Below are 114,433 nucleotides of genomic sequence, written 5' to 3' on the forward strand. Positions count from 1 at the left end.
CCGGACTCCCGGAACGTCGGCTCGTGCGGGGTGCGGACGTGTGCGAAGAAGTCGAAGACGAACAGTCCGAGGATCACGACGATGGTGATCGTCCATTCGAGTGCGGTTACGTGCATGCGGCGTGCCGATCGGAAGCGAAGATCATCATGATGTCCATAATGCCGGAAATGTCCGTTGCTCTTCAGTAGCGGGGTGATTGCCGCCCATAATTCCACATCCGTTCAGTCGACGTTTCGGGCCACAGTCGCCCACCGTGAGCGCCAAGCGGCGCGAAGCGGGACGGATGCGCGGCGAGTTCGCCTGACCCACCGGCTCCCGAGCGACGCCTTGCGGGCGCGGAAGTACTGAAGGAGGTAGGGTCGTCGTCGACCGAAAAGCGGTTCCCAACGCCGGAGTCCGGTGTTAGTTTTTGAACCGGCGAAGATCGGACCACAGGAAGGCGACACCGATGACCGGGACGACACGGCGGCTGATGTCGCCGAGTGATGCCCGGCCCTCGCGAGCCCGCGTTGTGCTATCGGTCTCGTCCGTCTCCCATTGGCGGATGAGCGCGCGGAGCCGCCCCTGAACGTGTCTTTCGCAGACCCGTGCACCAAGGGTCACTCCGCGGCGAATCGCCGAGGGGTGACCCTTTTGTCGTGCAGACGGACGTAGCTCAGTCGGTAGAGCGGCGGTCTGGCAAAATCGTTGGCCGGGGTTCGACTCCCTCCGTCCGTGCCGAGTCTCCAGGTCGCACCGCGACCGCTCCCTCGTAGCCCAACAGGTAGAGGCGCCGGACCTAGATTCCGGGAGATGCGAGTTCGAATCTCGCCGAGGGAACCAGCCCGATCACTCCTGCGGCCCGGCCGAGTCACCCTCATCGCCGCCGCCGCGGATCGACCACAGCAGCCCTTCCAGCTCATCGGGTTTCACGAGCACGTCGCGCGCCTTGGAGCCCTCACTCGGGCCGACGACGCCGCGGGTCTCCATGAGATCCATCAGCCGTCCCGCTTTGGCGAAGCCGACGCGCAGCTTGCGCTGCAGCATGGAGGTGGACCCGAACTGCGAGGTGACCACCAGTTCCACCGCTTGCAGGAAAACGTCGAGATCATCGCCGATATCGGGGTCGACGTCCTTCTTCTCCCCGGCCTTCGCGGCGGTGACGCCCTCTTGGTATTCCGGCTCGGCCTGGTTCTTGGCGAAATCGACGACGCCGTGGATCTCCTCGTCGCTGATGAACGCGCCTTGCAGCCGAGTCGGCTTGCCCGCGCCCATCGGCAGGAACAACCCGTCGCCCATGCCGATCAGCTTCTCCGCGCCGGGCTGGTCGAGGATGACCCGGGAATCGGTCAGCGACGAGGTGGCGAAGGCCAGCCGGGAGGGGACATTCGTCTTGATCAAACCGGTCACCACGTCCACCGACGGCCGTTGGGTGGCCAGCACCAGATGGATGCCTGCCGCGCGGGCCTTCTGGGTGATGCGGACGATGGCGTCTTCCACGTCCCGCGGAGCGGTCATCATGAGATCGGCCAACTCGTCGACGATGGCCAGGATGTACGGGTAGGGCCGGTACACCCGTTCGCTGCCCAGCGGGGCGGTGATCGCTCCCGACTTCACCTTCTTGTTGAAGTCGTCGATGTGGCGCACCTTGTTGGCCTGCATGTCCTGATAGCGCTGCTCCATCTCCTCGACCAGCCAGGCCAGCGCGGCCGCCGCCTTCTTCGGCTGGGTGATGATGGGTGTGATCAGGTGCGGTATGCCCTCGTAGGGGGTCAATTCCACCATTTTCGGGTCGATCAGGATCATCCGGACCTCGTCCGGCGTCGCCCGCTGCAACAGCGACACCAGCATCGAGTTGACGAAGCTCGACTTACCCGAACCGGTCGAGCCCGCCACCAGCAGGTGCGGCATCTTGGCCAGATTCGCCGAGACGAACTCGCCCTCGATGTTCTTGCCCAGGCCGATCACCAGCGGATGGTGGTCGTTGCGGGTGCTGGGCGCCTTGAGCACGTCGGCCAGCCGGACCAGCTCGCGGTCGGCGTTCGGCACCTCGATGCCGACGGCGGACTTGCCGGGGATCGGCGCGAGCAGCCGGACGTTCTCCGTCGCCACGGCGTAGGCGATGTTGCGCGCCAGTGCGGTGATCTTCTCGACTTTCACCCCCGGCCCGAGTTCGACCTCGTAGCGCGTGACCGTCGGGCCGCGGACGAAACCGGTCACCGCGGCGTCGATCTTGAACTGCACCAGCACCTCGGTGATCGCCTCGATCATCGATTCGTTGGCGGCACTGCGTTTCTTGGGCGGATCCCCGTCGGTCAGCAACGACAGCGGTGGCAGGGTGTAGTCGCCTTCGACTTCGCGGTCGGTAACGAACTCCAGTTGCTTCGGCGGCGGTGGCGTCTGATCCTCCACGACCGCGGCGGGACGCTGCTTCTTCGGTTTCGGTTTCGGCGCGGACTCCTCCACCGCGATCGGCTTGGCGTCCCGCAGCGGGGGTTCGCCGATCGCCTCGGTGACGGCGTCGGGGTCGCCGAACTCGTCGGGCGGGTAGTTCTCCGCGGGCGTGCGACCGCGCCGCTTGGCGCCGCGGCGCACCGGGAAGCCGTCGGCGTCGAAACCGGCCGGATCGTAGTCCCGGTAGTCGCCGTCGAATTCGCCGTATTCGTCGCCACCGTTCTCGGTGCCGAAGTATCGACGCAGCTTGGCGGGCACCTCGCGCACGGTGGTTCCGGTCACCAGCAACCCGCCGAAGACGATGGCCAACAACAGGATCGGGACAGACAGCCAGGCGGTGAGGCCGTTGGTCAGCGGCCCGCCGGTCACGAAGCCGACGAAACCCGCCGCGCGGGAACGTCCGTGCGCGTCGGTGGGAGCGCCGGCCGCGATGTGCCACAGACCGAGAATCGGCAGACCGATCAGCAGGCCGCCGAGCACCAGTCGCGGCCGGATCTCGGGGCGCGGTTCCGTGCGCATCAGGACGACGGCGATGCCCGAGGCGACGAACGGCAATCCGGCCGAGGCCGATCCGGAGATCGCGCGGATCACGTCCTCGACCCAGTGGCCCACCGGCCCGCCGGCCGACAACCACACCGCCGCCGCGATCACGGCGCTCACCGCGATCAGGGCCAGCGCGGCACCGTCGCGCCGATGGCCGTGTTCGATCTCCCCGGCCCGGCTCAGCGTGCGTGTGGTCGCACCCAGCCCCCGGGCCAGCATGGTCCAGCCGCTGCTGATGCCGCGTCCGATGACGGCCAGTGGCGCCGTGTTCGAGGTGCGGCGCACCGGACGCCGGGCCGGGGCGGGGCGCCTGCGGGGCGCCGCGGTCGTTCGAGGGGTCGCCGCGCGGGGCGTGGCCGCGCGAGAGCGTGCCGTGGTGGTCCTCCCCCGCGCCGATCCCGCCCGCGCCCGACTCGTCGTGGTGCTGCGGGACTTACCTGCCATGGTCCCAGGCTAGCCGCAATCGCCCCATCCGGACCATCCGCAACACTGGTTGCGTTCCGCCTCCGTGCGCCTCGGGCGCCGTCGCGGGGACGTTCAGCACCGTGAAAAGCCCTGGCGGTTCGCCGGATGAGCGGTCGCGGACAGCACGGCTCCGTGGCGGATCCACGGCCGAAGTCCCGGGCTCGTCTCCGGTCCGGCGGGGAACTCACGGCCGAGGATCCGGACGAACCCGCGACACGTCGCACGAATCAGACCGATCGGTCCGTCTCGAGCACCGCCCGTACGGCTTCGGGCGATCCGGTGGTCTCCAACCGGACTTCATCCCGACCGAAGGCATGCAGCACCAGTTCCGAGGGCTTGCCGGTCAGCGTGACGACGTCGCCGGAGGCGGATCGCGCCACCGTGCGCCTGCCGTCGGGCGTCACGAGCTCGACCGTGACCGGCGCCTTGCGGTAGGCCATCTTGGCCGTCTTGCGCAGCATCGACCACAGTCGATCCTCATCGGCGGCGGGCAGATCGCGCGGCTGCCAACCCGGTTCGGCGCGGCGCACGTCCTCGTGGTGGACGAACATCTCGGACAGGTTGACAACCGCATCGACCGGCCGCAACGGCGACCACCACGGCGGACCGGTGCGGATCTGGTCCAGCAACTCGGGAAACGGCTTGCTCGCCGCCTTCGCCTGCACCCGGTCGAGATACCCGGCGAACGGCTTCAACATGATGCCCGGCGCGGCATCGAGCCGCCGTTCGCGAACCACCACATGCGCGGCCAGATCCCGCACCGTCCACGCGCCGCAGAGCGTCCGCGCGTCCGGCCCCACGGCCTCCATCGCCTCGACGAGTCCCCTGCGTTCTCGCTGTGCCATAGTCACACCCCCGAAAATACCGACCACCCGGCCGCACTGCCGGATGACGCGACTGCCCGCGGCCACCGCGACCACGACGCCACCCGGAGAACCGTTCACGACAGCGCGACGTCGTTTTCGATGCCGCCGTTGCGCCGCACCGCGATTTCGCCGCGCCTGGAGTGCGATGACGTTGCCGCACACCAAGTTTCACCGCGCACACCAACCGCGCACACGAGCGGAGAAAGTCCGGTATCCGAGTTGCGGGCGGTGTGACCGTGCACCACACTGGGCTCTACGCCGATGCGCCCGGCAGGCGCGTATCCATACCACGGCGGTCGGGACTCCTCACACCGGGAAATCTCCGGCTAGCGCAATGAGGGTGGGCTCTGTACCTTGTCACTCGGTCCATCGGGTCGTGGACCTCATGACAAGAAGGGGCAAATCCTCCGTGAAGAAGTTTGCTACCGGTGTAGCCGCGCTCGCGGCGGTCGGTTCCGCGCTGGCTGTCAGCGCGCCCACCGCGCACGCCTACACCAACAATTACGGCGCGATCGCGCTGTCCACCTCCACCGGTCTGATCGGGTACTCCTACGACTACCCGACCTCGGCCGCCGCGCAGCAGCGCGCCGTGAGCTCCTGCAGCGCCGCCGACTGCCAGTCGGTGGTCTGGTTCCGCAACGGCTGCGGCGCCGTGGCGTACTCCAGTGGCACCGGCACCTGGAGCTGGGGGTACGCGTCGTCGCGGCGCGCCGCGCAGAGCCAAGCGCTGCGGCGCAACGATTCCGACGCCTACATCGTGCACTGGAACTGCACGTCCAACCACGGCTGATGCCCGGAATTACAGACGAAGGAAACATCGTGAAGCACCGCACTTTCCGGACCACCGTGGCCGTCGTCCTCACCGCAGTGGCCTGCTCGCTGAGCGCCTGCGCCTCGGGCGACGACTCCTCGTCCCAGAGCACCAGCGCCAATCCCACCCACGCCGCTGGTGAGTTGGAGGGCGGCTCGGACAAGGGTGACAAGGAGGCCGGTTCCGCACCGACCACCCCGTCCTCGCCCGCACTGGCCAAGCCCTCCGTGCAGCAGCTGAACGAGCGGTTGCAGAAGGCTTTCGACCCGAACGTGCCCAACGAGGAGAAGATCAGCTGGATCCAGGCCGCCGAGCAGGATCCCTACCTCGTCGCCAACCTCGTCGACGCCGCGAAGAAGCAGAAGGTCGCCGTCGAGGTCACCAACGTGGGCGACCCGAAGGACGGCAAGCTCAAGGCCGACGCCAAGGTCACCATCGACGGCACCCCGGTGGACGACGCGTTCATCCAGTTCGTCTCCGAGGGCGGCCAGTGGAAGGTCGACCACACCTTCGCCTGCAACATCGTCAAGAGCGCGAAGATCGAGTCCGCGGCCTGCCAGGAGTGACCGCGCCCGCGTGAAAAGCGCCGGACAGCTGAGCTGTCCGGCGCTTTCGTCGTTCCGGAGGTCAGACGCCGATGACGGTCGGCACGATCATCGGGCGACGGCGATACTTCTCGGCCACCCATCGACCGACCACGCGGCGCACGCCCTGCGCGATCCGGTGGGTGTCGGTGACACCTTCGCCCGCCAGCCGCAGCAGTTCGGCTTCCACCAGCTCCGACGCGTCGAGCAGTGCGGTCGGATCGTCGGAGAAGCCGCGTCCGCTGAGCTCAGGGGTGCTCACCGCCTTGCCGGTGGTCTCGTCGATGGCGACGGTGATCGCGATGAAACCGCCCTCGCCGAGAACCAGCCGGTCCGACAGTGTGGACTCCCCGACGTCGCCCACCGATAGCCCGTCGACGTACACATGGCCGACCGGCACCCGGCCGACGACCGAGGCGATGCCGTCGACCAAGTCGACCACCACTCCGTCCTCGGCGAGCACCACCCGCTCCTGCGGCACGCCCGTCGCCACCGCCAGTGCGGCGTTCGCGCGCAGATGGCGCCACTCGCCGTGCACCGGCATGGCGTTGGTCGGCCGCACCGCGTTGTACAGGTACAGCAGCTCGCCCGCCGAGGCGTGCCCGGAGACGTGCACCTTGGCGTTCTGCTGGGTGATCACCGTGGCGCCGAGCCGAGCCAGGCCGTTGACGACCGCGTACACCGAGTTCTCGTTGCCGGGGATGAGCGAGGAAGCCAGCACCACCAGGTCGTCCGGGCGGATGTTGATCTGCCGGTGGTCGCCGCGCGCCATCCGCGACAGCGCGGACAGCGGCTCGCCCTGCGAACCCGTGGAGATCAGCACCAGGCGGTGGCTGGGCAGGGTCGCGGCGACATCGAGGTCGACGACCACGCCCTCCGGCACGGTGAGATAGCCCAGATCCTGGGCGATCTGCATATTACGGACCATCGAGCGGCCGACGAAACAGATCCGCCGCCCGTACTTCTGGGCCACGTCGACGACCTGCTGGATGCGGTGCACGTGACTGGCGAAGGACGCGACGATGACCCGTCCGCTCGCCTTGCCGATGACCGAGTCCAGCACCCCGCCGATCTCGCGCTCCGGCGTGACGAAGCCGGGAACCTCGGCGTTGGTGGAATCCACCAGGAACAGGTCGACGCCCTCGTCGCCGAGCCGCGAGAATCCGGCCAGGTCGGTGAGCCGCCCGTCCAGCGGAAGCTGGTCGAGCTTGATGTCACCGGTGTGCAAGGCGACGCCCGCGGGCGTGCGGATGGCGACGGCGAGCGCGTCGGGGATGGAGTGGTTGACCGCGAAGTACTCGCAGCCGAACGGGCCGTGCGTGGTGTGCTGCCCCTCGATCACCTCGACCAGCTTCGGGTGCAGGCGGTGTTCCCGGCACTTCGCGGCCACCAGCGCGAGGGTGAACTTCGAGCCGACGACCGGGATGTCGGGCCGCAGCCGCAGCAGGAAGGGCACCGCGCCGATGTGGTCCTCGTGGCCGTGGGTCAGCACGACGGCGACGACGTCGTCCATCCGGTCCTCGATGGGACGGAAGTCCGGCAGGATCAGGTCGACACCGGGCTGCTGGTCCTCCGGGAACAGGACGCCGCAGTCGACGATCAGCAATTTGCCGCCGTACTCGAAAACCGTCATGTTGCGGCCGATTTCGCCGATGCCGCCGAGGGCGAACACACGCAGGCCGTTCTCGGGCAGGGCAGGCGGGGCGCCGAGACGGTCGTGCGCGGCGATCGGATCCGCCTGCGGCGGGGGCTCTTCGCCGCGCCGCGGGCTGGACTGCGCACGTCCACGGCTCGGTCGCCGGGTCGCCGCACCCTGGCCCCGGGTCTCCTGGCGCGCCCGCGCGGGCGCGGGCTGCTCGGTACGCACGACGGCATCGGCGGCCTTGGCGGCCTCGTCCACCGTCGCCACGTCGAGCGCGGGCTCGGGCATCGCTACGGATTCCGACGGCGCGGGCGGCGTCACCCGCTCGACCGGCGCGGACGGGGCGGGCGCTCCCGCGGGGCGGGAAGCGCTGCGGCGGCGACGGGATAGGGACTCGCTCATCACAGCACTCCCACCGCTCGCAGGTCCGCGGCAAGCGACTCCAACTGCTCACCCGTCGGCATCAGCTGCGGCAGCCGCGGCTCCCCGACCTCCACGCCGAGCAACCGCAATCCGCCCTTGCTCATCGCGACACCGCCCAGCCTGGCCATCGCCGAGTGCAGCGGCAGCAAGGTGACGTTGATCTCCCGGGCGCGCACCACCTCCCCCGCCGTATAAGCCTCCAGCAGCGCGCGCAGCCGTTCGGGGACGAGATGTCCGATCACACTGATGAATCCGGTCGCGCCCACCGACAGCCAGGGCAGGTTGAGCGCGTCGTCACCGGAATAGAACGCCAGGCCGGTGCTGGCGATGAGTTCGGCGCCCATGTTCAGGTCACCCTTGGCGTCCTTGACCGCGACGATGCGCGGATGTTCGGCGAGCTTGCGGACGGTGTCGCTGGCGATCGGCACCACCGACCGCCCCGGGATGTCATAGAGGGTGACCGGCAGGTCGGTGGCGTCGGCGACGGCGGTGAAATGGGCGATCAGCCCCTCCTGGGAGGGCCGGGAATAGTACGGCGTCACCACGAGCAAACCGTGTGCACCCGCCCGCTGCGCGTTGCGCGCCAGTTCGACCGAGTGGGCGGTGTCGTAGGTGCCCGCACCCGCGATCACGGTCGCGCTCTTGCCCACGGCGTCGACGACGGCGCGCAGCAGATCGGCCTTCTCCGATTCGGTGGTGGTCGGCGATTCACCAGTGGTTCCCGAGATCGCGAGCAGGTCGACACCGCGGTCGACCAGGCGGGCCGCGAGCGCGACCCCGGCATCGACGTCGAGCTTGCCGTCGGCACTGAAGGGGGTCACCATCGCGACACCTACCGTGCCGGACGCACGCAGCTCCGTTGGCGTCGATTCACCGTTCGTCATGGTCAGAAAGGCTACCCGGTCCGGGACACGCCCTCGACACCGTCGTCGGCGATCAAGCCGCAACAAAGACGCGAATGTCTCGCGATGACGGCGCGGTGATGCCATACCGTTTCTTGCTGGACATCATAAATGACGTCACACTGATGTCATGGACTTGAACAAGTACACCAGCCAGCTGCGCGAGAGCCTGATCGCCGCCGCGGCGCTGGGCGACGAGAAGACCCAGGCCACGGCGGCCGCCCTGGCAGCGGCGACGGAGGCGTCCGCCCGCATGGTCCTGCTCACGGCCCTGTCGGACCTCGCCGCCGAGGTCAGTGCGGCACTCGGCGACCGCGCGGTGCACGTGTCGGTGGACGGCACGGAGGCTTCCATCGATGTGCGCAAGAGCACGGAGGGCGACGAGCCACCCACCTTCGAGGAGATGACCGGAGACATCAGCAGGGTCACGCTGCGGCTGGTAGAGCAGATGAAGGCACGCGCGGAAGAGGCTGCCGCACAGAGCGGTCAGTCCCTCAACTCGTGGCTGTCGAGCGCCGTCCACGGAGCGCTGCGCGACCAGATGCGCGGGTACGGGCCCAAACGCGACATCTGACTCAGTAGCGCTACAGCAACGCGGCGAGATTGCCGCGATCACCGATGGCGACCTCGTCCAGTTCGAGCCAATCGGCCAGCTCGCGCAGCGCACCACCGACGGCGTGCGCGGTGGCGGGGGTGTCGTACCCGGGCTCGGCGAACGCGGCCGGCACCCACAACCGGCCGTTCGCGCGCTCGGCGCGCAGATCCACACGGCCGACCAGCTCCCCGTCGAGCAGGAACGGGAAGACGTAATAGCCGTGCACCCGCTTGTGCTCCGGGGTGTAGATCTCGATCCGGTAGTGGAAATCGAAAATACGCTCGGTGCGTGCGCGGAAGAAGATGAGCGGGTCGAACGGGCACAGCAGCGCGGCGCCTTCGATGCGACGCGGTGTGGGCGCGCCCGCCCGCAGATAAGCCGGCTTCGCCCAGCCCGCCACCTCCACCGGGATCAACTCGCCCGCGTCCACCAGCTCGGCGATGGCCGGTTCGGTCTGGGTGCGCTGGAGACGGTAGTAGTCACGCAGGTCCGCTTCGGTGCCGATGCCGTGGGCGGTGGCCGCGCGAAGCACCAGTTCGCGGACGGCGTCCGGCTCGGAGACCTCGCGCGCCAGCACCTCCGGCGGCAGCACCCGCTCGGCCAGGTCGTAGTGCCTGGTGAATCCGACCCGGGTGGCCACAGACAACGCACCAGCCGCGAACAGCTGCTCGCAGATCATCTTCGTATCGCTGAGATTCCACCAGGAACCCTTCGGCCGCGGCTTGTCCAGCTCCAAGTGGCGCTCGACCTCCCCGGCCGTGGCCGCGCCCACTTCGGTGATCACATCCAAGATGTCCTTGCCGAGAGTGGGATTGCGCTCGACCACCTTGCGCATACCGGACCAGCGCCCGTGCTCGTACTGCCGCATCCGCCAGCGCAGCAGCGGCCAGTCCTCGACCGGGATGAGGGCGGCCTCGTGTGCCCAGTACTCGACGAGCGCCCGCGGCCGCCGCGCGCCATTGCTCCACGCGGCCTGATCGAGCAGAGCACGATCGTAGGGCCCGATCCGGCTGAACACCGGCGCGTAATGCGCCCGCACCACCGCGGACACCGAATCCAGTTGCAGTAACTGGGTCCGCTCCAGCACCCCGAGCACCGTTCGCCGGGTGACCCGACCGGGCCTACGCGCCCCGAAACCCTGCGCCGCCAACGCCGTTCGCCGCGCCGCCGCCGCGCCCATCTTCCGCATGAGGGCAACAATGCCACGAGCCACCGACAGTGTTCTCGGCCGCGCGGGCGCGGCGTGTTCTCGGCCCCTTGGTGGCTCGCGTCCGAGCGACCGCCGCTTGCTCCTTCGTCGCCTACGCGGCGGCCACTCGGACGCGAGCCGGGCCGCGAACGAGACAACGCTCGATCTCGCTGCGCTCCAAACCGGGAGCTGGGCCGATGCGGATGCGTGAGCCGGTGATCGTCAGACCTCGGGTTCGCCGTTCTCGGTGACCGGCGACTCCTTCCCCACCTACGCGGCGGCCACTCGAAGACGAACCAGGCCGCGAACGAGACAACGCTCGATCTCGCTGCGCTCCAAACCGGGAGCTGGGCCGATGCGGTCGGGTGGTGGTCGGCACGCGATTCGGATGGCGTCGCGACCTCCGAGGACGTCACGTGGAGACGGTGATCGCGCCGGTGGCGTCGATTTCGGTGCGGCGGTCCCGGTCCGTCGCCGTGGCCAGGACGGTGGCCAGGATACGGCGGCCGGTCGGGAGGATGCGGACGGTGACCGAACCCTCGTTCGCGGCGTCGAGTTCTCCCGTGGCGGCGTCGATCACCTGCTGGCGCACCCGGTGCGGGACCCCGGTGAAACCGCCGTCGTCGAGCAGGATCACCTCGACGCCGCGGGAGCGAGCTCCGCGGGCGGCGCTGCTGAGCTGGTCGGTGGCCAGTTGCGGGGCGCGGAGGCCGTCACGTAGTTCGGCTTCCAGGAGCCTGCACTGTTCGCGCTCGGCGGCGGTGAGGTCGTCGCCGTCGGCGATGCGTTCCAGGATCGGGCGCGCCACCGCGTCCAGCCGAGCCAGCTGACGGGTGCGTTCCCCGTTCTCCGCCGCCATCGCGGCCTCGGCGGCGGCGCGCATGGCCGCCTCCTCACGCAGCAGCCGCAGCGAACGCTGGGTGGGGCGCATTATCGCCGCGAACAGGGAAACCCCAGCAACCGTGGCGACCGGCACGATCGACCCTACGACGACGCCCACCTGCAGACCGGCCGCCACACCGACCACAGCGATCACCGCGCCGGTGCCGACGACGCCGAGCCAGGCCGCGGCCAGACGTCCGCGCAACACCAGCACGGCGAGCACATACGAGGCGGCGAACGCCGTCCACACCTGCTTCGACCAGGCGTGCTCGACATCGACCGAGGTGAGGGCCGCGGCCAGCGGCCCGGAGGCGGAGACGAACACGGTCGCGGGCCAAGGCAGCGGATCGGTCGGCGCCAGCAGCACCACGACACCGGCCAACGCCAGGACGACCAGGGCGGCGGCCACGGCGGCCACCAGCGATTCGGAGAAGTTCTGGACCATGCACAGCACTATGGTCACTTCGAGAATGACCAGGTACAGCCACGCCGCGCGGCCACGGAGGCCGAGCAGATCGCGCAGTCCAACTTCGGTTTCCCGCTCAGCCATTTCCGCCCCACACCAGCGTCACGGTCGTACCCTCGCCCGGCTCGGATTCCACGAACCCGGCGCCGCCCGGCAGCTGACGCATGCGGCCCAGGATGCTCACCGAGATACCGAGCCGATCGACAGGCACCTCACTCAGGTCGAAACCCGCGCCGTCGTCACGGAACACCACTCGAATACCGCCCGCGCTGATCGTCACCGTGACGGTGCGGCGGACCGCACGCCCGGGAACAGTGGCGTGACGCAGGCTGTTTCGTACGGCCTCGGCGAGCGCGGCGGCGATCGTGCTCGCGGCGTCCACCGGTAGACGCAGATCGTCGAATCCGGCCCAGCGCCGCGCGGTGAACCGGGTATCGGGATTCACTTCGTGCACGGCGGAGCGGAGGAACCCGATCGCGGATTGCGCGTCCAGCCGGTCGAGTTCGCTGTTCCCGACCCGGCACTCGTCGAGTTGTTCGAGGGTCCGTTCGGCCTGCCTGCGCAGGACCGGCGATTCGGTCCCGGCGCGGGAGGCGTCCAGCAGGGTGGACAGCACCGCGTCGTGGATCAGCGCGGCGAAGCGCGCGCGTTCCCGTTCGCGGGCGGCCGCGCCCGCGACCGCCGCGGCCCGGCTGCTTTCGATGGCCGACTCGCGATCCACTCGGGCGGCCGCGGCCCTGGCATAGATCACGCACCACAGGAACAGCGCGCTCAGCCCGGCCGCCCTGGCGAAATAGCCGAGCAGCGCCAGGGCGGTGGTGTCCTCGAGCACGACGAGATTCGCCAGCGCGCTGAACGCCGAGCCCACCACCAGATACGCCACTGCGAGCGGTGGACGCCAAGCGAGCACGGCCGCCAGGACGCCCAGCGCCAGCACCCGGTACAGCCAGAGCGACGCCGATCCTAAGGCTTCGGGCACCACATACACGAATGGAACCACCGCCGTGGCTCCGAGGAAACTCACCGCTGCCGCACCGGCGACCCGCTGGATCATTCGGGCGCTCAGGCTGACCGAGACGACCGCGAGGACCGGGAACAGCCCGAACGCCAGCACCACTTCGACCACCGTCCACCGGACGGGCACGAAGCGACTCTGATCGGCGATCTCGGGCAGTTCGACGATCGCGGCGATCACCCCGGCGATTCCGATGGCCAGCCCGAGCCTGTGCAGGATGCGGTCGGCGGCGCCCTCGGAGGCTTTCCCCCTGGACAGTGCGGCGACTCCGTGGCGCAAACGCCTCGCGCGGAGTCGGTAGAGCCGGAGGGAGCGCGAGTGCGACGGGGTGCCCAGCATGCTGGACGCGATCATCCGCGTGGGTGCCGCTCGGGAACCGGCAGCCATCCGTCCTCGACCGCCCGCTTGTACAGGTCGGTCTTGGTCGGCGCCGGACGACCGGCATCGGCGTACTTCTGCCGGATCCGGCCGAGGTAGTCGTTGACCGTCTGCTCGGACAGACCCGTCAACCGCGCGACCCGGGAGGCCTTCTCGCCGGACGCGTACAACATGAGCACTTCTTCCTGGCGCGGGCTCAGGCCCACCTCGGACAGTTGCGGGTCGCCGTCGATGGCGGCCGCCCAGTCGGTGGTGACCACCTGTTCGCCGCTGGCCGCGCGGCGCACGGCGGCGACGACGGTCGGCACGTCCTCGGATTTGCGGACCACGCCCAGCACCCCGGCGCGCGCGGCGGAGCGCACGAGAAAGGCGTTGTCCGCGCCGGTGAAGACCAGCACCTCCATGCCGCGGTCACGCAGGGCGCGCACGTTGTCCTCGGGCGAGGACCCGTCGGCCAGCCGCAGATCCAGCACCACCAGATCCAGCTTCGGCTCGCCGTCGACGGCGGCGAGCAGTTCCGGCACGGTGCCCGCGGTCAGCACCAGATCGAGATCGGTCTGCGGCGCAAGCATCGCGGCGAGACCGATCGCGACCGACTCGTGGTCTTCGACCAATCCGATCCGCCGCGGTGCGTTCTCGCTCCCTTCGACCCAGGTCACCTGGCTCTCCCATCCCGAGCTACTCGTCCACGTCCCCACCGCAACAACAATCGCAGACAGTATGCCGGGTGATGGTGCGCGATGGTCAGACACCAGAATTCGGGGGATTCAGGCCATGAGCCCGGCGGCGAGCGTGGCGCCCAACTCCCAGCACCGCTGGAGGTCCTCTTTGGCGGGCGGACCGGAGACCACGACCGTGGCGGCGGCCTGCTCCCACCCCAGTCCGGTGGTGATGCCGGCGACCCCGCGCTCGGCGCCCTCGGTGCCTTCGTTGCCGTGCAGGTACAAACCGTACGGGCGGCCGCGCGTGGAATCGAGACACGGATAGTAGATCGTATCGAAGGCGTGTTTGAGCGCGCCGCTCATGTAACCCAGGTTCGCCGGGCTGCCCAGCAGGTATCCGTCGGCGGCCAGTACGTCGGGAGCGGTGACGGCCAGTGCCGCGCGGCGCACGACCTCGACACCTTCGATCTCGGGGTCGGTGGCGCCGGAGACAACGGCCTCGAACATCGCCTGCATATGCGGAGACGGCGTGTGATGGATGATCAGCAACCGGGCCACCCCTGCGATGGTATCGGCCCGCTGTCAGCGGGTGTCGCGCTCGTGCCGTTCCAGTGCGACCGCACGGCGCATCGTCTCCCTGGCCCTGGTGCGGTCACCGGCGTAGTCGTAGGCGCGCGCGAGACGGTAGGAGACGCGCCAGTTGTCCGGGTCGGCCTCCCACTCCGCCTTGACCGTCGCGAACAGTTCGTCGGCGGCCGCGCGTTCGATGCGGCCGGACGGCAGCCGTGGCAACTGCGAGGTGTCGAGTTCGAGGCCCTCGTCGTGGATGCGCCGTGCCAGATGCTGATGGGCGAGCGCGGCGCGCACGGTGGCGACGACGATCCACACGCCCAGCAGCGGCAGGATCAGCACGCCCACGCCGATGACGATCGCGGCCACGTCGCCGGAACCGATCAGACCGACCGCTATCCGGCCGAGCAACAGGAAATAGAAGCCGAGCACCAGGATGAGCGCCGCGATCAGCGCGACCACCTTGACGACTTCCCCGCTGCCCTTCCGATCCGCCGGCTCCGCGCCGCTCACCGTCGCGCTCCGCCGGGGTTCGGCGCCATCCGGTGTGCTCGCCACCGCTCGCTCACAGGTCCAGGAACGGGTCGAGCCCGACGGTGAGACCGGGGCGGTTCGCGATCTCCCGCACGCCGAGCAGCACACCGGGGGCGAACGACGAGCGGTCGATCGAGTCGTGCCGGATGGTGAGGGTTTCGCCCTGGGTGCCGAACAGCACCTCCTGGTGAGCGACCAGACCGGCCAGGCGCACCGAGTGCACCCGCACTCCGTCCACGTCGGCGCCGCGCGCACCCTCCAGCTCGGTGGTCGTGGCGTCGGGACTGCGGTCCAGACCCGCTTTGTCGCGTGCGGTGGCGATCAGGCCCGCGGTGCGATAGGCCGTGCCGGACGGCGCGTCGGCCTTGTTGGGATGGTGCAGTTCGATGACTTCCACCGACTCGAAGAACCGGGCGGCCTGCTCGGCGAAACGCATGGACAGCACCGCGCCGATGGCGAAGTTCGGTGCGATCAGCACGCCGACCTCCCGATGACCGGCCAGCCAGTCGCGCACCTGCGCCAAGCGGGCGTCGTCGAAGCCGGTGGTGCCGACCACCGCGTGGATGCCGTGCTCCACCAGGAACCTCAGATTCCCCATCACCACGTCCGGGTGGGTGAAATCGACGACGACCTGCGTATTCGCCGCGGTGAACGTGTCGAGCGAATCATCTTTGTCGACGGCGGCGACCAGTTCCAGGTCCTCCGCCGCCGTCACCGCCGCGCAGATCGCCTGTCCGACTTTGCCACGCGCTCCGAGCACTCCGACCCGAATGGTCACCGCACCTCCTCGTTCCGCTTCGGTCGGGGATCAGCCTAGTGGGCGCGGCAGGAGGCAGTCCGGTCGCCGCCCGTGCCGGCCCCAGCGAGGAGGCGGGCCGCCTATCCCACCGGCTCGCGGTCGCCGGGCGGGGCCGCGAGGTTCCCCGCCATCCGTTGCAGCGACCGCACGGTCTCGGCGAACTGCTCGTCGGTGATGCCCGCCGCCATCTGGCGCCTGCGCAGGCCGATCCGGGCGAAGGCCTCGTCGTGCGCGCGACGGCCCGACTCGGTCAGCGAGAGCACGCCTCCGTCGTCGCGGACCAGCCCGGCGGCGGTGAGCTCGGCCAGTTCGGTGGGCCACTCGGCATCGTCGGCCCAGAAGGCGTCGAGGGCGTCGTGGACGTCGTCGGCGCGCTGCCGCCCCTTCGCCAGCGAATGCAAGGCCTGCCAGCGTCTACGGCTGAGCCCGCCCGCGGCGAGGTCTTCGTCGAAGCGCTGGTTTATCAGTCGATCGAGTTCTACGAGCCAGTACCCGATTCCGCGCTGGATGGCCATGTTCAGCTCCCGTGCATGCCAAGCTACAATTACATGTAATTTTACATACAAATAGCGGCCGTGACGGAGGGAGCGAATGGACGAGCACGACACGATCACCATCGCCGTGGCAGCGGCGATGGTGCGGATCCGCCGCAGGCAGACCCGTGGCGCGCTGAGCGACGGCGCGATTCCCGTCGCGGTGTTCCGCGTACTCGACGCCGTCGCCGACGGCGCGGCCGACACGGTGGGCGGCCTCGCTCCCGCGCTCGGTGTCGACCAGCCGCGGGCGAGTCGCCTGGTGGCGCAGGCGGTTTCCTCCGGCCTGCTGGAGCGGGTCGCCGATCAGCGCGACGGGCGGCGTTCGGTCCTGCGCCTGACCGCCACCGGGCGCCGGGCCACGGCCGAGGCCAGAGCGGACAGGTGCAGCGCCATGGCCGCGGCCATGGCGGAGTGGACACCCGCCGATCGGGTCGAATTCGCCCGGCTGCTGGAACGATTCGTCGACGGAATGGATCGGATCGCCGACTGAGCGGCCGTCGTGACCCGATGGTCACGGAATCCGGGCGAGACTGTCGGCAGGCCCGTTCAGTCGAAGACGATGACCTGGCGCAATGCGTGGCCGGCGGCGAGTTCGTCCATGGCGCGGTTGATGTCCCCGAGGCCGACGTGCGCCGAGACGAGCCGCTCCACCGGCAGACGTCCCGCGCGCCACATCCGAACGTACTCGGGGATGTCGCGGGACGGCACGGCGGAACCGAGGTAGCTGCCGACGATGGACCGCCCTTGGGCGACCAAGGCCAGCGGGGAGATCGCGGCGCGGGCATCGGGGGCGGGCAGTCCGACGGTGACCGTCGTACCACCGGGCGCGGTCGCCGCGACGGCCGTCTCGAAGGCGCGGATGTTGCCCGCGGCCTCGACCACCACCTCGGCCTGCACACCCAGCTCGGCGACCTCGGCCGGCGTGTACGCCGCATGCGCGCCCAATTCCCGTGCCAGGGCGAGTTTGTCCGGCACGGTGTCGACCGCGATCACCTCGTGTCCCTCCGCGGCGAGCGAGACCGCGACCAGCACCGCCGCCATACCGACGCCGCCGAGACCGACGACCATGATCCGGTCCCCGGTTCCCGGCCGCGCCGAATTGAGGAGTGCCCCACCGCCGGTCAGCACAGCGCAGCCGAGGACAGCCGCGACCTCGGGCGGCACGTCGTCGTCCACCGCGACCACCGATCTGCGATCCACCACCGCGTAGGTGGCGAACGCGGACACACCCAGGTGGTGGTGCACCTCGACCCCGTCGCGAACCAGTCGCCGCCCACCGTTGAGCAGTTCGCCCGCGTTGTTGGCGATACTGCCGGGCACGCAGGGCGTGCGGCCGTCGGTCGCGCAACCCGCGCATTCGCCACATCGCGGCAAGAAGGTCATGACCACGCGCTGCCCGACCGCGATGTCGCCGTCACCCGGGCCGACCGCGGCCACCCGCCCCGCGGCCTCGTGTCCGAGGAGCATGGGCACCGGCCGCACTCGGTTGCCGTCCACCACGGACAGGTCCGAATGGCACAGCCCCGCCGCCTCGATCCGGACCAGCAGTTCGCCCGGCCCCGGCTCGCGCAGCTCCAGATCGCACACGGTGATCGGCGTCGATCCGGCGAACGGCGCCGGCGCCGCGATCCGCTCCAAGACCGCTCCACGAATCTTCATCCCGCCGACGCTACCCCCACGACGGCTCGGCACACCGGGTCGGAGCACTGGCGGTCGCGCGAAGCTGGTGTTAAGTTGGTCGGCCGTGACGGTGCTCCCGTTGGCCGCCTTGTACCGAGCCCGGGGTCGGGACCGTCACGTTTCAGAGGAGAGACTCCACTGTCCGTACAGTTCGATCACACCATTGTCGGCTGCCGGGACCATCGCATATCCGCCGAATTCTGGGCGGACATCCTGGGACTGGAAGTCGGCGCCCCCTGGGGGCCGTTCATTCCGGTCTCCTTGCCCGGCGGCGTCACCTTCGACTTCGCGAACGTGCCCGCCCAGATCACCGACATCCAACCCCAGCATTACGCCTTCTTGATCTCCGAGACCGAATTCGACACGGCCTACGCCAAGATCCGGCGGTACGAGGTGGATCATTGGGCCGACCCGCAGCAGCGGCGGCCCGGCGAGATCAATCACAACGACGGCGGTCGCGGGGTGTACTTCCTGGATCCCAGCGGTCACTTCCTGGAGTTGATCACCGTCCCGTACGGCGGCGGCTGAGCTGACGCCCGTCCGGACCGCGCTACCGAGACCCGATGACGCACCGAAGAGCTTGTCCCGCAAGCGGTGACCAGCGGCGCGTACGATGCCGCGCATGGGTGTCGATCTGGTCGACGTGGTCGAGCGCTTGCACGCCGACCTCGCGACGTGGCTCGGGTCGCAGGCGCCGATCGAGGTCTTCGAGCGGTTCGCGGCGGCGCAGCACGAGCGCTTCAGCATGGTGACGACCGGTGGCGAGGTGCTGGGGCGCAGCGCGTTGACAGCGGGGCTGCGCGGTGCGGGAAACTCCGTGCCCGGCTTGCGCATCGAGATATCCGACGTCGAAGAACTCCTGTGGTCCGGCGACATCGCGGTCGTGCGTTTCCTGGAGACGCAGCGGGCCGCGGAGAACGTCACCCACCGTCGGGTGACAGCCGTGCTGACGATCGGCGATCCCGGTGAGGTCCGCTGGCTGACGGTGCACGAAACCGAGGCCGTGCCGGCCTGACCATTCCCAGCCAGGGGGATGTGCGTGCTGCGGCGGCGCCCCGGGTGCCGGACAATTCCCGCCTACGTTCTCGGACGCGGGTGCGTCGCCGGTCGCGATTCGGCGTATGCGGCGAACCCGCGCTTCGACGGTCCGGGACGACGGACTCGAGGAGGTCGGTGCCGGTGGATCGGTGGGAACGCGACGGGCTGCGCTCGGCCAACAGTGGAATGCGCAATCAGGTGGAGCACATCCTGGATGCGCTCGCCGAGCAGCGTACCCACTTGTCGGAGGTGCGCGAGAAGCTGTCGGCGGTGCGGTGCACGGCCGAGTCGGCGGACAAGCTGGTGGAAGTGACCGTGGACGCCGGGGGCGTCCTCGTAGACGTGCGGTTCAGCCCCACCGCTGTGAAAAGCACACCGGAACAGCTGGGCCGTTCGGTCACCGAAGCGGGCAGGCAGGCGGCGCAGCTGGCTCGTGACCAGCACGCGGCGATCATCGCCCCGCTCGTCGCCGAAACCGAAGCGATACCCGACCTGCCCGATCTCGTCCCGGGCGCCCCCAGCCTGCGGGAGGTGTGGGAACCCACGCGCCACGACTCGCCGGGCTAGGCGCTCAATGCTTCCGGAGCCGTGATTCCTCGCCGGACGGGACGGTCCGGCCGATCCGGACCGACTCGACCGGCGAGGAATCACGGCCACCAAGGCTGCTGCAGGATAGGAAAACCCGGGTGGCTCGACCGCGCGGTTCTCGAGTGTCGGCACATGGCATCTACCTCCGTTCGTGCGGACAGCGCGCCGGCTGCCTGATGGATGGGCGAAGTGATCAGGAGTAGAGCTTGGCGAGGAACGTGTTCATGTTGTCGCGCACCCGCTCGGCCTTCTCGACGGTCGTGAGATCTTCCCGGTAACGGCTCCCGAGCGCGGGCCGCTTCTTGTTCCGCGCGTATAGCGAGCAGGCGAGATCGGTGCACATATAGGCGCCGACCGAGCTACCCTTGCGGCCGGATTCCCCGGCTTTGTGCGCGGTCATCAGCGAGACCCCTCCGCCGGTGTGGGTGGTCAGGCAGATCGTGCACATCTGCGCCCGTCCGGTGCCGCCGGTGGCAAACCGCAGTGCGACGCCGACCAAGCGATCGTCCTGCGGGACGACCAGGTAGCCGCGTCCGGGGAAGGACGGATCGCTCCAGCCGAGGAAGTCCAGGTCCGCCCAGGGCCGCTCGTCCAGGTCCCTCGGGACGGGCAACCGCTTGGCGTCTCCTTTCGAACAGTTGACGAACGACGATCTGATGTCGCGTTCGGTGACGGGTTCCATGACGAAAGCTCCTTCGGTTGATCGGTGGACAGAACCGAAGCGAGGCTACGGTCGGCGTGCTGACCGAACAACGGATTTTCCGGCTGGTCGGTCTCCGTCCGGTGACCGAGTCGGCGTTCCGATGAAGGCCGCCCACGGGGCCGCGGATCATCGAACCCCTCGGAGGTCACGGCGGTTTCGAGGCGCGCACGGCGGGTATCGCGCCGCCAGCGGGAGGTGCGAGGTGGCGCAAGACCTACAGAAGAAGTTCGCGCCGCACCGTCGGCTGCGCGGGCCCGCGGATCTGCCCGGGCGGTCGTGGTGGGGTGTGGTCAAGCGGTCGGTCGTCGAGTTCCAAGAGGACAATCTCAGCGACTGGGCCGCGGCTCTCACGTATTACAGTGTGCTGTCGCTGTTTCCGGGTTTGATCGTGTTGACCGCCGGGCTGGGCATGCTCGGACGGGACGACACCCTGACGTTGGTCGACGCCATTCGCGAGATCGGGCCGGGCAGCGGAACGGATCTGCTCATCGACGCGATCAACGATATTCACGAGGCGCAAGCCCCGGCCGGCCCCCTGGCGTTGCTCGGGTTGGCGTCCGCGCTGTGGACCGCGTCCGCTTACATCGGCGCGTTCATGCGCGCGACCAACGCGATCTACGACATCGCGGAAGGACGGCCGATCTGGAAGACGGTGCCGGTACGGGTGGCCCTGACCGCCACGGTGGTCGCGCTGCTAGGCGTTTGCACGGTCGGTGTCGTGGTCAGCGGGTCGCTGGCCGACCAGGTCGGTCGGTGGCTCGGGCTGGGGCAGGCCACGATCACGGTCTGGGGCATCGCCAAGTGGCCGATCATGATGGCACTGATCAGCCTGGTGTTCGCTCTGCTGTACTGGGCGGCGCCGAACGTGCGACAGCCGGGGTTCCGGTGGCTGACGCCGGGAAGCGCGCTGGCTGTCCTGCTCTGGGCGGGGGCGTCCTGGGGATTCGCGTTCTACGTCAGCCACTTCGGCTCCTACAACCGGGTATACGGCTCGCTGGGCGGCGTCGTCGTCTTTCTCGTGTGGTTGTGGATCTCGAATATCGCGGTCTTGCTCGGGGCGGAGCTGGATGCCGAACTGGCACGGGCGCGCAACATCGCCCACGGTCATCCCGAAGACGCCGAGCCTTATCTACCGCCGCGCGACGATCCCGACGAATGAGCAAGCGCGGCAAGGAATCCGCGGACATCTGCGGCCGAAAGACCGAGACGGTGACGAGTTGACCACGGCTCCACGGCATTTGAGCCGAGCCGGTGGCGGTAACCGAAACCCGCCCGGACGAACTGCGGCGTCACCGCGAGGAACTCGCCGAAGCCGTCGGGCTCTGGAACCGGGAGAACGCCGGATGACCGTTCCGGAGGTCGGCGGCACGGCGCCGCCGACCTCCACGGCCGCCGATCGGTCACCGCTGATCGGTCTCGGTGCTCTTGCCTGCTTCCCGCATCGCTTCGGCGAGCTCACGGCGTAGACGCTCGGCGTTCGCCTCGTCGCCCGCGTCCTCGGCGGTGGTGATGTCCTGCCGCAGTTGCGCGAGCGTGTCCTGCGAAACCATGGGGCCTCCTCGTCTTTCCGGACGGTTTCGTGTGGAGGGGCGACGATGCACCCTCTCGATCAGGGTGGCCGCTCGGGCGAGGACGAAACACTTCCGCGAGCGGCGGCGAGGAACCTGCGGTGAGCCGCTGGACTCGGTTCGGCACGAGTGCCGCACGGCAGGAGCGTGCACGTCCGACGATTGAAGCCGGGTCGATCGGGTATTCGCCCATTCGTGTGTCCGGGCTTGCGAGCGCGGTCGCGCCGCGTGGTACCAACCGCTCCTAGCCACCCGTCTACCGACGTCAACGGTTGTGACCAGTCCGTACGCCGAGCAGAGCCGCTCTATGAACCACTACTACGACGCGCTGGCGAGACGGGACGCCGCACCGGAATGAGCAGGAGTGTCGCATCGATGGAGTCATTCGCCTTCCAGAGCGACAGCTTGAGTGATACCGAGGAATTCCTCAACCTCAACTACACCAAGATGCGGATCGGCAACGATACCGGGAGACCGGTTCGGACGACCATCACCCGGACGTTGCTGGGTCCGGTCGACCTGGACGATTTCGAGCTGCGCTTCGACATGAGCTACAACGCGCAGCCGTTGGGCAAGATTTGCCTGTGCCACGTGGAGACCGGCGCGATCGAAGAGAACTATTTCGACAGCGGTACCGATTTCTTCCGCCCCGGAGAGGTCGGGCTGCTGACTCCCCCGGACCTGCCGTATTCCGGCGTGATCCACCACGCCCGCTACAGCATCACGATGTTCGACCCCGCCCTGCTGACCCGGGTCGCCGCCGCCACCCCCGGCCACGACGCGGAACCGGTGCGGCTGACGGGTCACCGGCCGGTCTCACCGGCCGCCGCTCGGCACCTGTCCTCCGTGCTGGAGCACATGCGCGGCATCGCGGCCGACCATACGACGCGCGAACAACCGCTGATCACCTCGAACGCCGCGCAGTACCTGGCCGCCAGCGTGCTGCACGCCCTCCCCAGTACCGCCCACACCGATCCGACGGCGAGCGATCGCAACGACGCCCATCCCGATACGGTGCGGCGGGCACTGGCGTACCTCGAATCACATGTGTGCGACGACATCGCCGTCGCCGATATCGCCGCGGCCGCCTACGTCACCCCTCGTGCGCTGCAACTGGCGTTCCGGCGCCACCTCGACACGACGCCGATGACGTATCTGCGGCGGCTTCGCCTGCGCGGTGCGCACGAACAACTGCGCGACGGCTCGCCCGACGACGGTCACACGGTCACCTCGATCGCCGGAGCGTGGGGCTTCGCTCATCCCGGACGATTCGCGACCGCCTACCGCGAGGCGTACGGCCGATCCCCGCATACGACTCTCCAATCCTGACCGTCCGGCGTGGCTGGTCGGCCTCGCGCGGACGGTATCGGTACCGCGATCAGTCGCGAAGGGCGCGTTCTCGCAGGTCGGCGAGGGTTCGCGACAAGACGCGGGAGATATGCATCTGCGAGACGCCGAGCACCGCGGCGATCTGCGCTTGCGTACGGCCCTCGAAGAAGCGCATGCGCAGCACCCGCTGCTCGCGCTCGGGCAGTTCGGCGAGCAAGGGAGCGACCGCGAGGGCCTCTTCGGTCAGCTCGTAGGAAGGATCCTCCGCGCCGAATGTCTCGGCGATCGGCGCGCTGCCGGTGTCGTCGTCCTCGATGACAGCGTCGATCGAGTTGGTGGAGTAGGCGTTGCCCGCCAGCAGCGCTTGTGTGACCTCCAGCAGGTCGATGTTCAGCTCCACGGCGATCTCGAGGGCGGTGGGCATCCGTTGCAAGCGCTGGGAGAGCTTCTCCACGGCCGGACCGATGGACAGCTGGATCTCCTTGATCCGGCGTGGCACCCGCACGGCCCAGCTGTGGTCGCGAAAATGGCGGCGCACCTCGCCCATGATCGTCGGGACGGCGAACGACAGGAACGAGGGTCCGCGCGCCGGGTCGAAACGGTCGACCGCGAGGACCAGCCCCACCGAGGCGATCTGGTAGAGATCCTCATAGTTCTCCCCGCGACCGACGAAGCGGCGGGCGATGTGCTCGGCCAGCGGCAGGCACCGGCGCACGATCGCTTCCCGCAACTGCGGACGTCCGGGGTCGCTGTCGTCCATCGCGGACAATTTCTCGAGCCACGGTTCGATGCCGTCGTAGCTGTCGGTTCCGCGCCGCGTCCGGCGCGGCGTCGCGGTCCTGTGCGCGGTCGCCAATGCCATGAGCTTCCTCGATTTTCTCTTCCAGCGATCGACGCGCTCGCGAGTTCGTGAACGAGGCGACGATCGCCGAGTACCGTCCTGCGACTACGTCAAGCGTTCGTGGGCGGTCTTATTCGTATTTCGGACAGGTGGCGGGATAGTTGTTCGTTCTCGGCACCCCCGTCGTCGAGGAGATGCCGCAGCGGCTGCGGCGCGCCACCGGAGGAGTGCTGCCGGTGGGCCTCGTCCACGAAGTTCCCGCGATGTCTCCCTGAACCGCCTTCGGTCCGTACCGTCGCGTCATCCGCCCGCACGGCGCCGGACGACCGGGACTCGCGCGGACCGCCTCCACCACGATCAGTCGCGCGGTATGCGGTGGTGGACGGTGAGCAAGATGTGGTCGAACGCGGCGACCAGATCCGGTGGGGGCGGCGGCACCAGCGGAAGTTCGGCGATCAACTGCTGGGCGAGCGCGCGCAGCTTGGTGTTGGTTTCCTGGGAACGCCACCGCAAGACCTGGAACGCTTGATCGGCGTTGATCTGGTAGATGCGCATGAGCACGCCCTTGGCTTGCTCGATCACCGCGCGATTCTCGTAAAGCCCGGGCAGAGTCGCGGCGAGCATGGCTTGATGAGCCTCGGCGAGAGTATGGGACAAGTCGACGTAGAAACCGGAGGTGCCGACCGCGGCGCCCGTGTCGTCCAGTATCCGATCGGCGACGACGAGCACGGTGTGTTCCTGGCCGGACAGGTCGATGAACCGATGCCGGCTCGAGAAGGGCTCGCCGTGGTCGATTGCGCGAGTGATGGTCTCGGCGACGTGCGTGCGGTCGTCGGGATGTTTGTGCGCCAAGAGCAGCTGTGTGGTGGGTTCGATCTCACCGGGCCGATACCCGTGCATGCGATAGACCTCGGGAGACCACTCCCAGCGGCGAGTGCCGAACCAGAACCGGAAACTTCCGATCGCGGGCTGGTCCGACGGTGACGGGGTGGTCACAGCGGACGCGCGGGGCCCGATGCGTTGGATCATGAATGCAATGCCTCTCCGACGAACAAGGGGCTTGCGGCCGCAAAAGGCACCCTGACCGCCGACGTCCCCCGAGGGGACACGCGGACATGGGCGCGCTTCGGCCGAGAATCCGCTGTTGACTCAACGGCCGGCGCGCGACCCATCGTGTCGGCAGCCGGTGACCTGCCCAACCAGTATGTCATCCGTCGCCGGCTCCGGCACGGCGGTACTCCTTCGGCCCGGAGGGCGACGCGAATCGAGCTGCCGGACTCCCATGAGTCGACCGCCTGCTACGCAAGGCATTCGAGTCGCCGATGCCGCGAATCCGCTACCCGTTGCCCTCGGCTCCCGATTCGGCGCGTACGCAGACGAGGACGCCGCCGCGAGGGCACCTCGACCCCGATGCTCGGGAGACGGCCAGGCATCACCCATTCCGCGGGATCCCCCGGCATGCTGGGCGGGTACGCCGATCGGCGAATTCCCCGAGCCGCAGCGCGCGGGTCAGATCCACCGGCTGTCTGCGTACACACCGGAGAGCACGGCCGATTCGGATTCCGAGAACGCGGCGGCGGCGCCGGAGCCGACGAACTCGGCCGCCGCGACCACCGCACGCCGCACCGCGCTTTCCGGCTCGCTTCCCTCGCCCAGAAGGGTTGCGGCAGCGACGGAGAAACTGTCACCCGCACCGCACGTGTCGCTGCCGTCGGGTGCTTTGGCGCCGGCGGGAAGCGGGATGCGCAGGCGTTTACCGGAAGCACGCAGGCAGACCAGGGCGCCCTCCGACCCGAGCGTGACCGCGATCGCCGCAACGGCCCATCCTTTGGCGAGCCTCCACAGATCCGGCCCCTCGTCGAGTCGGCCGGACAGCATATCGAGCGCTTCCGCGCGATTCGGGGTGACCAGGGCCGCCCCCGGAATCGGTACGGGTCCGCGCGGGTGGGGATTCCAGACGACCGGCACTCGTTCCGCGTGGTCGCGCAGCAGCGCGCGAATTCGCGGGTGGGCCGCGGTACCGCGACCGTAGTCCGAGACCAGTACAGCGTGCGCCGCCGCGACCGCGGCGTGCGCCTCCTCGGGCAGCGGATCCGTGCCGACTCGTCCGGTGCCGGAATCCATTCTGGTGATCAGGACGGGTGGCCGAGCCTGCCTGGACCGGGTGTGCCCGTTCGGACTCGCCCACGGGCCGACCGCTCGCACTCGTTGCTTGCAGACCGTCGAACCACACATGGGGAGCCCGATGACCCGCACGTGCCGGTCCAGCAGCGCGCGCAGCCGAGCAGCCGCCTCGTCGGCGGCGAAGCCCGCGATGAGGACGACTTCCCGGTCGCCCGCCGCGGCGAGCCGGGCCGCCAATCCGGCGCCACCCGGACGGAACGTCCGGTGCGCGACATCGACGACAGGAGCCGCCGACTCCGAGCAGCGCCGGTCGGCCCGACCGTCGAGGTCGATGTCGAGCAGCGCGTCGCCGATCACGACCAGCGGATCGCCCGTTGCCGTCACTTCCGCTCCAGCACGGCTTCCGACGCCGCGCGCGATCCGCTCCGGCCGAGTCCCCGTGCCGGTCGCCTGTTCACGTCGCTCCCTCCGGCGTCGCTCCCGGCGCGATGATGGGCGGCTCGCCGTGGGCGAAGCGATCGGTAGTGACGAACCGGTAGGCGTCGAGCGTCCGGGCGCCGATCCGGTCCCAGGAGTAGCCACTGCGGACACGCCGCAGTCCCGCCGCACCCCACGTCTGGCGCAGGCCTGGGTCCTCCAGCAGTGGGCGGACGGCCTCGGCCACCGCCGCCGGCGTGGCGGGGGCGACCAATCGTCCGGTGATCCCGTCGCGGACGGTATCGAGCAGGCCACCGACGGCGGTGGCGACCACGGGCTTGCCGCACGCCATGGCCTCGAGCGGCACGATGCCGAACGGCTCGTACCAGGGCGTGCACAGCACCACATCGGCGGAGCGCAGCAGCTCGGGCATCGCCGCGCGGTGGATGTGCCCGAGCAGGCGCACCCGCTGCGCCACGCCGTATTCGGCGGCCACACCGCGAAGGCGGCGGATCTCCGGATCATCGCCGGATTCGCCTCCCGCGATGACCAGCTCGGTGTCGGGCAAGCGCGAGAGAGCCGCGATCGCGAGGTCGAAACCCTTGCGCGGCACCATCCGTCCTACGGAGACCAGCCGGTGTGTTCGGCCGCGCCGGTCGGCGGGCCCGTCTGGGGCGAACCAGTCGAGGTCGACCCCGCAGGGCACCACCGAGATCCGCGGCCTCGGCACCCCCATCCCGGACAGTTCGTCCACCTCGTCCGAGCAGGTCGCCACCACGTGCGCGGCGCGATGGGCGATGATCCGCTCGATATGGACCCGCGCGGGTGGGCTGGTGTCCGCCGTCCCCTGGTACCGCCGCTTGACGCAGCCGAGGGCATGGAAGGTCATCACGAGCGGGATCCGCAACTGCCGCGCCGCCGGCTCGGACGCCACACCCGACATCCAGAAGTGGCCGTGCACCAGGTCGGGCGGGCACGCGGCCCAGTGCGCCCGCAAGAACGCGCAGAACTCGCCGAGGTAAGGCATGATCCGGTCCTTGGGCACGTACTCGGCGGGACCGGCCGGGACGTGGACGACTCGGTAGCCCGCGCCGGTCATAACCTCTTGCTCGGATTGGGAGCCGTCGTGCCTGGTGTAGACCGTGACGTCGTGCCCGCGTCGCGCGATTGCCGCCGATAGCTCGGCGACGTGGACGTTCTGGCCACCGGCGTCGACACCACCGAGTTGCGCCAGCGGGCTGGCGTGGTCGGACACCATCGCGATCTTCACTGCTGGCTCCGTTCGTCGAGGGCGACTGGACGACTAGCGCAGTAGCGGATCCGGGCCTCGCGTCGACAGCCCGATAGGTGCTGACATGCCCGTACCGACCGCACCGAAACATGAAGTCACGACCACCGCGCGGTTTGCGTCCCGCGGCCTCGGGTAGAGCGACGACATTGCTTCCGGCGCGTCGTAGTCCCCGCAGGAGGTCGCATGCGCACGCGATCACCTGCGCCGAACCAGCTGCCCCTCGTCCGGTACCGGGCCCGCTGGGACGAGTTTGCGGCCCGGACCCGCACGCTGCCGTTCCACTACCACCAGCACGAGACCTTGCGAGCGCTCGAGGTCGTTGACCTGGCGGGCACGGCGCCCGTACCGTTCGAACCCCGTCTCGAATCGACGTCGGCCGATCGGTCCGCTGCCGAGCCGATTCTGCGTGACCTGCGCGGGCCGTGGACCACTGCTTGCCCGGTCTGCGATCGCGACTGCACAGACGAGACACTCCCCCGATGCCCGCACGACGTGTCGTTCGTGGCAGGCGTGCCGACCGGGGACGTCTGCCGCGACATCGATGAACTACTCGATCAGTCGCTTCCGATGTGACCGAACCGATCGGTCGCGGCGGACGGCCGCCGAAGCGTAGCTCGGCCCCGGCTCGGTCCGCGGCCTTCACCTACCGAGTGGATAGGGGCGGGCTGTGTACGGGCGTACGGTCGCCGCTTCGGGGCCGCGGTCGGTGACGGTGGTGGTGAACACGACGGTCTGGCCGGGGGCGAGGGTTTTGTATCCGCGCGTGTCGATGGCGCGGAAGTCGACGAATACCGGGCTCGTGCGGTCGTCGGGTTCGAGGTAGCCGAAGCCCTTTTCGGTGTTGAACCAGGCGACGGTACCGTGGCGCCATTCGGTGGTTGTGGCCGGAACGAGGGTGTCCCGGTGGGTGCGGAGCGGATGCGGAAGTCGAGTGTGGATCCGGGAATGCGTCGTGCTGGTCATGACAAGCGTGCACCGAGATTCGGGTCGGAAGGCCAAGAGATAGTCGTCGGCAGGCGTGTGCCGCTATCGGTGGTCGGCGACGCTATCGGTGGGAATCGTCGAGTTCGGCACGTTGGTCCTTTCTCCGGGCGCGGGCGGTCGTGACTACGGGAGCCGCGGGCCCGGACGCCGGTGCCGGGCCCGCCTCGGAAGAGAGTGACGTGACGGTTCGGTTGGTCCGCGGCTCACCTGCCTTTCTCATCGTTTGTCTTCCCTGTGGATGACCCGACTCACCTCATCTGCCTTGTCGAGTCCACATAACCTATGCCTTTGCAGACAGATTCCTTATAGCACTGTCGAAAAGTTGATGCAAGTGCTGAGAGGAAGGCTTCGGAGGGCTGCGCATGTGTCCACGACACGCGACAAATCCGCGCAGCCGCCATGCCACGCGAGCAGTCGGCGCGCGGAGCACTGAATCGACTCGGCCGCTCGGATGCGGCACGGAGACTCGGACCTTCGGGCGATCGACACCAACCGACATCAGGGCTCCGGTACCGCCCCGATCCAGCGGTCTCGGGCGGAAGTATCAACCGATGCATAACAGATCGGGATCGCCGAGCGACATGCGAATCCGCAACCGAGATACGCGTCCGAGCCGACGGCGATGAGAGGGAAAATCGTGGAGCGGATGACGGGATTCGAACCCGCGACCCTCACCTTGGCAAGGTGATGCGCTACCAGCTGCGCTACATCCGCACTCGCATCGCGTTGTCCACGATGCGACACAGAACATTAGCGGACAGTCCTGACAAAAAGCCAATCGCCGTTCATGCCCGCGGGACCGCCGCCCGGTTGCGGCGCAGGCCGAGCCCGGCCGCGATCAGGCACGCCAGAGCGACGACACCGACGAACCAGGGGAATACGGTGCTCAGCCCCCAGGTGGTGGCGGCCCAACCGGCCAGGATGGTGGGCAAGGCCATGGCGGAGTAAGCGAGCAAGTAGTACGCCGACATCGTCTCGCCGCGTTTGTGTTGCGGCACGACCTCCGACAGGTGGCGCAGCGAACCGCCGAAGCCGAGGCCGAAGGTGGCGCCGAGCGCGACACCCGCGGCCAGCACCGCGACCCAGTTGTGCGTGGCCAGCGCGGGCACGGTCAGCAGCAGCGACAGCGCCATGCCGGTGTCGCCGAGGATCGCGGCCCATCGGGCGGGCACGCCGGTCGCGAACAGTTGCGCGGTGGCGCCGGACAACGCCGTCGAGGCGACGACGGCGCCGCCGAAGACCAGATTGTGGATGCCGGTCTGCTGCGCGGCCAGCGAGGGATACAGCGACAGCAGCACGCCCAGCACCGACCAGGCCGCCATCACGCCGATCGCGGAGAACCAGAAGTCGGCGCGAATCTCCTGCGGCACCGCGGGTCTGGCGATCCGGATGCGTCCGGCCACCCGGGCCGAGTGCGGTTCACGCAGCGCGAGCACGCCGACGCCGATCGCCAGGCAGACGACGGTGATCACGACGTAGGGCGTGCGCAGCGGATGCGGCGCGTACTGCGCCAGCAGTGCCGAGCCCAGGATGGCCACGGCCATCCCCACATTGAACGCGACGCCGCTGAGCTGCCCGGATCGCGCGCCGCGGTGCGGGCGCAGATCAAGCAGCGCGGCGGCGCCCGCCACCACCGTGGAGCCCACCGCGAGGCCGTGCAGCGCACGCGCCAGCAGCAGCATGGACACGCTGTCGGCGAGCACGAACACCCCCAGTCCGGCGACCATCGTGGCGAAAGCTCCGAGCAGCACGGGCTTCCGGCCGGCCACGTCGGAAATGCGCCCGGACACCAGCACCGCAACCAGCGCGGCCACCGCGTAGACGGCGAACACCAGGGTCGTGGTGAGCGGCGAGAGATGCCACTGCTGCTCGTAGATGCCGTAGAGCGGCGCGGGCACGCCCGAAACCCCCAGCGCCACACCGCTGGCGGCCAGGACCAGAGCGTAGGCCCAGCGCTGCGAGGCCTGCTCATCGACGGCCACCGCCATCGTCGCTGCCATCGACCCTCCGATCAGGTAAGTTTGATGATGATCGAACCACAGTCGACGATACATCCGGTACGACGATCATCAAACCTAGGAGTGAGCCAGATCATGTCCGATGTCCGCGACGTGGTGCAGGCGCCACCGGTGGCGGCGCTGCCCACCGTGCTCAGCGCGCTGCAAGATCCGGTGCGCCTCGAGATGGTGCGCAGGCTCGGCAACGCGGGCACGGCGGTGCGCTGCGGCGCGCTCTACGAGGCGATCAACAAGTCGACGGCCACCCACCATTTCAAGATCCTGCGCGACGCGGGCGTCATCGAGCGCTTGATCATCGACGGACACACCTGCCAGCGCCTGCGCCTCGACGACCTCGAGTCCGCCCTGCCCGGACTGGTTCCGACGATCGTCGCGGCCGCCAACCGCGCTCGCCGCGAGTGATCCGGAAGGGGCGCGCGCTCAGCAGGCGTCGAACCGCCACTTCCCGTCGATGAACGTCCACGTCTTCGGCTTCGGATCGTCCTCGGCCGCGCGGGCGTCGAAGTTCACGACCGTGACCGTCCCCGTCGACCCCGACGTCGTGACGGTGACCTCCGACGGCTTGGACTTCAGATCCCGTCCGTCGTAGAGCTGCGCCATGGCCGCCACATAGTCGTCCTCGTTCAGCGTGAGCCTGCAACGCGCGGACCGGAATCGATACGCGGCGGCGTAGTCGTGGCTCGCCAGTGCGTCGTTCATCTCGGTGGCTTCCTCGCGCAGCGCGGACGCGGTCGGCTCGCCCGCCTTGCCTGCGTCCGCGTCCGTTCCACCGCACCCGGACAGCACGAGGATCGGCATCGAAACCGCGCCCAGCGCGCGAAGGGCACGATTCGTTCGGTTCATCTCGACTCCTTGCCAGAGATCGCCGGATCCGACACCCGGACAATCGAGTTCAACGCCCTCCGGCGAGGATCGCCGGCCGGGCGGCCGAAACAGTATCGCGGCGAGGGAATTCACGCCAAGCCGCGAACCCCTCTCTCACGGCTCGGGCCAGGATCAGCTCGGCACCAGCCGCCGGACGGCAGCGGGGAGATCGCGGGTGCGCTTGTACGGTCCGGCGACCGACGCGGCGAAAGGCCGCGCCAGCAGCGTGCGCGCGACGGCGGACACTTCGTCGGTGGTGACGGCGTCGATGCGGGACAAGGTCTCGGACACGCTGCGATGGTTGCCGTAACTCAGTTCGCTGCGCCCCAGACGATTCATGCGCGAGGCGGAGTCCTCCAAGCCGAGCACCAGCCCGCCGCGCAGCGAGCCCTTGGCCCGCGCGCACTCGGCGTCGCTGATGCCGTCGGCGGCGACTTCCTCCAGTACGCCGCGGGCCAGTGCCGCCACCTCGCCGAGATTCTCCGGCTGGCAGCCGATGTAGACCGAGAACGCGCCGGTGTCGGCGAAGGTGTCGACGCTGGAGTACACCGAGTAGGCCAGCCCGCGTTCTTCCCGGATGCGTTGGAACAGACGGGAACTCAGCCCGCCGCCGACCACCGTGTTGAGCACCGACAGCGGCCACCGTAGGTCTCCCTCGTGGCGCCCGAAGGCGCGCACGCCGAAAGCCAGATGAGCCTGCTCGCTGTCGCGATGACTCCAGTGCAGCTGCGGAGCGCCGTGCGGCCGGAATCGGCCCTCGCGCCGCGGCGCGGGCGCCGCCGCCGGGTCGAGCCGGTTCTCGAAAGCGCGGTGCACCAATTCCACGGTGTGGTCGTGCTCCACGTTGCCCGCGACCGCGACCACCATACGCTCCGGCCGGTAACGCCGAAGATGGAACGAGCGCAACTGCGCGGCCCGCATCCCCTCGATGGACTCGATGGAGCCGATCACCGGGCGCCCGATCGGGTGATCGCCGAACAGCGCGGACAGGAAGGAGTCACCGACCAGGTCCTCGGGGTCGTCGTCGCGCATCGCGATCTCCTCGAGCACCACCTGCCGCTCGACGTCCACGTCCGCGGACCGGCACAGGCCGTTGAGCACCACGTCGGAGACCAGGTCGACGGCCAGCGGCAGATCCTCGTCCAGGACGTGCGCGTAGTAGCAGGTCTGCTCCTTCGCGGTGAACGCGTTCAGCTCGCCGCCGACGGCGTCCATCGCCTCCGCGATGTCCAGGGCCGAGCGCGTCGGCGTCGCCTTGAACAGCAGGTGCTCCAGGAAGTGTGCGGCACCCGCGACAGTCGGGCCTTCATCGCGCGAACCGACCCCCACCCAGACGCCGATAGAGGCCGAGCGGACCCCGGGCAGATGCTCGGTGACCACGCGCAACCCGCCGGGCAGCACGGTGCGCCGCACTCCCCCGTCCGTGTCCGCCCGCAGCTCGAGTGACGAACCCCCCTGCCCGGTGCTGAGCAGAGGGGTTGTCGTCTTCTTCTTCGTCACAGGGACAAGTACTACTCGGTCCCGGCCGAGCCCGCATCGGCCGTGTCGTCGCCGGGCTCCTCGGCGTTCTCCTCGACCGGCACGAGCGAGATCTTGCCGCGGTTGTCGATGTCGGCGATCTCCACCCGCAGCTTGTCGCCGACGTTCACCACGTCCTCGACCTTGGCCACGCGCTTGCCGTTACCCAGCTTGGAGATGTGCACCAGGCCGTCGCGGCCCGGCAGCAGCGAGACGAACGCGCCGAAGGCGGTGGTCTTGACGACCGTACCCAGGAAGCGCTCGCCGACCTTCGGCAGCTGCGGGTTGGCGATGGCGTTGATCGCGTCGATCGCGGCCTGCGCCGAAAGGCCGTCGGTCGCGCCGACGAACACGGTGCCGTCGTCCTCGATGGAGATGTTGGCACCGGTGTCCTCGGTGATCTGGTTGATCACCTTGCCCTTGGGGCCGATCACCTCGCCGATCTTGTCGACCGGGATCTTGATCGCGGTGACGCGCGGCGCGTACGGGCTCATCTCGTCCGGGGTGGCGATGGCCTCGGCCATCACGTCCAGGATCGTGGTGCGCGCGTCGTGGGCCTGGCTCAGCGCGCCGGCCAGCACCTGCGAGGGGATACCGTCCAGCTTGGTGTCCAGCTGCAGCGCGGTGACGAACTCCCGGGTGCCCGCGACCTTGAAGTCCATGTCACCGAAGGCGTCCTCGGCGCCGAGGATGTCGGTCAGCGCGACGTAGCGGACCTCTTCCTCGCCTTGGTCGTTGGTGATGGTGTCCGACACCAGACCCATCGCGATACCGGCGACCGGCGCCTTCAGCGGCACGCCAGCGTTCAGCAGCGACAGGGTGGAGGCGCACACCGAACCCATCGAGGTGGAACCGTTGGAGCTCAGCGCCTCCGAGACCTGGCGGATGGCGTAGGGGAACTCCTCCTGGCTGGGCAGCACCGGGATCAGCGCCCGCTCGGCCAGTGCGCCGTGGCCGATCTCGCGGCGCTTGGGCGAACCGACGCGGCCGGTCTCGCCGGTGGAGAACGGCGGGAAGTTGTAGTGGTGCATGTAGCGCTTGCTGGTCTCCGGGCCGAGCGAGTCGACCTGCTGGGCCATCTTCACCATGTCCAGGGTGGTGACGCCCAGGATCTGGGTCTCGCCACGCTCGAACAGCGCGGAGCCGTGCGCCCGGGGCACCACCGCGACCTCGGCGGACAGCGCGCGGATGTCGGCCAGGCCGCGGCCGTCGATGCGGAAACCGTCGGACAGGATGCGCTGGCGCACCAGCTTCTTGGTGACCGAGCGGAACGCCGCCCCCAGCTCCTTCTCCCGTCCGGCGAAGTCCTCGACGAGACGCTCGAGCACAGCGAGCTTGATCTCGTCGATCTTCTCCTCGCGCTCCTGCTTGCCGGAGATGCTCAGCGCCTCGCTCAGCTCGCGCTTGGCGGTGCCCTCGACGGCCGTGTACACGTCCGCGCCGTACGGCGGGAAGAGCGGGAACTCCTCGGTGGGCTTGGCGGCCAGCTCGGCCAGGTCCTGCTGCGCGCGGCACAGGCGGGCGATGAACGGCTTGGCGGCCTCGAGGCCTTCGGCGACGACGGCCTCGGTCGGCGCCTGCGCACCGCCCTCGATCAGCGTGATGACGTTCTCGGTCGCCTCGGCCTCGACCATCATGATGGCGACGTCACCGGAGTCGACCACACGGCCCGCGACGACCATGTCGAACACGGCGTCCTCGAGCTGCTCGGTGGTCGGGAAGGCGACCCACTGGCCATCGATCAGCGCGACGCGAACGCCACCGACCGGGCCGGAGAACGGCAGACCGGCGAACTGGGTGGACGCGGACGCGGCATTGATCGCCACCACGTCGTAGAAGTCCTTCGGGTCCAAGCTCAGCACGGTGACCACGACCTGGATCTCGTTGCGCAAGCCGTCGACGAACGAAGGGCGCAGCGGCCGGTCGATCAGGCGGCAGGTCAGGATCGCGTCGGTGGAGGGGCGGCCCTCGCGGCGGAAGAACGATCCGGGGATGCGGCCCGCGGCGTACATCCGCTCTTCGACGTCGACCGTCAGCGGGAAGAAGTCGAACTGGTCCTTGGGCTGCTTGCCCGCGGTGGTGGCCGACAGCAGCATGGTCTCGTCGTCCAGGTAGGCGACGACGGAACCGGCGGCCTGCCGGGCAAGACGTCCGGTCTCGAACCGGATGGTGCGGGTGCCATAGGCGCCGTTGTCGATCAGCGCGACGGATTCGAAAACACCGGGCTCGACCTCGACGGCGGAGCTCTTGCGTTCAGTTGTTTCGGTCATTCTTCTCTCTCAACCTCTCGTCTTCGCCGGCTCGAGCGCCCGGTGGGCGCGATCCGGCTGTCGTCAGCCGTACCGGGTACGGACGCGCGGCAACCCTCGTGGCTGCGACGCGCACACCCGGCCGTCTCCCCTTGGAAACGGCGACGCGGAGGCGGTCATCGATCGAAGCCCGACGGCGCCAACTCGCTGCCGATAGGCCACTACCGAAGACCGACGCCACGCGGGCGGGTGCATACGGCTGTGCAATGTTGTCGTGCGACGGGGCCGATCCACCCCTCAACACAAATAGCCAACGGAGCGATTGTACGTCTCCCCCTCGGCTGAACCAGCGACCGCCTCGGACATCACGTGTCGGGAGTCACACTTACCACTCAGGCCCCGCCACAGCCGCTCTCCGAACCCCGGCCGCGCCCCCACAGGCAGCGGACGAAGTGGGCCCTACGTGAATCGACGAAGAAACGAGGCCCGAATGCCACAGATTCGGGCACCGTCGGCCCGATAGAACCACGCAATGAGCCCGGCGATCGGGTAGCGGCCGGCACCTGGTGCCGCGCCAGCCGTCCCCGAACCCCGGACTCAGCCGAGAACTCTCCGGGTGCGACACGCAAGACCAGGAAATCGCGCGAAGCTCGAAACCCGGGCACCACATGAACGGCACCGATGATCTGCCGCGCCGAAGCCTGGAACTGCAGCCTGGAACTGCAGCCTGGAACTGCAGCCTGGAACTGCAGCCTGGAACTGAAGCCTGGAACTGCGCGAGCAGTTGCCCGACACGCACCGGCCAGGGCTGATCGAAATCGCCGCACGTCAGCACTGCGCGATATCGGCGCGCAAGCTATCCCACAATCAGAACCACACCGGCCCCACCCGTTATCCGAGCGAAGCAAACCGAGCATAGTCCCTTCGCGGCCCGGCTCCCGTCCGAGTGCCGCCGCATAGACGACGAAGTCGCCGACGGCGGTCGCTCGGACGTCAGCCACAGGGGGCCACTAGCACCCAGCGCCGCGGCGCCGGCGAATCAGCGCCTGAGCCCCAGCCGCTCGATGAGCGAACGGTAGCGGTTGATGTCGTTGTCCTGCAGGTACTTCGACAGCCGCTTACGACGACCGATCAGCGCCATCAGACCGTGGCGGGTGTGGTGATCGTGCTTGTGCTTCTTCAGGTGCTCGGTGATGTCGGCGATACGCTTGGACAGCAGCGCGATCTGCGCCTCCGGCGAACCGGTGTCCTTCTCGTGCAGGCCGTACTCGGCGAGGATCGCCGACTTCTGCTCGGTGGTCAGCGCCATGGGGCATCCACTCCTGTTTCTCAGTTCCGCGCTCGAATGTCCGGTTACCCGGGGCGGGCGCCACCGCGGACCGCAGCAAACCCGAGGGACCACCCTACCGGACCGGATCCTTCCCCTGAAATCGCGGACCGGCAGGCGTGGCCGACGGCTCCGCTCGCGCGTCGCACGGAAGCGTGGGCATTACCTGCCGGGTAATCGACTCACCGCACTTCGGCTGCGAATCTTCCTCTCGTACCACCGAATACGAGGAGACGACGATGCCCTACCTGGAGACGACCGACGGCACCCGCCTGGCCTACGAGGACTACGGAACCGGAGCACCGATCGTGTTCTTGGCCGGGTGGGCGCTCAACACGGAGATGTGGGAGTACCAAGTCCCGTTCTTCGCCGAGCGGGGTCACCGCTGCGTGCTGCTGGACCGGCGCGGACACGGCCGCTCCGACCGGCCGTCCACGGGGTACGACTTGGACACTCGCGCCGACGACGTGGCCGAACTGATCGAACGGCTGGATCTGCGCGATCTGACCCTGGTCGCCCACTCCGCGGGCGGCGCGGAAGTGGCCCGTTACCTGGCCAGGCACGGCACCGCACGGGTCGCGCGCATCGCGCTGCTGGCCACCACGCTGCCGTTCCTGCGCCGGACCGAGGACAATCCCGAAGGGCTTCCGGACGAGATGAGCCTGGCCTCGATCGCGCAGTGGCGCACCGATCGGCCCAAGTGGTTCGCCGATCGCGCACAGGGATACTTCGCCACCCACCTCGGCGACGACGTCTCCCCCGCGCTGATCGAACACGAGATGCGCCGCTGCCTGTCCACCGCTGCGTGGGCAACCATCGCGGTCTGGGAGTCGACCTTCGTGTCGGACCATCGCGAGACGCTGCGGAATCTGCCGATTCCCGCCCTGGTCGTGCACGGGGAGCCGGATCAGTCCATTCCGATCGACGCCAGCAGCAGGCGCATCGCGAAACTCGTGCCGGACTGCGTCTACAAGGAGTACCCGACCGCGGGGCACGGGCTGTACAACACCCATGCCGACCAGCTCAACCGGGACCTGCTCGACTTCATGACGTCCTGACGATCACCGGGCGTCGACGGCGGTGAGGATCTTTCGCGTGGTCTCCACGTCGCGGCCCATGCACTCGACGAGCTCGTCCACCGACTCGAACTTGCGTTGGCCGCGGAGGTGCTCGACGAAGTCGACCGCGACGTGCTGACCGTAGAGATCGGCTTCGCCGTCGAGCACGTACGCCTCGACGGTGCGGGCGCGTCCGGAGAAGGTCGGGTTGGTGCCCACCGAGACGGCGGCCATGGCCCGCTCGCCCGGGGTGACCGTGCCTATGGTCGGGCCGGGGCCGAGCACGGTGAACCACCCGGCGTACACGCCGTCCGCCGGAATCGCGGCGTGCATGGGCGGCGCGACGTTCGCGGTCGGGAAACCGAGTTGCTTGCCGCGGCCGTCACCGTGCACGACGACGCCCTCGACCCGGTGCGGGCGGCCCAGCGCCTCGGCAGCGGCCGCCATGTCCCCCGCGTCCACGCACGCGCGGATGTAGGTCGAGGAGAAGGTCACGGCGTGTTCGCCGAGCAGCGTCACACCGTCGACCTCGAAGCCGAAGCGCTTGCCGAGTTCGCGCATGGTCTCCACCGTGCCCGCGGCCTTCTTGCCGAAGGTGAAGTTGTCGCCGACGACCACCTCGACCACGTGCAACCGCTCCACCAGCAGATCGTGCACATAACGGGCGGGTGCCAGCTTCATGAATTCGTGGGTGAAGGGCATCACGCAGAAGACGTCCACGCCCAGTTCCTCGGCCAGTTCGGCACGACGGGTCAGTGTGGTCAGCTGCGCGGGGTGCGAGCCGGGGCGGACCACTTCCATCGGGTGCGGGTCGAAGGTCATCAGCACCGCGGGCACGCCGCGCGCGGCGGCGGATTTCACGGCTCTGCTGATCAGCTGCGCGTGGCCGCGGTGCACACCGTCGAACACACCGATCGTGAGAACACAGCGCCCCCAGTCCGCGGGCACTTCGTCGAGACTTCGCCATCTCTGCACAGTGCGCAGCCTACGCAAAGCAGGTAGCGAACAGTATTCGGGCGTGCTGATCTCACACAACGGTTGCGGCGCCGTGAGCCGACGACCTGGTTCGAGCCGCCCCCAGCCATGCGAGTGCCGGTAGGTCCTACGTCACCGGTACGGATACGACGCGGATGCCGGCTGCCTGCTCGAGCCGACCGGAGAGGCGGAGCGGGATCGAGCCCCAGCCGCACGCCGCTGGTGGCGGTGGCGCCCACCCCAGCATAGCTGGGAGATGGCCCGGACTGCCGTGAGCTTGCGTGCCACCGTGCCATGACGTCGGGTTCACCGACATCTCCGGGAAAACTTCGCCCGCCGGAAACGAATCGAACGTATTCGCGAAAGAGTCCATTCATCCCCGGTTTTCTGCGGGCTCACAAGCTCGTCTCGCCATCAGGGGGAATGGTCTAGCGTCCAATTCGTCGGCGACAGTAGTGCCCCCGGAGTAGCCATGAAAAGTGCAGTCAAGCACGTGCGTGTGATCAACCCGTCCGATGCGGCCGAAACAATGGGGCGGCAACGACAACGCCTCATCCCCTGCGTCACCACCGAAACCTGTGGCGCTACCGGCATCTCGGCGGGCATGGTCAACATGACCCCCGGTGCCATGTCCAAAGCGCATTATCACGCGCACAGCGAGATCGTCGTCGTCTGCCTGCGCGGGCGGGCGGTCACCCTGATCGGCCCGGAGCTGATCCCGTATTTCCACGGTCCGGGCGAGTTCATCTACATCCCGGACGGAGTCGTGCACGTGGCGGTGAACCTCGACGAGACCGAGGACCTGGTCGCGGTGGAAATGCGGACCGATCCCCTGTTCAACGACGACGTGGTACTGACGCCGGAATACGACGCCCGGGTCCCCGAAGTCGTTGCCCGCTTGCGGCGCGGCCCGGTCGGTTCCTGACGTGACACGCCTGCAGCGCAGCCGCCGCGCGGCCGAGGTGAGCAGCGGACCCATCGATGACATCTTCGCGACGCTGGCACGACGCCCCGAGGTCGTCTCGTTCGCCGTCGGAGCACCCGACCCCGCCCTGCTCCCGGGCGAGCTCGTCGCGACGCTCTCGCAGAGCGTCATCGAAAGATACGGCAGCGCCGTCCTGCAGTACGGCATGACCCAAGGATTCGCCCCGCTGCTGGTCGAAGCGCGAAACCTGCTGCGCAACCGCGATATTCGATGCACGCCCGAGCGCTTGCATATCTCGACCGGCGGATCCGGCGCTCTGCACAACCTGTGTTTGGCGGTGCTCGACCCGCATGACGTGGTGCTCGTCGAAACACCGACCTATGGCCCGGCCGTCAAAGAATTCCGTAGCCACGCAGCGACCGTCGTCGCGGTGCCGTCCGACGAATCCGGCATCGTGCCGGAAGCGCTCGAGGAGGCTTTGGCCCGATACGACGCGGCATTCGTCTACCTGCTGCCCACGTTCCAGAATCCGACCGGGCGGACGATGCCCGCCGGGCGGCGTGAACGAATAGCGGAGATCGCCGTCCGCCACGGCACGCTGATTGTCGAGGACGACGTCTATACAGACCTGCGCTATCGCGGCGTCGCACCGCCCGCGCTGTGGTCTTTCGCACCGGACAACTCGGTCTACATCACGTCACTGTCGAAAACTCTCGCTCCGGCGATTCGTGTCGGAATCACCGTCATGCCCGAGGATCTGCTGAAAACAGTGCTCGCGTTGAAGCAGGGCATCGATATGCAGACGTCGACGTACTGCCAGGCGATTGCCGCCGAATTCCTCGGCAGTTCGGCCGGTGCGGCGCACCTCGCCCACGTCGTCGAGGCCTACTCGGCCAAGTTGGACGCCTTGACCGCTGCGGTCGGGGGGCACCTCCCGGCCGGGTTCCGGTGGACCGCACCCGAAGGCGGGATGTTCCTGTGGGTCGAGGGACCGGCGGGTTTCGATGCCGACGCGGCGCTGCCGGAAGCGCTGCGACGGGGGGTCGCGTTCCTGCCCGGAAGCGCCTTCTACGCCGACGACGTCACCGGCCACCGCAACACGATGCGGCTGAGCTTCGCGAACGTGCCCCGCGACGACATCGACCGTGGCATCGCGCTGCTGGGAGCCGTCTGCGGAGCCCCGGCCTCGACAGGCACAGCATGAACGATCGGCATCCGGTGCTGGGCACGTGGGAGGTGGTCGCCGAGGGCGCTCCGTTCGGTTACCACGTGATGCAGTTCCACCCGGGTGGCACGATGCTGCAGTCGAACCCCGATCACGGCAATCGCGCCACCAGCGACAGCAACGGCATGGGTAGTTGGCGAGCCGACGGCTCCCGGGTCACTGGCGCGTTCCTGGAGTTCACCGTGGATCGAGCCGACCCCTCCGTAGTGCGCAAGGGAATCGTCGCCTTCGAACTCGAGGTGACCGGGGACCGGTTCTCCGGACTCGCCACGGCGACGTTCTACGAACTGTCCGGTGCGCCGATCGGCGCGCCGGCCACGGCACGGCTGGCCGGTGCGCGATTCGACGGCGTGGCCGCGTTCCGCAGTGCGCTGGAGGTTCCGGGAACCGTGTGACCCACCCGCCGCGGACGACACGCTCGAGCGGCCGTCGTCGCGCCCCACCGGGAGTGAACGGAGAATCGCGTTCCGTTCGCGATCGGGCGACGACGGGGCCGACGATGTGTGCATCGGCACGCCAGTGCCTAAGCTCGGGGTGTGCCAGGTAAACGAGATATCGCCACTCGACGCGAGTTGGCCGACGCCCCGGCGCCGGGCGATGCGCAGGGCGGTACCGCGACGATCGCGCCTGTGCTCTCGTCGGTCGCCCAGGACTACCTGAAGGTCATCTGGACCGCGCAGGAGTGGTCGCAGGAGAAAGTGACCACCAAGTTGCTCGCCGAGCGGATCGGGGTGTCGGCCTCCACCGTGTCCGAAGCGGTCCGCAAACTCGCCGATCAGGGACTGGTCGAACACGCCCGCTACGGCGCGATCGCCCTCACCCTCGCGGGGCGTCGCGCCGCCGTAGCGATGGTGCGTAGGCACCGGCTCATCGAGACGTTCCTGGTGAACGAGCTCGGTTACGGCTGGGACGAGGTGCACGACGAGGCCGAGGTGCTCGAGCACGCGGTCTCCGAGCTGCTGATGGCCCGGATCGACGCCAAACTCGGCTACCCCGACCGCGATCCGCACGGAGATCCGATCCCGTCGGTGGACGGCGCGGTCCCCACTCCGCCCGCGCGCCAGCTCAGCGATTTCCAGGCGGGCGAATCCGGCCGGGTCGCGCGCATCTCCGACGCCGATCCCGACATGCTGCGTTACTTCGACTCCGTCGGCATCGCGCTGGACACCGTCATCACGGTCGTCGAACGCCGCGACTTCGCGGGCACCATCGCCATCCGGATCGGCGCCACCGAGTCGCCGACCGACCTCGGGCGCCCCGCCGCCGAGGCCATCTGGCTCACCGCCTGACCCGGTCTGCGCTGTCACCGCCTCCCACGGCGGTGTCGGCTCCCATCGCCGCGCGTGATCACCTGATTGCCCCGTTACGTCCGGGTAGAGCTGCACACCGACTGTCGCAGCTGCGCCTGCTCGGGCGGAACGCTCCCCGACCGCCTCCGCGACCCGGTCAGCCGAGTTCGGCCGGCGCGGCGCGGCGGGTCAGTTCGGCCGCACGGGTGGCAATGGCGTCACCGAGTTCGGCGGTGGTTGCGGTGCCGCCGAGGTCCGGGGTGTGGATCTCTCCGGTGGCGAGCACGTCGCAGACCGCTCGATCCACCGCGACGGCCGCGGCGGACTCGCCGAGATGATCGAGCAGCATGGCACCCGCGAGGATCTGCGCGACCGGGTTCGCGATGCCCTGCCCGGCGATGTCGGGGGCACTGCCGTGCACCGCTTCGAACATCGAAGGGCCGGTGCGCTCGGGATTGATGTTGCCCGATGGCGCGAGACCGAGTCCTCCCGTCACGGCGGCGGCGAGGTCGGAGAGGATGTCGCCGAACAGATTCGAGCCCACGATCACGTCGAGCCGGTCCGGGTGCAGCACGAGTTCGGCGGCCAGCGCGTCGACGTGCATCTGCCGCGTCGTCACCTCCGGGTACTCGGACGCGACGCGATCGAAGACGCTGTCCCAGTACGGCATCGAGTGGATGAGTCCGTTCGACTTGGTCGCCGAGCACAGCCGACCGGATCGTTCGGCGGCCCGCTCGAACCCGTAGCGGATGATCCGCTCGCACCCGGTACGGGTGAACACCGACTCCTGGAGCACGAATTCGTCGGGGCGGCCTTCGTTGTGGATGCCGCCGATCCGGGAGTACTCGCCCTCGGAGTTCTCCCGCACGATGAGGATGTCCAAGTCGTCGGCGGTCCGGCCGCGCAGCGCCGACTCGGTGCCGGGCAGCAGGCGCACCGGGCGCAGGTTGACGTACTGACCGAAAGCGCGGCGCAGCGGGATCAGCAGCCCCCACAGCGAGACATGGTCGGGCACACCGGGAAAGCCGACGGCGCCGAGGAGGATGGCGTCGAAGTCCGCGAGCCGCTGCGCGCCGTCGTGCGGCATCATGGCCCCGGTGCGCAGGTAGTTCTCGCAGGACCAGTCGAATTCGGTCCATTCCAGGCCGGGCAGCACGGCGTCGAGCACGCGCACCGCCGCCGCGGTGACGTCCACGCCGATCCCGTCACCCGGGATGGTGGCGATGCGGTACTCGCTCACTGGCACTCCTTCACAGTCGCACTCCGATGTACTTGGTCTCCAGGAATTCATCGATCCCGGTCGATCCGCCCTCGCGCCCGAGCCCGGATTCCTTGACGCCGCCGAACGGCGCGGCCGGGTTCGACACCACGCCCTGGTTGAGTCCCACCATGCCGGTTTCCAGTGCTTCACACACCCGCAATCCGCGCCGGAGGTTCTCGGTGAACACGTAGCTCACCAGTCCGTAGGGGGTGTCGTTGGCCCGGCCCACCGCCTCGTCCTCGGTGTCGAAGACGCCGATCGCGGCGACCGGCCCGAAGATCTCGGTATGGCACATTTCGGCGTCGTCGGGGACGTCGACCAGGACGGTGGCGGGATAGAAGGTGCCCGGTCCGTCGAGCTCGGTGCCGCCGGTGAGCACCGTGGCGCCGCGGGCGCGGGCGTCGTCCACCAACCGCTGCACCTTGGCGACGGCTTCGGCGTCGATCAGCGGACCGACCACGACGTCCGGCTCGGTGCCCCGGCCCATCGGCAGGGCCGCCATCCGATCGGCGAGCCTGCGTGCGAAGACCTCGGCGACACCGCGCTGGACGAGGATGCGGTTGGCGGCGGTGCACGCCTGGCCGATGTTGCGCATCTTCGCCGCCAAGGCGCCTTCGACCGCCTCGTCCAGGTCGGCGTCGTCGAACACCAGCAGCGGCGCGTTGCCGCCGAGTTCCATGGAGGTGCGCATCACCGTCTGCGCACACTTCGCGAGCAACTGCTTGCCGACCGCGGTCGAACCCGTGAACGAAAGCTTGCGCGAGCGGCTGTCGAGGATCAGCGGCGTCATCACGGCGGCGGGATCGGCCGTCGTGACCACATTGACCACCCCGGCGGGCAGCCCGGCCTCCGCCAGCACCTCGGCGAGCGCGAGCATCGAAAGCGGCGTCTGCTCGGCGGGTTTCACCACGCAGGTGCAGCCCGCGGCCAAGGCAGGCGCGATCTTGCGCGCTCCCATGGCCATGGGAAAGTTCCACGGCGTGATGAGCAAACTCGGACCGACCGGCTGCCGGGCGAGCAGAAATCGCGAACCGCCGGTCGGCGCGGGCATGTACCCGCCGTCCAGGCGCACGGCTTCCTCGGCGAACCAGCGGAAGAACTCCGCGGCGTAAGCGATCTCGCCGCGCGCCTCGGCCAGCGGCTTGCCCATCTCCAACGTGGCGATCAGCCCGAGCCGGTCGGTCTGGGCCAGCAAAGCGCGATGCACACGCATCAGCAGATCGCTGCGCTCGCGCGGCGGCGTGGCCGCCCAGGCCGGTTGCGCCGCGCATGCCGCGTCGAGCGCCGCCAAGCCGTCCGCCGGGTCCGCGTCGGCCACCGCGCACAGCGGCTCACCCGTCGCCGGATCGAGCACCGGCAGCGTCCGGGCGGTCGAACGCCACCGCCCCTGGATGAACAGGCCTCGCGGCACCGTGTCGATCGCGGCTCGTTCGGCGGCGCTGAGCGCGCTTTCGGTGAGCATCGTCGGTGGCTCCTTCCGTCGCCGCGCAGCGTTCGGCCATTGCTGCGACCCGTGCCGCCATGTTATGCATATTGTAGACAATCCGACAATAGACAATCATTTGTCCGGCAAGTGGTTGCACCGCTGCGGGAGGCGAATCACCATGACCGAGCTCTCTCCCATCCTGAAACAAGCCACTCCGGTAACGGTCGACCATGGCGCGGGGTGTTATCTCTACGGCACCGACGGCCGCCGATACCTCGACTTCACCGCGGGTATCGGGGTGACCAGCACAGGCCACTGCCACCCGCACGTGGTCGCGGCCGCGCAGGCGCAGGTCGCCTCGCTGATTCACGGCCAGTACACGACCGTGCTGCACCGGCCGCTGCTCGAGCTGACCGAACGGCTCGGCGCGGTACTTCCGGACGGATTGGACGCGCTGTTCTTCGCCAACTCCGGCAGCGAGGCGATCGAGGCCGCGCTGCGGCTGGCGCGCCAGGCCACCGGACGGCCGAACGTCGTCGTCTTCCACGGCGGCTTCCACGGCCGCACCGTGGCCGCCGCGACCATGACGACCTCAGGGACCCGTTTCTCGGCCGGGTTCAGCCCGCTCATGTCGGGCGTGCACGTCGCGCCGTTCCCCACCGCGTACCGCTACGGCTGGAGCGAGCAGGAGGCCACGACCTTCGCGCTGCGCGAACTCGACTACCTGTTCGCCACTCTCACCTCGCCCGCCGAGACCGCGGCGTTCATCGTGGAGCCGGTGCTCGGCGAAGGGGGTTACATCCCGGGCAACACCGAGTTCTTCCGCGGGCTGCGCGAACGGGCGGACCGGCACGGCATCCTGCTGGTGTTCGACGAGATCCAGACCGGCTTCGGGCGCACCGGGAAGTTCTTCGGGCATCAGCACTTCGACGTGCGGCCCGATGTGATCACCATCGCCAAGGGCCTGGCCAGCGGTTTCCCGCTGTCGGGCATCGCGGCCTCGCGCGAGCTGATGTCGCGTGCGTGGCCGGGCTCGCAGGGCGGCACCTACGGCGGCAACGCGGTGGCGTGCGCGGCGGCGATCGCCACGCTCGACGTCATCGAATCCGAAGGGCTGGTGGACAACGCGGCCGCACGGGGCGCCCAGCTGTTGCGCGGCCTGCGCGACAGCGCCACCAAGGCGATCGGTGACGTACGCGGCCTCGGACTGCTCGCGGGCGCCGAATTCACCACGGCCACAGGCGAACCCGACCCGGTCACCGCCGCTGCCGCCCAGCGCGCCGCGGTGCACAAGGGACTGCTGCTGCTGACCTGCGGCGCGCACATGAACGTGGTGCGGATGATTCCGCCGCTGATCGTGACCGATACTCAGGTCGAGGACGCTCTGGCGATCTGGTCCGAGGTGCTCGCCGAGTTGTAGCGCCGCGACCGTCGCCGCCCCCGTGCCCGCCCGGCGGGCACCGATCAGGAAGCAGAACCGTATGGCCCGCTACATCACCATCACGCTCACCAAAGCCGCGGTGACCTGCCGCGCCCGTCTGCTGGACGAGGAGGCGCCGCGCACCTGCGCGGCGGTATGGAACGCGCTGCCGCAAGAAGGCGACGCCTTCCACGCCAAGTACGCACGCAACGAGGTGTACACCCTGCTCCCACGAATCGGCGCGGCACCGCATCGGGAGAATCCGACCGTCACGCCGATCCCCGGCGACGTCTGCCTGTTCGATTTCGAGCCGTGGGAGATCGGCAATCCGGCTTACGGTTACGAGCCCGGCTCCGCGGCCGAGCACGAGCGCGGCGCCACCGATCTCGCGCTGTTCTACGGCCGCAACAATTTGCTGATCAACGGCGACCTCGGGTGGGTGCCGGGCAATGTCTTCGCCACGATCGAAGAGGGGCTCGCCGAGATGGCCGCGGCGTGCAACGCGCTGTGGTTGCACGGCGTGCAGGGGGAGACACTCGCGTTCGCCCGTGCCTGAATGCCCCGTACGGTGGCCCCGCGGTATCCGCGGGGCCACCGCCGTTCAGGAAGCCAGCACGAACTCGGCGTAGCGGGCCACCGCGAGCACCAGATCGTCGGAGTGGCGCGGACCCACGATCTGCAGCCCGACCGGTAGGCCGGCGCGAGTGACCCCCGCCGGGATGCTGATCGCGGGCTGCTGGGTGAGGTTGAACGGGTAGGTGAACGGGGTCCACTCCGGCCAGCTGTGCAGGCCGCTGCCCGGTGGCACATCGTGTCCCGCTTCGAACGCGGGGATCGGCACCGTCGGGGTGATCAGGACGTCGTAATCGGTGTGGAAAGTTCCCATCTTGATGCCGATCCGAGCCGCCACGTCGCGCGCGGCGAGATAGTCGACCGCGGTGACGGTTTCACCGCGCTCCCATACCGCCAGCAGCCCGGGATCGACCCGGTCGCGCGTGCCTTCCGGGAAGCCGGAAAGCATGGTGGCCGCACCGGCCGCCCAGAGCAGTTCGAAGGCTTCGCGGGGATCCTCGAATCCCGGATCCGCGGCGCCGACCCGGAGTTCGGCTTCGGCCAGCCGAGCCACCGCGGCGTCCACGATGGCGGCGACTTCGGAGTCGACGGCGGCGTAGCCTAGCGTCGGCGAGTACGCCACGCGCAATCCGCGCACGTCGCGCTGCATTTCGGCGCGGAATACAGTGAGCGTGGGGGCCAGTGCGGTCGGGTCGCGCGGATCCGGGAGCGACAGGATGTCCAGCAGCAGCGCCGCGTCCTCGACGGTGCGGGTCATCGGCCCCGCGTGCGCCAGTGGACCGAACGGGCTGGCCGGGAACAGCGGAATCCGTCCGTAGGTGGGCTTGAACCCGACGATGCCGCAGAAGGCGGCCGGAATGCGCACACTGCCGCCGCCGTCCGTGCCCACCGAGACCGGGCCCATGCCCGCCGCGACGGCGGCGGCGCTCCCGCCGGACGACCCGCCCGCGGTGGTGGACGGGTCGGCCGGATTCCGGGTGACGCCGGCCAGCGAACTGTCGGTGACCGCTTTCCACGCGATCTCCGGGGTGGTGGTCTTGCCGAGGAACACCATGCCGTCCTCGCGCAGCCGCGCCGCTACCGGGCTGTCCACCGGCCACGGCCCGGCCGGGTCGATCGAGGTCGACCCCCGGCGGGTGGGCCAGCCCTCGATCAGGAAGACGTCCTTGATCGAGACCGGCACGCCGTCGAGCAGGCCGCGGGCGTGGCCGGACTGCCAGCGCGCCTCGGAATCCTTCGCCTGCACCAGAGCGCGATCGGGATCCACGAGACAGAAGGCGTTGAGCGCGCCGTCGCGGTCGGCGATCGCGCGCAGGATCGCCTCGGTCGCCTCGACGGGCGACAGACTGCCCGCCGCGTAGGCCGAGACCAGCTCGACCGCCGTCATAGCGGTCGGGTCGGTGGGTTGGTTCTTGTCGGGGTAGCTCATGGATGGGCTCCTTCAGCCGGGCACGTACCCCAGCCTTTTGTCGACCACGTTGTCCAGCGGACGTCCGGCGATCCAGTTGTCGAAGTTCTCGGTGAACGCGTTGACGATCTCGGTGCGCCATCCGATGAAGTCACCGGAGTTGTGCGGGGTGATCCGGACATTCGGCAGTTCCCACAGCGGGTGATCGGCGGGGAGCGGCTCGGGGTCCACCACATCGAGCGCCGCGGCGGCGATCGATCCGGTGCGCAGCGCGGCGACGAGGTCGTCGGTCATAACGAGTTCCCCACGACCGACGTTGACAAACCTGGCGTGCGGTTTCATCGCGGCGAACGCGGCGGCGTCGAACATGTTTCTGGTCTGCTCGGTGAGCGGTGCGATTGCGACGACGTAATCGGCGCAGGCCAGTCCGGCGTGCAGGTCGGTGGTGACATCGCCGAAATCGGGATCCGACGCGCGTTCCCGTCTGCCCACCGCGCGCACCGTCATCCCGACCGCGCGCAGCAACCGGGCGATATGGCGTCCGATCGAGCCGGTGCCGACGATCAGCGCGGTCGCCCCCGCGACCCGCTCGGATTCCCGATGACGCCACTCGTGCCGCTGCTGCAGCAGCAGCGAGCCGGACAGGTCCTTGGCGAAACCGAGAATCTGTCCGAGCACGTATTCGGCGATCGCGGCGTCGAAGACGCCCCGGGTATTGGTCACCACCACGTCACTCGCGCGCAGCTCGGGGAACATCGCCGGGTCGACGCCCGTCGATCCCATGTGCACCCACCGCAATCGGTCGGCGGCGTGCCACGCGCCGGGCAGCGCTCGCGTGCGAAAGTCGTAGACGAACAGGATCTCCGCTCCGCGCAGGGCGCCCGCCAACCCGGACGCCTCGGTGTAACGAATGGTGGCGCGATCGGCTACCCGGTCCATTCGTTCGGCGTCGGGCACACTGTCACTGTGCAGGACGGCGACAATCGGGCCCTGTTCCACATTGACACACTAAGATGGCATCGTATGATTGTCAACAATCCGATCGTGTTCGGAGGTCGTCCCGGCTGAGCGCGAGAGGGGCCGTAGTGGATTTGAGCTTTCCCGACCTCGAGGGGCCCGTTGCCCAACGGGGTATCGGGATCATCGCACCGTTCGATCTCGCCCTCGAACGAGAGCTCTGGCGCTGGGCGCCCTTGGAGGTGAGCCTGCACCTCGCCCGCACCCCCTACGAGCCGGTCCCGGTGTCGCTGGAGATGGCCGAACTGGTGTCCGACGCCGCGCACCTCACCGCGGCCACCCGCAACGTGCTGCACGTGGAGCCCGAGGTGGTGGCGTATCTGTGCACGTCGGGCAGCTTCATCAAAGGCCTCGCCTACGAGAAGTCGTTGCGCGAGACCATCTGCCAGGCGGGGGCACAGGACGCAGTCACCACCTCGGGAGCGTTGCTCGAAGCGATCCGCCACCTGGACCTCAGCCGCATCTCCGTGCTCACCCCTTATGACGAGATCCTCACCCACCGGCTGCACGAGTTCCTCGGCGAAGCCGGGTGTTCGGTGGTGCGCTCCGACCACCTCGGGCTCGGCGGCGGCATATGGAAGGTCAGCTACCGCACGATCGCCGAACGCATCGTCGGCGCCGACGATCCCGAGGCCCAGGCCGTCTTCGTCAGCTGTACCAACCTGCCGACCTACGACGTGATCGAACCGCTGGAAAAGGCTCTCGGCAAGCCGGTGCTCACCGCCAACCAGCTCACCATGTGGGCATGTCTCGGCCGGATGAAGCTGCCGATGATGGGCCCCGGCAAGTGGCTGCTCAACGTCTTCTGAAGGAAAGAACATCGCATGCACGCACCAACCATCGGCTTCATCTATCCCGATCACGCGGCGGAGGACGACTATCCGCTCGCGGCGGCGGCGCTCGGCGCGCACCTTCCGGTAGCTCACATCTACGGCACCGATCTGCACGCCGTCCCCGAACTGCTGGAGCTCGGCAGTCCGGAGAAATTGCGACTCGGCGCGTCCCTGCTGGCCCCCCACCGCCCCGACGCGATCGTCTGGGCCTGCACCTCGGGCAGTTTCGTCTACGGCCCCGTCGGCGCACGCGACCAAGCGCGCGCTTTGGGGGAGGTCGCAGGCGTGCCTGCGACCAGCACCAGCATCGCGTTCGCCGACGCCGCGCACGCGCTCGGACTGCGTACCGTCGCGGTCGCCGCGAGCTATCCCGACGAGGTCGCTCGGCTGTTCGTGGATTTCCTCGCCGACGCGGGCATCGACGTCGTCTCGATGTCCAGTGCGGGAATCGACACCGCCGCCGAGGTGGGCACCCTCACCCCGGCTCGAGTGCTGCGGCTGGCGGTGGACAACGACCATCCCGACGCGGAGGCGATGCTCATCCCCGACACCGCGATGCACACGCTGGCCGTGCTGCCGGAGCTGGAGGCTACGCTGGGCAAACCGGTGCTGACGGCCAATCAGGTGACGGTCTGGGCGGGTCTGCGGCTGGCCGGCGCCGAGCCGGTCGTTCCCGGACTCGGCACCCTGTTCGCGGAAAGGCAGACCGATGTCCGTCGTTGATTTCGAGCCGGTGAACCGGCAGTCGACCGCGGAGATGATCGCCGACCGGCTCCGCGAGGCGATCATGCGCGGCAGTCTCGCGCCCGGGTCGCAGCTCGGCGAAGCCGATCTCGCCGCGCGGTTCGCGGTCTCGCGCGGGCCGGTGCGCGAGGCGATGCAACGCCTGGTGTCCGAGGGCCTGCTGCACAGCATCCGTCACCGCGGCATTTTCGTCATCGAACTGAGCCTCGACGACGTCGTCGACATCTACCGCGCCAGGACGGCGCTGGAGGGCGGCGCGCTGGAGTTGATCCTGGACGGTCGCCGCCCGATCGCCTTCGAGGCGCTTGGGCCCAGTGTGGAGGACATGGTCGCGGCCGCCGAACGCGGTGACGCGGTGGGGGTCTCGGACGCCGACCAGGCATTTCACGAGGCACTGGTGGAGAGCGCGGCCAGCCCGCGCCTGGTGCGCGCGGCCCGCACCCTGCTGATCGAGACGCGGATGTGCCTGGGCGCCCTCCAGACCACCTACCCCGACCTGCGGGAACAGGCCCGCGAGCACGTCGACCTGCGCGAAGCGATCGCCACGGCCGAACCCGCTCGGGTCCGCGCCCTGCTCGTCGAGCACATGGACGACGCCGTCGATCGCCTCCGCCACCAGATCGACTCCTGACCGCGGGGCGCTACCGGGACAAAAAGCCCAGCGCCGCGCGGAATTCCGGCAACGATAGCCGTGCGTCCCGGTCGGCGGCGGCCAGCAAAGCATCCGCCGGTTCATCGATCCGGCCCGCACCGCAGTGGCGGATGAGCGATTCGAGTTCATCGACGCAGATGCGGCCGTCACCGTTGACGTCGAAGACCTTGAACGCGGCAAAATATCGCTGCTCGCGAACTTGCAGGTCGACCCCTACAAGTTGGCCGGGCGCACGACCATGACCGACGCGGCTCGCTTGCCGCTTTCTTGCAGCAGCGCGATCGCGCGGCCCTCCGGGTCGATGGCGGCGTAGACGCCGGATATCCCGGCGGGTTCGAGCCAGCGACCGTTGCGCAGGTCGTCGGCTTGGGTGGCATCGATGTCACGGTGCGGGAAGGCCGTGCGCACCGCTTGATCCATGTCGAGGCTCAGCGGAGGCGCGCCCGACTCCGCGGCGGCGGCCAAGTCGTCCAGGGTGCGGGCGTGTTCGAGGGTGAACGGACCGACCCTGGTGCGCCGCAACGCGGTCAAGTGGCCGCCGACGCCGAGCGCGGCGCCCAGGTCTCTGGCCAGCGCCCGCACGTAGGTGCCCGAGGAGCACTCGACCACCGCGTCGAGATCGACGAAATCGCCGATGTCGCGGCGGGCGAGCACGTCGAAGCGCGACACCGTGACCGGCCGGGCGGCCAACCGCACGTCTTCACCCGCGCGGTGGCGGGCGTAGGCGCGCTCACCGTCCACCTTGATAGCGCTCACAGTGGCCGGGACCTGGTCTATGTCCCCGGTCAGTTCGACTGTCCGGGCGGCGATGTCGGCGTCGGTGAGGTGACGGGCAGAAGTCGTGGCCAGCACTTCGCCCTCGGCGTCGTCGGTGGTGGTCGCCTGACCGAGCCGGATGGTCGCGGTGTACGCCTTGGTCGTCAGGGTGAGCAAGCCGAGTAGTTTGGTCGCGCGCTCCACGCCGAGCACCAGCACACCGGTGGCCATCGGATCGAGCGTGCCCGCATGGCCGATCTTCTTCGTACGCAGCAGTTTCCGGCATTTCGCGACGACGTCGTGGCTGGTCCAGCCACCGTCCTTGTCGATGACGAGCAGTCCGCCGAGTCCGTCCATCAGACGTGCGCGATCGCGGTGAGGATGTACCCGTCGGTGATCAGCCAACGGCCGTCGAACGAGACCAGTGGCGCGCCGCCGTCGGTGGCCTGTCCCGGCACGAGCAACTCGGTGTGGAAGCTGCCGTGCCCGGAATCGGCGGTGCTGTCCTCGATCTCGAACGTGATGTGCGCCTCTTCGAACCCCAGCCAGCGCACGGTCAGCGGGAACCACGCTTTGAACGTGGCCTCTTTGGCGCAGAACAGCAACCGGTCCAGGTGCAGCCCGGAATCGGTGGTCTTCAGCCACTCCCGCTCCTGGGGCAAGCTGACCGAGTCCAGTACGCCGTCGGGCAGCGTGGCATGCGGCTCGGCGTCGATGCCGATGGAACGGAACCGCAACTTGTGGCCCAGCGCGGCAGCCTGGTAACCGTCGCAGTGAGTCAAGCTGCCGACGATCCCGCGCGGCCACACCGGAGCGCCGCGCTCTCCCTTGCCGATCGCGACCGGCTGCTCACCGAGCTGCGCCAGCGCCAGCCGGGCGCAGTGACGCGCGCCGATGAAATCCCGGCGACGCTTCTCCACCGACTTGGCGATGAGATGCTCCTCCGCCGGATGCGGCTTCAGATCCTCCGGGTACGCCAGCAACTCGGCCGTGGCCACACCGGCGGGCAGAATGTTCTCGATCATCACCGCAGAGCCTAGCCGAGCCGCGATACCTGGTATCACAGCGCCGTGTGCCTGCCCATCCGGCCGCCTCACCACCCGCAGGCAGCCCATCATCGACGCCGCCTCGACCGCACTTGCGTCGACGGCCGCAGTGGTGCCCGTACGCCGGGTCCGGCTTACCACCCGACGATGGGTCGGCGAGGACTACGCCAGCCCGCGCCGCTGCTGTGCTTTGCTGCGCATTTCCGCGGCGGCGGCTTCCATCTCCGGAGTCACCTGGAAGTGGCCGCCCCACTTGTTCAGCGTGCCCGGCGGGTATTGCGGCGTCGGCAAGATCTGGCGCAGCAGTCGCTCGGGCAGGCCACGACGCTGCCACTCGCGCGGGTAGCCGAGCGAGACCTCCTCGAACCGGACGCCGTCGTAGTGCGAGGTCCGCGGGATGTGCAGGTGACCGTAGACCGAGCAGACCACGTTGTAGCGGGTGTGCCAGTCCGCGGTCAGTTCGGTGCCGCACCACAGCGCGAACTCCGGGTAGAACAGCACGTCGGTCGGCTGCCGGACCAGCGGGAAGTGGTTGATCAGGACGACCGGCGTACCAGGGGCGAGCGCGTCGAGCTTGCGCTTGGTCACCTGCACGCGGGCGTGGCACCAGGCGTCCCTGGTCAGATACGGCTCCGGCGAGAGCAGGAATTCGTCGGTCGCCACCACGTTGCGCTCGCGAGCGATCGCGAGACCCTCCGCCTTGGTGGTGGCTCCTTCCGGCAGAAACGAGTAGTCGTACAGCAGGAACATCGGCGCCAGCGTGATCGATCCACCGTGCTCCTCGGCGCCCGCGCCCTGCCATACCGGAAAGGGGTCCTCCGGCGTCAGCACGTCCAGGTCGCGGCACATCGACACCAGATAGTCGTAACGCGCCACCCCGGACCTCTGCACGGGATCCTTCGCCGTCGTCCACAGCTCGTGGTTGCCCGGCACCCAGATCACCTTGGCGAACCGGCCGCGCAGCAGCTCCAGCGCCCACCGGATGTCCTCGGTCTTCTCCCCCACGTCGCCGGCCACGATGAGCCAGTCCTCCGGCGAGTCCGCCGTGATCTGCTCGACGACCGGCCGATTCCCCTGGTGCCCGACATGGATGTCGCTCACCGCCATCAACTTGGGTATCACCACACCTACCTTGGCACATCCGTCGGAATTCCCGCGCACCGGCCGAGCCGGGTGTCACCTCACCTCGGCACCTCGGCGCCGACCAGGGCCCACCGGCCCGACAACGCCCGCCACGCGACGGCGATCAGCCGCAACATCATGAACGCGGCGAGGCCGGACCAGATTCCGGCAACGCCCCAATCGAAGGCCAGGGACAACCAGATGGCGGGCAGGAAACCCAGCAGCGCCGCCCCGAGCGTGGTGGTGCGCAGATAGGCGGCGTCACCCGCACCGAGCAGGACGCCGTCGAGAGCGAAGACGACACCCGCCACCGGAATGAGCGCCACGAAGAACCACCACACCACGTGCGTGCGCTCGAGCACGCCCGGGTCGTCGGTGAACAGCGCCGGGACGACCACCGCGCCTGCCGCGAAACAGGCGGCGAGCGCGAGGCTGAAGATCTCCGACCACTGGGTGACCCGCCGTGCGATGCCGCGCGCGCCCGGGGCGTCACCCGCGCCCAGAGCCGCGCCGGTGAGGGTTTGCGCGGCGATGGCCAGTGCGTCCAAGGCGAGTGCGAGGAAGTTCCACAGTTGCAGGACCAGCTGGTGGGCCGCCACCGACGCGGCGCCGAAACGCGCGGCGACCGCCGCCGCCGAGACGAAACATGCCTGGAACGCGAAGCTGCGGGCGATGAGATCGCGGCCGAGCACGAGCTGGGCTCGCATCACCGGCCACTGCGGGGCGAGCGGGACCCGTTCGCGAGTCAACGCGTTGATGAACAGGATGGCGGTGACTACCTGGCCCGCGACGTTCGCGACGGCGGATCCGGGCAGTCCCAGGTACGGCACGCCGAGCAGTCCGTGCACCAGCACCGGGCAGAGGATGCCCGACACCGCGAGTCCGGCGACCACGTAGGCCAACGGCCTGCGTGTCTGCTGGACGCCGCGCATCCATCCGTTGCCCGCCATGGAGATCAGGATCAGCGGCACGCCGAACAGCGCGATCCGCACCCAGGCCAGCGCTTCCCGCGCGATGTCGCCGCCTCCGGCGATGGCGTTCGTCACCGGCACGGCGAACGCCTGGACCAGTAGCAGTATCGCCGCGCCGACGGCGACCGCGAGCCAGGTGGCCTGCACGCCTTCGGCGACGGCGCCCCGGTGGTCACCCGCGCCGTGGCGACGGGCCGAACGCGCGGTGGTGCCGTAGGACAGGAAAGTCAGCTGCGAGCTCGTCTGCGCCAGAATCAATCCGCCGACGGCGAGACCGGCCAGCGCGAGCGCCCCGAGCCTGCCGACCACGGCCAGATCGAACAGCAGGTAGATCGGTTCGGCGACCAGCACGCCGAGGGTGGGCAACGCGAGCCCGAAGATGCGCTTGGGTCCGGCCGCGGCGGCTCGGTCGACATCGGCCGACGGCTTCCCGCCCGATCGTGACGCCGGGCCGGTGATCTCCGCACCGGAACCTTTCGCGTTCACGAACACCTTCCCTTCTCCGGTACCGCCGTCATCCCGGTCGGGGCGTGCCCCTCGCGCGGCCCATCGACGAACACCGGGGAGCGCACCACCGGCCGACGCGGCACGCATCGCACGTGCGATCCCGTATGGGAGAGTCTGCGGACCAGCTCGACCATGTATGGCGGATGGCCGACCAGAGCAGTCGGGACGGGCACGAGTCGCCCGGAAATCGAGCGAACGGTGGAAGCGAGGTGAATGCGACAACCAGGCCCTGGGAACGACCGCGCATCAGCACGCTCGCGCGCGAATGCCGCTGACGTCGATCGATCCGTCCGCTGCCTCGGACATGAACGGATCCGGAGGCAGAACCGGTAAGTGGTTCGGGCCGGGACGTTTCCGAAAACCACGGTCACCCGAGCGCGGTCAGCAATGCGCCGATCAGGTCGTCGGGCGCGCCGTGGGCGGTGTACCCGGCGGCGAAGCGGTGCCCGCCGCCCCCCAGCGCGGTGGCCACCTCGGCGACGTCCACCCCGTCGCCCGCGCACGCCCCACTGTCCCGCGAGCGCAGCGACACCGTCCACCGATCCGGTGCCACGCGGGATTGCTTGAATACCGCGGCGATTCCCGCTTCGGCGGTCGTGCGCACGATATCGATCACGCTCTCGACTTCCTCCGACCGCACGTCATCGATGTCGTCGCGACGCACGAACGCGTACACCAGCCCGACACCGCCGCGCACGTGCGGGACCAGCTGCGCCGTCCCCAGCACCCGCGACAGCATCGGCAGCCAGCCGAACGGGTGCGTGTCCATCAAGGTGCGGGCGATCTCCGCGCCGTCGATCCCGGTGGCCAGCAGCCGTTCCGCCAGTTCGTGGGTACCTGGCCGCACCCAACGGAACGAGCCCGTGTCGGTGACCAGACCGGCATAGAGGCAATACGCCACCTCCGCGTCGATCGGCACGCCCCACGCGTCGAGCAGCCGTGCGATCAGGCTGGTGGTGGACTCGGCGCCCGGATCGACCACGTTGATCACCGCGAAACGCGTGTTGGACCGATGGTGGTCGATCACCATTGTCGTTGCCGCGCCGGGCAATCGGTCGGCGAGCGCGCCCAGCCGGCCCGCGCTGCCGCAGTCGACCGCCACCAGCAGGTCGACCTCGGCACGCACCTCGGCGGGCGCCACCAGATGCCGCACGCCCGGCAGCGACCGCATGGATGCGGGCAGCTCCGCCGGTTCGGCGAACGACACCTGTACCGGAACCCCGCGCCGATGCAGGACCAGCGCCAGCGCCAGTCCGCTTCCTATGGTGTCCGCATCGGGTTGCACATGGCAGACGATGGTCACCGAGCGCGCCGCGTCCAGCGCCGCCACGGCCGTGTCCAGGTCGGCCGTTTCCCGCATCGTCGTCATCGACTACCGCATGTCACTCGTCGACGTCGCGTTCGACCTTGTAGGGGTCCGCATCGCCCGCGTGCCGCGCCGTGGCGGCCGCTTTGGCGACCTCGTCGTCCGCGGCCCGCGCCCTGGCGAGCAGTTCCTCCATCTCTCGCGCCGCGTCGGGCACCCGGTCCAGCACGAACGCCAGCGTCGGGGTGAACTTCACCCCGGTTCCCGCGCCCACCTTGGAGCGCAGGACACCCTTGGCCTTCTCCAGACCGGCGGCCGCACCCTCGTAATCCGGTTCGGCGTCGATGGTTTCGCCCATCACGGTGTAGTACACCGTCGCGTCCCGGAGATCGCCGGTGATCTTGGCGTCGGTGACGGTCACGAAACGCAGCCGCGGATCCTTGATCTCGTATTCGATCGCGGTCGCGACGATCGAGGAGATCCGCTTGGCGAGTCGGCGCGCCCTGGCTTGGTCCACCATGGCCGTTTCCTCCTCACTACTAACTCTGTTCGATAGCGGTCGGAGCATGGGCCGGTGTGGCCACCACAGCTCCGTCCTCCGCGCCGTCGCTGGGCCGCGGTCAGTCTTCGGGACCGAAGATTCGGCGGCGCACCGCCAGCAACTGTAACTCCGGACGAGCCGCGACATGCCGTTCACATCTGTCCAGCACCTCGGTGAGGTGCTCCATCCCGGCACTGACCATGGCCACGCCCAGCAGCGAGCGACGGTATAGATCGTGTTCCCCGCCTTCGGCGGCACTCACACCGAAACGCTGCAATTCGGCCAGAATCGGCCGGATCACCGAGCGCTTCTGTTTCAGTGAGTGCACATCGCCGAGCAGCAGGTCGAATTCCAGTGCACCCAGGTACACCCACACCCTCCACTGTCGGGACGAGCAGCCCGGACGCCGCGCGGCGCGCGGCGTCCGGGTTCGTCTCGGTCGCTCAGTCGCGCGGCTTCTCGCGCAACTCGTAGGCCTCGATGATGTCGCCTTCCTTGATGTCGGAGTAGGTGACCGTCATACCGCATTCGAAGCCTTCGCGGACCTCGATGACGTCGTCCTTCTCCCGGCGCAGCGACGAGATCGTCATCGTCTCGGCGATCACCACGTTGTCCCGGAGCAAGCGCGCCTTGGCGTTGCGCTTGACCGACCCCGAGGTGACCATGCAACCGGCGATATTGCCGATCTTCGACGAACGGAAGATCGCCCTGATCTCGGCCCGGCCCAGCTCGACCTCTTCGTAGATCGGCTTGAGCATGCCCTTGAGGGCCTTCTCGATCTCGTCGATGGCCTGGTAGATCACCGAGTAGTACCGGATGTCGACACCCTCGCGGTTGGCCAGCTCGGTCGCCTTGCCCTCGGCGCGGACGTTGAACCCGATGATGATCGCGTTCGACGCCGAAGCCAAGTTGACGTTGGTCTCGGTGACGCCACCGACACCGCGGTCGATGACCCGCAGCCGCACCTCGTCGCCGACCTGGATCCCGAGCAGCGCCTCTTCGAGGGCCTCGACGGTACCCGAGTTGTCGCCCTTCAAGATCAGGTTCAGCTCGCTGGTTTCCTTCAGCGCGGCATCCAGATCTTCCAGGCTGATCCGCTTGCGGCTGCGTGCGGCCAGCGCGTTGCGCTTGCGCGCATTGCGCCGATCGGCGATCTGCCGGGCGATCCGGTCCTCGTCGACGACGAGCAGGTTGTCACCCGCGCCCGGCACCGACGTGAAGCCGACGACCTGGACCGGCCGCGACGGCAACGCCGCCTCGACGTCCTCGCCGTGCTCGTCGACCATCCGGCGCACTCGGCCGTAGGCGTCTCCCGCCACGATCGAGTCGCCCACGCGCAGGGTGCCGCGCTGGATGAGCACGGTCGCCACCGGGCCTCGGCCGCGGTCGAGGTGCGCCTCGATGGCCACGCCCTGAGCGTCCATGTCCGGGTTGGCCCGCAGGTCCAGCGCCGCGTCCGCGGTCAGCAGGACCGCCTCGAGCAGCGCATCGATGTTGATGTTCTGCCTGGCGGAGATGTCCACGAACATGGTCTCGCCGCCGTATTCCTCGGCGACCAGGCCGTACTCGGTGAGCTGCTGGCGAACCTTCTGCGGGTTGGCGCCTTCCTTGTCGATCTTGTTGACCGCCACCACGATCGGCACGTCGGCCGCCTGCGCGTGGTTGATCGCCTCCACCGTCTGCGGCATGACGCCGTCGTCGGCGGCGACCACCAGGATCGCGATGTCGGTGGCCTTCGCGCCGCGGGCACGCATGGCGGTGAACGCCTCGTGACCCGGGGTGTCGATGAAGGTGATGAGCCGGTCCTCGTCGCCGAGGTGGGTGAGCACCTGGTAGGCGCCGATGTGCTGGGTGATGCCGCCGGCCTCGCCCTCGCGGACGTTCGCCTTGCGGATGGTGTCCAGCAGTCGGGTCTTACCGTGGTCGACGTGACCCATGACGGTCACGACCGGCGGACGCTGTTCGAGGTCCTCCTCGCCGCCCTCGTCCTCGCCGTAGGTGAGGTCGAACGACTCCAGCAGCTCGCGGTCCTCGTCCTCGGGGCTGACCACGTGGACGACGTAGTTCATCTCGCTGCCGAGCAGCTCGAGGGTCTCGTCGTTCACCGACTGGGTCGCGGTGACCATCTCACCGAGGTTGAACAAGGCCTGCACCAGCGCGGCCGGGTTCGCGTCGATCTTCTCCGCGAAGTCCGACAGCGACGCGCCGCGGGCGAGCCGGATGATCTCGCCGTTGCCGCGCGGCAGCCGCACGCCGCCGACGGCGGGCGCCTGCATCGAGTCGTACTCTTGCCGTTTCTGCCGCTTCGACTTGCGGCCACGACGGGGCGCGCCACCGGGACGGCCGAACGCGCCTGCCGCGCCGCCACGGCCACCGGGACCACCCGGACGACCGCCGCCGCCACCACCGCCACCGGGACGACCGCGGAAACCACCAGCCGCGCCACCGGCACCGGGAGCGCCGGTACCCGCACCGGGGGCGCCACCGCCACCGCGGTAACCACCGCCACCGCCGCCGCCACCGCCGGGACGACCGGCGCCTGCGCCACCGGGACGACCCGGGCGACCTGCGCCGGGGCCTCCGGCGCCGCCCGGACGGGCCGCACGCGACGGCATGGCGCCGGGGTTCGGACGCGGCGGCATCGAGCCGGGGCTCGGACGCGGGCCGCCGGGACGCGGACCACCCTGGGACGGGCCGCCGGGACGCGGACCACCTTGAGCCGGACCGGGACGCGGACCACCCTGAGCCGGACCGGGACGCGGACCACCCTGAGCCGGACCAGGACGCGGACCACCCTGGGACGGGGCCGGACGCGGACCACCCTGGGACGGGGCCGGACGCGGCGCGGGCCGCTCGGGCGCAGACGAATAGGGGTTGTTACCGACACGCGGGGTCTTCGGCCCCGGACGCGGGCCGGGAGCGGCGCCACCCGGACGCTGGCCACCCTGGGCGGGTGAGCTGGGTCGCTGCTGCTGACCGGGACGCGGGCCACCCGGCGTGGGACGCGGTCCGGCCGGGGCGGGCGCGGAACTCGCGGGCGCGCCCGAAGCCGCAGCGGCCTGCGGGGTCACCGAATCCCGCGCGGCGGGCTTGGCCGACGGGGCCGGTCCCGGACGCGCGGCGGGGCCCGGCTTCACGGCCGGGGATTCGCCGGTGCGCGCGGCGGGAACGGCGGTCTCCTGCGCGGTGGGCGCCGGTGCGGGCGCCGGCGGACGAGGACCGGGACGCGGGCCACCGCCCGCGGGCTTGGCGGCCGGACGGCCGGACGGTCCGGGGCGTGCACCCGACTTGTTGCCGTTCGACGGGGCGGATTTCGCCGCGAACGACTCACGCAGCCGACGCGCGACGGGAGCTTCCACCGTCGAGGACGCCGATTTCACGAACTCGCCCTGCTCCTTGAGCGTTGCGAGTAGTTCCTTGCTCGTGACACCGAGTTCTTTGGCCAACTCGTGCACGCGGGCCTTGCCTGCCACTGCTCTCCTCACTGAGAGGTCGAGCAGCTCCACCGTTCTGGGGACGGCGGCCCGCACGACCTCGGGTTATCTCCGATGGACGTTCATCGTTGGTACTTCACGGTGTGCTCATGAGTGCTCGTGCCTGTTCTCGAGGTAATGCTCCAGGGCTGAGATATCCAGATATCCGGACACTCGTAGTGCTCTGCCGATCGCTCGGCGCCGTTCTGCCGCGCGCAGACAAGCCGAAAGGGGGTGCAGCCAGGCACCCCGTCCGTGCAGTCTGCGCCGCGAATCGGGAACGATCTCGATGACGTGGGAGCCGTCTCCGGTCTCACGGTCCCGAGCCACGATCCGCAACAGATCGACGGCTAGTTCGCGCTTCCGGCATCCGATACACGTTCGCACGGGAGCGGCTGGGCGCCGGGGCGCCGAGTGCTGCTCGGTGGTGCGATCGGGCATTGAAGCCGAAGGCTCGGACTGAACCTTGGACCACTCTACCGCTGCCACACTCGGATCGCCGAACCCCTCCCCCGCGGAAGTTACGAACATGTCATCCCGGGCACTCCGCGGGCGGGTTCCGGTCAACTGCGATGCGCCTCCGTCCGAACGGATCCGCCGCCCATATCGGGTGCGGCGTCGCTGCGGATATCAATGCGCCAGCCGGTCAAGCGCGCGGCCAGGCGGGCATTCTGGCCTTCCTTGCCGATCGCCAGCGAGAGCTGGAAATCGGGAACCACGACGCGAGCCGCCCTGGCGTCCGGGTCAACGATAGTGACCGAAACCACTTTCGATGGCGAGAGCGCATTACCGACGAAGGTCGCCGGATCGTCGGCGTAGTCGATGATGTCGATCTTCTCGCCGGCCAGTTCGCTCATCACATTGCGTACGCGTTGCCCCATGGGGCCGATACACGCGCCCTTGGCGTTGACGCCCGGCACCGTGGTGCGCACCGCGATCTTGGATCGGTGCCCCGCCTCACGCGCCACGGCGACGATCTCCACCGAGCCGTCGGCGATCTCCGGCACCTCCAGCGCGAACAGGCGCCGCACCAGATTGGGATGGGTGCGCGACAGCGTGATCTGCGGTCCGCGTGACCCGCGGGACACCCCGACGACGTAGCACTTGATCCGGTCGCCGTGCTCGTAGGTCTCGCCCGGCACCTGCTCGGCGGGCGGGATCAGTCCCTCCGCGCCGTGCAGCTCGCTGCCGATGCGCACCACCACGGTGCCGCGGGCGTTGGCGCGCGCGTCGCGCTGCACCACGCCACCGACGATGTCGCCCTCGTGGGTGGAGAACTCGCCGAAGGACTTCTCGTTCTCCGCGTCGCGCAGTCGCTGGAGCACGACCTGCCTGGCGGTGGTCGCCGCGATCCGGCCGAACCCCTCCGGGGTGTCGTCCCACTCGGAGATCACGTTGCCGTCGGCGTCCAGCTCGCGCGCCATCACCCGGACCACGCCGGTCTTCTGGTTGATGTCGATGCGCGCGTTGGGCTGGTGGCCCTCGGTGTGGCGGTACGCGGTCAATAGCGCCGACTCGATCGCGGAGATCACGGTCTCGATCGAGATCCCCTTGTCGGCGACGATCGCGCGCAGGGCTTCGATTTCGATGTTCATTCCACGATCCCTTCGGTCGGCGAATCGGATGCTGTCACTGATTCGGATAGTGCATTCGGTATTCCCCGGAGTTCCGCGGCGTCATCGGCCGCCACCGCATCTTCCTGACCCGGAACAGGCCGCCCCGGAACGACGCCGCCCGCGAGTTCCAGTTCCCGCGCGCCGGGCCGGGAGAACTCGACTTGTACGACGGCCCTGGCGATGTCGGCGAGCGGGACCGTCACCCGGTGTGGGTCACGTTTGCCGCCGAGCACCAGCGCCACCGAATCACCGGTGAGCGCGCCGACCCGAGCCTCGAAGTCGGCCGACCGTTCCGGCGGCTGCGCGCCTTCGCGCAGCGTGACACGCACCTTCCGCCCACGCGCCCGGCGCCAGTGCCGGTCGGCGGTCAGGGGGCGATCGATGCCCGGAGTCGTGACTTCCAGCAAGTACGGCGTCTCGCCGAAATCCCCCGCGTCGTCCAGCAGCGCCGACAACTCCGTGCTGAGGCTCGCCAGGGAGTCCAGATCGGAAGTGTCGGCGTCCACGGTCACCTGAATCCGAGCCTGCGTGTCCTCGCGCTTGCCAGCCGTCGAGATCTCGACGCCCTCGAGGTCGAATCCCCGGCGTTCTACGAGACCAGCTACGAGCTGGCTCACCCTTTCCTCGGTCGGCATCGGCATGTGGGGCGGCTCCTGGTTCAGTTGTGACGCGGCGGGAGAATTCTCTACCGAAGGTCTAGCGTAACGCGCCACGAGAGTGTAAAGGACCAGCGGTCGAGGAGTCCGTGCGCCACGGCCGACGCTGGTCCGGTGGCGCACCGCGAATCTGGCACGATGGTGCCGTGCCCATCCGCCTTCCCGCCCCGCCGCGTGCCGGGCGCATCTCCGGCATGCCGTCCGACCGGCACGAGTCCCGTCTCGCCGCCCTGGATCGTCGCAGCGCACTACGCCTCGCGGGGGGCGGAACAGTCGGCGTCCTCGCCCTCGGCGCCCTGGCCGGATGCACCGGCGACGACGTGGTCCACGAACCGGATCCGCTTGCCGCACAGGAGATCGCGGCCCGCGCCGACGCCGCCGCGGCGACCGCGGCCATCGCGATCGCGCCCGATCGGCACGCCGCGTTGACCGCGATCGCGGCCGAGCGCACCGCGCACGCCGATGCCTTGCGCACCGAGATCGACCGCGTGATCGGCGTCTACGCCGACGGCACGAAACCGGCGCATCGCACCCGAGCAGGCGGATCCGGCCCGTCGGCGGTGGCTTCGGGCAGCGCCGTGCCGCCCACCGCGCCGCCGACCGTCGAGGCGCTGCGCGCGCAGCTGGCCGAGTCCCGGAGAGCGGCCGCCGATCTGGCCCGCGCCCTGTCCGGGTACCGGGCCGGATTGCTCGCCTCGATCAGCGCGGCCTGCGCGGTGCAGGCGGGGGTGCTGCTGGCATGACGGAGACCGAGCGCCGAGCGCTGATCGACGCGCTGAACGCCGAGTACGGCGCGGTGTACGCCTACGGGGTGATCGCCGCCTACGCCTCGCCCGAGCGCACCAGGCTGATCGCCGAACACACCGCGGCGCATCGAGCCCGGCGCGACACCACCGCCGACGTCCTCGCCCTGGGCGGCGCGACGGTGCCGCCGCCCGACGCCGCCTATACGGTGCCGTTTCCGGTCACCGATCCGATCTCGGCCGCGCGGCTGGCCGTGACGGTCGAGTCCGATGTCGCCGTCGCCTGGCGGTCGGTGGTCGAACGCGGTGCGTCCATGACCATCCGGCGCACCGGTGTCGACGCGCTCACCGAGGCCGCCCTCCGGCTGGCCACGTGGCAGTCGATCCTCGGCGCCAACCCGCCCACCGTCGCGTTCCCCGGCAAAGCCTGACCGGGACCCGATCGCCGGCATCGGCGCGGTCACCCCGGATCCGACGCGCCGTGGGTGTTGTCGAGCCGCCGGCGGCCCAGGGACAGCCCGTGACCGCCGTCGGCTGGACGTACGCGATCTACGGCCGCATCTCGTAGGCGCCGTCATAGGAGGCCACCTCGGCCCACACACGGTCGAAGCGCGGACGATCGGCGACCGGCGGACGCAGCGCGGACGCCGCCCAGCCCTGCTGGTCGGGAGTTGCCGACGGCTTGCCGTACAGCGCGGTCGCGTAGGCGTTGAAATCGCGGATCTGGAAATCGAAGATCTGGTCGATCAGGTCACGATCCAGGCCCGTGATCGCGGCCTGCTCCAGGATCAGCTGGCCGTAGACCACCAGGGAGAACAGGTGGCCGATGGTCAGCATGAAGTCCAGGTCCTTCTGCTGGCTCGCGTCCGGCGCCGCCGTGGTCAGCAGGGCGCGCAGCGCCCGCGCCTGCTCGTAGAACCGGCCCACGTTCGGGATGTCGGCGTGCTTGTCGTAGATCGGCGTCCAGTCGGCGAACCGGACCTTGCCCGCGCCGCGGGCCGGGCCCTGGCGCCAGAAGAACGCGTCGTCGGCCGCATCCTGCCGGGTCCCGATCTCGGGGTAGTCCTGCGGGTCGAACAGGTAGTTCGGCATGAACTTCAGGATTTGCCCGACGTTCACGTGCACCGTGCCCTCGAGCCGGGGCAGGGTGTTGATCAGCCGCTGCACCTCGGCGAAGTAGGTGTTCTTCTCGAAGCCCTTGGCGGCCAGCACATCCAGCAGCAACGTCATGACCGTCTCGGCTTCGGAGGTCACCTTGGACTTCGTCATCGGGTTGAACAGCAGGTACCGGCGGTCCTCGAGGCTCGCGCTGCGGAAGTAGTCGATCGCGCGGTCGCTGAACAGCTTCATCGCGACGATGCGCGCGTAGGCGTCGACGAAGTTGCCACGCACGTGCGGGAAGTCGGTGACCGGGTTGCCGTAGAGAATCCGATTGTTCGCGTGCGTGATCGCCTCGTAGAACGAGTGCTCGACCATGCCGATGCCGCCGTGGCAGAGATTGAACTTGCCCACGTTCACGGTGTTCAGCGCCGCGGAGAAGGCCTCGGGCCCGGTGTGCAGGATGTCCTCGGCGCGCACCGGGTAGTTCTCCAGGCGGAAGGTGCTGACGTACATCTGCTGGTGCACCACGTTGCCGAGCAGGCGATAGTTCTCGTGCCGGGAGTCGGCGGCGAACCAGACGTACGCGTCGGCGCCCTCGAGGTCGGCGCGTCGGGAGAACACCGACACCATGCTGGCGACGTTGCCGTTGCCGATGTAGTACTTCTCACCGTTGGCGCGGAACAGGATTCCGGCCTGGGCGTCCGCGCTGCCTGGTTCGGTCGGAGTGAGCACCAGGTCGGTGTTGTAGATGTCGGCGCCGTGGGTTTGCTCGGACAGGCCGAATGCCATCACCTCGCCGTCGGACAGATCGGCTGCCGCGCGCTTCTTGGCCGCCTCGTTGTCGCTCTGCCAGATCGGGCCGAGGCCGAGGATGGTCACCTGCTCGGCGTACCAGTACGCCAGGCCGTAGAAGCCGAAGATCTCCGACAGCGCCGCGTTGCGCGCGGCGTCCCAGCGGCGGTTCGGGTCGCCGTCGGCGTAGGCCGCGGGAGTCAGGAAGGTGGCGAACAGCTTCTCCTTCTTCACGAAGTCGAGGAAGTCCGCCGTCCACACCGCGTTCGCGTCGTCGGCGAGCAGACGCTGTTTGCCCCGGCCCTCGAACCACTCGATGGTGGCGCGCAACAGGCGCCGCGTCTCGGCGTCGAACTGCTGCGGGTCATAGGTGGCGGGATTGAACAGCCGCGCGTCGGTGTTTGTCATGCCGGTTAACTTACCAGCGGGTAACGGCAGCGTGGACAGCGTCTGTGGATCCGTGACCAGCAAATTCCAGTTACGGTGGCGTAGGTGGCGTAGGTGGCGCATCCGGCTCCACGGGTTTGCGCAGACCCGATGGCCGCCCTACGGAACGGCTCCCAGCGGGATCGGCCGAGAGCCGTTCGCAGACACCTCAGCCCCGGACTGCGGCCACCACCGCGTCCACCGCCGACGCGGCAGGGACTTCCTCGGTCTCGCCGGTGAAGCGGTCACGCAGTTCCACCTTGCCCTCGGCCCAGCCGCGGCCGATCACCAGCACCAACGGCATGCCCAGCAGCTCGGCGTCTTTGAACTTCACGCCGGGCGAAGCGGTGCGATCGTCGAAGAGCACGTCCAGGCCCTGGGCGTGCAGCCCCGAGACCACCTCTTCGGCGCCCGCGCGGGCCGCCTCGTCCTTGTTCGCGATGACGACATGCACGTCGTAGGGCGCTACCGACGCGGGCCAGCGCAGCCCCTTGTCGTCGTGCTGCTGCTCGGCGATCACCGCGACCATCCGCGAGACGCCGATGCCGTAGGAACCCATGGTCAGCCGGACCGGCTTGCCGTTCTCACCGAGCACGTCCACCTCGAACGCGTCGGTGTACTTGTTGCCGAGCTGGAAGATGTGGCCGATCTCGATGCCTCGGGCCGCCACCAGCGTGCCGCGCCCGTCGGGCGAGGGATCACCGTCGCGGACCTCGGCCGCCTCGATGGTGCCGTCGGGGGTGAAGTCGCGGCCCGCGACCAAGCCGACGACGTGCTTGCCCGGTTCGTCGGCGCCGGTGATCCAGCTGGTGCCGGTGCCGACGCGAGGATCGACCAAGTAGCGAACACCGTTGGCCTGCAATGCCTTCGGGCCGATGTAACCCTTGACGAGGAACGGATTCTCGGCGAAGTCCACTTCGGTGAGCAGCTCCACTTCGGCCGGTTCGACCGAGGCGCCGAGGCGCTTGTCGTCCACCTCGCGGTCACCGGGGACGCCGATGCCGATGATCTCGGTCTTGCCGTCGGGATGGCGCAACTTGACCATGACGTTCTTCAGGGTGTCGGCCGCGGTGACGGGCCGACCGTAGCGCTCGGCGATCCCGGCGGCGTTGGCCCAGTCGACCAGTGTCGCGATGGTCGGGGTGTCAGGGGTGTCGTGCACGACGGCCTCGGGCTGCCCTTCGATCGGCAACGGCTCGGGAGCGGGCGTGACCACCGCCTCCACATTGGCCGCGTAGCCCGATTCCGGGCAGCGCACGTAGGTGTCCTCGCCGACGGGGCTGTCGGCGAGGAATTCCTCCGACGCGCTGCCGCCCATCGCGCCCGAGGTGGCCGCCACGATGACGTACTCGACCCGCAGCCGGTCGAAGATGCGCTGGTAGGCCTGCCGGTGCGCGGCGTAGCTGGCCTTCAGCCCGTCCTCGTCCAGGTCGAAGGAGTAGGAGTCCTTCATCACGAACTCCCGCCCGCGCAGGATGCCCGCGCGCGGACGCTCCTCGTCGCGGTATTTGGTCTGGATCTGGTACAGCGTGACCGGAAGGTCTTTGTAGGAGCTGTACTCGCCCTTCACGGTGAGCGCGAAGAGTTCCTCGTGGGTCGGGCCGAGCAGGTAGTCCGCGCCCTTGCGGTCGCGCAGCCGGAACAGACCGTCGCCGTACTCGGTCCACCGGTTGGTCGTCTCGTAGGGTTCGCGCGGCAGCAGCGCCGGTAGTGAGATCTCCTGAGCGCCGATCGCGTCCATCTCCTCGCGTACCACGTCCTCGACCTTGCGCAGCACGCGCAACCCCAGCGGCAGCCACGAGTAGACACCCGGGGCGACGCGGCGCACGTAGCCGGCACGGACCAAGAGTTTGTGGCTGGCCACCTCCGCGTCGGCGGGATCGTCACGGAGGGTTCGCAGGAACAGGCGGGAGAGGCGGGTGATCACGGAAGCACAGGGTAGTCGCTGGCCGGACGCTGGTCGCAGCGCATTACCGTATTCGTTCGTGCTGGTGCTGCTGCCTCCTTCCGAAACCAAGTCCGACGGCGGAGCCGGGGCGCCGCTCGCACTGGACTCGCTGGCGATGCCGCAGCTCACGGCGGTGCGCGCGAGACTGATCGATGAAGTGGTGCGGTTGGCGGCCGATCCGGAAGGCTCACGGACCGCCCTGGGGCTCGGCAAGGCCGCCGACGGCGAGATCGCTCGCAACGCCGCACTGCGCACCGCACCGACCCGGCCGGCGTTGGAGCGCTATACCGGCGTCCTCTACGACGCGCTCGACGCACGCTCGTTCACCAAAAGTCAACGAGCGAAGGCCTATGCCCGGCTCGGCATCGGCTCCGCCCTGTTCGGCGCGGTCCGCGCGGGTGACCCGATCCCCGCCTACCGGCTGTCCGGCGGCTCCAAGCTGCCCGGGCTGCCGTCCCTTTCGGCCGTCTGGCGCGACGAGCTGGCCGCCGCGCTGCTCGCCGAAGCCGCGGGCGAACTCGTCGTCGACCTGCGCTCGGGGACCTATCAGCAACTGGGCCGGGTGCCCGGCGCGATCACCGCGAACGTGCTCACCGAGCATCCGGACGGGTCACGCACGGTGGTGAGTCATTTCAACAAGCACCACAAGGGCCTGCTCGCGCGCGCCCTGGTGCTCACCAGGGCCGAACCGGCCGACATCCGCGGCGTCGCGCGGGTGGCCGCCAAGGCCGGTTTGCGCGCCGAGATCGCCTCGCCCACCGAAATGGTGATCATCACTTGACCGGCTCGCCGCTACCTCGGGTTCCCGCGGAAACGAGCAGACGGTGACTCGACGTTTCCGCGGCGGGGAATGCAATGCGGCACTGTATTGTTCGCCCCGAACGTGACCAGTACCGCAGTGCTTTCCGATGACCTGAAGAAGTACCTGGACGAAGAGCGAGTGTTCGCCACCGCGGCCACGAACGGCCCGAACGGCCAGCCGCACCTGACCGTGATCTGGCTGAAGCGCGACGGCGACGATCTGCTCTTCTCCACCACCACCGATCGACAGCAGGGCAAGAACCTCGCCCGCGACCCACGGATCACCGTGCTGATCAACCCGCCGGACAACCCGTACGTCTACGCGGAGATCCGGGGCACCGCGACGATCACCCCCGACCCGGACAAGACGCTGCCCGACGAACTGTCGGTGAAGTACACCGGACGCAAGTACGCCGACTTCAATCCGGCCTCCTCCGCCGACGGACCGCGCGTCATCGTGCGCGTGACGCCGAGGCGAGTGGCGGGAAGGTTCTGACTCAGACTTGCTGCGCTTCCTCCTGAGCGTGCTGGGCCATCGCCAGCTGCTGCGGGGTGAACCGCAGCGTCAGAGCGACCAATCCGGTCGCGAACGCGATGAGGGCGCAGACGAACAGCACCAGCGTGTAACCGTCGCCCAGCGCGGAGATCTCGGCGGGCGTCATCCCGGTCACCTTTTCGGTGCGGCCGCCCAGCGACAGCGTGCGGGAGGCGGCGATCGGGGTGAGCAGGCCGATGGCCACCGGCGTGGCCAGGTTCATGAACATCTGCCCGACCGCGGCCAGCGGACCGATATTGGCCGGGGGCACGCCGACCAGCACGCACAGCGGGGAGAGCACCATGGCGACGCCGACGCCGAAGCCGATGACCACCAGCAGGGGCAGCAGCGTCGCGAAGTACAGCACCTCGCCGTCGAGGGTCGAGCCGAACAGCAATCCGACGCCGAGCACCACGGCCGCGCCCGCGAGCAGCCAGCGCGGCGCGATGTACAGCGCCGCCTTGGAGGCGACCGCGCCGCCGACGCCGATGCCGACGGTGAACGGGATCGCCGCGACGCCCGCCTTGAGCGGGCCGTATCCGATGACGTTCTGCATGAACTGGGCGACGAAGAAGGTCATCGCGCCGAGCACGCCGCCGGCCAGGAAGATCAGCAGGAAGGTGGCGATGCGGTCGCGGCTGTCGAACAGCGACCAAGGCAACAGCGGGTCGTCCACCCGCCGTTCCAGCGCCACGAAAACGATCAGCAGCACGACACCCGCGATCAGCGAACCGATGATCGCCGGGTGTCCCCACCCGATCTCCGGTCCCTCGGTGGCGCCGAACACGATGGACGCGCAGGCGATGGTGCCGAGGAACGCGCCGGGGATGTCGAGAGCCGAGCGGTGGTGTTCGGTGTCGGCGAGTTTGTAGGCCGCGCCCAGGATGATCAGCGCACCGATCGGGACGTTGATCAGGAAAATCCACCGCCAGGACAACTGGGTCAGCGCGCCGCCGACCACGAGCCCGCCGACCGAACCGATGCCGACCATGGAGCCGACGATCGCGATCGCCTGGTTGCGCGCCTTGCCCGGCGCGAAGGTCGTCGCCACGAGCGCGAACGCGGTCGGCGCCGCGATCGCCGCGCCCGCGCCCTGCAAGGCCCGCGCCGCGAGCAGCATGGCCTGGTTCTGCGCGAGCCCGCACAGCAGCGAGGCCAGGGTGAATAGCGCCACGCCCACGACCAGCATGCGCTTGCGGCCGAAAGCATCGCCGAGCCTGCCGCCGAGCAGCATCAAACCCGCGAAGGTGAGCCCGTAGGACGTCACCGTCCAGGCGCTACCCGCGCTGGACAGCCCCATCTCCTCTTGCAGCCGCGGCAACGCGAAGATCACCACCGTGCCGTCCAGCACGACCATGAGCTGCAATCCGCTCAGCACTAGGATGGCGAGCCCGAAGGCCCGCTGCGTCACTGGATACTGCATCGTCGCAGCGGGGTTCCGAAGCACAGTGAGTCACTGTAATTGATGCCGCGACCACCTTCGCCCACCCACTGATCCGGCCGGAGCCGCGACCAGCGGCGCTCTCGCCGATCCGGCGAGCCGCCGTCGACGCGCATCGCGCGCGGTATCGGCCCGGCGAACCGTGCCGCGACAGTGTCGGTCGCCTCGGCGTGCATATCAGGGGACGGTGACCGTCACCAGCTCGCTGAACGGCATCCCGCCGGTGGGGGTGTCATCGAAACAGCCGCCCCGGGCGGTGATGGTCGTGCCCGATTCGAGGCCTTCCAGGGTCGCGGTCACGGTCTGGCCGGGACCTGCCATCGACTCCGGGCCGCCGTTGCCGAAGAAGCGGTGATTGTTCTCGGGGCCGACACCGGCTTCGGCCCAGCACCGGCCGGTGCCGTTGGGGTTATGCACGGTCGCGGTCACGACTCCCGGCGCGGTGCCAGCGAAGCCGACCTCGGGAGCCTGCAGCTGTGTTTGCGCGCTCGCCGGCGCGAGGACCGGGCCGAACGCCACAAGCGCGGCGGACGCTGCCAGCAGAATGGGTGCGTTGATTCGTTTTTTCGCCACAATCGAACCCTATCGGAAACAGGTTCGCCCAATGCTCGCTTCCGTCAACGGGTTACGAGACTCGGCGAAGCGAGACCGGACACAGAATGGAGGGTGCGCGTGGCTACTCACTTGCTGTGGGGCTTCGTGGTCGCAGCGCTACTGGCTTATGTGATTCCAGGCCCGGACTGGTTTGTGGTGCTGCGTCATGCCACCCGGTCACCCACCGCGGGCATCAGCGCGGCGGTCGGTGTGCAGACCGGGTTGATCGTGCACATGACCGCTGCCGCGCTCGGTGTGTCAGCGATCTTGTCGACCAGCGCCGAGGTGTTCACCATCGTCAAACTCGCCGGCGCCGCATACCTGGTCTTCCTGGGTTTTCAGGCGTTGCGCGACGCCTATCACGGGTGGCGCTGCCACGACCTCGGCGACAGTTCTTCGACGACCTCATCGCCGTCGGCGGATTCCGCGCCGGCGCGGATATGGGCGCAGGCATTCACCGCCAACGTGTTGAATGCGAAAGCCGCGCTGTTCTTCGTCGCGGTCTTGCCGCAGTTCGTGTCCCCCGCGTCCGCGGCGGCACCCCAGATCCTGCTGCTGGGCGCTGTCGACATCGCGATCGGGTGCCTCTGGTGGCTGCTGTTCGTCCTGACCGCCGCTCGTTTCCGTCGAGTGTTGCGTCGCCGCGGGCCACGTATGGCGCTCGATACCACTGCCGGGATCGCGCTGACCGGCCTGGGCGGGGCGCTCGCGGCCACCGGTCGCGCCCAGGCATGAGAGCGTCGGGAGATCGGGCTCACTCCGTGAACGGGGGTGAGCCTTATCCCGCCGCGGAATCGACTTGCGGGGCGAGGGTGTCGGCGGAGAATCCGGCGGTCGGGCCGATGACCACGATCGCGGGCGGACGGATGCCTTCCTCACGTACCCGGGCGGCCACCGTGCCGAGATCGGCGCGCAGCACGCGCTGGGTGCGCAGCGTTCCTTCCTGGATGACCGTGGCGGGTGTGCCCGCGGGGCGTCCGCCGTCCAGTAGTGCCGTGGCGAACTGTTCGATCCGTTCGACCGCCATCATCAGCACCAGGGTGCCGCGCAGACGACCGAGCGCGGGCCAGTCCACCAGCGAATCCGGATGGTCGGGCGCGACGTGCCCGCTCACCACGACGAACTCGTGGGTGACGCCCCGGTGCGTCACCGGGATGCCCGCCGCGGCGGGTACCGAAATGGGACTGGTGACGCCCGGCACCACCGTGACCGGCACCCCGGCGGCGACGCAGGCCTCCACTTCCTCGTAGCCGCGCCCGAACACATACGGGTCGCCGCCCTTGAGCCGCACCACGAATTTGCCCGCCTTCGCGCCTTCGACCAGCGCGTTGTTGATCGCCTCCTGCGCCATCGCCCGTCCGTACGGGATCTTCGCGGCGTCGACCACCTCGACCTCGGGCCCGAGTTCGGCGAGCAGTTCCGGCGGCGCGAGCCGGTCGGCGACCACCAGGTCCGCCCTGGCCAGCAGCCGCCGCCCGCGCACGGTGATCAGATCGGGATCGCCGGGGCCGCCGCCCACCAGGGCGACGCCGGGCGCGATCGGTGTCGAGTCATCGCTCACCACACCCGATTGCAGGGCCTCCAGCAAGGCGTTGCGCACGGCCGCCGAGCGCCGGTGCTCCCCGCTGGCCAGCACACCGAGGGTCAGTCCGTCGTAGCGCGCGGTGGCCGGGGTGACCGCGGTGCCCAGCCGCGCGTTGTCGGCGCGCACGCAGAAGATCCGCCGCCGGGTAGCCTCGGCCACCACGGCCGCGTTGGTCTCGGGCTCGTCGGTGCAGGCGATCGCGTACCAGGCGCCGTCGAGATCGCCGTCGGCGTACTCGCGCAGGGTGACGGTGATCTGCCCGGAGGTCGCCATCCCCTCGACAGCGGGCGTGACCGCACGGCTCACCACGTGGACGTCCGCGCCGGAGGCGATCAGCAACCCCAGTCGGCGCTGCGCCACTGTGCCGCCACCGACCACGACGACGCGCCGTCCGTGCAGATCGAGCCCGACCAGGTAGTTCGGGTCGCCGGTTGGCTGGTCTTGCGTTGCGTCTGACGTGTTCGGCACAAGTTTCGAGCCTACGGCGTGGTGGTTCGGCACCGGCAATCGACCGGCACCCCGCCTTCGCGGGTTCCCTGGAGCGCAAGCCACGATCACGGCGGTCCTGGTGCGACCGGCGATGGGCGCCCCTTCGGCGAACTGCGAGCGATCAGTGGACAGCTTCCCTGGTCGACGAGCTCCACGCGCGAGCGGGCGAGACGTCGAGGATCAGCGTCGCGGCGTCGGACGCCCTCGGCCGAACGGCCACCGGAACGGACCGTCGGAACACCATCGACGCACGATCCGGAACGAGGGCGGCCGGCAGTGGGCGGCGGATCCGAGACGGGCGGACGGGCACGCTCGTGCCCGCTGGGGTGCCGCTGGCCGGGCGGTGCTCACTGCCCCGGAACACCGCTGTGACCAGCGGTAACCAACGATTCGGCAGCCGTCGGCGGTAGGTTGCGGTGGAGCCGTCTCGATCGGAAAGGCGAACCGATGACACAGGTGACACCGGCACGACTGCTCGACGTCGCCTACGAGGAGGCACTGCGCGGACTCGCCGAAGGCGGGATCCCGGTGGGCGCCGCCCTGTTCGACGCGGGCGGAACGCTGCTCGGGCGCGGCCGCAACCGCCGGGTGCAGTCCGGCGATCCCAGCCTGCACGCCGAGACCGACGCCTTCCGCGCGGCGGGACGGCGGCGTGACTACCGCGCCACCGTCATGGTCACCACGCTCTCGCCGTGCTGGTATTGCAGCGGTCTGATCCGCCAGTTCGGCATCGGGTCGGTGGTGGTCGGGGAGTCGCGGACCTTCTCGGGCGGGCACGAGTGGCTGGCCGGGCACGGCGTCGCCGTCACCGTTCTGGAAGACCGGCGCTGCATCGATCTGATGACCCGATTCATCGCCGAGCATCCCGCGCTGTGGTACGAGGACATCGGCGTGGCCGACGATCTCGAGGCGTGACGGGGGCCGTCGGGCGAGCCAGGCGAGTCAGCGGAAGTACGGGTATTCCTGCACCCAATGGAATCCGCGGCTGCGCAAGGGGAAGTCGTCGAGCGCGACCGAGCTCAGCGCGACCGAGACCGGCTGCCCGGCGAGCGTGCCCGTCAAGGTCAGCCGCTCGGGTTGCGGCCGATCGAAACCGAAGCTGCCCAGGGGTTCCGGTGGTGCGCCCACGGCTGTCGGCGGTGCGACCATGACCAGGGTGCGCGCCTCGGGATCGACCATGGCGAGCACCGGGATCAGTTGGCCGTCCATGCGCTGCACCGTGGCGACGTCCCGGTCGAACACCAGGCGCTGCCAGCGCAGTGCGTCGGTGGTCAGCGGCGGAAGCGGCTTGCCGTCCACACTGAATTCGGTGACCGCCCAGATGCCGTACAACGGAGGTTCCGGCCGTCCAGCACCCTGTTCGGTCCACTTCTCCCAGCCGCTGTACGCGTTCGAGAACAGCAGCCACACCCCGAGCGCGATCTGCGCGGCGACCGCGATCCGGTTGGCTCGTCGCGTGCCCAGCAGCGGCGGGATGACCGACGGTCCGGCGGGCCGGTTCAGCACCAGCACGTTCGCCAGGCGCCCGGCCTCCGGCGCCAGCAGCACCAGGCACAAAAGCATCAGGTGGAACGCCAAGATCTTCGCGGGCACGTCGTAGGTCATGTCGAGCACGAACACCTGTGTCGTGCACACCAGGCTCAGCATCGCTCCCAGCAAGGCGGTGCGCGGCACGAACAGCAGAACGCCGCCGAGCAATTCCGCGCAGCCGAGCAGGATCTCGTACTGCGGCGACACACCGATCTGGTTCCAGAGCACCGCCATCGGACTGAAATTCCCGTATGGCTCGAGCAGCCGGCTCAATGGTGTGGGCGGCATCTGGGTCGGGATGACCTTCGCCATGCCGTAGGCCACCATCTGCCCGGCCAGGCACAAGCGCACGAACAGCAGGAACCACGGTTGCGCGGCCCGGTAGTGCGGGCGGTCGCGGTCCAGCACGCTCCAGATCGCCGTTGCGAGCACCGCGACCACCAGGACGACGAATATCAGCACCCAGAAGTAGGCCTGGTCGCCGCTGATGGACGCCGTGTTCGCCGTGACGGACGCGCCGAACACCTGGGCCCCGGTCCACTCGACCACCGGGCGCAGAGCACGGGCGACGCCGTAGTTCACCCACTCCGGCAGCCATTCGCGCGCCAGTCCGAGGAACTCGGGCACGATCGATGGATACACCAGGCAGAACAGCCCGAAGTACAGGACACCGAAGCGGAACGCCACTCGGGTCGCGCCGCGCCAGGGCCGGGCACCGGACTCCTCCGCGTCGGTGCCGGTGTCGGTCCGCTCGAGGATCGCTTCGGTCACGGCGGTCCCTCCAGTCCGAATTGATGCAGACCGAAGGTATCGAAAAGTGCGGCGCGCGCACGGGGTTTCGGCGGGATCGCCGTACCGGACTCACGGCCGCGGACCTCCGAGATCAGCGGAAGTACGGGTATTCCTGGACGAAGTGGAAGCCGCGGCTGCGCAGCGGGAAGGAATTCAGGTCCATCCGGTCGAGCGACAGCGTCACCGGCGTTCCGTTCAGTTCTCCGGTCAGCTCCAGCGTGTCCGTCGTGGGCCGGGCGAAGGTGAAGGCGCCCAAGCGGGACGGCGGCGAGTCCGGCGACTGTGGCGGCGCCGACAGCACGAGAGTGTGCGCGGCCTCGTCGATCTCGGCGACGACGGGCACGAACGAGTCGTCCATCTTCTGCACCGTCGTGCCCGGGCGGTCGAAGATCACCCGGCGCCAGCGGCTGTCGTCGGTGAGCAGCGGTGGCGCCGGATGCCCGTCCCTGGTGAACTCGCCGACGGTCCAGATGCCGTACAGCGCGGGCTTCGGCGCGCCGTCTCCGGCTTCGCGCCATGCCTCCCAGGTGATGAACACGGTGCCCAGCAGCACCCACAGTCCGACGGCCACTTGCATCACCGCCGCGATCCGATTCGCGCGGCGGGAAGCGAACAACGCCGGCTGCGTGGCCGGCTCGGCCGGGCGGGACAGCACGAGCACGTCGGCCAGTCGCCCGGCTTGTGGCGCCAGCACGAGCACCGACAGCAGCAGCAAGTGGAACGACAGGATCTTCACCGGCACGTCGTAGGTCATGTTCAGCACGAAGACCTGCGCCATGCTCACCAGGCTGAGCAGCGCGCCGACCGTCGCGGTGCGTGGCACGAACAGCAGCAGGCCGCCGAGCACTTCGGCTGTGCCGAGCAGGATTTCGTACGCGGGCGCGGCGCCGACCTGGTTCCAGAGCACCGAGGCCGGGCTCATCGTCCCGTACGGTTGCACCAGCGCGGTCAGCGACGGCGCGGGCATCTGCGACGGAACCGCTTTGGCCATACCGTAGAAGAGCATCTGGCCGCCCAGACACAGCCGGACGAACAGGACGAACCAGTTGCGCAGCGTCGTGTAGTCCCGGCGGCGTCGATCGAGGATCGACCAGACGAGAGTGATCACCACCGCCGCGACGAGTTCGCAGAAGATCAGCACCCAGATACCGGCTTGGTCGCCGCTGCCCGAGTCCTCGCGCAGGACGGCTTCGACACCGAAGACGTGCTCGCCGACCCAACCGACCAGCGGGCCCGTCGCGCGCATCTGCCACATGATCGCGGTATCCGGCAGCCACTTGCTCACGATTCCGGTGAACACGAACAAGATCTGCGCGAACACCACACAGAACAGCCCGAAGTAGGCGAAGACGAAGCGGAACGCGATCCGGGCCGGCAGGCTCCAGGGCCGCCGCTGGTCGCCGGCCGGAGCCTCGCCACTGCCGCCCTCGACGACATCCGTTCCGACCGTACTCACACCGCTCCCCTCGCCGACAACACTTTCCGCGAGCCGAACGTATCCGACCCGATCATGGGATGACCTCAGGGAAAACCCCGGATTTCCGGGTACGTCTTTCGGTCTACGTGCCTGCCCCACCGCCCGGCGCCCATGCCGCACCGGAATTCGTCACCGGTTCCGCCCCGCCGACAACTAGAACGCGTTACAGTCGCGTATCCCGGCGCATCGCGGGACGGTGCACCCGGGCCGCACGTGTCAGGAGGACACCATGACCGACGATCCGGACCCGGCGCAGCGACAGCAACTGACCGTCAGCGAACGCGACCTGGACACGCTGGCCGGCGACTTGGCGCGCTGGCTGGACACGAAGGTCTCCGCGGACGACCTGCCACGCATCTCCGGGTTGTCACGTCCGCAGTCCGGCGGCATGTCCAGCACGACCATCCTGTTCGACGCCGAATGGAGCGCCGCGGGGCGGCCGGAGCGCGGGTCGTTCGTCGCGCGTATGGCGCCCGACGCGGGATCGTTTCCGGTGTTCCAGACCTACGACCTGCCCACGCAGTACCAGGTGATGGCGGGCGTGGCCGCGGCGACCGACGTGCCGGTGCCCGGCCTCTGCTGGCTGGAGAACGACGACGAACCGCTCGGCGCTCCGTTCTTCGTGATGCGCCGGGTCGACGGACGCGTGCCCTCGGACAACCCGCCGTACGTCTTCGTCGGCTGGCTGTTCGACGCCACTCCCGCCGAACGTCTCCGGCTCACCCACAACACGGTCGAGGTGATCGCCAAGATCCACGCCATCCCCGATCCCGCGGCGCTGTTCCCCGCGCTGAGCGGGCCGGGCGACGCGCTGCGCAGGCATGTCGCCGCGCAGCGCTCGTGGTACCGGTGGGGGCTCGCGGACGACGGATTCGCGATCCCGCTGATCGAGCGGAGTTTCGCCTGGCTCGACGAGCACTGGCCCGCGGACCCCGGCCCGGACGTGCTCAGCTGGGGCGACGCCCGGCCGGGCAACATCATCTACCGCGAATTCGAGCCCGTGGCGGTGCTGGACTGGGAGATGGCCGCGCTGGCGCCGCGCGAACTGGACCTGGGCTGGGTGATCTTCATCCACCGGTTCTTCCAGGATCTGGCCACCCGCTTCGGACAGCCCGGGCTCCCCGACTTCCTCCGCCGCGACGACGTGGTGTCGAGATACGAGGGGTTGACCGGGCACCCGGTGCGTGATCTCGATTTCTACCTCGTCTACGCCGCGTTGCGGCACGCGATCGTGATGGCGCGGGTGAAGCGCAGGATGATCCACTTCGGCGAGGACAGCGACACTCCCGACCGCGACGACTACGTCATGCACCGGGCCGCTCTGGAAGCGCTGCTCGACGGAACCTACGAATGGGACTGACCATGCCTGTGCCTTTGGACGAGTACCCCATCCACCAGACCCCGCTCTCGCTGGCGCGGGTGGCCTCCAGCGATCGGAATTTCTACGACCGCAGCTACTTCAACGCCCACGACCGTGCCGGCGGCACCCTGCTGATCACCGGTTTCGGCGTGTATCCCAACCTCGGCGTGACCGACGCCTACGCCGCCGTCCGCCGCGGTGACGCGCTGCGGGCGGTGCGGTTCTCCGACGCGCTCGGCGACCGGAGCCTCGACCAGCGCGTCGGCGGCTACCGCGTCGAGGTGCTCGAGCCGCTGCGGCGCATCCGCGTGGTCTGCGACCACGACGATCTCGGCTTCGATCTCACCTGGACCGGCGCCTTTCCCGCGGTTCAGGAACAACCGCATCTGATCCTCTCCGGCAACCGCCCGATCATCGACGCGTCCCGGTTCGCGCAGGTCGGCTCCTGGGCGGGCACACTGCACGTGGACAGCGACGACATACCGGTCGACCGGGCGGTGTGGACCGGAACGAGAGACCGTTCGTGGGGCATCCGCCCGGTCGGCGAGACCGAGCCGCCCGGACGCGCGGCCGCCGAACCCGCGGGCGGTTTCTGGTGGCTGTACGCGCCGCTGCGGTTCGAGGACTTCGCCGTCGTGGTCATCGTGCAGGAGGAGCCGGACGGCACGCGCACACTCAACGACGCGACCCGGGTCTGGCCCGACGGACGCACCGAGCAGCTCGGCTGGCCCCGCATCTCGATCGACTATCGTCCGGGCACAAGACTTCCCGTCGGTGCGCGATTGGAGCTGACCACGCCCGACGGCAAGCCCATCGAGATCGAGATCACCACCGGCACCGGCGTCCCGCTGCACGTGGGCTGCGGCTACGGCGGCGATCCCGACTGGCAGCACGGCCAGTGGAAAGGCCGGGACTGGTCCTCCTCCAGCCGCTACGACCTCACCGACCCGGCGGTGGCCGCCCGCACCCCCTTCGGCGTGATCGACCACGTCGCCCACGCCCGCTGCGGCGACGCGGAGGGCTGGGGCCTGTTCGAACACGCCAGCATCGGCCGCCACGACCCCACCGGCTTCGCCGACTGGGGCTCGGTCGCACCCTGAACCACCGGCGTCCGCCGCGCTGTGACTTCGGTGGTTGTTCCCGGTCGATCGTAATATCTATCCGTGGTGCAGCGCCGCCGCCAGCACCACGCCCCGCACAACGCGTTTGGGCAGCACCAGCGGCCCACCGTCAGAAGCCAGCAGGGCAGCGGCTTCGGCGACACTCGCCGTCCCCACGGCCGAGCGCGTCCGGCTTCCTGGATTGGGCACGACGACCGCGGACAGTTCAGCGGCGGAATAAGACCGCAGCGGTACCCCCAGCTCGGCGGCGACCGCGCGCAAGCCGGGCTCGGCGCCGCGCTGAGCGAGCGTGGCCAGACACGCGATCCGGTGATCGCCCGCCGCCTCGCGCAATGCGGCACGGATCGTGTCGGCCGGTGTGCGCGGCCGCAACCCGATGCCGACGACGAACTCAGCCGAGAGCACGAGAACTCGCGAATTCCGCGGCGGCGGTGACGAATCGAGCTACCGCTTCGGGATATCCGGCCGGGTGCGTATGCAGATATGACGCGTGCACATTCCGGACCAGCGCCCCTTCCCGCGCAGGCTCTCCCGTCGCACCGCGCCAGCCCCACGCCGGATCCCGTGGCGGCTCGGAGACCAGTCGCGTGCGGTGGAATTCATGTCCACGAACGCGTTCCCCTGCCCGCCACAACGGCGAGTCGGCCAACGCGACGGCGTCCCGGTAACCGAGTGTCAGGTGCGGCCCGAACGCGGCGTCGGCGTCCACCACCCCGGCCATCGGGTGCCCGTCCAGCGACCGGGTCAGATACAACAGTCCGGCGCATTCGGCGTGCACCGGCATGCCGTGCCGGACGGCGTCGGCCACCCCCCGCAGCAGACCGGAGTTCGCGGCCAGCTCCGCGGCGTGCTCCTCGGGAAAACCGCCCGGAAGCACCAGTCCGGCGGCGCCGGTGGGCAATTCGTCGTGCAGCGGATCGAACACCGCCACGTGCGCTCCCGCCGCCACCAGCAGCTCACGATGTTCGGCATAACCGAACGTGAAGGCCGGGCCACCGGCCATGGCGATCAGGGGGCCGTCCCGCCCGGCGAGCGGATCACGAACGCTTTCGTCGGCGGGCCGTGACGCACCGCCAGGCAGCGTCCCGGCGGTACCGCACGAGTCACCGCCGAGGAGCGTCGCGACGCGCGTATCCGAATCAGCGAGGAGCGGCCCGGTGGATGCATCGTGGCTACCTTCCGGACCACGCACGGCGGTGGCGGGATCCCACGCGGGCCCGGTGACCGACGAGCGAGCGAGTGCCGCGATGGCGGACAGGTCCACGTGCGCGGCGACCAGGTCGGTCATCGCCACCACCGCCGCCGTCGCGGCCGAACCGTGTTCCACGGCCGGAATCAGGCCCAGATGCCGGGAGGGGACCTCCAGTTCGGCCAGGCGCGGCAGCGACCCGAGCACCGGCAGCCCGACCCGGTCGCAGGCCGCGCGCAGCACCTGGTCGTGCCGCTCGCTGCCGACCCGGTTCAAGATCACCCCACCCAGCCGGACGCCGCTGTCGAAGGTGGCGAATCCGTGCAACAGCGCCGCCAGGCTCTGGCTGTGGCCGCGCGCGTCCACCACCAGCACCACCGGGGCGCCGAGCAGGCCCGCGACTTGCGCCGTCGATCCCTCGGCCACCGGGCCGGAGTACCGCTCATCGATCCGGCCGTCGAACAGCCCCATCACGCCCTCGACCACCGCCAGATCGCATCCCCGCGCGCCGTGCCGGTACAGCGGGGCGACACGATCCGCACCCACCAACACCGGATCCAGGTTTCTCCCCGGCCGCCCCGCCGCCAACCCGTGATATCCCGGATCGATGTAATCCGGCCCCACTTTGAACGGCGCCACCCGATGCCCCACCCGCCGCAGCGCCCCCACCAACCCGGTCGCAACGGTCGTCTTCCCGCTCCCCGACGCCGGCGCCGCCACCACCACGGCCCTCATCGCAGCCCCCGCTGCGCGAGTGGCACTCCACCGTGGGGGCATCCGGCGACTCGTCCCGGCGATGTGCCACTCGGCGGGGAGGGTGGGACGGCTACCATTCGATGCCTCGCTGGCCTTTGCGGCCCGCGTCCATGGGGTGTTTGAGTTTGGTCATTTCCGTTACCAGGTCGGCGGCTTCGAGCAGTGGTTGCGGGGCGTCGCGGCCGGTGATGACGACGTGCTGGTTGCCGGGGCGGTCGCGGAGGGTGTCGACGACTTCGGCGACGTCCACCCAGCCCCATTTCAGGGGATAGGTGAATTCGTCGAGGACGTAGAAGCGGTGCTGCTGAGCCCGCAGGCGGCGGGCGATCTCCTGCCAACCGGCCAGGGCGGCCGCTGCATGGTCGGACTCGTCGCCCTGCTTGCGGGTCCAGGACCAGCCCTCGCCCATCTTGTGCCACTCGACCGGCCCGCCCGCTCCGGTCTGCTCGTGCAGCGTGCCGAGGGCACGGAAGGCCGCCTCCTCCCCCACTTTCCACTTGGCGCTTTTCACGAACTGGAACACCGCGACGTCGAAGCCTTGGTTCCAGGCCCGCAACGCCATCCCGAACGCCGCGGTCGACTTGCCTTTACCCGGCCCGGTGTGCACCGCGAGCACCGGCTGATTGCGCCGCTGCCGCGTGGTCAGCCCGTCGTCGGGAACGGTCTCCGGAACACCCTTGGGCATCGAATCTCCTTAGCTTGTCCTCGGATCACCACGATCCGATCCGCACTCGACTCCGCGTCCAGACAGCGAGCGCACGGGTTTCCCCGTCCGGCGCCGGTGTCGGGCCATTGCCGGGCACGCCGTCGCGAGACATCCGCGCGGAGCCGGCGCCGCCGACCGGGCGGATCGCGCAGTCCCCGGCGAGAAGCCGAGCGGCGCGCGCCGTTCGACGGTGACTCTCCCGGTTGCTCAAGCCGCCCGCACCGAGGTACCGCTCGGGGACCCGGAACTCGCCCGGACGAGGTCCGCGACCGAATCGCCGGTGAGCTCGGCCAGCTTCAGATAGTTTCCCCGCAGGTCACGGGCCAGATCCGCGGCAAGGCCGAGGCGGATCATGCCGCGTTCGCAGTCGACCACGATCGAGGTGACCGCGTCCCTGGCGAGCAATGCCGCGGCGGCTCGGGCGCGGGGAACCGGATCGACGCCGCCGGTGGCGCGACCGTCGGTGAGCAGCACCAGCATCGGCCTGCGGCGCGGATCGCGCACACGCTCGCGCAGCACGACCTCGCGTGCCTTCACCAAGCCCGCCGCCAACGGCGTCTTCCCGCCCGTGCGCATCCCGGACAACCGGCGCACCGCGATGTCGACCGACGACGTGGGCGGCAGCACGAGTTCGGCCTGCGCGCCGCGCACGGTGACGACGGCGACCTTGTCGCGGCGCTGGTAGGCGTCCCGCAGCAGGGTGACCACCGCGCCGGTGACGGCCGACAGCCGGTCGCGGGCGGCCATGGAACCAGACGCGTCGACCACGAACACGACCAGGTTGCCTTCTCGCCCTTCCCGATACGCGCCACGCAGATCGGCGGCGGCCAGCCGCAACGGCCCGTCGCCGCGGCCACGGGAACGTTGATGCGGCGCGGCCGCGAAGACAGTGCCGAGCAGATGCAGGCCCGAAGAGGTATCGGCTCTGGAGCGCACCACTCGCCCGTGCCGCGATTCCGCGCGGGAGCGGCGCCCGGGAGCGCCTTCGCCGACGCCGGGAACCTCCCACCGTGGTGTTCGCGCGGCGGCGGAAACCGGTGCGCCGCTGCGTCCTTCACGTGCTCCTCCGCCCGGCCCCTCGGGCGGGGACGGGTCTTCGGGGCCACCGTCCGGGTCGTCGCCGGAAGTGCCGCCCGAATCCGCGTCGTCGGCTGTCGCGCCGTCCGGCTCCCCGGCATCCTGGGGCGTCCGGTCCGGCTCGGCCGTCTGCTCGGCGCGCTGCGCCTGCGCCGCGGCGTCACGCATGGCGTCGTCCAGCTGCTGCTCGCTGATGCCGGGCTCGTCGAACGGATCGCGCCTGCGCCGGTGCGGCAACGCCAGTTCGGCGGCCACCCGTACGTCGTCCTCGGTCACCGCGTCGGCGCCGCGCCAGGCGGCATGCGCGGTCGCGGCGCGTGCGACGACCAGATCGGCGCGCATCCCGTCGACGTCGAACGCGGCGCACAGCGCGGCGATCCGGCGCAGTTCCACGTCGTCGAGCGTCACTGGGCCCACCCGGTCGCGGGCGGCGAGGATTCTTTCGGCCACCTCGTGGTCGGCCTCGGCGTACCGGGCCGCGAAACCGGCCGGGTCGGCCTCGTAGTCCAGCCTGCGGCGCACCACGGCCATGCGCACGTCCACATCCCGCGAGGCGACCACGTCGACGGTCAGCCCGAACCGGTCCAGCAGCTGCGGACGCAGTTCGCCTTCCTCCGGGTTCATGGTGCCGACCAGCACGAAACGCGCCGGATGCGAGTGTGAGACGCCGTCGCGTTCGATATGCACCCGGCCCATCGCCGCGGCGTCCAGCAGCACGTCCACCAGATGGTCGTGCAGCAGGTTGACCTCGTCCACGTAGAGCACCCCGTGATGGGCGGCGGCCAGCAGACCGGGACGGAAGGCCTGCTCCCCGTCGCGCAGCACCCGTTCCAGGTCCAGCGAGCCGACCACGCGATCCTCGGTCGCGCCCACCGGCAACTCCACCAGCCGGGCGGGCCGCGCCCCGGTCTCGTCCACCACCGGCGGCAGCAGCTGGGCCAGCGCGCGCACCACGGTCGACTTCGCGGTGCCCTTCTCGCCGCGCACGAGGACGCCGCCGATCCCCGGATGCACCGCGCAGAGGATCAACGCCAGTTGCAGCCGTTCCTGCCCGACCACCGCCGAGAAGGGGAATCCCACCTCACCGTCCGCTCCGGAACGCGTGCGGCTGTGCTGGTCGGACGTCGGCACTGTTTCGGCATGGGACACGGACACGCCCCAACTCTAAGCGCGCCGCCTCACCCGTCCGCCAGTGCCCTTCGATTCAGAACCGATGCGGACAGGCCGCCGAAAACGCCGCACCCGCCCCGGAGATGCCCGGAGCGGGTGCGAACGGCGGTGGGACGACGATCACTCCCCGCCCCTGCGCATGGGCACATGGGGGATACCGTCCTCTTCGAATTCCGGCCCGTCGACCTTGAAGCCGTGCTTGGTGTACAGGTCGATCAGGTAGCTCTGGGCGCTCAGCCGGACCGTGGCCGAACCGACCTCGGCCAGCGCCGCCTGCAGCAGTCGCGTGGTGTATCCGTGCCCACGGGCGGGCGCCGCGGTGCAGAGCCTGCCGATGCGGAAGCTCTTCACCCCGTCCCGGTGCTCCTCACACAGCCGCAGCGTGGCGATGACCTCACCCTCGTCGTCGAGCCAGAAGTGCCTGGTCTCGGGAAGCAGGTCCTTGCCGTCCAGTTCGGGATAGGCGCACTTCTGTTCGACGACGAAGACTTCGACGCGAAGTTTCAACAGCTGGTAGAGCGTCGCGGTATCGAGATCCTGCGCCCAGGAGCGTTTCAGAGCAACCGTTGACATCATCGCGCCTTGCTATCACAACTCAGGCGTTCGCCGCGACCCCTGTGTGCCGAGGCGTGTTGTCACCGCCGTCGACGAGGTTGAGCGCTTTGGAGGTCCAATCCCACACTTCGTGGAACAGAGCGGGGTTGTCGGAGAGCTTCACGCCCAGCGAAGGCACCATCTCCTTCAGCTTCGGCGTCCACTCGGCGTACTCCTGCGGGAAGCAGCGCTGCAAGACGTCCAGCATGGCGGTGACGCAGGTGGAGGCGCCCGGGGAGGCGCCGAGCAGCCCGGCGATCGTGCCGTCCTGCGCGGCGATCACGGCGGTGCCGAACTCGAGCACGCCGCCCACGCCCTTGCGGCGGATCACCTGCACGCGCTGGCCCGCGGTGATCAGCTCCCAGTCCTTGCCCGCGGCCCGCGGGATGAACTCCGACAGCGTGGTCACCTTGCCGGTCTCGGACTTCAGCAGCTCGCTGATCAGGTACTTGGTGAGACCGAGCTCGGTGACGCCGACGCCGAGCAGCGAGAAGATGTTGTTCGGCCGCACCGACTTGAACAGGTCGGTGTTCTTGCCGTCCTTGAGGAACTTCGGCGTCCAGCCAGCGTACGGGCCGAACAGCAGGCCGGGCTTGCCCTTGATCACGCGCGTGTCCAGGTGCGGCACCGACATCGGCGGTGCGCCGACCGCGGCCTTGCCGTACACCTTGGCCTCGTGCTGGTGGATCAGCGCCGGGTTGACGCAGCGGAAGAACTGACCGCTGACCGGGAACCCGCCGAATCCCTTGGCCTCCTTGATGTTCGCCTTCTGCAGCAGCGGCAGCGCGCCGCCGCCCGCGCCGACGAACACGAATTTGCTGATCAGCCTGCGGGTTTGGCGGGTGCGGACGTTGCGCACGGTGATCAGCCAGGATCCGTCGGACTGCTTGGACAGGTCGCGCACCTCGTGCCCGAAGGCCAAGTCCACGCCAGAGGCGCCGAGATAGGCCAGCAGTTCCTGGGTGAGCGCGCCGAAATCGATGTCGGTGCCGCCGTCGGTCCAGTTCAGCGCGATCGGGTCGGAGAAGTCGCGCCCACGCGCCATCAGCGGCAGGCGCCGGGTGAACTCGTCGGGGCTGTCGATGTACTCCATGCCCTCGAACAGCGGGTGCGGGGCCAGCGCTTCGTACCGCTTGCGCAGGTAGTCCACGTTGTCGGCGCCGTGCACGAAGCTGACGTGCGGGATCGGGTTGATGAAGGCGGATGGATCGGCGAGGATGCCGTTCTCCACGCCGTAGGACCAGAACTGGCGGGAGACCTGGAAGCGCTCGTTGATGTCGACGGCCTTGGTGATGTCCACCGAGCCGTCGGGCTGCTGCGGGCTGTAGTTCAGTTCGCAGAGGGCGGAGTGCCCGGTGCCCGCGTTGTTCCACGGATCGCTGCTCTCCGCGGCGGCGGCGTCGAGCCGCTCGAACAGGGAGATCGACCAGTCCGGCTGCAGCTGCCGCAGCAGCGCGCCGAGAGTGGCACTCATGATTCCGGCACCGATGAGTACTACATCGGTCTTTTCAGTCATGGCAGCGTTCGGCACGGGTAGATCGACTTCCTTGTCCTTCTGCGCGGGTCCACCGGCGGGTGGACCAGCCTGGGCACGGTGTGGTTGTGGCTCGGTTCCGGCGTCCACCGGCCCCGAACGGCATGGCGGGAATTAGGTTACCCGCCGTTCACCTAAGCCCAATTGTGCACCTCACCACGCTGCGGCCCGGTAGCGAGCCCGAGGAATGTGCCGAATGCGACAGAGATCGTCGTCACTTCGGCGGCGGGGAGACGGTCGTGGCCTGTGAGCGGTTGACAGCGTCCAATAGATTGGTCGCGTGACGAACGAACAGTCGCTTGCCGAGCCGGTCAGCACCTCTCCGGATGGCGGGGGCTGGCGCCCCGACGTCCTAGGCCCGCACTACCAGCAGCGCACGCTGCCCCTGGGGCCCGATCCCGACGGCGAAGGCGAGGTGGTCGCCACGCTGGTGCGTTACGTGCCCAATGGCGCCGTCGAGCAGACCGCTGGGGCGGTGCTCTACGTCCATGGCTTCACCGATTACTTCTTCCAAGAGCATCTCGCCGAGCACTTCACCGCGCGAGGCTTCCAGTTCTACGCGCTCGACCTGCGTAAGTGTGGTCGCTCGCTGCGCGAGGGACACACCCCGCACTATGTGACGGATCTCGCTTTCTACGACCGCGAGCTCGCGGAGTCGCTGCGGATCATCCGGGCCGAGACCGGCGCGCCCGTAGTGCTCAACGCTCACTCCACCGGCGGTCTGGTCGTGTCGCTGTGGCTGGATCGGCTCAACCGTGCCCGGGGCACGGCGGCCGCGGGCATCACCGGCGTCGTGCTCAACAGCCCGTGGTTCGACCTGCAGGGTCCCGCGTACTACCGGACGATCGGCACGCCGATCATCAAAGCGGTCGGGCGGTTCCGGAAGATGGTCCGGTTGCCGGGCGCGAAGATCAGCACCTACGGCGACAGCCTGCACCACTCGGTGTCCGGCGAGTGGAACTACAACTTGGACTGGAAGCCGTTGGAGGGCTTCCCGGTTCGGCTCGGCTGGCTGCGCGCGATCCGCAACGGCCACGCCCAGCTGCACCAGGGCCTCGACATCGGGGTGCCTTCGCTGATTCTGCGCTCTCGGATGACGAAGTTCGCCCGGCAGTACGGTCCCGCCGTGGACGTGGCCGACGCCGTGCTCGACGTCAAGCAGATCCAGCGCTGGTCGGGCTGCCTGGGCGACCGCACCAACATGGTGCCGATCGACGGCGCCAGGCACGACGTGTTCTTGTCCGGCCCCGAACCGCTGGCCCAGGCGTTCGCCGAGCTCGACAGCTGGCTCGACTGGCTCGCGGGCTACCAGGCCCCGGCGGGCGCGAACTCACCAGAGGCTGGTGCGTAGCACGATCTCGGTGGCCAGCTCGTGGTCGGCTTCGGTGGCCACGTTGGTCACGTCGACCTCGACCACCCGGAACTCGCCGTAGACGAATCGCCCGGACCTGTCGGCCACCGAGCGCGGGAGATTCTTGGTGACCAACAGCGTGGTCGGCACTTCGACCGGGCCGATGGTCGCGTCCCGCACCGCGCCGTCGGCGCCCGGTGCTGCCGGGTGGCCGTGATCGGCCACTACCAGACTCTGGAAGCGGCCGAATCCGCGCGCGCACGCCTGCCAGGCCAGTACCGCGCCCGCGCCGCGCCCGGCCAGGTTGACCCACGGCAACCCCAGTTCGTTCAGGATCGCGGTCACACCCGCCGCATCGAGATCGTGGATCGACTCCACGGCGTAGGTGCGCAGATCCGAGGTGTGCAGGCGCGCGCACACCTGATCGAAGACGTCCGCCGAGTCACCCGCGTCGGGCAGCAGCAGCACGCTGTGCCTGGATTCCGGTCCGTCGATCCGCACGGTCCACGCCCGGTCACCGACCGTGATCTGCCGAGATTCCATGCCGAATCACGCTACACGGATCACGCCACCGCAGCGGTGGGTCGGGGGGCCGGGTTCAGGCGAGCAGGCGCATCCCGGCCCGCTCACCCGCGTTGTGATCGAAGGTGACCGTCAGGTCGCATCCGGCCTCCTGGCCGAGTTGCTGGATCAGCGCGTCGGCGAAGTCCGCGCCGTCGGCGGCCCGGCGCAGCGCCTGACGCACGGTGTCGGCGCGCTCGACCACGATTTCGCTGGAGTCGAGCAGTCCGAGCAGGACGTCGGTGACGGCCTCCGGGTCCTGCTTGTACCCGCGGCGCAGCACCCAGTGGATCTCGGCGAGCACGATCATCGTGACGTAACCGGGTTTGCTCTCGCTGAGCCCGTCGATCACCTGATTGGCCCGGGCGGATTGCTCCGGGTCGTCCTGGGTGAGGTAGCGAATCAGCACATTCGCGTCCAAGCCGATCATCGCGCCTTGCCTTCCACGACGTTGCCCGCGATGGCCTCGTTCATCTCGGCCAGGCCGATCTGCGAGCCGGACCAGCCCACGATGCCCTTGAGCGCCTTGATCGTGCGGGTTTCCGGCACCAATTCGTAGGTGCCGTCCGGTGTCGGCACGAACGCGACCCGCACGCCCGTGCGCAAGCCCATCGCCACGCGCACGTCGATCGGGATGGTGATCTGTCCCTTACTGGTCACCGTCGCCGACACCACATTGCCCCCTCGGCTGCCCGGCCTCTTCTCCGCCGCCATCGTCCTCACACCCGACCGTGCTCGATCAGCCCAGATCTTACCTGGCGCCGAATTCCTTACTGCAAGGTAAGGCGCTGGGTGGCTCGCGTCAACCGATACGGTCGCGCGCGAGGACCGCCTCAGTGGCCAGGACGGGCAGACCGGCGGGCGCACCCTCGGCCATCAGGCGCTCGAGCGCGGTGAGGTCGAGGTGGGCTTCCATCAGGTCGGCCAGCAGATCCAGCTGTGCGGCACGCACTCCCGCGACCGAGACATCCTCGGCCACAACGAAACCCGACCGGCCCGCCGACGCGGCGACCGCGCGGAGCCAGCCGCGGCGGAACTCGTCGGACTCCAGCAGTCCGTGCAGGTGCGTGCCCCACACCGTGCCACGCACACTGCCCTCGGACTCTCCGTCGACGGTGAGCCACGCCGGGTCGCCGCGGTGGGTGACACGGCCGTGATGGATTTCGTAGCCGCGCACCACGAGTCCCGCGGCGTGCCCTTCGGTGCGGCGCAACACCTTCGACTCGGCGAATTCGACGGTCAGATCCAGCAACCCGAGGCCGTCGACCACGCCGGCGCCGGACTCGACGCGGTCGACAATGCGGCTACCGAGCATCTGATATCCGCCGCAGACGCCCAGGATCGGTCCGCCCGCCGTGGCGCGCGCCCGCAGAGCGTCGGCGATGCCGGTACGCCGCAACCACCGCAGATCCGACACCGTCGCCTTGCTGCCGGGCAGCACCACCAGATCGGCGTCCGCCAGCCGGGACGGCTCGCTCACCCAGCGCACCGCGACGCCGGGCTCGCAGGCCAGCGCCTCGACGTCGGTGGAGTTGGAGATGCGCGGGAGCCGGATCGCGGCGACGGTCAGCCATTCCGCGCCCACCGGCGGACGGGGACGGCCGACCGGCGCGTCGGCGAGGGTGCCCAGCGAGTCCTCCGCGTCGATCCAGAGGTCCTCGGCATACGGGAGCACACCCAGAGTGGGGCGGCCGGTGAGTTCGGTGAGGCGCTCCAGCCCCGGCCGCAGCAGCTCCACCGCGCCGCGGAACTTGTTGACGATGAAACCGGAGATCAATTGCTGGTCTTCCGGTTCCAGAATGGCGACGGTGCCGAACAGGTGGGCGAGCACGCCTCCGCGGTCGATGTCCCCGACGAGCAGCACCGGCAGGCCCGCGGCCCGCGCGAGACCCATGTTCGCCAGGTCGGTCGCGCGCAGGTTGATCTCGGCGGGCGATCCGGCGCCCTCACAGACGACCACGTCGAAGTCGGCGCGCAGCGCGGCGAGTTCGGCGGCCACTACGCCGCGCAACTCCTGGCGATGCCGGAAGTAGTCCTCAGCCCCGACGGTGCCGATCGCCCGCCCCCGCACGACCAGTTGGGACCGCCGGTCGCTGCCCGGCTTGAGCAGGACGGGATTGAACCGCACGCTCGGCTCCAACCCGCACGCCTGGGCTTGCAACGCCTGCGCCCGCCCGATCTCCCCGCCGTCGAGGGTGACCACGGAGTTGTTGGACATGTTCTGCGCCTTGAACGGCGCGACGCGCACGCCGCGCCGAGCCAGCATCCGGCAGATCCCGGCCACGACGACGCTCTTACCCGCATCCGAGGTCGTGCCCGCGACCAGCAGTGCGCCCTTCATCACGGCCGAATCCTCCGGTGTGCGACCGGCCAGGCCGTCCGTCACGGGAGGGTCAGTATCTCGGCCCCCGACTCGGTGACGACCAACGTGTGCTCGAACTGCGCGGTCCACTTGCGATCCTTGGTGACCACGGTCCAGCCGTCGTCCCAGATCTCGTAGTCGATGCCGCCGAGGTTGATCATCGGCTCGATGGTGAACGTCATGCCCGGTTCGATGATGGTCTCCACCGCGGGCTGGTCGTAGTGCAGCACGACCAGACCGCTGTGGAACGTCGGGCCGACACCGTGGCCGGTGAAGTCGCGCACCACGCCGTAGCCGAAACGGTTGGCGTAGGACTCGATGACGCGGCCGATCACGTTCAGCGCCCGGCCCGGCCGTACCGCCTTGATGGCCCGCATGGTGGCCTCTTCGGTCCGCTCGACCAGCAGGCGCACCTCCTCCTCGACATCACCGGCGAGGAAGGTCTTGTTGGTGTCGCCGTGCACCCCGTCGATGTAGGCGGTGACGTCGATGTTGACGATGTCGCCGTCCTCGATCACGGTCGAGTCCGGGATGCCGTGGCAGATGACCTCGTTCAGCGAGGTGCAGCACGACTTCGGGAAACCCTTGTACCCCAGGGTCGACGGGTACGCCCCGTGGTCGCACATGTACTCGTGCGCGATGCGGTCGAGCTCGTCGGTGGTGACGCCGGGGGCGACCGCCTTACCCGCCTCTTCCAGCGCCTGCGCGGCGATCTTGCCCGCGATCCGCATCTTCTCGATCGTCTCCGCGGTCTGCACCCACGGCTCGCGTCCCTCGTTGGCGGTCTTCTTCCACGCGTATTCCGGGCGCTCGATGGTGCGCGGGACTTCACGGGTGGGCGACAACGTGCCGGGAACGAGCGGCTTGCGAGTGCGGACAGACATAGCGAACAGCGTAATCGGACGACCGCGCCGATGCCGAGAGCCAGGCGGAATAGTTTCGGACCACGGTCCGTTTCGTAAATGGTTGACATTGAAACCAGTCAGGAAGGAGGCTCGTGCCGTGGAATTGGGACTCACGACCTTCGCCGAGCTCTATCCCGTCGGCGACCGGCCCGCGCCGACCGCGGCCGAGCGGCTGCGCCAGGTCGTCGCGGAAGCCGTCACCACCGAGCGGGCGGGTCTCGACGTCTACGGCGTCGGCGAGCATCACCGCAGAGACTTCGCCGCCTCCGCCCCCGCGGTGGTACTCGCGGCCATCGCGGCGCGCACCGAACGCATCCGGCTGACCAGTGCGGTCAGCGTGCTGAGCTCCGACGATCCGGTCCGGGTGTACCAGGATTTCGCGACGCTGGACGGCTTGTCCGCCGGCCGCGCCGAGCTGATGGCCGGACGCGGTTCGTTCACCGAGTCGTTCCCGCTGTTCGGTTACGACCTGGCGGACTACGACGAACTGTTCGAGGAGAAGCTGGCGCTGCTACTGCGCCTGCGCCAGGACGAGCCGGTGACCTGGAGCGGCAAGTTCCGGCCGCCGCTGCGCGACGCGGTCGTGTACCCGCGCACCGACCACCGACCGCTGCCGGTCTGGATCGCGGTGGGCGGTAGCCCGGAGTCGGTGATCCGCGCCGGACTGCTCGGGCTTCCACTGGCCATCGCGATCATCGGCGGACAGCCTGCCCGGTTCAAGCCTCTGGTCGAGCTCTACCATCGCGCTCTGGAACAGGGCGGCCATTCCGAGCAGCCGGTGGCGGTGCACGCGCACGGGTACGTCGCCGACACCGACGAGCAAGCCGTCGCCGACTTCTACGAGCCGTACGCGCTGGCGATGAGCGTCATCGGACGCGAGCGCGGCTGGGGTCCGATGACGCGCACGCAGTTCGACGGATTGCGCTCGCCGGAGGGCTCGCTGTTCGTCGGCTCACCCGACTACGTCGCCGAGAAGATCGCCGCCGTCGGCCGCACGCTGGGGCTGGACCGTTTCATGCTGCACACCAGCGTCGGCACTCTGCCGCACGAAAAGGTCCTGCGCACTATCGACCTGCTCGGTGAGAAGGTCGCCCCGCAGGTGCGCTGAGCCGGTCGCGCGGACGACAGCTCCTGTGTCGGTGGATCGCCCTACCATGGGCGCGTGTCCGCACTACCTCTCATCTTCACCGCGGGCTGGGCCAGCGGCGTGAACGCCTATGCGGTGGTCCTGCTCCTCGGACTCTTCGGCCGTTTCGGATTCGCGGATTCGGTGCCGGATGCGTTGCAGCGCACCGATGTCCTGATCGCGGCCGCGGTGTTGTTCCTGCTCGAGGCCGTGGCGGACAAGATCCCGTATCTCGACTCGTTCTGGGACGCGGTGCACACGGTGGTGCGGCCGGTCGCGGGGGCCGTGGTGGCGGCGTTGCTGGCCGGGCAGGACGGATCGCTCCCCGAACTCGCAGCGGGCGCGGTCGGGGGTGTGGCCGCGCTGGTGAGCCACCTGGTGAAGGCGGGAACGCGGATGGCCGTCAACACCTCTCCCGAGCCCGCCAGCAACATCGTGGTCAGCACCGCCGAGGACGTGACCGTCGCGGGCGTGATCACCCTCGCCGTCTTCCACCCGGTGGCCGCGGCGGTGGTCGCGGCGGTCCTGCTCGTCATCGGGGTGACGCTGGTGTACTTCTTCGCGAGCCGGATTCGCCGCTTCCGCAAGCAACGGCGTGCCCGCCGGGCGGCACGCAGAGGTCAGCCCACACTAGTTGCGGAATAATTGCCACATAGCGGAATCGGTACGGGCGTGCCGCGCCAGTCGACCACGCGGCACGCCGGGCGGGGCGCCCCATTGCGCCCGCCGTCACTGTGCCGGCGACGCTGTTGCCCGGATGGAGCCACTGGTCGGATGACTCGGCACCGGGACGTCACCACTCGGACGAGACCACCGTCGCGACGAGCTGGTTGTTCGAGCTCATTGCTCGGGCAAACGGCGGCGGCCACCGGCCACGTCGGTTACCAGATCAGTGTATCCGTCGACCAGTTCGGCGAGTTGATACCAGTGTTTATGGGTATTGTCGCTGCGCCCGCCCTCGGTGTGGATGACCTGATTCGCGTCCACCCAGCTGCGCGCCATACGATCCACTACGGAACCGAGACTTTCGGTGTGCAGCGAGGACCCGTTGCGATGCTGCGGGATCTCCTGCGCGACCCAGTCGTTGATCTCGTCGACGAGTTCGCGGCGCCTGCAGTCGATTTCGGCGACGAGTGCGGCGTCCACCACCTGCGCGCGACGCTGGTGCAACTCGGCGAGTGCGTGCGCGGACCGTAGTAGTTCCCGGTCTTGGAAACGACGTCCTTGGAAAGCGCACAGCAATTGCGGGGCGGTCGGTAAGACGCCGACTGTCGGCGCGCTCACCGCCGCACTCCGAGTTCTCCCGACACCAACGCTTCTTGTACCAACATAATTGGCTCTCGATTCCGTTATCCCGGTCATCGGATCGTTGTCACAACTAGGCTAGCTGGATCATGCACGTACAGATGCAAGAACGCAAGATTGCGTCTGCATTTCTGCGGTCAAGGACTCCTGACGGCGATTTCACGCCCAGAGCACACTCGCCGCAACAATTTTCGGCTTATCGGCCGAGCCTCGCCACACCGATCGGCTATCCCGAAAGCATGCCTGGCAACCGCTGCTCTTGCCATGATTTCCGGTCATTTCCCCCGTCGCATACCGCAAAGTCGGTACGAATTTTCCTATCGCCACGGACCTTCGGTTTCCGGCGGCATCCGGGCGGTTCGGCCGAACCTCGCGAGGCGATACTTCGCGGTCGGCATCACCGGTCGAGCCGCCGTGCCGATCCCGAAGCGTCGCACCGGCGATGCGATCGATCTTCGACCGCATGGCCGCATTCAGAGCTGGGTCAGCGCGGTGAGTAGGGTCAGCGCGGGCAGAACTCCTTGCACTATGGCGCCTCTGGCGAACCGACGGTCATGCGCCACCAGAACCACCGCCGCGGCGAGCATCGACCCACACCCGGTCGCCACCAGCGCCCATCCCGCCTCCGGCGCCGCCCGCAGGATCGCCACGCCGACCAGTGTCGTCACCGCGAGAAACAGGTTGTAGAAGCCTTGATTGAACGCCCACGGCCGCGCCGCGGGCAGTTCTGCCTCGGAGATCCGGAAGACCCTCCGGTACACCTTGGGATCGGTGAACCGAACAGACTCCATGATGAAGATGCCGACATGGAGCAGTGCGGCCGCGACGGCGAGCACTTGAACAACCCAGAGCATTCCACCTCCTCACGAAGCGCACCGACCGGGGACGCCGACAACGGATCTCGTGCGGCCCGCGCGACGGCCGGGCCGGCTCCGGCGTGCCGAGGCATCTTATGGCCGCAGCCATGGCAGGTCGCGCAACACACCGCCGACACGCCGCCGCCCGACCCGGTCCGATCGGCGAGAGCCCCACAGCCCCGGGACCATCGCGGGCGATACCTGTTGCCGACGCGAGCTCGGCACCGCTCGCCGACATCGTTCCAGCGACACTTGCCCGCGCCAACCTCCCTCTCTATATCACCCGTAATAACCAACCCGAGGTTCGCCAGGCATAAACTGGGTATCTACCGCAGGACTACCACATCCGACACAGAGCAGGGCCATGGCCGGTTCGGACCCGTTCGCCACACAGCACGATCGGCCTCCAGGTATCGAGCGCGAACTGGAGGGCGCGGGTCTCGACGACCCCGAACTGATCGGCAAGGGCGGGTTCGGGGTCGTCTACCGCTGTCGGCAACGGGCGCTGAATCGCAGCGTCGCGGTCAAGGTGCTCACCGCACGGCCGGATGTCGAACCGGAGAACGTCGAACGATTCCTGCGCGAGCAGCAGGCGATGGGTGCGCTGTCCGGGCACCCGAACATCGTCCCGATCCTGCAAGTGGGGACCACGCGCAGCGGACGGCCCTACCTGGTGATGCCGTATCACTCGCAGGGTTCGTTGGAGAACCGCATCCGCCGGGAAGGATTCCTGCCGTTGCCCGACGCGCTCGCGATCACCGTCAAATTGGCCGGCGCCCTGGAGACCGCGCACCGCGCCGGAATTCTGCATCGCGACATCAAGCCGGGGAATGTCCTGCTCACCGATTACGGTGAGCCCCAGCTCACCGACTTCGGGATCGCCCGTGTCGAAGGCGGTTTCGAGACCACCACGGGCGTGGTGACCGGCTCCCCCGCGTTCACCGCGCCGGAGGTGCTGCGCTCCGGCGTTCCGTCGGTCGCCTCGGACGTCTACGGGCTCGGCGCGACGCTGTTCGCCATGATCACCGGTCACGCGGCGTACGAGCGCCGGTCCGGCGAGCAGGTCGTCGCACAGTTCCTCCGCATCGCCGCCGACCCGGTCCCCGATCTGCGGCTCGACGGCATCCCCGACGACATAGCCGCCGCCGTCGAAGCCGGCATGGCGCACGATCCCGCCGACCGTCCGCCCTCGGCCGCCGCATTCGGTGAGATGCTGCGCGAGATCCAGCGCGGCAACGGCATGCCGGTGGAGCACATGACCCTCCCCACCGCCGATCATCCGGCCGCCGGAGACCTCAGCACGCGGCCGTTGATCGCCACCGCGCGCTTTCCCACTCCCCACCCCAGGACACCGCCGACACCCGAGACCAAGTTCCGCCCGGCGATGCCCACTCGGCCGCTGGTCCAACGCGACCGCCTGATCAACGCGTTGCAAGCCGAGCCGCGACCGCGCCTGGCCGTCATCCATGCCCCCGCCGGGTTCGGCAAGAGCACGCTGGCCGCCCAATGGGCGAAGCGTCTCGCCGAGACCGAGCACGTGGCCGTGGCCTGGTTGAACGTCGACCGCGACGACAACAACGTCGTCTGGTTGCTGACGCACCTGATCGAGGCGTTCAACCGCGTCACCCCCGCACTGGCGCCCGACCTGGCTGCGGTCCTGGAAGAGGGCGACGACGCCGCCGCGCGTTATGTGCTCACCACGCTGATCGACGCGATTCACGCCCGCGACGAGCGATTCGCCCTGGTGATCGACGATTGGGATCGGATCACCGACCCGGCCGCCGTCGATGCGCTGCATTACCTGCTCGAGCAGGGCCCCCACCACCTTCAGATCATCCTGACCAGCCGATCGCTGGAAAGTCTGCCGTTGGGCACCATGCGCGTGCGCCACCAGCTCGTGGAGATCGATGCCGCCGCATTGCGTTTCGACGCCGAGGAGGCTCGTGCGTTCCTCGCCGAGCAGACCGGCCTGAGCCTGGCCGACGCCGAGAGCGCCGAGCTGCGCGACTACACCGAGGGCTGGGCGGCGGCCTTGCAACTGGCCTCGCTGTCGCTGCGCGAGCACCCCGACCCGGCCTCGCTGATCGCCCACCTGTCCGGGCACCATCACGCCATCGCCGAGTACCTGGCCGAGAACGTGCTCGACACCGTCGAGCCCGAGCTCCTCGACGCCCTGCTGAAAACCTCGCTGCCCGAACGGATCTCCGGTAGCCTCGCCGCGGCGCTGACCGGTGGACCGCACGGGCAGTCCCTCCTGGAGAATCTCGAACGCCGCAATCTGTTCCTGCGCCGCGTCGACGAAGACGGCGAATGGTTCCGCTACCACCATCTGTTCGCGGAGTTCCTGCGCAGGCGACTCGAACGCGACCGCCCCGAGCAAGTGCCCGGTCTGCACCGGACGGCAGCCGCCTGGTTCGGCGACCACGGGATGCTCAGCGAGGCCATCGAACACGCGCTGGCCGCCGACGACGATGAGAAGGCCGTCGGCATACTCGAGGCGAAATCTCGTGATCTGGTGCAGGAAGCCCAGCTCGCGACGTTTCTGGGACTGGTCGCCAAACTTCCTCCGGCGGCCGCCGCCGACCGCCCCCGGCTCCAGGTCGGCATCGCCTGGACGAACGCGCTGCTACGCAGGCCCACCGAACTGCATGCCGCGTTACGGCTGGTCCGGGCGTCGCGGGAGAAGGCTCCGGCCGCCGACCCCGATCTCGCGCTCGAAGCCGACCTCATCGCATGCGTGGAACGCACGTTCGCCGACCACCCCGAAGGCGTGGACGCCGTAGTCGACAAGTGCCTGAGCCGGGCGGACACGCTGGGTCCGTGGGCGCTGGCCGCGGCCGCGAACCTCGCCGCGTTCTCCGCGATCAGCCGGTTCGACTACGAGCGGGCGCGGGAATGGCACGACTGGGCCACCCCCTTCTACCGGCAGAACCGCAGCACGTTCATCTTGATGTACAGCCACAGTCTGGTCGGCGTCGCGGCGCGTGAACAGCTCGACATCACGACGGCGGAACGCAGTTTCCGGACCGCGCTCGAGATCGCCACCACCTCTTCGGGCCCGCAGTCCTACGCCGCGCGTCTGGCAGGCGCTTTGCTCGGCGAGCTGCTCTACGAACGCGACCAGCTCCCGGCGGCCGAGCGCCTGCTGGACGAGGCCGGCCGGCTCGGCACCGAGGGCGGCCCCGTCGACTTCCTGATGGCCAATTACGCCACCGGCGCCCGGATCAAGGCTTTGCGCGGTGATCTGGCGTCCGCGGCGCGGCGACTGGACGACGGCGCCGAGGTCGCGCGGGCCCTGAAGCTGCCGCGACTGGCCACCCGCATCGCCAACGAGCAGGTCCGGCTCGGCCTGACCGCCACCTACGTCACCGAACCCCCGGCCGGAGAAGGCGGTATCGCCACGATGGCCGCCGAACTACGCGAGGATTCCGCGATCCGGATGCTGCTGCGTTCCGGAGCCGCAAAAAGGGTCGCCGCCGCTGGTGCGCGCGCGCAATACCTGCGGAATTCCATCGATGCCGCCCGGCGTCCACGGGCTGCCGCACAGGCCTCCTTGCTGCTCGCCTCCTGCCTCGCGGCCGCTGGAAAGCCCGAAGCGGCCAAGGACGAATTGGTGCCGGTAGTGATCCGGTACGCCGATGCCGGGGTCGTCAGGCCGCTGCTCGACGAGGGGCCGTGGATCATGTCGCTGTTGCACAGCCTGAGCTACGACCTGCGCGAAGGCCGTTGGCACGAAGAACGTCCGATGGTCCCACCGGCGTTCCTGCACCGGCTGCTGGCCCGCTGAAAGCGTCGCCCCGCCGCGCCATGGCGAACGCCGGACATCATCGGCCCGGAACCGCTAGGTGCGCGTCACCTGGCATTCGATCGTTTCCGTTCACAACACCGGTTGCGGACCGCGCGAGGTGTCGGTGTCGAGGATGTGCAACACCCACCGGCCCTTGCCGTCGGCCTTCGCCCGGTACAGACCAGTGTCGGCCGCGTCGAGCAGCGATTCGGCGTCCGCGCCCGCGACCGCGGTGACGACCGCGCCGATGCTGATCGACATGCGCAGCCTCCGATCGCCCGCCGTGATCGGATCGACCAAGGCCTCGAGCAGGCTGTTGGCCACGGTGGCCACCCGGTGGTCGCTGGCAGGCGGCGGGATCAGCGCGACGAACTCGTCGCCGCCGATCCGGGCGACCAGACATCCTGATCCGCGCACGCTGTCCTGCAGGCGGCCGGCGACCGCGGTCAAGATCTGGTCACCCGTGCCGTGGCCGTAGCGGTCGTTGACGTGTTTGAAGCGGTCGATGTCGACGAAACACAACCCCGCGCGGTCCCCGTTGCGGGCGTCGGCGATCATCGCGTCGATCCGCTCGATCAGATGCCGACGGTTCGGCAAACCGGTGAGCGGGTCGTGCCGGGCTTGGCGGTGCAACTCTTCGCGCATCCGGTGCTGCTCGGTGACGTCTTCCCCGACCGCGAGCAGATAGTCGCTCTGCCCGTCCACGCCCTTGACGAAGGTGATGGCGAACGACGCCCACCCATAGCTTTCGTCGGCGCGGCGGATCCGCTGTTCCAGCTTCACCGTGCCTTCCCCGGCGGGGACCAGCTTGTCGTACACCAGCGTGCGGATGCCCTCCCGGTCGTTGGGGTGGGCGAAATCGTAGACCGACACCCCGCGCAGGGCGTCGACCGGGACTCCGATCATCTCGGCCAGGCCCCGGTTGACATCCAGCAGTGTCCCGTCGGTGTCACCTATGGCGATCGCGATGGCGGCGTTGTCGAAGACGACGCGGAACCGCTCGTCGGCGGCGCGGGTCGCCTCGGCGGCCGCGTCCTCGTGCGAGCGCGACTGCGCTTCGTATCCCTGACCGACCGCCGCGAGCAGCGCCGCGAGCCGCCGCCCGGTATCCGCGACCCCGCGTTCGGCCAACCCGTACAGGACTTGCGCGGACGTGCTGGGCACGGCCGGGCCGACCAGCCCGGCGGAGGCCAGCGCCGCGCCCACGCGGAGACCGACGCTCGCGTCGAAGGGTTCGGCCTCCAGGCCGGCCACCAACTCCTCGAGCATGCCGAGCAGTACGGCCTCGGGGTCCGGTAGCGACATGGACCCACCGGCGACGGCCTGCAAAGCGCGCCACCAAACGTTCGCCATCGAGGCGAGTTCGATCTGTTCCACCGCAACCCCCTCACCATTCAGGCCGGAGATAGCCCCCGACGCATCGTATCCACACATGTTCGAGACCGTCGAGTACTCCCGCTCGGAAGTATTCGGCGAGCACGGTGAGGGCGGTGTGCCTATTTCAGCCCGTTCTCCCTGAATATCGACGCACCTTTGTACCGTAAGGTCTTGATCTGCCAGACCCAGGTCGCCTGTACACAGGCGATCAGATCGGCGATGTGAGTCGAGACGGTAGCAGCCGAAGCGGCGTCTTCGATGCCCAAGCGGTCGCATTGTTCGGCGAGCGTCGCGCCCACCTTCCGGAATTCCACGAGCCTTGCGCGCACGATCTCGGTGGCGCCCCGCACGGCGTCCTCCAGCGACCAGCCGGGGTGGTTGAGCAGAACCGCCGGGATCAAGTTGAAGTCCGCGAGATCGACGATGCACTCCTTCTCGAAGGAGAAGACGTCGTTCATCAGCGCTCCGATCTCCACGGTCAGCACCCGGAGCCGACGCAGATCAGCAGCCAACCCGGTGTGGCCGATCCGGTCCCAGGGCAGATAGTCGTTCCGCCCGAACTCACACAGTGCGATCGCGGGATACATGCCCGAGACCTGACCCCGCAGATCGATGTACTCCTCGACGCTGAGCAACCCGCCGCGCGCACGGGCGTTCTGGTCTCGGATCGCGGGCCGCAGATGCTCGATGGTGGACTCGATGAACCGGTCGAGCCAGGCCGGGTCCGCGAGGGCGGACAGCCTGGTGAGAAACGCCGACGTCGAAGCCTCCAACGGGGTGAGGTCCCGCGGCGCCGAGCGCGTACGCAGGAGCACACAGAGCCGGTCGACCGCGACGCGCGCCCGCTGCTGCTCGTCGTCGCCGAGATGCCCGAACTTCTCCCGGCCGACGGTGTCGTTGAGCCAGAACAGGATCGCGTTGTAGAGACCGATGATCGTCATCCGCTCGGCGCTGACCGCACCGGGATGCAGATAGGGCGTCATGCTGTTGTAGTGGGGGCCTGCGGGCTCGAGCCAGATCCCGTGCTCGCGGCAGAAGCGCTCGACCTCCGCACAGGCCTGCGCCCCGAACCGGTTGGGCCGGAAGTCACGGCAGTAATCGACGATGTCCCAGTCGGGCGTACCGAACATCTCGCGCAACGACCACTGTCGCCCGCTGCGCAGCAACTGCTCGTGTTGTCCGCGCATGTCCGATATTTCCCGCTCGAGCGCCGATGTGTACTCACTGACCACAACGACTCCCTCCCACTATGGTTACTTCTAATGAATTGTCTCCGACTTATCGGGGCTGGGATCGGCCCGAGAGCGAAGAGCACGCAACATCGGAGCGCTCGATGATGTTCGCGCGCCGGGCATTCGGTGGCGACACCGCAGCGAACTGGGCGTTCGTCCAATGGCGTGGCCGCGGCACGGGGTGGCCGTGGCGCAAAGAGGCAAGCGGCCGGTGGAGGACGTGAGGCGCCCGGCACTCCGATCCACGTCGCCGCGCGCGGGCAACCGCCACTGAAGGCCGTCTCACAAGGGGGCGGCCACGGGGCCCGGCACAAGAGCCGGGCCGAGGCTCACTTCGCCGCCGCCACGTCGTGCATGGTCAGCAGCAGATGGTCGAACCGGGCCCGTTGCGATGCCGGACCGCCGCCCATGGCGGGCACCTCGCCGACCAACTGACGCGCCAGCGTCCGCAACTTGATGTTCGTTTCCTGGGAGCGCCACTGCAACACCCGGAAAGCCTGTTCGGGGTTGATGCCGTAGACGGCCATGAGCACGCCCTTGGCCTGCTCGATCACCCCTCGGGACTCGACCAGTTCGGGCAAAGTGTCGTCGAGAACTTCCTGCCGGTTCTCCTCGAGGGTGCCGGACACGTCGATGAAATAGCCGGCGGTGCCGACCACCGACTTCTGGTCGTCGAGCATGCGGTCGGCGACGACGATGACGTGACGGGTGCGCCCGGCGGTGTCGATCACGCGGTGGCGGCCACAGAACGGTTCACCGGTTCGCACGGCGGTGACGATGGACCGGTCGACGAGCGCGCGGTCGTCGGGGTGCCTGTGCGCCAGCAGCAACTCCGTACTGGGTCGCGTGCTTCCCGCGGGGTAGCCGTAGATCGCGGCCACTTCCTCCGACCATTCCCATCGCTGATCCTCGAACCAGAAGCGGAAGCTACCCACGCTCTGTGGCGTGCCCGCGATGACGCTGTCGATCGCGGAGGCGCTTCTCAGCGCGAGGTGATCCATCCTCGTCACGCGGTCATTATCCATCGGCGTCCACACGCGACGGGACGGAACACGAGACGAAACCAAATTGTGGCAAACTTCTAGCACTCACATTTGGATGTCACATCCTGGGAATAGCCTTAAATGTGCGGTCACATCCTTCAATGAGCAATCAATCGGCAATAGCGGGCCGTTGGTCTGGCAACTGTTGCCGACGGTGGCCGCGAACCCGACGGCGGAGGCAGCTCGTCCACCCCGTCCCGGCAGAACTCGACGCGAACCCCATCCTGCCCGCCGCCGGGGATCGACCGAACCCCGGCAACCCGCGTCCCCATTTCGACAGCACGGCGTTCCCGTCGTCTGCGCGAGCACGCCGAGCAGGTCCGCGAGTCTTCGCTCCGCGTCGCAATCGAGTAGCCGGTCTGGTTAGCCCCGCAGTATTGCCCCTCATCGCGAACGCCCACGGAAAACAGTGACCATAACGTGGATCACTGGAGGTAGTCTCTGTTGCTGTGCCCACATCGGCACAGATCCGCTGCACGTAGGGCGCATTCGAGGGCGAACGCCGTAACGCGTTCCAGCGAGTGCGCGGACCGAAGGGGTAGTACTGATGGCAGGCAAGCGCACCGTCCTGACCGTCCGCTTGCGCCGGCTGGCGGCGATGTTGCACGAAATGCGCGAGAACGCCCAGCTCAGCAAGGAAGAGGTCAGTGCGAAGACCGGGATCAACGTCACCACGCTGTACCGGATCGAGACCGCGCAGGCCCGCCCCCAGCGTCGCACCCTCATGGCGATGCTCGACCTGTACCGCATCGGCGAGGAACAGCGCGAGGACGCCCTGGAGCTGCTGTCGGACGCACTGAAGCCCGGCATGTCGCGCGCCTACGAGGGCAGCGTGTCGGAGGTGTACGCCGCCTACATCAACTTCGAGTCCGAGGCATTGTCGGCCCGGCACTACCAAACATCCTTCGTCCCTGGGCTTTTGCAGACCTACGAGTACGCCACGGCCGTGATCGACACCTCGATGCCGAAGCTGGAGGCGTCGGTCATGGAGAGCAGAGCCAAGGCCAGGATGGATCGCGCCGTCAACCTCACCAAAGAGGAGCCGCTCGAACTGTGGGTGGTCATGGACGAGGCCGCGATCCGTCGGACCGTCGGCGGGCCCGCGGTGATGCGCGGCCAGCTCGACCGGCTGCTGCAAGAGATCAAGCGCAAGAACGTCATCTTGCAGATCCTGCCGTTCGACGCGGGCGCCCACCCCGGCATGGCGGGCTCGTTCACCTTGCTGGACTTCCCCGATCCCGCCGATCCCGAACTGGTCTACGTGGAGGGCATGGCCGGTGACGAGCTGATCGAGGGCCACACCGAGATCCGGCGCTTCGGGGTGATCTTCGACCAGCTGCGCGCCATGGCGCTGAGTCCACGCGACTCCGCGGCCATGATCGTGGAGGCCGCGCGCCGGATGGACCAGGCGGATTAGCCGGGCATCCTACGGCGGCGGAGGCCGTTGACGGCCGGAGCCGACCCTCCCCCACCCCCACACAGCCACGCTCCACGCTTCCGCCCCGGCTGGGCACGCACAATCTCAGCGGGAAACGGCCCGGGTGACGACTATTCCGCCCCCCGAATGGGTACCCTCGCCCTTACTGCCGAGGGGAGGACGCATGTCCGAAGTCACCGCGAATCCGATATCCGAATCCGGGCCCGAGCTGAAACGGGTGATGGGGCCGGGCCTGCTCTTGCTGTTCATCGTCGGCGACATCCTCGGTACCGGCATCTACGCGCTCACCGGCAAGGTGGCCAACGAGGTGGGCGGGGCGGTGTGGGTGCCGTTCCTGGTGGCGTTCCTGGTCGCGCTCATCACCGGTTTCAGCTATCTCGAACTGGTCACCAAGTACCCGCATGCCGCGGGCGCGGCGCTCTACACGCACAAGGCGTTCGGCATCCATTTCCTCACCTTCATGGTCGCGTTCGCGGTGATGAGTTCCGGTATCACCTCCGCTTCCACGGCCTCGCGCGCCTTCGCGGCCAACTTCGCCGAAGCGTTCGACCTGGACCTCGGCACCGGCGTCGCGGTGACGGTGATCGCGCTGGTGTTCATGGCGGTGGTGGCGGCGGTCAACCTGCGCGGCGTGAGCGAGGGCGTGAAGCTCAACGTGGTGCTCACCTGCGTGGAGCTGACCGGTCTGTTGATCGTCATCGCGATCGGCTGCTGGGCGTTGGGGGTCGGCGACGGCGACTTCTCGCGCATCGTCGAATTCGAGACCGGCGAACGCAACGCGGTCGGCGGCGTCATCGTGGCCACCACGCTCGCGTTCTACGCGATGGTGGGATTCGAGGACTCGGTGAACATGGCCGAGGAATGCAAGGAGCCGAGCCGGATCTTCCCGAAGGTGCTGCTCGCCGGGCTGCTCATCACCGGGCTCATCTACGTGCTGGTGTCCATCAGCGCGATCGCGCTCGTTCCCGCCGACCAGCTCGGCCAGGGGGACACGCCCTTGCTGAAGGTGGTCGAGGCCGGTGCGCCGAACTTCCCGACCCACGTCTTCGCCTACATCACCATGTTCGCCGTCGCCAATTCCGCGCTGATCAACATGCTGATGGCCAGTCGCCTGATCTATGGCATGGCCCGGCAGCAAGTGCTGCCCCGGCCGTTCGGCCGCGTTCACGAGCGCCGCCGGACGCCCTACAACGCCATCATCTTCACCACCTTGCTCGCCCTCGGGCTGATCCTGTTCGTCGGTGAAGTGCCCGAACTCGGCGGCACCACGGCCCTGCTGCTGCTCGCGGTGTTCACCGTGGTCAACGTCGCGGTGCTGGTGCTGCGCCGAGACCCGGTGGCGCACTATCACTTCAAGACACCGACGCCGTTGCCCGTGCTGGGTGCGCTGACCTGCGGCTTTCTCGTCACGCCGTTCACCGGCCGCAATCCGGCGCAATACGCCATCGCAGGCGTACTACTGGCCATCGGGGTCGCGCTGTGGGGCCTGAATTACCTTGCCCTGCGCGCTATCCGGGCACAACCACTCGACAGCAAGCCGCCCACGGAGTGACCGGTCGCGCTACCGGCGCAGGACCGCATCCGCCGGTATGTCCGATTCCCGCAGGTGACTAGTCGCTGCCCGGTAGGTAAGGTGGGCGCCGATGACCAGCATGGAAGCCCGTTTCGGTGATGCCACCCGGATCGTGCCCCTCCCCAATCCGTGGAATCTGACCGCCTATCTGGCCGCGGTGGCCGCCCATCGCGGACGCTCGATCAGTCTGCACCCCGTACCCAAGGCGATGTTGGCCGACACCGGCTGCGGCGGGGGCGGACTGTGGGTGGCGCGCAAGCACGACGACATCATCGTGTACGACGCCGCGGCGACCGGCCGCAACGCCGATCATGTCATCCTGCACGAGATCGGCCACATGCTGCTGGGTCATCACAAAGACCACGAGCGCAGCGATCCGCTGCCGCCGTCGCTGGCCGTCCTCCTGCCCTCTATTTCGCCGCACTCGATCGAACACGTCCTCGGCCGTGCCGAATTCGGCGTCGACCGTGAGCGGGAAGCGGAAGTCTTCGCCGACATGACCATGGTGTACGCGACTCTGCCACGCAAGCGCCAGCGATCGTTCCGGCCGTTCGGGCGCGGCAGATAGCTACCAGCGGTCGTAGCGCCCCTCTGGTAGTCGTCTCGCCCCGGTGCGCAGGTCGTCGACGAGATCCTGGTAGCCGTCGGCCAATTCATCGATCTGGATCCACGCGTCGTAGAAGACCGATTCCGGCGCATGCGCCAGCGCCACGAATGCCTGGGCAGCCAGCATCGCCAGTCGGTCCACCATGCGACCGACCGTCTCGAAGTGTTCGGGCGCGGCGGGCGGCGGGATCGGCGCGGCCAAGGTGACCCAGCGGTCGATGCCGCGTAGGAGCTGCGCGCGACGCCGGTCGAGTTTGTCGCACCGGCTCGCCGGGGTCCGTTCGCGAGTCTGATGCAGCTGAGCCAATTCTCCGGCCGCCTCCAGCATCGGATGATCCATGTGCGGCAGACCCCGGAACGCGGCCAGCAGCAGTTCTTTGCCGGGAATGACCCGAGCCTCGGACACCTGACCCACTTTCCACACCCCCAATTCGATCAGGGTGGACGCGTCTCGGTCACGTCCTCGATGCCTTGCGCCGCCGGTGTCCCGGCACTGCCCGAACATCCACATGAGACCAGCTTGGCCGAGAGCCGTGCCTCCCACGTCGGTTTCGGCCACTTCCACTCGCGCGACACGCCCATCGACCGGATCGGCGGAGCACGAGCCGATGCCACAAGCAAGGGCAAACATTCAGTGACCTCGCATTTCTCGACAATAGAGCCGTCTTTACTGCGGCTATTGCCACTCGAGCCGACACGCCAGCCACTGGCTAGCGATACGAGCAAACACCGACTGATGGTCGCGCAAACGCGGCGAACGCGGCAGTTCCGGCTTCCGGCAGGCTGCTGCCCAATAGCCGGCGAGTGCGCAGACGAAGGCGTCGACCGCCGCGGGATCGACGTCGCGGGTGACCGGATGGGTGGCGATGATCGGATCCGGGTCGACACCAGCGGCCGCGATCGTCGGAGCGAGCGCGACGAGGTCGATCCACGCGGCACCCCGGCACGCCCACGCCCAATCGACCGCCAGCACCGCACCATCCGTTCGCCGTACCATGTTGTCCGGCCGAAGGTCGTTGTGCAGCAACGTATCTCCCGCCGATGCCGCTCGGCCAATTCGTCAGACCCGGATCACCACCGAATTACCCGCGAGGACCGAACTCGCACTGGCCGCTAGATCTCCGACGCGGCGAAGTAGTCCTGCCCGCCGATGTAGGTGGTGTGGCCGGGATCGGCGGGGGCGGTGGTAGCCAGGGCGACGGCGGTGGCGAACTCTGTGACGGTGGGCAGGGCGCCCTGATCGCGCCGTGCGGCGACAGCGTCGGGATTCCGGCGCTCCAGCAATTGGACGATGATCGTGCCGTCGATCATGTCGCCGGAGACGACGTGCAGGGCGACGCCCCTGGCACCGAGTTCCGGGATCATGGCGCGTAGCGCGTCCTCGCCCGCGCGCTTGCTCGCGGCGATGGGTTCGTAGTCGGCGGGCACCGGCTTGCGGCCGTGGAAGTGCGCTTGATGACTGGTCACGAAAACGATCCGCGAGCCCGACGGCATGTGCGGCAAGGCAAGCCGTACCAGGCGTTCCTGCGCGTCACGGTTGAGGGCCATCGCGTAACCGGGCCGCGCATCGCGCTCGAGCCCGCCGGATGCGTTGAGCACCAGCACATCCAGCCGGCCGAACGCCTCCGCCACCCCGGCGACCAGCGCGCGGGCCGAATCCGCGTCGGCGATATCAGCGCCCGCAGTGGACGCGCTACCGGCCGCTTGCCGGATCGATTCCGCCAGTGCCTCGGCTCGCTTGGCCTTCTCCCGGTAGTTGATCACCACATGGTCGCCGCGCGCTGCGAGCACCCGAGCGGTCTCCGCGCCGATGCCGCGGGACGCGCCCGTGATCAGGACGATTCGCCGTCCGGTCATGCCGTCATCCTCTCGGTCCGCCCGGCGCCCCGGCCGGTGCTTCTAATTCAGAATCACTATGCTGGTTCTAAATGAGAAGTGCAAACGAAGCCAGGCCGCCGCGCGGCCGGGACGACCCGTCGAACACGCCGCTGCTGGCCACGATGGATCTCCTCGGCCAACGCTGGATCCTGCGCATCCTGTGGGAACTGGAACCCGAGCGTCTCGGCTTCCTCGAGTTACGCCGCCGCATGGGCAACTGCTCCTCCAGCATGCTGTCGGTGCGGTTGCAAACTCTGCAGTCGGCGGGACTGATCGCGAAGAACCCCGACAAGTCCTACGAACTGACCACGGCGGGCATCGAGCTGGGCGCGGCACTCGGCTCGGTCTGGGACTGGTCACGCCGCTGGCGCGTAACCCCCACCGACTCCCAAACCGACTGACCAGCCGCATCGGACCGTGCGGACACCAGGTACCTGGAACTGCCCAGTCGGCGGGGGCGACACGGGTTTGACCTTCGAGTTGGTTGAGGCTCCATGATTGCCGGGTGGCGAGTTCGGAATCGGCAGGGTTGATCACGATCGGCGTCCTCGCGCGGGAAAGCGGGCTAACGGCGAGCGCACTGCGGTTCTATGACGACTGCGGCTTGCTCGTTCCGGCTCGGGTCGACCCGCTGACCGGATACCGCTATTACACCGAGGCGCAGCGAGAGCGAGCGGCCCTCATCCGCCAGTTGCGCGCGATCGACCTCCCCCTGGAAACGATCGCGAAAGTTCTCTCCGGCGACCCCGCGGACGTACCCCGCCTGCTCGACCGTCACGTGGCGGAACTGACTCGCCTGGCGCACGAGGCCGCGCGCGTCGCCGCGGTGGTCAAGCAGTCGCTCGTGGCCCACGTGGCGATCGACGCCGCGGCGCTGGCCGAGGCGCTCGAGCAGGTCCGCGGGGCCGCGGCGCGGACCCGCGAGATACCCGTGCTGGCGGGCATTCTGCTGGAAGCGGGTGGTAACGCGGTGACGCTCACGGCCACCGACCGTTACCGCCTGTCCACCCGGACCGTGGTGGCGAACCGGCAGCACGGCGGCGAGTGGTCCGTGGTGCTCGATCCGAACGGACTCGAGTCGCTCATCGAGTGGTTGTGCGGCAGGAACGAGGTCGTCGTCACCTCGACAGACGACGGACTGCTCCTCAGCGGCGACGGCGTCGAATACCAGTCGGCCGTCATTCAGGCGACCTTCCCGGACCACCGAGCCTTGCTGTCGGGGCTGGGGCCGGTCCGAACCCGAGTGATCGTCGCCCGGCAGGCGGTGCTGGAGCTTCTCGAAAAATTCGACGCCGTGGTGCGATTCGCGATCCGGCCGACCGAGATCGCGGCGTCCGCACCCGGCACGGCGCACCGCCTGCCCGCGACGGTCACCGGCTCCGTCATCACACTGTCGTTCGATCCCGCCACACTGCTGCCCGCCGTCCGCACCGCGCTCGGCCCCGATCTGATGCTCGACATCATCGCCGCCGATCAGCCGGTGGTCCTGCGCTCCGCGACCGACGGAGACCTCACCACCCTGGCGATGCCCGTGCGACCCATCGACCACGAAATAGCAGTCGCTACTACCAGGGTCTAGGAGACCTGATGAACACCACCTCGGACGACACCATGAACACCATCACCAGCGCGGTCGCGCTCGGGCACGAGGGGCGTCCCGACGACGCGCGGGACGCTCTGCTCGCCGTGTGGGCCTCGCTCGGTCCGCAGGGCGACCCGTTGCACCGGTGCACGCTCGCCCACTATCTGGCCGACTTGTACGACGACGCCGCCGAAGCGCTCACTTGGGACATCCGGGCGCTCGACGCCGCCGACAGCCTCTCGGACGATCGGGCGCAAACCTATGACGGATCGCTGCGGGTGGCCGCGTTCTACCCGTCACTGCATTTGAATCTCGCCGACGACTATCGCAGGCTCGGCTCGTTCGACGCCGCGCAGCGCCAGATCGACGCCGCCCGTGCACGGGTGCACACCCTCGCCGAGGACGGCTACGGGGCGACGATACGAACGGCGGTCGACGAGGTCGAGTCGGCTATCCAGGAGCGACGCACCGAACGCCGAGCCTCGGCACCGACCGGCGGCCGGTAGAAGCACGAGCAGCCCGCGCCGAGTCGGCGCGGGCTGCCACGAACCGGATCTACTTCAACCGCAGCTTGCCGAACAGACCGTCCTTCTCGTCGTCGGGTCCCGCCGTGAAGTACAGCGAGTCGGCGTCGCCGAGGCTCTCGCCGTTACCGAACATCAGCGCCCACAGCCCTTCGATCGCGACCGGCTTGCCGTCGGCATCGCGCAGGTAGTCGGCGAACTTGCCGGTGGTGTCGTCGTAGGCCAGCACGTGCCCGGCACCGCCGAAGTTGCCGACCAGCAGTTTCCCGCTGAGCGGACCGAAGCCCTCCGGTGCGATCGTCACCGCCCAGGGTGCGTTCAGGCGCTTGCCGTCGTCGATGATGCGCACCAATTTGCCGGTGGCGTCGAACTCGGCGAGCTTGCCCTTGTCCGGTTCGCCGCCCGCTTCCCGCTCTTCGTCCTTCTCCAGCGAATCCTCCTCGCCGGCGTCGAACTTCGTCGCGTCCTGTTCGTCCGGTTGCGTCGTGGCGTAGGCGACGAACACCCGGTCGCCGATGGTGGAGACGTTGAACGGCGCGGGATCGCCGGGTTTGGCCTTCTTACCCTTCTCCGGCGCGGCCGGGTCGATCGCGTCGCCGGTGGCGAAGGGGTTGGCGAAGCCGACGGTCGGAATCGGCTGCCAGTTCCTGTCGAATGTCCGGACTTGCGGGTCGGCGCCGAAGTCGGCGGCCAGCAGCGTGTCCCCGGACGGCGCCAGCGCGATCCCGAAGAACTGCATACCCTGCGGCGCGCCGTCGAAGACCAGGTTGGCCGGGCCGTCGTGGCGCACGATCCGGCCCTCGAAGCCCTGCTCGGTCCAGGCGGAGATCTTGCCGGAGTCGGTAGCGAAGATGAAGCGCGCCGAGCCGTTCAGCGGCCCGCCTTCCGCCTCGACCGGCTGGTCGCGGACGACGAACAGATCGGAGGTGATCGGCGCCGGGTTGAACACCACGCCGGTGGTCTTGCCCGCGCTCTTGTCCGAGGTGTCGGCGTCGGCGCCGGGGATGGTGACGATCTTCAACTGGTCCTGGAAGAGCTTCTGCACCTTCTCGTCGGCCGACTTGGTCACGTCACCGACGAATTGGAACGACTTGCCGCCCGCGCCCACCCAGAAGTGCCCACCGGCGCCCTTGGGTCGGTCGGCGAGCCCCCAGGCGTTCACCAGGTCGGGGAAAACGAACTGCGCGTTGTACTCCGCGTTGTTGGCCGCGAGATTGGTTTGGACGTATTTGTTGCCGTCGAGCGCGGGCACCTCGTCCGGCTTCGAGTCCGAGCAGCCCGCCGCCACGATCAGCGCGGCGCCGAGCGCCGACACGCGCAGCAGACCACTTCGGGTCCGCGACCGAGGCATACCGCCACGGCGCGACTCTTTCCAGCGTCCGTTCAACTTCCTGTTTCCTTTCCGACCACACCACATTGGTGATAAGGCGAAGCTAACCTTAGCGCGCGGCAATTTCGGGAGTACCCGAACGGTTGGACGGGCACGGGTTTAGGCTGTTCGCCGTGGTCGAACCCCAGCCTGCTATTACCCTGCATCCCGATATCGCTCCGCTCGCTCCACTGCTCGGCACTTGGCGCGGGAACGGACAGGGTGAATACCCGACCATTCCTCCGTTCGGCTATGTCGAGGAAATCCGGTTCGGCCATCTCGGCCGCCCGTTCCTCACCTACCGTCAGAAGACCCGCGCCACCGACGACGGCCGGCCGCTGCACGCCGAAACCGGCTATCTGCGTTGCCCACGCCCCGACCGCGTCGAATTGATCCTCGCGCATCCCACCGGTATCACCGAAATCTGCGAGGGTTCGCTCGCGGTCGAGGACGGCATGCTGCGCATGGAATTGGACTCCACCAACATCGGGCGCAGCACCACCGCCAAACTCGTGACCGCCCTCGGCCGTTCGCTGCGCCTGTCCGGCGACACCATCGACTACTCCCTGCGGATGGCGGCGGTCGGCGAGCCACTGCAACACCACCTCGCCGCCACCTTGCGGCGCGATTGAACCGGCGCACGCCACGGTCTAGGAAGCGCTCGGCAATCGACGGCGCCCGCTGGTCAGTTCGGTGACCAGATCCTCATAGCCGACAGCCAGTTCGGCCAGCCGCTCCCACGCGAACCACAGGTCCCACTCCTGGTCCTCGGCCATGGCCGTGTACGCGCACGCGCTCAGCTGGGCGAGTCGGTCGACTACCGAGCCGAGCGATTCGGTGTGCAGATAGGCTCCGCCACGCGCCACGGGCAACCGGGACTCGACCCAGCGGTCGACGTCACGAACCAGCCGGGCCCGGCGCTCATCGATTGCGCACGCACATTCCCGTTCCGTGCGGAGCCGGCGAACATGCAGTTCCGCTAGGGCGCGCGCCCGCGACAGCACCGGATGCCCCGGCGGCGGCGCACCCTCCCGGCAGGCCCGCAGCAGCTGGGTTCGCGTCGGCAAGCCCTCGCTCATGGCGCGTCTTTCCCGCCCGCGCGGGCCAGCAGGCAATTCACGATCACCATTCCGGACGGACGGAACGTGTCGCGCGGCGCCACCACCCATCGGCGGAATACGCCGTTCGCGTCGGCGGGCGACGGCAGCGCGATTTCGCTGCCGAAAGGCACGATCGAAACGTCGAGCCGGAACAAGGCCGCGAACAGCCGCATGTCGTCGGGTAGATCGGGTCGGCACAGGAAAGTCCACCGCCGAGAACGGATATGCGCGATCACCGGCCCCAACGGCATGCCACGGAAAAGCATGTCGTCGCGCACGCACTGCCCCAGCCTGTCGGGCATCGTGATCCCGCCCACCACGCCGGCCTTCACGACGATCCGGCCGATCTCCGGGTGTATCCCGGCGGGCAGCCCACAGGTGCGGCGGTAAAACGCACAGCGAGACGCGGGAGTGTCCGCGAATGCCGCATAGTTCATTCGCCAGCCTCGATTCACATAGTTCGGAAAGCGGAGAATGCCGGCCGCTGGACCTGTAACCGTTGTCGCGGTTAAGGTTTCAGCACTTCTTCGATTCGTGCCGGTCGCGTTCAGTAGAGCACCGGATATTGCTGGGCGGGAACTTTCTCAGTGGTGGAACCGGGCGAAAACCGCCCAGGTTCCAAGGCCCCCCGCCACAACGGTTCCAGTTGATACCTGGCCAATACTTAGGCTACGAAAGGGAATTCGTCGTGACTCCAACCGGATCCACCCTCCCCCGCCGCATGCTCGGCAGGCAGCTGCGCGAGCTGCGGGTCAACTCGGGCGTCAGCGCGGAGTACGCCCGCCATGTGATCGGCGTGGGGAAACAAACCCTGTGGCGGATGGAGACCGGGCAGCCGGTCCGGCTGAATCCGCTGTTCATCGAGCGGTTGTGCAAGGTGTACGGGGCGTCGGAGGAGCAAACTGCCGTCTTGCTCGACTTGACGGAGGAGACCAAGCGCACTGGCTGGTGGCACTCCCTCGACGACGCCATCCCCAAAGGATTCAGCCACTACGTTGGCCTGGAAGCAGCCGCCCACCGCGTCACTTCGTATCAAACGACTCTTCTGCCCGGACTGTTGCA

113 protein-coding genes and 3 tRNA genes (2 of these 116 only partly in view) are annotated in these 114,433 nt (G+C 68.9%); 43 read left to right on the top strand and 73 right to left on the bottom strand.

What is annotated here, in order from left to right:
- Nucleotides 1-116, bottom strand: the 5' end (the start) of a protein-coding gene (locus M8859_RS00875) for a TerC family protein (protein WP_159919674.1). 865 nt of this gene lie to the left of the window's left edge; only the first 116 of its 981 coding nucleotides appear in the window; the start codon lies at nt 114-116; the stop codon falls past the left edge of the window.
- A gap of 528 nt (nt 117-644) precedes the next feature.
- Here M8859_RS00875 and M8859_RS00880 point away from each other — a divergent pair.
- Both M8859_RS00880 and M8859_RS00885 read left to right on the top strand, forming a co-directional pair.
- Nucleotides 645-717 (top strand) — tRNA-OTHER (locus M8859_RS00880).
- 28 nt (nt 718-745) lie between these two features.
- A tRNA-Leu gene (locus M8859_RS00885) sits at nt 746-822 on the top strand.
- 6 nt (nt 823-828) lie between these two features.
- Here M8859_RS00885 and M8859_RS00890 read toward each other — a convergent pair.
- Both M8859_RS00890 and M8859_RS00895 read right to left on the bottom strand, forming a co-directional pair.
- On the bottom strand, nt 829-3,420 hold the full coding sequence (locus M8859_RS00890; RefSeq protein ID WP_195070504.1) for a DNA translocase FtsK: 2,592 nt from the start codon (nt 3,418-3,420) through the stop codon (nt 829-831).
- A 248-nt stretch (nt 3,421-3,668) separates the two neighbouring features.
- On the bottom strand, nt 3,669-4,292 hold the full coding sequence (locus M8859_RS00895) for a TIGR03085 family metal-binding protein (protein WP_159919678.1): 624 nt from the start codon (nt 4,290-4,292) through the stop codon (nt 3,669-3,671).
- 424 nt (nt 4,293-4,716) lie between these two features.
- Between M8859_RS00895 and M8859_RS00900 the strand changes: the two genes are divergently transcribed.
- Both M8859_RS00900 and M8859_RS00905 read left to right on the top strand, forming a co-directional pair.
- Nucleotides 4,717-5,097 (top strand): DUF4189 domain-containing protein, encoded by a 381-nt coding sequence (locus M8859_RS00900; protein WP_159919680.1) that lies wholly within the window; start codon nt 4,717-4,719, stop codon nt 5,095-5,097.
- A gap of 29 nt (nt 5,098-5,126) precedes the next feature.
- Nucleotides 5,127-5,684, top strand: coding sequence for a WKL family lipoprotein (locus M8859_RS00905; RefSeq protein ID WP_159919682.1), 558 nt, complete (start codon nt 5,127-5,129; stop codon nt 5,682-5,684).
- A 61-nt stretch (nt 5,685-5,745) separates the two neighbouring features.
- On the opposite strand, the gene M8859_RS00910 is transcribed toward M8859_RS00905, so the two are convergent.
- Together M8859_RS00910 and dapA are read right to left on the bottom strand one after the other, a co-directional pair.
- A complete protein-coding gene (locus tag M8859_RS00910; protein ID WP_249643601.1) occupies nt 5,746-7,746 on the bottom strand; it encodes a ribonuclease J in 2,001 nt (666 codons plus the stop codon).
- A complete protein-coding gene (gene dapA / locus M8859_RS00915) occupies nt 7,746-8,651 on the bottom strand; it encodes a 4-hydroxy-tetrahydrodipicolinate synthase (protein ID WP_159919686.1) in 906 nt (301 codons plus the stop codon). Before dapA ends, M8859_RS00910 begins: the two co-directional genes overlap by 1 nt.
- Nucleotides 8,652-8,799: 148 nt before the next feature.
- Between dapA and M8859_RS00920 the strand changes: the two genes are divergently transcribed.
- Nucleotides 8,800-9,243, top strand: coding sequence for a hypothetical protein (locus M8859_RS00920; RefSeq protein ID WP_159919688.1), 444 nt, complete (start codon nt 8,800-8,802; stop codon nt 9,241-9,243).
- A gap of 10 nt (nt 9,244-9,253) precedes the next feature.
- On the opposite strand, the gene M8859_RS00925 is transcribed toward M8859_RS00920, so the two are convergent.
- The 8 genes from M8859_RS00925 to M8859_RS00960 form a co-directional block, all read right to left on the bottom strand.
- Nucleotides 9,254-10,453 carry a winged helix-turn-helix domain-containing protein gene (locus tag M8859_RS00925; protein WP_195070503.1) on the bottom strand — a complete coding sequence of 400 codons (1,200 nt, stop codon included), beginning with the start codon at nt 10,451-10,453 and terminating at the stop codon, nt 9,254-9,256.
- 412 nt (nt 10,454-10,865) lie between these two features.
- Nucleotides 10,866-11,885, bottom strand: a complete 1,020-nt coding sequence (locus M8859_RS00930) for a DUF8320 family protein (RefSeq protein WP_195070502.1) — start codon at nt 11,883-11,885, stop codon at nt 10,866-10,868.
- Nucleotides 11,878-13,155: an ATP-binding protein gene (locus M8859_RS00935; RefSeq protein ID WP_249643602.1), complete on the bottom strand. Its 1,278-nt coding sequence runs from the start codon at nt 13,153-13,155 to the stop codon at nt 11,878-11,880. Before M8859_RS00935 ends, M8859_RS00930 begins: the two co-directional genes overlap by 8 nt.
- A gap of 11 nt (nt 13,156-13,166) precedes the next feature.
- Complete coding sequence (locus M8859_RS00940) at nt 13,167-13,853, bottom strand: DNA-binding response regulator (RefSeq protein ID WP_159919694.1); 687 nt, start codon at nt 13,851-13,853, stop codon at nt 13,167-13,169.
- Between the two features lie 108 nt (nt 13,854-13,961).
- Nucleotides 13,962-14,414, bottom strand: a complete 453-nt coding sequence (locus M8859_RS00945; protein WP_195070501.1) for a flavodoxin family protein — start codon at nt 14,412-14,414, stop codon at nt 13,962-13,964.
- 24 nt (nt 14,415-14,438) lie between these two features.
- Nucleotides 14,439-14,939, bottom strand: a complete 501-nt coding sequence (locus M8859_RS00950; RefSeq protein WP_159919696.1) for a hypothetical protein — start codon at nt 14,937-14,939, stop codon at nt 14,439-14,441.
- A 52-nt stretch (nt 14,940-14,991) separates the two neighbouring features.
- Nucleotides 14,992-15,738, bottom strand: a complete 747-nt coding sequence (gene dapB, locus M8859_RS00955; protein ID WP_249643603.1) for a 4-hydroxy-tetrahydrodipicolinate reductase — start codon at nt 15,736-15,738, stop codon at nt 14,992-14,994.
- A gap of 101 nt (nt 15,739-15,839) precedes the next feature.
- Nucleotides 15,840-16,274, bottom strand: coding sequence for a winged helix DNA-binding protein (locus M8859_RS00960; protein WP_195070499.1), 435 nt, complete (start codon nt 16,272-16,274; stop codon nt 15,840-15,842).
- Between the two features lie 76 nt (nt 16,275-16,350).
- On the opposite strand from M8859_RS00960, the gene M8859_RS00965 reads away from it, so the two are divergent.
- The gene (locus tag M8859_RS00965; protein WP_195070498.1) at nt 16,351-16,785 is read left to right on the top strand and encodes a MarR family winged helix-turn-helix transcriptional regulator; all 435 of its coding nucleotides are present in this window, start codon (nt 16,351-16,353) and stop codon (nt 16,783-16,785) included.
- 56 nt (nt 16,786-16,841) lie between these two features.
- On the opposite strand, the gene M8859_RS00970 is transcribed toward M8859_RS00965, so the two are convergent.
- Nucleotides 16,842-17,954, bottom strand: coding sequence for an alcohol dehydrogenase catalytic domain-containing protein (locus M8859_RS00970; protein WP_159919704.1), 1,113 nt, complete (start codon nt 17,952-17,954; stop codon nt 16,842-16,844).
- Between the two features lie 159 nt (nt 17,955-18,113).
- Here M8859_RS00970 and M8859_RS00975 point away from each other — a divergent pair, with 159 nt between their 5' ends.
- The 3 genes from M8859_RS00975 to M8859_RS00985 all read left to right on the top strand — a co-directional run bounded on the left by M8859_RS00975 (nt 18,114) and on the right by M8859_RS00985 (nt 19,580).
- Entirely contained in the window at nt 18,114-18,503 is a 390-nt protein-coding gene (locus M8859_RS00975) for a VOC family protein (protein ID WP_159920278.1), read from the top strand.
- A 94-nt stretch (nt 18,504-18,597) separates the two neighbouring features.
- The gene (locus M8859_RS00980) at nt 18,598-18,990 is read left to right on the top strand and encodes a hypothetical protein (RefSeq protein ID WP_195070497.1); all 393 of its coding nucleotides are present in this window, start codon (nt 18,598-18,600) and stop codon (nt 18,988-18,990) included.
- Nucleotides 18,991-19,148: 158 nt separating this feature from the next.
- A complete protein-coding gene (locus M8859_RS00985; RefSeq protein ID WP_159919708.1) occupies nt 19,149-19,580 on the top strand; it encodes a YbaB/EbfC family nucleoid-associated protein in 432 nt (143 codons plus the stop codon).
- 214 nt (nt 19,581-19,794) lie between these two features.
- Here the strand turns inward: M8859_RS00985 and M8859_RS00990 are convergent, their stop codons facing one another.
- A complete protein-coding gene (locus M8859_RS00990) occupies nt 19,795-20,283 on the bottom strand; it encodes an FBP domain-containing protein (RefSeq protein WP_249643604.1) in 489 nt (162 codons plus the stop codon).
- 223 nt (nt 20,284-20,506) lie between these two features.
- Here M8859_RS00990 and M8859_RS00995 point away from each other — a divergent pair, with 223 nt between their 5' ends.
- Nucleotides 20,507-21,463: a YihY/virulence factor BrkB family protein gene (locus M8859_RS00995; RefSeq protein ID WP_223512925.1), complete on the top strand. Its 957-nt coding sequence runs from the start codon at nt 20,507-20,509 to the stop codon at nt 21,461-21,463.
- 241 nt (nt 21,464-21,704) lie between these two features.
- On the opposite strand, the gene M8859_RS01000 is transcribed toward M8859_RS00995, so the two are convergent.
- A complete protein-coding gene (locus M8859_RS01000; protein ID WP_159919714.1) occupies nt 21,705-21,854 on the bottom strand; it encodes a hypothetical protein in 150 nt (49 codons plus the stop codon).
- 393 nt (nt 21,855-22,247) lie between these two features.
- Here M8859_RS01000 and M8859_RS01005 point away from each other — a divergent pair, with 393 nt between their 5' ends.
- A complete protein-coding gene (locus M8859_RS01005; protein WP_159919716.1) occupies nt 22,248-23,201 on the top strand; it encodes an AraC family transcriptional regulator in 954 nt (317 codons plus the stop codon).
- 49 nt (nt 23,202-23,250) lie between these two features.
- Here M8859_RS01005 and M8859_RS01010 read toward each other — a convergent pair whose 3' ends face one another.
- The 4 genes from M8859_RS01010 to M8859_RS01025 all read right to left on the bottom strand — a co-directional run bounded on the left by M8859_RS01010 (nt 23,251) and on the right by M8859_RS01025 (nt 27,853).
- The gene (locus M8859_RS01010; RefSeq protein ID WP_159919718.1) at nt 23,251-24,063 is read right to left on the bottom strand and encodes an RNA polymerase sigma factor SigF; all 813 of its coding nucleotides are present in this window, start codon (nt 24,061-24,063) and stop codon (nt 23,251-23,253) included.
- 336 nt (nt 24,064-24,399) lie between these two features.
- Complete coding sequence (locus tag M8859_RS01015) at nt 24,400-25,071, bottom strand: PAS and ANTAR domain-containing protein (protein WP_159919720.1); 672 nt, start codon at nt 25,069-25,071, stop codon at nt 24,400-24,402.
- A gap of 480 nt (nt 25,072-25,551) precedes the next feature.
- Nucleotides 25,552-26,550, bottom strand: coding sequence for a PfkB family carbohydrate kinase (locus M8859_RS37165; protein WP_195070495.1), 999 nt, complete (start codon nt 26,548-26,550; stop codon nt 25,552-25,554).
- A gap of 70 nt (nt 26,551-26,620) precedes the next feature.
- The gene (locus tag M8859_RS01025) at nt 26,621-27,853 is read right to left on the bottom strand and encodes a glycosyltransferase (protein ID WP_159919724.1); all 1,233 of its coding nucleotides are present in this window, start codon (nt 27,851-27,853) and stop codon (nt 26,621-26,623) included.
- Nucleotides 27,854-28,057: 204 nt separating this feature from the next.
- Here M8859_RS01025 and M8859_RS01030 point away from each other — a divergent pair, with 204 nt between their 5' ends.
- Entirely contained in the window at nt 28,058-28,447 is a 390-nt protein-coding gene (locus M8859_RS01030) for a hypothetical protein (protein ID WP_195070494.1), read from the top strand.
- 66 nt (nt 28,448-28,513) lie between these two features.
- Here M8859_RS01030 and M8859_RS01035 read toward each other — a convergent pair whose 3' ends face one another.
- From M8859_RS01035 to M8859_RS01045, 3 genes are all read right to left on the bottom strand, one after another.
- Nucleotides 28,514-28,837 (bottom strand): cold shock domain-containing protein, encoded by a 324-nt coding sequence (locus M8859_RS01035; protein WP_159919726.1) that lies wholly within the window; start codon nt 28,835-28,837, stop codon nt 28,514-28,516.
- A 659-nt stretch (nt 28,838-29,496) separates the two neighbouring features.
- Nucleotides 29,497-29,572: transfer RNA gene (locus tag M8859_RS01040), tRNA-Gly, on the bottom strand.
- A gap of 71 nt (nt 29,573-29,643) precedes the next feature.
- On the bottom strand, nt 29,644-30,858 hold the full coding sequence (locus M8859_RS01045) for an MFS transporter (RefSeq protein ID WP_249643605.1): 1,215 nt from the start codon (nt 30,856-30,858) through the stop codon (nt 29,644-29,646).
- Between the two features lie 93 nt (nt 30,859-30,951).
- Between M8859_RS01045 and M8859_RS01050 the strand changes: the two genes are divergently transcribed.
- The gene (locus M8859_RS01050) at nt 30,952-31,278 is read left to right on the top strand and encodes an ArsR/SmtB family transcription factor (protein ID WP_249643606.1); all 327 of its coding nucleotides are present in this window, start codon (nt 30,952-30,954) and stop codon (nt 31,276-31,278) included.
- A gap of 18 nt (nt 31,279-31,296) precedes the next feature.
- Here the strand turns inward: M8859_RS01050 and M8859_RS01055 are convergent, their stop codons facing one another.
- From M8859_RS01055 to rpsO, 4 genes are all read right to left on the bottom strand, one after another.
- Nucleotides 31,297-31,719, bottom strand: a complete 423-nt coding sequence (locus M8859_RS01055; protein ID WP_159919730.1) for a hypothetical protein — start codon at nt 31,717-31,719, stop codon at nt 31,297-31,299.
- A 153-nt stretch (nt 31,720-31,872) separates the two neighbouring features.
- The gene (locus M8859_RS01060) at nt 31,873-33,213 is read right to left on the bottom strand and encodes a M16 family metallopeptidase (protein ID WP_159920282.1); all 1,341 of its coding nucleotides are present in this window, start codon (nt 33,211-33,213) and stop codon (nt 31,873-31,875) included.
- A gap of 38 nt (nt 33,214-33,251) precedes the next feature.
- A complete protein-coding gene (locus M8859_RS01065) occupies nt 33,252-35,528 on the bottom strand; it encodes a polyribonucleotide nucleotidyltransferase (protein WP_195070493.1) in 2,277 nt (758 codons plus the stop codon).
- Between the two features lie 1,018 nt (nt 35,529-36,546).
- The gene (rpsO, locus tag M8859_RS01070) at nt 36,547-36,816 is read right to left on the bottom strand and encodes a 30S ribosomal protein S15 (protein ID WP_039799352.1); all 270 of its coding nucleotides are present in this window, start codon (nt 36,814-36,816) and stop codon (nt 36,547-36,549) included.
- Nucleotides 36,817-37,073: 257 nt separating this feature from the next.
- On the opposite strand from rpsO, the gene M8859_RS01075 reads away from it, so the two are divergent.
- Complete coding sequence (locus tag M8859_RS01075; RefSeq protein ID WP_249643607.1) at nt 37,074-37,892, top strand: alpha/beta fold hydrolase; 819 nt, start codon at nt 37,074-37,076, stop codon at nt 37,890-37,892.
- Between the two features lie 3 nt (nt 37,893-37,895).
- Here the strand turns inward: M8859_RS01075 and M8859_RS01080 are convergent, their stop codons facing one another.
- On the bottom strand, nt 37,896-38,867 hold the full coding sequence (locus tag M8859_RS01080; RefSeq protein ID WP_159919736.1) for a bifunctional riboflavin kinase/FAD synthetase: 972 nt from the start codon (nt 38,865-38,867) through the stop codon (nt 37,896-37,898).
- Between the two features lie 472 nt (nt 38,868-39,339).
- Between M8859_RS01080 and M8859_RS01085 the strand changes: the two genes are divergently transcribed.
- The 4 genes from M8859_RS01085 to M8859_RS01100 all read left to right on the top strand — a co-directional run bounded on the left by M8859_RS01085 (nt 39,340) and on the right by M8859_RS01100 (nt 42,306).
- Nucleotides 39,340-39,792 (top strand): cupin domain-containing protein, encoded by a 453-nt coding sequence (locus tag M8859_RS01085; protein WP_159919738.1) that lies wholly within the window; start codon nt 39,340-39,342, stop codon nt 39,790-39,792.
- A gap of 1 nt (nt 39,793) precedes the next feature.
- Entirely contained in the window at nt 39,794-40,996 is a 1,203-nt protein-coding gene (locus tag M8859_RS01090) for an aminotransferase-like domain-containing protein (RefSeq protein WP_236565243.1), read from the top strand.
- Nucleotides 40,993-41,412, top strand: coding sequence for a hypothetical protein (locus M8859_RS01095; protein WP_195070491.1), 420 nt, complete (start codon nt 40,993-40,995; stop codon nt 41,410-41,412). Before M8859_RS01090 ends, M8859_RS01095 begins: the two co-directional genes overlap by 4 nt.
- Before the next feature lie 225 nt (nt 41,413-41,637).
- Entirely contained in the window at nt 41,638-42,306 is a 669-nt protein-coding gene (locus tag M8859_RS01100; protein ID WP_195070573.1) for a metal-dependent transcriptional regulator, read from the top strand.
- Nucleotides 42,307-42,463: 157 nt separating this feature from the next.
- Here M8859_RS01100 and M8859_RS01105 read toward each other — a convergent pair whose 3' ends face one another.
- Nucleotides 42,464-43,546 carry a tartrate dehydrogenase gene (locus tag M8859_RS01105; protein ID WP_372492820.1) on the bottom strand — a complete coding sequence of 361 codons (1,083 nt, stop codon included), beginning with the start codon at nt 43,544-43,546 and terminating at the stop codon, nt 42,464-42,466.
- 10 nt (nt 43,547-43,556) lie between these two features.
- On the bottom strand, nt 43,557-45,029 hold the full coding sequence (locus tag M8859_RS01110) for an NAD-dependent succinate-semialdehyde dehydrogenase (protein WP_195070489.1): 1,473 nt from the start codon (nt 45,027-45,029) through the stop codon (nt 43,557-43,559).
- Between the two features lie 142 nt (nt 45,030-45,171).
- On the opposite strand from M8859_RS01110, the gene M8859_RS01115 reads away from it, so the two are divergent.
- Nucleotides 45,172-46,413, top strand: coding sequence for an aspartate aminotransferase family protein (locus M8859_RS01115; RefSeq protein WP_159919744.1), 1,242 nt, complete (start codon nt 45,172-45,174; stop codon nt 46,411-46,413).
- 61 nt (nt 46,414-46,474) lie between these two features.
- Nucleotides 46,475-46,969: a DUF3830 family protein gene (locus M8859_RS01120; RefSeq protein ID WP_159919746.1), complete on the top strand. Its 495-nt coding sequence runs from the start codon at nt 46,475-46,477 to the stop codon at nt 46,967-46,969.
- Between the two features lie 45 nt (nt 46,970-47,014).
- Here M8859_RS01120 and M8859_RS01125 read toward each other — a convergent pair whose 3' ends face one another.
- Entirely contained in the window at nt 47,015-48,415 is a 1,401-nt protein-coding gene (locus tag M8859_RS01125; RefSeq protein WP_195070488.1) for an amidase, read from the bottom strand.
- Between the two features lie 12 nt (nt 48,416-48,427).
- A complete protein-coding gene (locus M8859_RS01130; protein WP_249643609.1) occupies nt 48,428-49,393 on the bottom strand; it encodes a D-2-hydroxyacid dehydrogenase in 966 nt (321 codons plus the stop codon).
- 86 nt (nt 49,394-49,479) lie between these two features.
- On the opposite strand from M8859_RS01130, the gene M8859_RS01135 reads away from it, so the two are divergent.
- Genes M8859_RS01135 through M8859_RS01145 form a run of 3 tightly spaced genes read left to right on the top strand, consistent with a single transcriptional unit; the run spans nt 49,480 to nt 51,619 of the window.
- Entirely contained in the window at nt 49,480-50,220 is a 741-nt protein-coding gene (locus M8859_RS01135) for a maleate cis-trans isomerase family protein (protein ID WP_159919752.1), read from the top strand.
- Between the two features lie 15 nt (nt 50,221-50,235).
- Nucleotides 50,236-50,967 carry a maleate cis-trans isomerase family protein gene (locus M8859_RS01140; protein ID WP_195070486.1) on the top strand — a complete coding sequence of 244 codons (732 nt, stop codon included), beginning with the start codon at nt 50,236-50,238 and terminating at the stop codon, nt 50,965-50,967.
- Nucleotides 50,954-51,619, top strand: coding sequence for a GntR family transcriptional regulator (locus M8859_RS01145; protein WP_159919756.1), 666 nt, complete (start codon nt 50,954-50,956; stop codon nt 51,617-51,619). The genes M8859_RS01140 and M8859_RS01145 overlap by 14 nt, the downstream gene beginning before the upstream one ends.
- A 10-nt stretch (nt 51,620-51,629) precedes the next feature.
- On the opposite strand, the gene M8859_RS37170 is transcribed toward M8859_RS01145, so the two are convergent.
- The 12 genes from M8859_RS37170 to rimP form a co-directional block, all read right to left on the bottom strand.
- Nucleotides 51,630-51,962 carry an EF-hand domain-containing protein gene (locus tag M8859_RS37170; protein ID WP_195070572.1) on the bottom strand — a complete coding sequence of 111 codons (333 nt, stop codon included), beginning with the start codon at nt 51,960-51,962 and terminating at the stop codon, nt 51,630-51,632.
- The gene (truB, locus tag M8859_RS01155) at nt 51,854-52,753 is read right to left on the bottom strand and encodes a tRNA pseudouridine(55) synthase TruB (RefSeq protein ID WP_159919758.1); all 900 of its coding nucleotides are present in this window, start codon (nt 52,751-52,753) and stop codon (nt 51,854-51,856) included. The genes M8859_RS37170 and truB overlap by 109 nt, the downstream gene beginning before the upstream one ends.
- A complete protein-coding gene (gene npt / locus M8859_RS01160) occupies nt 52,753-53,421 on the bottom strand; it encodes a 4'-phosphopantetheinyl transferase Npt (protein WP_195070483.1) in 669 nt (222 codons plus the stop codon). Before npt ends, truB begins: the two co-directional genes overlap by 1 nt.
- Before the next feature lie 183 nt (nt 53,422-53,604).
- Nucleotides 53,605-54,564, bottom strand: a complete 960-nt coding sequence (locus M8859_RS01165; protein ID WP_159919762.1) for a metallophosphoesterase family protein — start codon at nt 54,562-54,564, stop codon at nt 53,605-53,607.
- Between the two features lie 59 nt (nt 54,565-54,623).
- On the bottom strand, nt 54,624-55,916 hold the full coding sequence (locus tag M8859_RS01170) for an MATE family efflux transporter (RefSeq protein WP_236565273.1): 1,293 nt from the start codon (nt 55,914-55,916) through the stop codon (nt 54,624-54,626).
- Nucleotides 55,917-56,409: 493 nt separating this feature from the next.
- On the bottom strand, nt 56,410-57,411 hold the full coding sequence (locus M8859_RS01175; RefSeq protein WP_159919764.1) for a DHH family phosphoesterase: 1,002 nt from the start codon (nt 57,409-57,411) through the stop codon (nt 56,410-56,412).
- Between the two features lie 13 nt (nt 57,412-57,424).
- Nucleotides 57,425-57,868 (bottom strand): 30S ribosome-binding factor RbfA, encoded by a 444-nt coding sequence (gene rbfA, locus M8859_RS01180; protein WP_159919766.1) that lies wholly within the window; start codon nt 57,866-57,868, stop codon nt 57,425-57,427.
- A 100-nt stretch (nt 57,869-57,968) separates the two neighbouring features.
- On the bottom strand, nt 57,969-58,259 hold the full coding sequence (locus tag M8859_RS01185; protein ID WP_043728501.1) for a DUF503 domain-containing protein: 291 nt from the start codon (nt 58,257-58,259) through the stop codon (nt 57,969-57,971).
- A 73-nt stretch (nt 58,260-58,332) separates the two neighbouring features.
- Nucleotides 58,333-61,362: a translation initiation factor IF-2 gene (infB, locus tag M8859_RS01190; protein ID WP_159919767.1), complete on the bottom strand. Its 3,030-nt coding sequence runs from the start codon at nt 61,360-61,362 to the stop codon at nt 58,333-58,335.
- A 108-nt stretch (nt 61,363-61,470) separates the two neighbouring features.
- Nucleotides 61,471-61,803, bottom strand: coding sequence for a YlxR family protein (locus M8859_RS01195; protein WP_159919769.1), 333 nt, complete (start codon nt 61,801-61,803; stop codon nt 61,471-61,473).
- 122 nt (nt 61,804-61,925) lie between these two features.
- The gene (nusA, locus tag M8859_RS01200; RefSeq protein WP_159919771.1) at nt 61,926-62,957 is read right to left on the bottom strand and encodes a transcription termination factor NusA; all 1,032 of its coding nucleotides are present in this window, start codon (nt 62,955-62,957) and stop codon (nt 61,926-61,928) included.
- Nucleotides 62,954-63,619, bottom strand: a complete 666-nt coding sequence (gene rimP, locus M8859_RS01205) for a ribosome maturation factor RimP (RefSeq protein ID WP_249643610.1) — start codon at nt 63,617-63,619, stop codon at nt 62,954-62,956. Before rimP ends, nusA begins: the two co-directional genes overlap by 4 nt.
- A gap of 209 nt (nt 63,620-63,828) precedes the next feature.
- On the opposite strand from rimP, the gene M8859_RS01210 reads away from it, so the two are divergent.
- Nucleotides 63,829-64,377, top strand: coding sequence for a hypothetical protein (locus M8859_RS01210; RefSeq protein ID WP_159920290.1), 549 nt, complete (start codon nt 63,829-63,831; stop codon nt 64,375-64,377).
- A complete protein-coding gene (locus M8859_RS01215; protein ID WP_159919775.1) occupies nt 64,374-64,808 on the top strand; it encodes a ferritin-like domain-containing protein in 435 nt (144 codons plus the stop codon). The genes M8859_RS01210 and M8859_RS01215 overlap by 4 nt, the downstream gene beginning before the upstream one ends.
- A 118-nt stretch (nt 64,809-64,926) precedes the next feature.
- On the opposite strand, the gene M8859_RS01220 is transcribed toward M8859_RS01215, so the two are convergent.
- Both M8859_RS01220 and M8859_RS01225 read right to left on the bottom strand, forming a co-directional pair.
- On the bottom strand, nt 64,927-66,678 hold the full coding sequence (locus M8859_RS01220) for an acyl-CoA dehydrogenase family protein (RefSeq protein ID WP_159919777.1): 1,752 nt from the start codon (nt 66,676-66,678) through the stop codon (nt 64,927-64,929).
- Between the two features lie 187 nt (nt 66,679-66,865).
- The gene (locus tag M8859_RS01225) at nt 66,866-68,623 is read right to left on the bottom strand and encodes a proline--tRNA ligase (protein WP_159919779.1); all 1,758 of its coding nucleotides are present in this window, start codon (nt 68,621-68,623) and stop codon (nt 66,866-66,868) included.
- Nucleotides 68,624-68,681: 58 nt separating this feature from the next.
- Here M8859_RS01225 and yaaA point away from each other — a divergent pair, with 58 nt between their 5' ends.
- Nucleotides 68,682-69,425, top strand: a complete 744-nt coding sequence (yaaA, locus tag M8859_RS01230) for a peroxide stress protein YaaA (protein ID WP_159919781.1) — start codon at nt 68,682-68,684, stop codon at nt 69,423-69,425.
- Nucleotides 69,426-69,527: 102 nt separating this feature from the next.
- Complete coding sequence (locus M8859_RS01235) at nt 69,528-69,941, top strand: PPOX class F420-dependent oxidoreductase (RefSeq protein WP_159919783.1); 414 nt, start codon at nt 69,528-69,530, stop codon at nt 69,939-69,941.
- Between the two features lies 1 nt (nt 69,942).
- Here the strand turns inward: M8859_RS01235 and M8859_RS01240 are convergent, their stop codons facing one another.
- Nucleotides 69,943-71,403 carry an MFS transporter gene (locus M8859_RS01240; RefSeq protein WP_159919785.1) on the bottom strand — a complete coding sequence of 487 codons (1,461 nt, stop codon included), beginning with the start codon at nt 71,401-71,403 and terminating at the stop codon, nt 69,943-69,945.
- Between the two features lie 195 nt (nt 71,404-71,598).
- On the bottom strand, nt 71,599-71,994 hold the full coding sequence (locus M8859_RS01245; RefSeq protein ID WP_159919787.1) for a hypothetical protein: 396 nt from the start codon (nt 71,992-71,994) through the stop codon (nt 71,599-71,601).
- Between the two features lie 99 nt (nt 71,995-72,093).
- Here M8859_RS01245 and M8859_RS01250 point away from each other — a divergent pair, with 99 nt between their 5' ends.
- The gene (locus M8859_RS01250; protein WP_159919790.1) at nt 72,094-72,750 is read left to right on the top strand and encodes a LysE family translocator; all 657 of its coding nucleotides are present in this window, start codon (nt 72,094-72,096) and stop codon (nt 72,748-72,750) included.
- 43 nt (nt 72,751-72,793) lie between these two features.
- Here M8859_RS01250 and cobA read toward each other — a convergent pair whose 3' ends face one another.
- A complete protein-coding gene (cobA, locus tag M8859_RS01255; protein WP_195070478.1) occupies nt 72,794-74,068 on the bottom strand; it encodes a uroporphyrinogen-III C-methyltransferase in 1,275 nt (424 codons plus the stop codon).
- 492 nt (nt 74,069-74,560) lie between these two features.
- Here cobA and M8859_RS01260 point away from each other — a divergent pair, with 492 nt between their 5' ends.
- Complete coding sequence (locus M8859_RS01260; protein WP_159920292.1) at nt 74,561-75,004, top strand: nucleoside deaminase; 444 nt, start codon at nt 74,561-74,563, stop codon at nt 75,002-75,004.
- A 27-nt stretch (nt 75,005-75,031) separates the two neighbouring features.
- Here the strand turns inward: M8859_RS01260 and M8859_RS01265 are convergent, their stop codons facing one another.
- Together M8859_RS01265 and M8859_RS01270 are read right to left on the bottom strand one after the other, a co-directional pair.
- On the bottom strand, nt 75,032-76,390 hold the full coding sequence (locus M8859_RS01265; RefSeq protein WP_249643611.1) for a DoxX family protein: 1,359 nt from the start codon (nt 76,388-76,390) through the stop codon (nt 75,032-75,034).
- Nucleotides 76,391-76,502: 112 nt separating this feature from the next.
- Complete coding sequence (locus M8859_RS01270) at nt 76,503-77,867, bottom strand: DoxX family protein (protein WP_249643612.1); 1,365 nt, start codon at nt 77,865-77,867, stop codon at nt 76,503-76,505.
- A 250-nt stretch (nt 77,868-78,117) separates the two neighbouring features.
- Between M8859_RS01270 and M8859_RS01275 the strand changes: the two genes are divergently transcribed.
- Nucleotides 78,118-79,248, top strand: coding sequence for a phosphotransferase family protein (locus M8859_RS01275; RefSeq protein ID WP_249643613.1), 1,131 nt, complete (start codon nt 78,118-78,120; stop codon nt 79,246-79,248).
- A 2-nt stretch (nt 79,249-79,250) separates the two neighbouring features.
- Nucleotides 79,251-80,348 (top strand): Rv3169 family protein, encoded by a 1,098-nt coding sequence (locus M8859_RS01280; RefSeq protein WP_249643614.1) that lies wholly within the window; start codon nt 79,251-79,253, stop codon nt 80,346-80,348.
- 57 nt (nt 80,349-80,405) lie between these two features.
- Here the strand turns inward: M8859_RS01280 and M8859_RS01285 are convergent, their stop codons facing one another.
- The 6 genes from M8859_RS01285 to mqo form a co-directional block, all read right to left on the bottom strand.
- Nucleotides 80,406-80,774, bottom strand: a complete 369-nt coding sequence (locus M8859_RS01285; protein WP_195070477.1) for a cobalamin biosynthesis protein — start codon at nt 80,772-80,774, stop codon at nt 80,406-80,408.
- Nucleotides 80,761-82,293, bottom strand: coding sequence for a cobyrinic acid a,c-diamide synthase CobB (locus tag M8859_RS01290; protein ID WP_249643615.1), 1,533 nt, complete (start codon nt 82,291-82,293; stop codon nt 80,761-80,763). The genes M8859_RS01285 and M8859_RS01290 overlap by 14 nt, the downstream gene beginning before the upstream one ends.
- Before the next feature lie 91 nt (nt 82,294-82,384).
- Nucleotides 82,385-82,999, bottom strand: coding sequence for a cob(I)yrinic acid a,c-diamide adenosyltransferase (cobO, locus tag M8859_RS01295; RefSeq protein WP_159919800.1), 615 nt, complete (start codon nt 82,997-82,999; stop codon nt 82,385-82,387).
- Nucleotides 83,000-83,227: 228 nt separating this feature from the next.
- On the bottom strand, nt 83,228-85,228 hold the full coding sequence (locus M8859_RS01300; RefSeq protein ID WP_249643696.1) for a VWA domain-containing protein: 2,001 nt from the start codon (nt 85,226-85,228) through the stop codon (nt 83,228-83,230).
- A 159-nt stretch (nt 85,229-85,387) separates the two neighbouring features.
- Complete coding sequence (locus M8859_RS01305; RefSeq protein ID WP_039799420.1) at nt 85,388-85,843, bottom strand: GNAT family N-acetyltransferase; 456 nt, start codon at nt 85,841-85,843, stop codon at nt 85,388-85,390.
- A gap of 19 nt (nt 85,844-85,862) precedes the next feature.
- A complete protein-coding gene (gene mqo / locus M8859_RS01310; protein ID WP_159919804.1) occupies nt 85,863-87,377 on the bottom strand; it encodes a malate dehydrogenase (quinone) in 1,515 nt (504 codons plus the stop codon).
- Between the two features lie 298 nt (nt 87,378-87,675).
- On the opposite strand from mqo, the gene M8859_RS01315 reads away from it, so the two are divergent.
- Nucleotides 87,676-88,746, top strand: coding sequence for an alpha/beta hydrolase (locus M8859_RS01315; protein WP_249643616.1), 1,071 nt, complete (start codon nt 87,676-87,678; stop codon nt 88,744-88,746).
- Here M8859_RS01315 and M8859_RS01320 read toward each other — a convergent pair.
- From M8859_RS01320 to map, 5 genes are all read right to left on the bottom strand, one after another.
- On the bottom strand, nt 88,726-89,289 hold the full coding sequence (locus tag M8859_RS01320; protein ID WP_159919808.1) for an alpha/beta hydrolase: 564 nt from the start codon (nt 89,287-89,289) through the stop codon (nt 88,726-88,728). The genes M8859_RS01315 and M8859_RS01320 overlap by 21 nt on opposite strands.
- 55 nt (nt 89,290-89,344) lie before the next feature.
- The gene (locus M8859_RS01325) at nt 89,345-89,737 is read right to left on the bottom strand and encodes a type II toxin-antitoxin system VapC family toxin (protein WP_159919810.1); all 393 of its coding nucleotides are present in this window, start codon (nt 89,735-89,737) and stop codon (nt 89,345-89,347) included.
- On the bottom strand, nt 89,734-90,021 hold the full coding sequence (locus M8859_RS01330; protein ID WP_249643617.1) for an AbrB/MazE/SpoVT family DNA-binding domain-containing protein: 288 nt from the start codon (nt 90,019-90,021) through the stop codon (nt 89,734-89,736). Before M8859_RS01330 ends, M8859_RS01325 begins: the two co-directional genes overlap by 4 nt.
- 88 nt (nt 90,022-90,109) lie before the next feature.
- Nucleotides 90,110-91,648 carry a cobyric acid synthase gene (locus M8859_RS01335; protein ID WP_159920300.1) on the bottom strand — a complete coding sequence of 513 codons (1,539 nt, stop codon included), beginning with the start codon at nt 91,646-91,648 and terminating at the stop codon, nt 90,110-90,112.
- Nucleotides 91,649-91,689: 41 nt separating this feature from the next.
- Nucleotides 91,690-92,553, bottom strand: a complete 864-nt coding sequence (map, locus tag M8859_RS01340) for a type I methionyl aminopeptidase (RefSeq protein ID WP_159919812.1) — start codon at nt 92,551-92,553, stop codon at nt 91,690-91,692.
- A gap of 118 nt (nt 92,554-92,671) precedes the next feature.
- Between map and M8859_RS01345 the strand changes: the two genes are divergently transcribed.
- Both M8859_RS01345 and M8859_RS01350 read left to right on the top strand, forming a co-directional pair.
- Nucleotides 92,672-93,682 carry an LLM class flavin-dependent oxidoreductase gene (locus M8859_RS01345; RefSeq protein WP_159919814.1) on the top strand — a complete coding sequence of 337 codons (1,011 nt, stop codon included), beginning with the start codon at nt 92,672-92,674 and terminating at the stop codon, nt 93,680-93,682.
- A gap of 54 nt (nt 93,683-93,736) precedes the next feature.
- Entirely contained in the window at nt 93,737-94,345 is a 609-nt protein-coding gene (locus tag M8859_RS01350; RefSeq protein WP_159919816.1) for a DUF4126 domain-containing protein, read from the top strand.
- A gap of 195 nt (nt 94,346-94,540) precedes the next feature.
- On the opposite strand, the gene M8859_RS01355 is transcribed toward M8859_RS01350, so the two are convergent.
- Together M8859_RS01355 and M8859_RS01360 are read right to left on the bottom strand one after the other, a co-directional pair.
- Nucleotides 94,541-94,984, bottom strand: coding sequence for a DUF4254 domain-containing protein (locus M8859_RS01355; RefSeq protein WP_249643618.1), 444 nt, complete (start codon nt 94,982-94,984; stop codon nt 94,541-94,543).
- A 494-nt stretch (nt 94,985-95,478) separates the two neighbouring features.
- Complete coding sequence (locus M8859_RS01360) at nt 95,479-95,859, bottom strand: DUF1304 domain-containing protein (RefSeq protein ID WP_249643619.1); 381 nt, start codon at nt 95,857-95,859, stop codon at nt 95,479-95,481.
- A gap of 367 nt (nt 95,860-96,226) precedes the next feature.
- Here M8859_RS01360 and M8859_RS01365 point away from each other — a divergent pair, with 367 nt between their 5' ends.
- Nucleotides 96,227-99,649, top strand: coding sequence for a serine/threonine-protein kinase (locus M8859_RS01365; RefSeq protein WP_195070475.1), 3,423 nt, complete (start codon nt 96,227-96,229; stop codon nt 99,647-99,649).
- A gap of 90 nt (nt 99,650-99,739) precedes the next feature.
- Here M8859_RS01365 and M8859_RS01370 read toward each other — a convergent pair whose 3' ends face one another.
- The 3 genes from M8859_RS01370 to M8859_RS01380 form a co-directional block, all read right to left on the bottom strand.
- Nucleotides 99,740-101,026, bottom strand: a complete 1,287-nt coding sequence (locus M8859_RS01370) for a GGDEF domain-containing protein (protein WP_223512794.1) — start codon at nt 101,024-101,026, stop codon at nt 99,740-99,742.
- 119 nt (nt 101,027-101,145) lie between these two features.
- Complete coding sequence (locus tag M8859_RS01375) at nt 101,146-102,258, bottom strand: terpene synthase family protein (RefSeq protein ID WP_195070474.1); 1,113 nt, start codon at nt 102,256-102,258, stop codon at nt 101,146-101,148.
- A gap of 329 nt (nt 102,259-102,587) precedes the next feature.
- Nucleotides 102,588-103,259: a PAS and ANTAR domain-containing protein gene (locus tag M8859_RS01380; protein WP_249643697.1), complete on the bottom strand. Its 672-nt coding sequence runs from the start codon at nt 103,257-103,259 to the stop codon at nt 102,588-102,590.
- Between the two features lie 589 nt (nt 103,260-103,848).
- On the opposite strand from M8859_RS01380, the gene M8859_RS01385 reads away from it, so the two are divergent.
- The 3 genes from M8859_RS01385 to M8859_RS01395 all read left to right on the top strand — a co-directional run bounded on the left by M8859_RS01385 (nt 103,849) and on the right by M8859_RS01395 (nt 106,880).
- The gene (locus M8859_RS01385) at nt 103,849-104,718 is read left to right on the top strand and encodes a helix-turn-helix domain-containing protein (RefSeq protein ID WP_159919826.1); all 870 of its coding nucleotides are present in this window, start codon (nt 103,849-103,851) and stop codon (nt 104,716-104,718) included.
- Nucleotides 104,719-104,902: 184 nt separating this feature from the next.
- On the top strand, nt 104,903-106,291 hold the full coding sequence (locus M8859_RS01390) for an APC family permease (RefSeq protein WP_249643620.1): 1,389 nt from the start codon (nt 104,903-104,905) through the stop codon (nt 106,289-106,291).
- A gap of 91 nt (nt 106,292-106,382) precedes the next feature.
- Nucleotides 106,383-106,880, top strand: a complete 498-nt coding sequence (locus tag M8859_RS01395) for a hypothetical protein (protein ID WP_249643621.1) — start codon at nt 106,383-106,385, stop codon at nt 106,878-106,880.
- Here M8859_RS01395 and M8859_RS01400 read toward each other — a convergent pair whose 3' ends face one another.
- The 3 genes from M8859_RS01400 to M8859_RS01410 all read right to left on the bottom strand — a co-directional run bounded on the left by M8859_RS01400 (nt 106,881) and on the right by M8859_RS01410 (nt 108,775).
- A complete protein-coding gene (locus M8859_RS01400; RefSeq protein WP_223512788.1) occupies nt 106,881-107,324 on the bottom strand; it encodes a DUF4254 domain-containing protein in 444 nt (147 codons plus the stop codon).
- 270 nt (nt 107,325-107,594) lie between these two features.
- Entirely contained in the window at nt 107,595-107,891 is a 297-nt protein-coding gene (locus M8859_RS01405) for a hypothetical protein (RefSeq protein WP_249643622.1), read from the bottom strand.
- A 140-nt stretch (nt 107,892-108,031) separates the two neighbouring features.
- A complete protein-coding gene (locus M8859_RS01410) occupies nt 108,032-108,775 on the bottom strand; it encodes an SDR family oxidoreductase (protein WP_195070471.1) in 744 nt (247 codons plus the stop codon).
- A gap of 71 nt (nt 108,776-108,846) precedes the next feature.
- Here M8859_RS01410 and M8859_RS01415 point away from each other — a divergent pair, with 71 nt between their 5' ends.
- From M8859_RS01415 to M8859_RS01425, 3 genes are all read left to right on the top strand, one after another.
- A complete protein-coding gene (locus tag M8859_RS01415; RefSeq protein WP_249643623.1) occupies nt 108,847-109,197 on the top strand; it encodes a winged helix-turn-helix transcriptional regulator in 351 nt (116 codons plus the stop codon).
- A gap of 104 nt (nt 109,198-109,301) precedes the next feature.
- Nucleotides 109,302-110,375 carry a DNA polymerase III subunit beta family protein gene (locus M8859_RS01420; protein ID WP_249643624.1) on the top strand — a complete coding sequence of 358 codons (1,074 nt, stop codon included), beginning with the start codon at nt 109,302-109,304 and terminating at the stop codon, nt 110,373-110,375.
- An 8-nt stretch (nt 110,376-110,383) separates the two neighbouring features.
- Nucleotides 110,384-110,884 (top strand): hypothetical protein, encoded by a 501-nt coding sequence (locus M8859_RS01425; protein WP_195070469.1) that lies wholly within the window; start codon nt 110,384-110,386, stop codon nt 110,882-110,884.
- A gap of 49 nt (nt 110,885-110,933) precedes the next feature.
- Here M8859_RS01425 and M8859_RS01430 read toward each other — a convergent pair whose 3' ends face one another.
- On the bottom strand, nt 110,934-112,253 hold the full coding sequence (locus tag M8859_RS01430; protein ID WP_159919840.1) for a TIGR03118 family protein: 1,320 nt from the start codon (nt 112,251-112,253) through the stop codon (nt 110,934-110,936).
- Between the two features lie 152 nt (nt 112,254-112,405).
- Here M8859_RS01430 and M8859_RS01435 point away from each other — a divergent pair, with 152 nt between their 5' ends.
- A complete protein-coding gene (locus tag M8859_RS01435; RefSeq protein ID WP_159919842.1) occupies nt 112,406-112,903 on the top strand; it encodes a peroxynitrite isomerase in 498 nt (165 codons plus the stop codon).
- A gap of 18 nt (nt 112,904-112,921) precedes the next feature.
- Here the strand turns inward: M8859_RS01435 and M8859_RS01440 are convergent, their stop codons facing one another.
- Together M8859_RS01440 and M8859_RS01445 are read right to left on the bottom strand one after the other, a co-directional pair.
- Nucleotides 112,922-113,350: a DUF4254 domain-containing protein gene (locus M8859_RS01440; protein ID WP_159919844.1), complete on the bottom strand. Its 429-nt coding sequence runs from the start codon at nt 113,348-113,350 to the stop codon at nt 112,922-112,924.
- Nucleotides 113,347-113,703, bottom strand: a complete 357-nt coding sequence (locus M8859_RS01445) for a DNA-directed RNA polymerase subunit beta (RefSeq protein ID WP_223512750.1) — start codon at nt 113,701-113,703, stop codon at nt 113,347-113,349. Before M8859_RS01445 ends, M8859_RS01440 begins: the two co-directional genes overlap by 4 nt.
- 389 nt (nt 113,704-114,092) lie before the next feature.
- On the opposite strand from M8859_RS01445, the gene M8859_RS01450 reads away from it, so the two are divergent.
- Nucleotides 114,093-114,433, top strand: partial view of a helix-turn-helix domain-containing protein gene (locus M8859_RS01450; protein WP_249643698.1) — the start only. It continues 508 nt past the right edge of the window; 341 of the gene's 849 nt are visible here — the first part of the coding sequence; its start codon is at nt 114,093-114,095; its stop codon lies beyond the right edge, outside the window.

This window comes from Nocardia sputi, from assembly GCF_023501985.1.

Coding starts and splice junctions, on each gene's coding strand:
- M8859_RS00890 (WP_195070504.1), bottom strand. CDS start 3,420: ATGGCAGGTAAGTCCCGCAGCACCACGACGAGTCGGGCGCGGGCGGGA.
- M8859_RS00910 (WP_249643601.1), bottom strand. CDS start 7,746: ATGAGCGAGTCCCTATCCCGTCGCCGCCGCAGCGCTTCCCGCCCCGCG.
- dapA (WP_159919686.1), bottom strand. CDS start 8,651: ATGACGAACGGTGAATCGACGCCAACGGAGCTGCGTGCGTCCGGCACG.
- M8859_RS00920 (WP_159919688.1), top strand. CDS start 8,800: ATGGACTTGAACAAGTACACCAGCCAGCTGCGCGAGAGCCTGATCGCC.
- M8859_RS00925 (WP_195070503.1), bottom strand. CDS start 10,453: ATGCGGAAGATGGGCGCGGCGGCGGCGCGGCGAACGGCGTTGGCGGCG.
- M8859_RS00930 (WP_195070502.1), bottom strand. CDS start 11,885: ATGGCTGAGCGGGAAACCGAAGTTGGACTGCGCGATCTGCTCGGCCTC.
- M8859_RS00935 (WP_249643602.1), bottom strand. CDS start 13,155: ATGCTGGGCACCCCGTCGCACTCGCGCTCCCTCCGGCTCTACCGACTC.
- M8859_RS00960 (WP_195070499.1), bottom strand. CDS start 16,274: ATGGCCATCCAGCGCGGAATCGGGTACTGGCTCGTAGAACTCGATCGA.
- M8859_RS00965 (WP_195070498.1), top strand. CDS start 16,351: ATGGACGAGCACGACACGATCACCATCGCCGTGGCAGCGGCGATGGTG.
- M8859_RS00970 (WP_159919704.1), bottom strand. CDS start 17,954: ATGAAGATTCGTGGAGCGGTCTTGGAGCGGATCGCGGCGCCGGCGCCG.
- M8859_RS00980 (WP_195070497.1), top strand. CDS start 18,598: ATGGGTGTCGATCTGGTCGACGTGGTCGAGCGCTTGCACGCCGACCTC.
- M8859_RS00990 (WP_249643604.1), bottom strand. CDS start 20,283: ATGGAACCCGTCACCGAACGCGACATCAGATCGTCGTTCGTCAACTGT.
- M8859_RS01000 (WP_159919714.1), bottom strand. CDS start 21,854: ATGGTTTCGCAGGACACGCTCGCGCAACTGCGGCAGGACATCACCACC.
- M8859_RS01005 (WP_159919716.1), top strand. CDS start 22,248: ATGGAGTCATTCGCCTTCCAGAGCGACAGCTTGAGTGATACCGAGGAA.
- M8859_RS01010 (WP_159919718.1), bottom strand. CDS start 24,063: ATGGCATTGGCGACCGCGCACAGGACCGCGACGCCGCGCCGGACGCGG.
- M8859_RS01015 (WP_159919720.1), bottom strand. CDS start 25,071: ATGATCCAACGCATCGGGCCCCGCGCGTCCGCTGTGACCACCCCGTCA.
- M8859_RS01030 (WP_195070494.1), top strand. CDS start 28,058: ATGCGCACGCGATCACCTGCGCCGAACCAGCTGCCCCTCGTCCGGTAC.
- M8859_RS01035 (WP_159919726.1), bottom strand. CDS start 28,837: ATGACCAGCACGACGCATTCCCGGATCCACACTCGACTTCCGCATCCG.
- M8859_RS01045 (WP_249643605.1), bottom strand. CDS start 30,858: ATGGCAGCGACGATGGCGGTGGCCGTCGATGAGCAGGCCTCGCAGCGC.
- M8859_RS01050 (WP_249643606.1), top strand. CDS start 30,952: ATGTCCGATGTCCGCGACGTGGTGCAGGCGCCACCGGTGGCGGCGCTG.
- M8859_RS01055 (WP_159919730.1), bottom strand. CDS start 31,719: ATGAACCGAACGAATCGTGCCCTTCGCGCGCTGGGCGCGGTTTCGATG.
- M8859_RS01065 (WP_195070493.1), bottom strand. CDS start 35,528: ATGACCGAAACAACTGAACGCAAGAGCTCCGCCGTCGAGGTCGAGCCC.
- rpsO (WP_039799352.1), bottom strand. CDS start 36,816: ATGGCGCTGACCACCGAGCAGAAGTCGGCGATCCTCGCCGAGTACGGC.
- M8859_RS01075 (WP_249643607.1), top strand. CDS start 37,074: ATGCCCTACCTGGAGACGACCGACGGCACCCGCCTGGCCTACGAGGAC.
- M8859_RS01085 (WP_159919738.1), top strand. CDS start 39,340: ATGAAAAGTGCAGTCAAGCACGTGCGTGTGATCAACCCGTCCGATGCG.
- M8859_RS01095 (WP_195070491.1), top strand. CDS start 40,993: ATGAACGATCGGCATCCGGTGCTGGGCACGTGGGAGGTGGTCGCCGAG.
- M8859_RS01110 (WP_195070489.1), bottom strand. CDS start 45,029: ATGCTCACCGAAAGCGCGCTCAGCGCCGCCGAACGAGCCGCGATCGAC.
- M8859_RS01115 (WP_159919744.1), top strand. CDS start 45,172: ATGACCGAGCTCTCTCCCATCCTGAAACAAGCCACTCCGGTAACGGTC.
- M8859_RS01120 (WP_159919746.1), top strand. CDS start 46,475: ATGGCCCGCTACATCACCATCACGCTCACCAAAGCCGCGGTGACCTGC.
- M8859_RS01125 (WP_195070488.1), bottom strand. CDS start 48,415: ATGAGCTACCCCGACAAGAACCAACCCACCGACCCGACCGCTATGACG.
- M8859_RS01140 (WP_195070486.1), top strand. CDS start 50,236: ATGCACGCACCAACCATCGGCTTCATCTATCCCGATCACGCGGCGGAG.
- M8859_RS01145 (WP_159919756.1), top strand. CDS start 50,954: ATGTCCGTCGTTGATTTCGAGCCGGTGAACCGGCAGTCGACCGCGGAG.
- truB (WP_159919758.1), bottom strand. CDS start 52,753: ATGGACGGACTCGGCGGACTGCTCGTCATCGACAAGGACGGTGGCTGG.
- npt (WP_195070483.1), bottom strand. CDS start 53,421: ATGATCGAGAACATTCTGCCCGCCGGTGTGGCCACGGCCGAGTTGCTG.
- M8859_RS01175 (WP_159919764.1), bottom strand. CDS start 57,411: ATGACGACGATGCGGGAAACGGCCGACCTGGACACGGCCGTGGCGGCG.
- rbfA (WP_159919766.1), bottom strand. CDS start 57,868: ATGGTGGACCAAGCCAGGGCGCGCCGACTCGCCAAGCGGATCTCCTCG.
- M8859_RS01195 (WP_159919769.1), bottom strand. CDS start 61,803: ATGCCCGATCGCACCACCGAGCAGCACTCGGCGCCCCGGCGCCCAGCC.
- nusA (WP_159919771.1), bottom strand. CDS start 62,957: ATGAACATCGAAATCGAAGCCCTGCGCGCGATCGTCGCCGACAAGGGG.
- rimP (WP_249643610.1), bottom strand. CDS start 63,619: ATGCCGATGCCGACCGAGGAAAGGGTGAGCCAGCTCGTAGCTGGTCTC.
- M8859_RS01210 (WP_159920290.1), top strand. CDS start 63,829: ATGCCGTCCGACCGGCACGAGTCCCGTCTCGCCGCCCTGGATCGTCGC.
- M8859_RS01215 (WP_159919775.1), top strand. CDS start 64,374: ATGACGGAGACCGAGCGCCGAGCGCTGATCGACGCGCTGAACGCCGAG.
- M8859_RS01220 (WP_159919777.1), bottom strand. CDS start 66,678: ATGACAAACACCGACGCGCGGCTGTTCAATCCCGCCACCTATGACCCG.
- M8859_RS01240 (WP_159919785.1), bottom strand. CDS start 71,403: ATGCAGTATCCAGTGACGCAGCGGGCCTTCGGGCTCGCCATCCTAGTG.
- M8859_RS01275 (WP_249643613.1), top strand. CDS start 78,118: ATGACCGACGATCCGGACCCGGCGCAGCGACAGCAACTGACCGTCAGC.
- M8859_RS01280 (WP_249643614.1), top strand. CDS start 79,251: ATGCCTGTGCCTTTGGACGAGTACCCCATCCACCAGACCCCGCTCTCG.
- M8859_RS01290 (WP_249643615.1), bottom strand. CDS start 82,293: ATGAGGGCCGTGGTGGTGGCGGCGCCGGCGTCGGGGAGCGGGAAGACG.
- cobO (WP_159919800.1), bottom strand. CDS start 82,999: ATGCCCAAGGGTGTTCCGGAGACCGTTCCCGACGACGGGCTGACCACG.
- M8859_RS01305 (WP_039799420.1), bottom strand. CDS start 85,843: ATGATGTCAACGGTTGCTCTGAAACGCTCCTGGGCGCAGGATCTCGAT.
- mqo (WP_159919804.1), bottom strand. CDS start 87,377: ATGACTGAAAAGACCGATGTAGTACTCATCGGTGCCGGAATCATGAGT.
- M8859_RS01320 (WP_159919808.1), bottom strand. CDS start 89,289: ATGGAATCTCGGCAGATCACGGTCGGTGACCGGGCGTGGACCGTGCGG.
- M8859_RS01325 (WP_159919810.1), bottom strand. CDS start 89,737: ATGATCGGCTTGGACGCGAATGTGCTGATTCGCTACCTCACCCAGGAC.
- M8859_RS01330 (WP_249643617.1), bottom strand. CDS start 90,021: ATGGCGGCGGAGAAGAGGCCGGGCAGCCGAGGGGGCAATGTGGTGTCG.
- M8859_RS01335 (WP_159920300.1), bottom strand. CDS start 91,648: ATGAAGGGCGCACTGCTGGTCGCGGGCACGACCTCGGATGCGGGTAAG.
- map (WP_159919812.1), bottom strand. CDS start 92,553: ATGTCTGTCCGCACTCGCAAGCCGCTCGTTCCCGGCACGTTGTCGCCC.
- M8859_RS01360 (WP_249643619.1), bottom strand. CDS start 95,859: ATGCTCTGGGTTGTTCAAGTGCTCGCCGTCGCGGCCGCACTGCTCCAT.
- M8859_RS01365 (WP_195070475.1), top strand. CDS start 96,227: ATGGCCGGTTCGGACCCGTTCGCCACACAGCACGATCGGCCTCCAGGT.
- M8859_RS01380 (WP_249643697.1), bottom strand. CDS start 103,259: ATGGATCACCTCGCGCTGAGAAGCGCCTCCGCGATCGACAGCGTCATC.
- M8859_RS01385 (WP_159919826.1), top strand. CDS start 103,849: ATGGCAGGCAAGCGCACCGTCCTGACCGTCCGCTTGCGCCGGCTGGCG.
- M8859_RS01390 (WP_249643620.1), top strand. CDS start 104,903: ATGTCCGAAGTCACCGCGAATCCGATATCCGAATCCGGGCCCGAGCTG.
- M8859_RS01395 (WP_249643621.1), top strand. CDS start 106,383: ATGACCAGCATGGAAGCCCGTTTCGGTGATGCCACCCGGATCGTGCCC.
- M8859_RS01410 (WP_195070471.1), bottom strand. CDS start 108,775: ATGACCGGACGGCGAATCGTCCTGATCACGGGCGCGTCCCGCGGCATC.
- M8859_RS01415 (WP_249643623.1), top strand. CDS start 108,847: ATGAGAAGTGCAAACGAAGCCAGGCCGCCGCGCGGCCGGGACGACCCG.
- M8859_RS01425 (WP_195070469.1), top strand. CDS start 110,384: ATGAACACCACCTCGGACGACACCATGAACACCATCACCAGCGCGGTC.
- M8859_RS01430 (WP_159919840.1), bottom strand. CDS start 112,253: ATGCCTCGGTCGCGGACCCGAAGTGGTCTGCTGCGCGTGTCGGCGCTC.
- M8859_RS01440 (WP_159919844.1), bottom strand. CDS start 113,350: ATGAGCGAGGGCTTGCCGACGCGAACCCAGCTGCTGCGGGCCTGCCGG.